The sequence below is a fragment of the Pseudomonas vancouverensis genome (assembly GCF_004348895.1).
Lineage (GTDB): Bacteria > Pseudomonadota > Gammaproteobacteria > Pseudomonadales > Pseudomonadaceae > Aquipseudomonas > Aquipseudomonas vancouverensis.
The window spans coordinates 1-115,343 of the sequence record NZ_RRZK01000029.1; the positions used below are offsets into that span (position 1 = coordinate 1).

Below are 115,343 nucleotides of genomic sequence, written 5' to 3' on the forward strand. Positions count from 1 at the left end.
AACGATGCATCGCCGATGGTAGTGTGGGGTTTCCCCATGTGAGAGTAGGTCATCGTCAAGATTAAATTCCGAAACCCCAATTGCGAAAGCAGTTGGGGTTTTGTTTTTGGCCGCGGAAAAGTCTCGACTGCCTCCTCCCGGGTTACCAGGTTCCCCTCATCGTCGACACCCCGTCCGAAGCAAGCGCGCTCCGACAATGAAGCCAATCGCCTTCGATGTTAAAGTCGCCCCTCGATTTTGCGCTTTCCAAGGACGCCTTATGCCAGCCGCAACGCTCCTCAATCCTGGTTTTATGGTGGTTCACGGCAATCGCCTTGACGAATTGCGCAGCCTGGTAGTCAGCTGGATGCGGCGTTATCCGTTGGCTCCTCTGGAAAATGAAATTGCCTTGGTGCAGAGCAACGGCATTGCCCAATGGCTGAAACTGGCACTGGCCGAAGACGCCGCAGATGACGACATGGGAGGCTGTGGCATTGCTGCCGCCATCGACGTGCAACTGCCAGGTAGCTTCATGTGGCAGCTCTATCGCATGGTGCTCGGTCGAGAAGAAATTCCAGCCAAGTCCCTGCTTGATAAAGCACCGCTGACCTGGCGTCTGATGCGCCTGCTGCCGCAGGTCATTGAACAGCCGCACTTTGAACCCCTGCGGCGCTTTCTGACCAACGACAGTGATCTGCGCAAACGCTATCAGTTGGCCGAGCGTTTGGCGGATCTGTTTGACCAGTACCAGGTTTACCGCGCCGACTGGCTTGAGGATTGGGCAGAAGGTCGTCATCAAATACGCAGCGGCAGAGGTGAAGCCAAACCGCTCGCTCCGGCCAGTTGCTGGCAAGCGGAACTGTGGCGGGCATTGTTGCTGGATGTTGGAGCAGAAGGCATGGCGCAAAGCCGTGCCGGTGTTCACCAGCGATTTATCGAACGCATCAACAGCCTCGATGTGGCTCCGAACGGATTGCCCTCACGAGTGATCGTTTTCGGCATTTCGTCCCTGCCGGCGCAGGTCCTGGAAGCGTTGGCCGGGCTCGCCAGATTCAGTCAGGTCCTGCTGTGTGTGCACAACCCCTGTCGTCACCATTGGGCTGACATCGTCGCCGATAAAGACCTGTTACGGCACCAATACAAACGCCAGGCCCGCAAGAGCGGTATGCCGGTGGTACTCGACCCGCAGACCCTCCATCAACATGCTCATCCGCTGTTGGCTGCGTGGGGCAAACAGGGCCGGGATTACATCAGTCTGCTCGACAGTTACGACGACCCCAACAGCTACCGCTCGGCATTTCGGGACGGGCGCATCGACCTGTTCAGTGACAGCCAGCCATTGAACATGCTCAACCAGTTGCAGGACGACATCCTCGAGTTGCGCCCGCTTCTGGAGACGCGTGAGCACTGGCCCGCGGTCGACCTGAACCAGGACCAGTCGATCCGTTTTCACGTCGCCCACAGTGCGCAACGCGAAGTGGAAATCCTTCACGACCAATTACTCGCCCGCTTCAGTGCCGACCCGCACCTGCGTCCTCGTGACGTGATTGTGATGGTCCCGGACATCGACAGTTATGCACCGCATATTCGCGCAGTGTTTGGGCAGTTGGATCGCAACGACCCGCGCTTCATTCCGTTCACCCTGGCAGACCAGGGGCAGCGAGGTCGCGACCCCTTGCTGATCGCTGTAGAACACCTGCTTAAACTACCCGACAGCCGGTTCCCGGTCAGCGAAATTCTCGATCTGCTCGACGTTCCGGCGCTGCGTGCCCGTTTTGGCGTCGAGGAACGTGATTTGCCGACGCTGCACCGCTGGATCGAAGGTGCCGGCATTCGTTGGGGCATGAATGCGCAACAGCGTGCCGGGCTTGGGCTGCCGGAGGCGCTGGAGCAGAACAGTTGGCGATTCGGTTTGCGCCGCATGCTGCTCGGCTATGCCGTGGGCAGTGCCGACGCTTGCGCAGGCATCGAGCCCTACGATGAAATCGGCGGCCTCGATGCCGCGCTGATCGGTCCCTTGGTGGCACTGCTCGACGCACTGGAAGTGGCGCATCAAGAACTGTCCAGACCTGCCTCCCCCAACCAATGGGGCTCGCGCTTGCAAGCGTTGGTGCAACTGTTCTTCGTGGCCAGCAATGAGCATGATGACTATCTGCTGACTCGGCTCGAAGAACTGCGCGAGACCTGGCTCGAGACCTGTGAGTCCGTGGGGCTGCACGACGAGTTACCGCTGACGGTGGTCCGCGAGGCATGGTTGGCTGGCCTCGACCAGGGACGTCTGTCGCAGCGTTTCCTCGCCGGTGCAGTCAATTTCTGCACCTTGATGCCCATGCGCGCTATCCCGTTCAAACTGGTTTGCTTGCTGGGGATGAACGATGGGGATTACCCGCGTGCGCAGCCGCCACTGGATTTCGACTTGATGGGCAGCGACTACCGTCCAGGTGACCGCTCACGGCGCGAAGACGACCGCTATCTGTTACTGGAAGCGTTGCTGTCCGCACGGGACCAGCTCTATATCAGCTGGGTTGGCCGCAGCATTCGCGATAACAGCGAGCGTCCGGCATCGGTGCTGATCGGTCAGTTGCGCGACCATCTCGACAGCGGCTGGCGGCTGGCTGACACCACACAAAATCTGCTGCATGCAATGACCCAGGAACATCCTTTGCAGCCGTTCAGTGCACGCTATTTCCACGAGGGCGATGAGCTGTTCAGTTACGCCAGCGAATGGCAGGCACTGCATCACGCGTTTAAACCCATGATGGATACCGAAGTGCTGGACGCGCATGTCCAGGATGAGCCTCTGGGCATCGCCCAACTGCAGGACTTCCTGCGCAACCCGGTGCGACACTTTTTCAGTCAGCGGCTGAAGATTTTCTTCGAAGCGGCACAGGTACCCTTGGTCGATGAAGAGCCCTTTGTCCTCGATGCGTTGCAGCGTTACAACCTCAGCGACAGCTTGCTCGAAGTCGCCTTGGGCAATCTCGATCACTCGGATCAGGCCCTCAGAGTGCAAGCGCAACGCCTGCAAAACAGTGGCCTGCTGCCCATGGCCGGATTCGGTGAAAGCCTGCAACGGGAATTGATCGAGCCATTGCCAGACCTGCTTCAGCGGTACGAACAACTGCTGACGTTATGGCCACAGCCCATCACCAGTGCGCTGCCGGTCGATCTCGAACTGCAAGGCTTGCGTATCGAGGGCTGGCTGACCGGCCTGCATCAGCGTGCGGACGGTGGTTTGCTGTCCGTCACCACGATCCCCAACAGCATCGGTGCGATCAAGGCGCGAAAGTGGCATCGCCTGATACGCCCATGGATCAACCATCTGGTGGCCTGCGCCAATGGTCAGCCATTGACCACCGCCTTGGTGGCCAGTGATGACAGTTTGCTGCTCGGCCCGCTGGAGGAGGCTTCAGCGCAACGAATCCTCAGTGACGTGCTGATGGCCTGGAAAACCGGCATGCGCCAACCCCTGCCGATTGCAGTCAAGACGGCTTTCGCCTGGCTTGGGCAAACCGACCCGGTCAAGGCCGAGGCCGCTGCGCGCAAGGCCTATGAAGGTGATGGTTTGACCACCGATGGCGAGCGAGCAGAAAGCCCCGCCCTCACACGCCAGTTCGCCGACTTCGATGCGTTGACGGCCGATGAAACCTTCATCGATTGGTGCAACGCGCTCTACCGTCCGTTGTTTGAAGCCGCGTGGCGATCGTTGACCAGCGGGGAGGCAAACTGATGAGCACGAAGACGCCTTTGGCCCTGGCATTCCCGTTGCGCGGCAGCCAGCTGATCGAAGCCAGTGCCGGGACCGGCAAAACCTTCACCATTTCCGCGTTGTACCTGCGCCTGGTGTTGGGCCACGGTGGCGACGCCAGCGGTTTCGGTCGTGAGCTGCTGCCGCCACAGATTCTGGTGGTGACCTTTACCGACGCTGCTACCAAAGAGCTGCGTGAACGCATCCGCACGCGACTGGCCGAGGCTGCGCGATTCTTCCGTGATGAGACGTCCGCACCTGATGGCCTGATTGCCGAACTGCGCGAACAGTACCTGCCTGAGCAATGGGCCGGTTGCGCCAACCGCTTGGACATCGCCGCGCAATGGATGGACGAGGCGGCCGTCTCGACCATCCACAGTTGGTGCCAGCGCATGTTGCGCGAGCACGCATTCGACAGCGGAAGCTTGTTTACCCAGACCCTGGAAACCGACCACAGCGATTTGCTCGGCGAAGTCCTGCGCGACTACTGGCGTCTGTTTTGTTACCCCATGCAAGGGGATGCACTGAATTGGGTGCGCGCCAATTGGGGTGGCCCCGCCGCATTGCTGCCGCGCATCCGCGCCTTGTTTGCCAGCGAGCGCGATACGCTGCACGGCAAGGAGCCTGTCGATCTGATTAGCGAGTGTTTGCAGGAGCGCAAGGCGGCGCTGATCGAGCTGAAAAGGCCTTGGTGCCAGTGGGCTGACGAGTTGCTTGCGATCTGTCACCAAGGCGTTGCGAGTAAAAGCGTCGATGGCAGAAAGATGCAGGCTCGCTACTTCGAGCCCTGGTTCGAAAAACTCAAGGCTTGGGCCGAAGATGAATCCCTCGAACATCTGGATATCGGTACCGGATTCACGCGCCTGACCCCCGACGGCATGGCCGAAGCCTGGAAAGGTGAAGCACCGCGCCATCCGGGGCTGGAGGCGATGGCCGGTCTCAAGGCTCGACTCGATGCGTTACCCACCCCCGATGCGGCTGTGTTGCAACATGCCGCCCGTTGGGTCGGGGCCCGGTTCGAGGAAGAGAAACGCCGTCGTGCAGAAATGGGCTTCGACGACATGCTGTTGCGCCTGGATGCGGCGCTGCAATCCGAAGGTGGCGAGCGCTTGGCGACGCTGATTCGCGAGCAGTTTCCGGTCGCGCTGATCGATGAATTCCAGGATACCGATCCGGTGCAGTACCGGATCTTCGAAAGCATCTATCGCATTGAGGAGAACAGCCCCGAGTGCGGCCTGTTCCTGATCGGTGACCCGAAACAGGCGATCTACGCCTTCCGTGGCGCCGACATCCATACTTACCTGCGTGCTCGGCAGGCCACCTCCGGACGCCTGCATACACTGGGCACCAACTTCCGTTCCAGCCATGGCATGGTCAACGCGGTGAACCATGTGTTCCAGCGTGCGGAAGCTCGCGCGCTTGGGCGAGGTGCGTTCCTGTTCCGCGAGAACAATGGCGAGAATCCGGTCCCGTTCACCCCGGTTGAATCCCAGGGGCGCAAGGAAGTCTTGCGCATCAATGACCAGCCTGTGCCTGCCCTCAATGTCTGGCACCTGGCCGCCGAACAGCCGCTGTCCGGTGCCGTGTATCGGCAACGACTGGCGGCCGCTTGCGCCAGTGAAATCACGGCATTGCTCAATGGCGGGCAGCAGGGCACAGCGGGCTTTGTCCAGGACGGCAAAGACTTCAAAGGTGTGCTGCCCTCGGATATCGCCATCCTGGTTCGCGATGGCAAAGAAGCCCAGGCCGTACGTTTCGAGCTGGCTGCCCGTGGCGTGCGCAGCGTCTACCTGTCCGACAAGGACTCGGTGTTCGCCGCCCAGGAAGCCCACGACGTGCTCAGTTGGCTCAAGGCCTGTGCCGAGCCGGACGTCGAACGGCCTCTGCGGGCTGCATTGGCCAGCATCACCTTGAACCTGTCGCTGGCAGAGCTGGAACGTCTGAATCAGGACGAGCTGGCCTGGGAGTCCCGGGTCATGCAGTTCCGAGGTTATCGCGAACTATGGCGCAAGCAGGGTGTGCTGCCCATGTTGCGACGCTTGCTGCACGATTTCCGTTTGCCCCAGGCACTGATCACCCGCAGTGACGGCGAACGCGTGTTGACGAATCTGCTGCACTTGTCCGAATTGCTGCAACAGGCCGCCGCCGAACTCGACGGTGAGCAAGCGCTGATCCGTCATCTGGCCGAGCACCTGGCATTGTCCGGTCAGGCCGGCGAAGAGCAGATCCTGCGCCTGGAGAGTGATGAGCAACTGGTCAAGGTGGTGACCATTCACAAGTCCAAAGGGCTGGAGTACCCCTTGGTGTTCCTGCCGTTCATTTGTTCGGCCAAGCCGGTGGATGGCAGTCGCCTGCCATTGCATTATCACGATGCGGCGGGCAACGCCCAGGTGACGTTGAAACCCACGGCGGAGCTGATAGCCCTGGCCGATGAGGAGCGGTTGGCCGAGGATCTTCGCCTGCTGTATGTCGCCTTGACCCGGGCGCAACACGCCTGCTGGTTGGGCGTCGCGGACCTCAAGCGTGGCAACAACAATAGCTCTGTGCTGCATCTGTCGGCATTGGGTTATCTGCTGGGCGGCGGTGCGCCATTGGGCGAGTCCGCGGGGTTGCTGCGTTGGCTGGAAGATCTTCAGCAAGACTGCCCGGCGCTGTCATCGTTGCCAATGCCCGAAACCAGTGAAGAACTTTACCGGCCGCCGCAAAACACCGCGGCATTGCTGGCAACCCTGGTTCCGAAACGCAGGGCCAGTGAAAACTGGTGGATCGCTTCCTACAGTGCCCTGCGCATAGGCGACAGCTTGAGCATCGGCAGTGACGTGGCGCCCGAAAGCCCGCAGGCGCAGAAGCTGTTTGATGATGAGCGACTCGATCCTCAAGCCCCCCGGGAGATGATTGCCGGCGGCGCAGACATCCATCGATTCCCGCGCGGCCCGAACCCCGGGACCTTCCTGCATGGGTTGCTGGAATGGGCCGGGAACGAAGGCTTTTCAGCCGAGCCACACGCCGTGGAAGATGCCATTGCCCGTCGCTGCAATCGCCGTGGCTGGGAAGGCTGGATCGCCACTTTGAGCGAATGGTTGCAACATCTGCTCAAGTCCCCGTTGCATCTGACCAACGATCAGGCGCCGGTGACGCTCAGTCAATTGTGCCAGTACCGCGTAGAGATGGAGTTCTGGTTCGCCAGTCATAAAGTCGACGTGCTCAAGCTCGACGCGCTGGTGTGCCAGTTCACCCACAACGGCGCCTCCCGCGTGGCTGCCGAACCGGTGCTGCTCAATGGCATGTTCAAGGGCTTCATCGACCTGACCTTCGAACACGAAGGCCGTTATTACGTCGCCGACTACAAATCCAACTGGCTTGGTGCCGACGACTGCGCCTATACCGAGCAAGCCATGGAGCAGTCGATTCTCGACAACCGCTATGACCTGCAATACGTGTTGTACCTGTTGGCCCTGCACCGCCAGCTCAAGGCGCGTCTGGCCGACTACGATTACGACCGGCATGTCGGCGGCGCGCTGTACCTGTTCTTGCGCGGTACACGTGCGACTAGCCAGGGCGTGTATTTTGCGCGGCCGCCAAAAGAATTGATCGAGCGTCTGGACAGGCTGTTCCAGGGCAAGCCGGAACCCAAGGCCGAACCCGCCTGGGAACAGGGAGTACTGTTATGAATCGCACCTTCGCCGATCTGCTGCCCCTGGCGTCGAGCGCAGACAACCTGGCTGACCTGGCACCGCTGAGTCGTGCTGATGACCTGCTGCTGTTGCTCACCCGTTGGGTCGAGCGCGGCTGGCTGCGAGCCCTGGACAAGGCGTTCGTCGCCTTCCTGCATGAGCTGGCACCGGACGACGATCCGTTGGTGCTGCTCGCGGCTGCGCTGACCAGTCATCAACTGGGGCACGGGCATGTTTGCCTCGATCTGTTTGAGACCCTGAAAGAGCCGGACTTTGCCTTGTCCTTGCCACCCGAAGGCGATCCGCAAATGGGCGCGATGCTGTTGCCATCACAGTTGTTGGCCACGCTGGACGGCGCGCACTGGTGCAAGGTGCTGACCTCCAGCAGCCTGGTGGCCCTGGCGGCTGACAGTCGCGAAGCGGTACAGGACCGGCCCCTGGTGTTGTCGGGTAAGCGCCTGTACTTACGCCGTTACTGGGCTTACGAGCGCCGGATCGACCTTTCGCTGCGTGAGCGTTTAACGACACACGAGTCCACGCCGAATGATTTGCCCGAACGCCTCACGGGGTTGTTCGGTCCTGCCAGGGCCGCTGAGGTCGTCGACTGGCAGAAACTGGCCTGCGCCCTCGCGACTCGCGGGGCTTTCAGCATCATTACCGGTGGCCCCGGAACGGGCAAGACCACCACTGTCGTGCGCCTGCTGGCATTGCTCCAGGCGCCAGCGGTCGAAGCCGGCAAACCCTTGCGAATTCGCCTCGCGGCGCCTACCGGCAAGGCGGCGGCACGCTTGACCGAGTCCATCAGCCAGCAAGTCCGGACCTTGAAAGTCGCAGAGGGCATACGCGAAAAGATCCCCTCCGACGTCACCACCGTTCACCGCCTGCTGGGCAGCCGCCCCGGCACTCGTCATTTCCGCCACCACGCGGGCAACCGTTTGCCGCTGGATGTGCTGGTGGTGGACGAAGCCTCGATGATCGACCTGGAAATGATGGCCAATCTGCTCGATGCGCTGCCGCCCCATGCGCGTTTGGTACTGCTGGGTGACAAGGATCAATTGGCGTCGGTGGAAGCCGGCGCTGTTCTGGGTGATTTGTGCCGGGACGCAGAGTCAGGCTGGTACAGCCCGCAGACGCGACAATGGCTGGAAGCGGTCAGCGGCGAAAGCCTGGCGTCCAGCGGCCTGCAAGAGGATGAACAGGGGGCTCATCCACTGGCGCAACAGGTGGTGATGCTGCGTCATTCGCGACGGTTCGGCGAGGGTAGCGGCATTGGTCAACTGGCTCGTTGGGTCAATCAGCAGCAGCCTGACGAAGCCCGCAAGTTGTTGTCTGCACGCAGCCACGACGACGTGTTCGCCCTGGCTCTCAAAGGTGAGCAGGACCGGGCCCTGGAGCGCCTGTTGCTCGACGGCCACGGCGAAGGCCCTCAGGGCTACAGGCACTACCTGGGTGTACTGCGCAATCAGCGGCCGCCGTTCGACACCGCCCCTGAAGACTCGCGCTGGGTCGAGTGGGCTCGGCAAGTGCTGCACGCGTTCGATGCATTTCAGTTGTTATGCGCCGTGCGCAAAGGGGCCTCGGGCGTGGAAGGCTTGAACCAGCGCGTCACCGGCGCATTACTGCGCGCGCGGCTGATCGACAGCGATCAGCAATGGTACGAAGGTCGCCCGGTGCTGATGACCCGCAACGATTACGGTCTGGGCTTGATGAACGGCGATATCGGTATTGCTCTCAAGCTTCCCGAGCCGGGCGAAACGGGCAAGCAGGTCCTGCGTGTGGCTTTCCCGCGAAATGATGGTCAGGGCGGTGTGCGCTTTGTCCTGCCAAGCCGTCTGAATGATGTCGAAACCGTGTACGCCATGACCGTGCATAAATCCCAGGGTTCGGAGTTCGCCCACACTGCATTGATCCTGCCTGATGCACTGAATCCGGTATTGACCAAGGAACTGATCTACACCGGCATTACCCGGGCCAAGGACTGGTTCACCTTGATTGAATCGCGCCCGGGTGTATTCGAGGAGGCGGTCAAGCGCAGGGTAAAACGCCTGAGCGGCCTGATGCTGGAGTTGAAGGAAGACGCCGAGTCGACTCTCTGAAATGCCAGTAGCCGAGTGTAGGAGGTTGCCTCGGGTGCCGTAGGACGCTTCCTCGCTGGCATAGCGTCGCTATGCTATCGTTGCGGCATCATTTCGCTATGGTCAACGAGTATCCCTGCATGAAGGTGGCTGTCTGGACGACACGGCGCGTCGTTGCCTGTAATAAAGCGCTGCTCGCCGTTCTGCTTCTCATGCTGCCCGGCAGCGTCTTTGCGCAACCACTACCGTCGGCAGGCATGGCAGACCAGCGCGCCAAGGCGGTCACCCAGGTGGTACTGGGCATTCTCAGTTACGCCCGTTGGCCGGTTGAGCCTGCACAGTTGCGTCTGTGCCTGGTGGGGCCTACCGAATACACCGATGATCTGGTCAAAGGCACGACGCAGGCCACCGGGCGCCCGGTGACGGTCAAGCGTCTGCTGGCCGATAACCCTTCGATCGTCGGCGATTGCGATGCTGTGTATATCGGCAAACTGACTGGCGAGGAGCGCGCCCGACTGTTCAGCGCGTTGATCGGCCACCCTGTCCTGAGCATCAGTGAGAGCGATGATCAATGCACCGTTGGCAGTCTGTTTTGCCTGCGGGTCGGCGATGAGCAGGTGTCCTTTGAGGTCAATCTGGATTCTGTCGCGCGCAGTGGTGTGCGCATCCATCCGAGTGTGCTGCAACTCTCGCGCCGCAAGCCGGCGGCACCATGAGCCTGCTCAAATCGGGCAATCGCCCGAGTCTGCGTTCGGTCATTGGCCGCGGTAATGTATTCGTGGCATTGGTCGGCGTGGGCATGGCCAGCGTTTCGCTGACATTGCTCGGTGTTCTGGCCCTGCGGGTGTATGCCGATCACAACCTGCACTTGATCGCGCGCTCGATCAACTACACCGTTGAAGCGGCGGTGGTGTTCAACGACAAGCCGGCTGCCACTGAAGCGCTGGCGCTGATCGCGGCCACCGAAGAAGTCGCCGATGCCCAGGTGTTCGATCAGCAGGGGCAATTGCTCGCTCGCTGGCAGCGTCCGGAAAATGGCTGGATGTCAGCACTGGAGCTGCACATCGCCAAAGCGTTTCTGGAAGAACCCATCAATATGCCGATCGTCCATGAAGGGCGAGACATTGGCAGTATCGTGCTCACAGGCCACGGCGGCAGCCTGGTGCGTTTTCTGCTCAGCGGCCTGGCCGGCATTCTGTTGTGTACAGCCCTCAGTGGCTGGGTCGCGCTCTTTCTCGCCCGGCGGCAGCTGCGCGGCATCACCCAGCCATTGCGCAACCTGGCCACGGTCGCCCATGCCGCGCGCAGCGAGCGAGCCTTTGACCGGCGTGTGCCGCCGGCCGATATCGCCGAACTGGATGATTTCGGCAATGACTTCAATGCCCTGCTCGATGAACTCGAAGCCTGGCAGTCGCACCTGCAAAGTGAAAACGAAACACTGGCCCATCAGGCCAGTCATGACAGCCTCACGGGCTTGCCGAATCGGGCCTTTTTCGAAGGTCGCCTGATGCGTGCGGTGCGTAACGCCAACAAACTTGGCGAACGAGTCGCGGTGCTGTTTCTCGACAGCGACCGGTTCAAGCAGATCAATGACAGCTACGGCCATGCTGCGGGAGATGCAGTGTTGGTGGCCGTCGCTGATCGAGTGCGCTCGCAATTACGCGAGGATGACCTGGTGGCGCGGCTCGGCGGGGATGAATTTGCCGTCCTGCTGACGCCGTTGCACAAAATCGAAGACGCTGAACATATTGCCGACGGCATTCTCGCCAGCATGGAAGTCCCGATTGCGTTACCGGGCAATACACAAGTGATGACCTCACTCAGCATCGGCGTCGCGGTTTACCCCGATCATGGGGGCACTCCCGGCGCCTTGCTCAATGCCGCCGACGGGGCGATGTACCAGGCCAAACGCTTGTCCCGTGGTGCGCAGTACACGGCAGGGTCGGAGCACTCTGCCGCCGATATCCCCGACAGGAGCTGATTTTCGTGTTCACCCAATCCCTGCGTTCTCTGCGTTTTTTCACCCTGTGCCTGCTGCTGGCCGTGTTGGGCCTCACCGGTTGCCAGACCGCCCCTGCGACCGGCCTGACCCCGGCGCAAATTGCCGTGCTCAAACAGCAAGGCTTTGAGCTGACCGATGAAGGCTGGGCCTTTGGCCTGTCCGGCAAAGTCTTGTTCGGCAGCGACGATGACAGCCTCAACAAACAGAGCACTGACATCGTCGAGCGCATCGGTAAAGCGCTGCAGGGCGTGGGCATCGAACGCGTGCGGGTCGATGGCCATACCGATGCCTCGGGCAAGGAGGCCTATAACGAACAGCTGTCCATGCGTCGAGCGAAGAGCGTGGCCAATGTGCTGTATGCCGTCGGCATGAAACCTGAGAATGTCCAGTTGCGCGGCCTGGGCAGCAGCGTGCCGGTGGCCAGCAACAGCACGTCCAGTGGCCGCACCGAGAATCGCCGGGTGGCGATCGTGGTCAGTGCCGACTAATCGGCGAACAGCATCTCCCGACTTTCCCCCATCAACAGTGGCTGGTTCCGCTCCGTCACCTCCCTGATGTAATCCCACAACAGGGTGATCCGCTTGAGCTTGCGCAGGTCCTCGCGGCAGTACATCCAGAATTGTCGGGTGATGTCGATTTCCCGCGGCAACACCGGCAGCAGGCGCGGGTCCTGGGCGGCGAGGAAGCACGGTAGGATCGCCAGTGAGCGTCCCTGCTGCGCTGCGACGAATTGGGCAATCACGCTGGTACTGCGCAGGTTGGCGCTGGCACCTGGCAGCACGTTGGCCAGGTAGAGCAGCTCCGAGCTGAACGCCAGGTCGTCGACGTAACTGATAAACGAATGCTTGGCCAAATCCGCCGGCCGGCGAATCGGCGGATGGTTGTCCAGATAGGCCTGGGTCGCGTACAGCTGCAAGCGGTAGTCGCAGAGTTTGCAGCAGACGTACGGGCCATGCTCGGGGCGTTCCAGGGCAATGACAATATCGGCTTCGCGCTTGGACAGGCTGATGAAGTGCGGCAACGGCAGGATATCCACCGAGATCGCCGGGTAGGTGTCGACGAAATGGCTCAGTTGCGGCGTGATGAAAAAGCTGCCGAAGCCTTCGGTACAGCCCATGCGCACATGGCCGGATAACGCCACGCCAGACCCTGAAACCTGCTCGCAGGCCATGTGCAGGGTGCTCTCGATCGATTCGGCATAGCCCATCAGCCGTTGACCCTCGGCGGTCAGGACGAATCCGCTGGTCCGGGATTTCTCGAACAGCAAGGTACCCAGCGCCGCTTCCAGCGAACTGATGCGTCGCGACACCGTGGTGTAGTCCACGGCCAGGCGTTTGGCGGCCGTGCTGGCCTTGCGGGTACGGGCCACTTCGAGGAAAAACTTGAGGTCGTCCCAGTTCAGCGAGCCCAGGGAGGTGATGTTTTTTTGCATGTTGGACCGGTTTTTATGTGCGTTCTTATTAGAAGTTTGCACATCTATACTCCAAAAACAGTCCGACAACCAATTCGCTGTACGCAGCTCATCTCAGGGCGACGCTATCGCCCTGGCTCCCAAGATAAAAACAAAGATCCGGAGACCCACATGAACGCATCGCTTACGCCTAACGACACCACGGTACAGAAGGTCAAGCTGTTGATCGACGGCCAGTGGGTCGAGTCGAAATCCACCGAATGGCACGACATCGTCAACCCGGCCACCCAGCAAGTGCTGGCCAAAGTACCCTTTGCCACCACTGAAGAAGTCGACGCCGCCATCAGTGCTGCCCATCGCGCTTTCCAGACCTGGAAGCTGACGCCGATTGGCGCGCGCATGCGCATCATGCTCAAGCTGCAGGCGTTGATTCGCGAACACTCCAAGCGTATCGCCGTAGTCCTGAGCGCCGAACAAGGCAAAACCATCGCTGACGCTGAAGGCGACATTTTCCGTGGCCTGGAAGTGGTCGAGCACGCCTGCTCCATCGGCACCCTGCAAATGGGCGAGTTCGCCGAAAACGTCGCCGGTGGCGTCGACACCTACACCCTGCGCCAGCCTATCGGCGTGTGCGCCGGCATTACCCCGTTCAATTTCCCGGCAATGATTCCGTTGTGGATGTTCCCGATGGCCATCGCCTGCGGCAACACCTTCGTGCTCAAGCCGTCCGAGCAAGACCCGATGTCGACCATGCTGCTGGTGGAACTGGCGATCGAAGCGGGCATTCCGGCCGGTGTGCTCAACGTCGTGCATGGCGGCAAGGATGTGGTGGACGGACTTTGCACCCACAAGGACATCAAGGCTGTTTCCTTCGTTGGTTCGACCGCCGTCGGCACCCATGTGTATGACCTGGCTGGCAAGCACGGCAAGCGCGTGCAATCGATGATGGGCGCGAAGAACCACGCGGTGGTCCTGCCGGACGCCAATCGTGAACAGGCGCTGAATGCACTGGTGGGTGCCGGTTTCGGTGCGGCCGGTCAGCGCTGCATGGCAACTTCTGTAGTGGTGCTGGTGGGCGCGGCCAAACAATGGCTGCCGGACCTGAAGGCGCTGGCGCAGAAACTCAAGGTCAATGCCGGCAGCGAGCCGGGCACTGACGTCGGTCCGGTGATTTCGAAAAAAGCCAAGGCGCGGATTCTCGACCTCATCGAAAGCGGCATCAAGGAAGGCGCCAAGCTTGAGCTCGACGGTCGCGAGATCAGTGTTCCGGGTTACGAGAAAGGCAACTTTGTCGGCCCGACCCTGTTCTCCGGTGTCACCACCGACATGCAGATCTACACCCAGGAAATCTTCGGCCCGGTGCTGGTGGTGCTGGAAGTCGACACCCTCGACCAGGCCATCGCCCTGGTCAACGCCAACCCGTTCGGCAACGGCACGGGACTGTTCACCCAGAGCGGTGCGGCGGCGCGCAAATTCCAGACGGAAATCGACGTTGGCCAGGTCGGTATCAACATCCCGATTCCGGTGCCGGTGCCGTTCTTCAGCTTCACCGGATCCCGTGGTTCCAAGCTCGGCGACCTCGGTCCGTACGGCAAGCAAGTGGTGCAGTTCTACACTCAGACCAAAACCGTCACCAGCCGCTGGTTCGATGACGACAGCGTCAACGACGGTGTGAACACCACCATCAACTTGCGTTGAGGAGCCAGACATGAAAATCGCATTTATCGGTCTGGGCAACATGGGCGCGCCAATGGCGCGCAACCTGATCAAGGCTGGTCACGCATTGCGCCTGGTCGATCTGAACAAAACCGTTCTCGCGGAATTGGAACAACTGGGCGGCAGCATCAGCGCTTCGGCGCGAGAGGCTGCCGATGGCGCCGAGCTGGTGATCACCATGCTCCCGGCTGCCGTGCATGTGCGCAGTGTCTGGCTGGGCGAGGACGGCGTGCTCGCCGGCATCGGCAAAGGTGTGCCGGCGGTGGATTGCAGCACCATCGATCCGCAGACGGCCCGCGATGTAGCCGCCGCCGCGGCCAAACAAGGCGTGGCCATGGCCGATGCGCCGGTCTCCGGCGGTACCGGTGGTGCGGCAGCCGGGACCCTGACCTTCATGGTCGGCGCTACCGCGGAACTGTTCGCCACCCTGCAACCGGTCCTCGCGCAAATGGGCCGCAACATCGTCCATTGCGGTGAGGTCGGCACCGGGCAGATCGCGAAAATCTGCAACAACCTGTTGCTGGGGATTTCCATGGTTGGCGTCAGCGAAGCCATGGCCTTGGGCGACGCCCTGGGCATCGACACCAAGGTGCTGGCGGGCATCATCAACAGCTCCACCGGGCGTTGCTGGAGTTCGGAAATGTACAACCCGTGGCCGGGCATCGTCGAAACGGCACCGGCTTCGCGCGGGTACACCGGCGGTTTCGGGGCCGAGTTGATGCTTAAGGATCTGGGGCTGGCCACCGAGGCGGCGCGTCAGGCACACCAACCGGTGGTGCTCGGTGCGGTGGCCCAGCAGTTGTATCAGGCGATGAGCCTGCGCGGCGAGGGTGGCAGCGACTTCTCGGCGATCATCAACGGTTATCGCAAGCCGCAGTAGAGACTGGATCAAACCATTGTGGCGAGGGAGCTTGCTCCCGCTGGTCTGCGAAGCGGACCCAAACGCGGCAAATACGTGGAAAAAGGTTAATCGTGTTTGCTGATTGACAGCCGCTGCGCAGTCGAACGGGAGCAAGCTCCCTCGCCACAGGAGTCATGTGGACATATCGACATTTACCGGGAAATCACGTCGGGTGATCTCCCGGTTTTTTTGTTTTTGCTGAACTGGTTTTTCCTTCACGTTTTCAATGACTTCCCTCGTTACCTCGCCCCCAGGCCAGATCAACTCGTCATATCTCTGTACCGCTTTCAATCTCCTTGATGGTCCTCCGTTGTTCCGCATCATCGCTGCAATGCGCTGTTTTGAGCACCTGTGCCCGTTAGAAAATTCACGTTTTCTGTCCATTGCAAAAATTTTTTTCCTGATGTCATACTACGTCGTACAACAACAAGGGGCGCTAAGCAGTCCTCGGCGAACCTCCACGGAAGGCGGGTATTTTTATGAGTTTCGAGAGTCGTCGCGTCAAAGAAATTTCTTCCTCCCCCAGCATGATCATCTCCATGCGAGCCAAGGAATTGGCCAGCCAGGGTCGCGACATTGTCGACATGAGCCTGGGCGAACCGGATTTCGATACCCCCGCGCATATCATCGAGGCGGCCGCGCAGGCCATGCGCGACGGCCACACCCGCTATACCGCGCCGCAAGGCACCCTGGCGCTGCGCCAGGCAATCGTCGGCAAATTCCAGCGCGAAAACGGCCTGACTTACAGCGTCGATGAAATCACCGTTGGCAATGGTGCCAAGCAAGTCATCTTCAACACCTTCATGGCCACACTCGAACCCGGCGACGAGGTGGTCATCCCGGCGCCGTACTGGGTTTCCTATTCCGACATAGTCACGCTCAACGGTGGCCTCCCGCAGGTCATCCCCTGCGGCATCGATGTCGGCTTCAAACTGACCGCCGAGGTGCTGCAGAACGCCCTGACCGAGAAGACCCGCTGGCTGATTCTCAACTCGCCGTCCAACCCTAGCGGTGCGATCTATTCCAAGGTCGAGCTGCAAGCCTTGGGCAAGGTACTGGAAGATTTTCCCAACGTGCTGGTGATGTCAGACGAGATCTACGAACACGTCTTGCTGGCCGACCAACCCTTCGTTTCCTTCGGCAATGCCTGCCCGCAGCTGCGCGAGCGCACGCTGTTGATCAACGGTGTCGCCAAGGCCTATGCCATGACCGGCTGGCGCATCGGTTATGCGGCCGGACCGAAAGCCCTGATCGCGGCGATCAGCAAGATCCAGTCGCAAAGCACCTCGGGCGCCAGCGCGATCTCCCAGGAAGCTTCGCGCGCAGCCCTTGAAGGCCCGCAGGATTTTGTCCGGCGCAGTGCCGGCGAATATGCCGAACGCGGACGTTTGCTGGTGGAGGGCCTCAGCGTGTGCGAGGGGTTGCGCGTCAGTGCGCCGGCCGGGGCCTTTTACGCCTTTCCCGAATGCAGCCGGTTGCTCGGCCGCGTCAGCCCGCAGGGGCGGGTGATCAGCGATGACGTCGAACTGTCCGCCTACCTGCTTGATCAGGCGGGTGTGGCGGTGGTGCCGGGGCTGGCGTTCGGTTTGCCGGGTTACTTCCGGCTGTCGTTTGCCACGTCCCGCGAACAAATAAAAAAAGCGGTCGTACGTATTCGTGAAGCGCTTGCAGCCCTGCGCTGAAGCCTTCGCCCTTCGCTGTGCCAAAGCTGCCATAACAATAGTCGGAGATCCCCATGTTCGATCAGAAGAAAAAGCTGCTTGCCCTCGTCGTCGCTGCTTGCCTGGGCGTCAGCGCCGCGCAGGCTGACGAGCTCACCGGAACACTGAAGAAGATCAAGGAACAGGGCACTGTCACGCTGGGCTATCGCGACGCATCGTTGCCGTTTTCCTATCTCAATGATGCCCAGCAGCCCATCGGCTACAGCATCGAGCTTTGCCAGAAAATCGTCGATCAGATCAAGGTCAAGGTCGGCGAGCCCAACCTCAAGACCGAGTACGTTTCGGTGGTCGCGGCCACCCGCACACCGTTGCTGATCAATGGCACCATCGACCTGGAATGCGGCGTCACCACCAACACCGTCGAGCGTCAGAAACAGATTGGCTTCCTGCTCACCAGCTACGTCGCCAGTGCCAAATACGCGGTGAAGAAAACCGCCGGCATCAGCAGCGTTGCTGACCTCAAGGGCAAAGCGGTTGTGGTGATTACCGGCGGCAGCGGCGAATGGATCACCAAGAACCTTGATCGGGAAAAATCCCTGGGCCTGAAAATCCTCAATGCCAAGGATGGCGGCGAAGCCTTCCTGATGCTGGAAACCGGTCGCGCGGTGGCCTACATCAACGACGACGTGCAATTGATGGCGACCATCGCCCAAAGCCGTTCGCCGGATGCCTACACCTTGCTGCCTGAACCGATGTCGGCCGAGCCCTATGCCATTGGTATCCGCAAGAACGATCCGCAGTTCAAGACCTTTGCCGACGACGTACTGCGCAACCTGTACAGCAGCGGTGCGATCGATAGCCAGTATCCGAAATGGTTCCAGCAGCCGATTCCGCCGAAGAACGCGGTCATCAACTTGCCAATGAGTGATGCCCTGAAAGAAGCCATCGCGCACCCGAACGATACTGGCGTCTGATTCCATCCCTCACCGTGGCGGGTGGCGCTCTTCGGGGCGCCGCCGACCGCGGCTTGCGCTCAAAGGTTGGTGATTCATGGATTACAACTGGAATTGGGGCATTTTCTGGGACTCCGCACCCGGGGAGAGTTCGTCCTATCTGTATTGGCTGATCACCGGTACCAGCTGGACCCTGGCGACCACCCTCGTCGCGTTCACCCTGGCGTTTCTGATCGGCGGTGTGATCGGCACCCTGCGCACCAGCACGCTGCGCCCGCTGGTGTGGCTGGGCAATTTGTACACCGAGGTGTTTCGCAACATCCCCTTGCTGGTGCAGATGTTCATCTGTTTCTTCGTGGTGCCGGAGTTGCTGCCGGTGTCGCTCGGCGATTACCTCAAGCAGGATTTGCCTTATCCCTCGTTTTTCAGCGCGGTGCTGGCCCTGACCCTGTTCACCTCGGCCAAGCTGTCGGAGCTGTTCAAGGCGGGCATCGAATCGGTTGCCGTGGGGCAGCGGGGCGCGGCATTGGCGTTGGGGTTGCGGCCTTCACAGATGTACCTGGAAGTATTGTTGCCGCAGGCGATCCGCGTGGTGTTTCCGCCCCTGACCTCCGAAGCGTTGAACACCCTGAAGAACTCCTCGGTGGCGCTGACCATCGGCTTGATGGAATTGACCGCGCAAGCGCGCAACGTCAGTGAGTACTCCTTCAACACCTTCGAGGCATTCACTGCCGCGACCTTGATCTACGTGGTCATCTCGCTGTTGTTGACCTTTGTCATGGGTCATATCGAGCGCTCCCTGGCCGTTCGCGGCGCGACGAGGTAAGTCATGTTTGATCTGGATCCGAGTGTCATTGTCAGGGCCATGCCGGCACTGTGGAATGGCCTGAAGTTCACATTGCTGCTGACGTTGGTAGCGATGTCGGTAGGGATCGTCGCCGGTACCTTGCTGGCGCTGATGCGTCTGTCGCACAACCGTGCAATGCGCGGCTTCGCCCTGGCTTACGTCACGGTGATGCGCAGCATTCCGCTGGTGCTGGTGATTTTCTGGTTCTACTTCCTGATGCCCTTGCTGCTGCAGATGGCGTTTGGCACGGAAAGGCCGGTGCAGATCGGCCCGGTCGTCACCGCATTCGTGACCTTCTGCATGTTCGAGGCGGCGTACTACAGCGAAATCATTCGCGGCGGAATCCAGAGCATCAGCGCCGGCCAGAAGCAGGCCGCCGCCGCGCTCGGCCTGCGCCCGGCACAAGCGATGCTGTACGTGATCCTGCCGCAGGCATTGAGGCGCATGGCACCGCTGTTGCTGACGCAGACGATCATCCTGTTCCAGGACACCTCATTGGTCTACGTGCTGTCGATTGCCGATTTCACCGGCGCTGCGAGCAAGTTCGCGCAACGTGACGGGCGTCTGGTCGAGCTGTATCTGTTCGTTGCCTTCGTCTACCTGGTGATCTGCTATCTGCTGTCCAACCTGACCAAACGCATGAAAAGAAATGTGGGGAGAACCGCATGATCCAGATGAACAACCTGAGCAAGTGGTATGGCAATTTCCAGGTCCTGAAAAACTGCACCACCGAACTGTCGCGCGGTGAAGTCATGGTGGTGTGCGGACCGTCCGGCTCGGGCAAAAGCACCCTGATCAAATGCGTCAACGGCCTGGAACCGGTGCAGGAAGGCGAGATTTTCATCGAGGACCAGCCTGTCACCGGCAAGGGTGTCGACTTGCCAAAACTGCGCGCGCGGGTAGGGATGGTGTTCCAGCATTTCGAGCTGTTTCCGCACCTGAGCATTCTCGACAATCTCAACCTGGCGCAGATCAAGGTGCTGGGCCGTGACGTCGATACCGCCAGCCAGAAAAGCCTGGGCCTGCTCGACCGCGTCGGGTTGAAAAGTCATGCGCATAAATTCCCGATCCAGCTGTCTGGCGGCCAACAGCAACGGGTCGCCATCGCCCGGGCCTTGGCCATGGACCCGATTGCCATGCTGTTCGATGAACCGACCTCGGCGCTGGACCCGGAGATGGTCAACGAAGTGCTGGACGTCATGGTGGAACTGGCGCGTGAGGGCATGACGATGATGTGTGTTACCCACGAAATGGGGTTCGCCCGCAAAGTGGCCGATCGCATCGTGTTCATGGACGGCGGCGAGATTATCGAGGACGTGAAGTCCGAGGAGTTCTTTGGTGCTCCGCGCTCGGAGCGGGCGCGCAGCTTTCTGTCGAAAATCCTGCAGCACTGAAAAAAACAGGCTTGCCGTCGCTGGCGACGGCAAGCCTGGGTTCTAGAGAGATGTCTTACGCAAAGACAAAATACTTGCGTACGGTTTCCACCACTTCCCAAGTGCCTTTCATGCCTGGCTCAATGACGAAGATGTCGCCCGCGCGCAGGTGAATCGGCGCCATGCCTTCCGGTGTGATGACGCAGTAGCCTTCCTGGAAATGGCAGTACTCCCACTTCACGTATTCCACGTACCACTTGCCGGGCGTGCAGATCCAGGTGCCCATGATCTTGCTGCCGTCTTCGCTGGTGTAGGCGTTGAGGTTGACGGTGTGCGGGTCGCCTTCGAGCTTCTCCCATTTGCAGGCGTCGAGCACGGGCAGCGGGTGGGTGTCGCGAAGTACGGTAATCGGTGCGGTCATGATGACTCCGGGCAGTGGGCTCAGGAACTGAAGTCGCACCCTATATGGCCCGCCCGGCGCTCAGTTGTCTGTGCTCGACATCGAGCTATCCAGAAACGCAGTGCCCAAGGATAAAGCCTGCCCTTCAGGAATGGCTCAAAGCCTGTAGCAAGGCTTTGGCGTAGGCGGGCAGTACGGCAAAGTCCCGGGCGCAGAGCAGCAGTTTTCGTTGCCCCCAGGGTTCGTGAAGAGCGAAGCTTTTGATGGCGGGTTCGTATGGCCTGCGCTCAAGGGCCGCCACCGGAACGATCGCCAGCCCCGCCCCCCGGGCGACCATGCGCATCACACCATCGAAGCCGTCGGCGCGGATGCGCACTTGCATGCGCAAACCTGCGTGCAGCGCCTGTTCTTCGAGGTACACCGCCAGCGCACTGTTGGCGTTCAGGCTGACGTAGTCGTGCGACAGGGTGTCGGCGAAGCTCAACACCTGGGCGCTGGCCAGCGGATGATCGCCGGGCATGATCAGCGCCAGTGGATCATCGCGAAACGCACGGGCCTGCAAGCCGGTGATGTCCACTGCGTCGGAGACGATGCCAAGGTCCGCCGCACCCTGGCGCAACGCATGGGTGATGCGGGTGCTGGGCAGTTCCTGCAGGTCGATGCTCAGGTTGGGGTGATCGTGCAGAAAGTCGGCGAGCAGTTCCGGCAGGTATTCGGTGATGGCCGTGGTGTTGCACAACAGACGGACCTGACCTTTGACCCCTTTGGCGTACTCGGCCAGCTCTTGCTGCATACGTTCGGTTTGTTGCAGCAAGACCCGCGCGTGTCGCGCCAGGGCATCGCCTGCGGGCGTCGGGCTGACCCCGCGACGATTGCGCGCCAGAAACTCGATGCCAGATGAGGCTTCCATCGCGCGGATTCGCGCACTAGCCGCCGCGAGTGACAAATGGCTGCGCGCGGCGCCGGCGGTGATGTTGCCGCTGTCGAGAATGTTCAGGTAGAGGCGCAGGTCGGTGAGGTCGAAGTGCATGGGTCAGCCTCTAAACGTGTGGTGTCCGTATGACCGCCACAAAAATCATTAGCCTCTGTTAAACCAAGAGGCAGCCTAAGTATATGGCAGATTTTCAACCCAGCGTTCCAGGCTCACCATAGTCCCATGAACACACTCTCCTCGTTTTACCAGAACCTCGGCCTGGCCCTTTCTGTGCTGGTCATTGCCACCTTCATGCTCGCCGGCATGGTCAAGGGCGTCATTGGCCTGGGCCTGCCAACCGTTGCCATGGGCCTGCTCGGTCTGGCTATGGCACCGGCACAGGCAGCTGCGCTGCTGATCATTCCCGCCACCTTGACCAACGTCTGGCAACTGGCGTTCGGCGGGCATTTGCGCGGGTTGATCAAACGGCTGTGGCCGATGCTGCTGGCGATCTTCCTGGGCACTGGCGCAGGCACGCTGTGGCTCGGCATGAGCAGCGGTCATTGGGTCGTACGCGGCCTGGGTGCGGCGTTGCTGCTGTATGCACTGAGCGGGCTGTTTCTGCCGACCTTGCGTGTGGCGGGGCGCAGCGAACGCTGGCTTGCTCCGCTGTGCGGCTTGCTGACCGGCATCATCACCTCGGCCACCGGGGTGTTCGTGATTCCGGCGGTGCCTTACCTGCAAGCGCTGGGCTTGAGCAAGGATGAACTGGTGCAGGCGCTGGGCCTGTCGTTCACCGTCTCGACCCTCGCCCTCGCTGCTGGCTTGTTGTGGCGTGGCGCCCTTGGCGGAGGAGAGCTGAGCGCGTCACTGCTGGCGCTGATCCCGGCCATGCTCGGCATGTGGCTGGGGCAATCACTGCGCCAGCGGATCAGCGCGTTGTTGTTCAAGCGTGTGTTCTTCGTTGGCCTCGGCGTGCTCGGCGGCCACTTGTTGATCAACGGCTAGCGGAGGACGGGCTGATCATTTCGATCGCACGAATCTCGAAATCCCGTTCCAGGTACTCATCACGTTGATCGAGAAACTGCTTCATGTGCGGCAGGTTCGAGTGCACGTCGAGGTGGGCCTGGGATTGCCAGATCTCGTAGAAGATAAACAGCGTCGGGTCCTGCTTGTCGCGCAGCATGTGGTATTCGATGCAGCCGGGTTCGGCGCGACTGGCTTGCACATGGCTGCTGAAAAACGCTTCGAAGGCGTCGGATTTTTCCGGACGGGTCTTGGCGTGGAGGATAAAGCCCTGGATTTCACTCATCGGTACTGCCTCTGATTCGAGTTTTTCCCAAGTCTATGGCAACAATCGCCTTGGTATTCGTGCGTATTGGTCAAATGAATTTTGCGCATTCGGTGCTTATTCCGCGCGGGGCAGGTCGTTAATCTGCCGCCATCCAATTCATGACCTTTCCCGAGACCCACCATGAAAAAAGTCCTGTTGCTCAATGGCGGCAAACAATTCGCCCACTCCGATGGCCGCTACAACGCCACCCTGCACGAGGCCGCGATGAGCGTGCTGGATCGCGGCGGCGTGGATATCAAGACCACCTTCATCGACGGCGGTTACGACATCGCCGAAGAAGTGGCCAAGTTCCTCTGGGCCGATGTGATCATTTACCAGATGCCGGGCTGGTGGATGGGCGCACCCTGGACCGTCAAGAAGTACATCGACGAAGTCTTCACCGAGGGGCATGGCAGCCTTTACGCCAACGACGGTCGTACCCGTTCCGATGCATCGCAGAAATACGGCAGCGGTGGTTTGCTGCAGGGCAAGCAGTACATGCTTTCGCTGACCTGGAACGCGCCGCAGCAAGCGTTCGACGACCCCACCGACTTCTTCGAAGCCCGCGGCGTGGATGCGGTGTACTTTCCGTTCCACAAGGCCAACGAGTTCCTCGGCATGACCGGGCTGCCGACCTTCCTCTGTGTGGACGTGATGAAGCGCCCGAACATCGAGGCCGACGTGGCGAGCTATGAGCAGCATTTGAAAAGGGTGTTCGGTCTCTCGGCTTGAGACCCCTTTTTGCCCCGCATCCAGCTACTATCAGGCGAGTTTTTCAATGAGGGGCCGCTGTGAAAGCCAGATCCGATGAGTTGCAGATTTTCGTCTGCGTGATTGAATGCGGGTCGATTTCTGCGGCGGCCGAGCAGGTCGGGCAAACGCCTTCGGCGGTCAGCCGCACGCTGTCGCGGCTGGAGGCGAAGCTCGACACCACGCTGATCAACCGCACCACGCGGCGCATGGACCTGACCGAAGAGGGCAAGTATTTCTTCGAGCATGCCAAGGGCATCCTCGATCAGATGGAGGCGCTCGAAGAGCGCTTGTCCTCACGCCATCAGACACCGTCCGGGCGTTTGCGCATCAACGCCGCGTCACCCTTCATGCTGCACGCCATCGTGCCTTACATCGACGAGTTCCGCCGGCTCTACCCGGACATCACGCTGGAACTCAACAGCAACGATCTGATCATTGACCTGCTGGAACAAAGCACCGACATCGCCATCCGCATCGGCACCCTGACCGACTCGACCCTGCACGCCCGTTCCCTGGGCTGCAGTCCGATACACATCGTCGCCAGCCCGGCGTACCTGGAGAAGCACGGCACACCGAAGGTCGTGGCCGACCTCAATGAACATTCGTTGCTGGGCTTCTCGCAGAACGACGGCCTCAATCAGTGGCCGTTGCGTTATGTGCATGGCGACCGCTGGCCGATCCAGGCGTCCATCAGTGCGTCGAGTGGCGAGACGATTCGGCACTTGGCGCTGGAAGGCCAGGGCATTGCCAGCCTGTCCCACTACATGACCATCGACGATATTCGCGCCGGGCGCTTGCAACCCGTGCTGGCCGAGTTCAACAGCGGTTATCGCCAGCCGATCAACGCGGTGTACTACCGTAACTCGCAACTGGCCCTGCGCATTCAATGCTTCCTCGATTTTATTCAGGGCAAGCTGGCGCAGTACGCCAGCGAGACCTTCAACGCGGATTCGTGATTCCTGCGCAAGAGTGAATTGGTGCGCAAGGGATTTTTCGCCCGTGATTGCTCCTTGATACTCGCTCCATCACTTATTCACGCAGGGAGTTTGACCATGAACGTATTCGTTACCGGCGCTGCCGGATTTATCGGCGGCTCCATCGCCACCGGTCTGGTTCAGGCCGGGCACACAGTCACGGGCCTGGTACGCAGTGCCGAGCAAGCCGATGAGTTGCGTGCACTGGGCATCACCCCGGTGGTCGGCACACTGGACGACCGCGAACTGCTGACCGCTCAGGCTCGCGCCGCCGATGCGGTGATCAATGCCGCGAGCAGCGATCATCTGGGGGCCGTGCAGGCCTTGCTCGACGCGTTGCGTGGCTCGAACAAAGTGTTCCTGCACACCAGCGGTTCGAGCATCGTCGGCGATGCATCGGGCGGCAAAGCCAGTGACGTGATTTATTACGAAGACAACCTGCCGGCGCCGACCGTCGACAAGGCCGCGCGGGTGGCCATCGACAACCTGATCCTGGCGGCGGCCAAGGACGGAGTGAATTCGGCGGTGATCTGCAACACCCTGATCTACGGCCACAGCCTGGGTGTGCAACGCGACAGCGTGCAGTTGCCGCGCTTGCTCAAGCAGGCACGCAAGAGCGGGGTGGTGCGCCATGTCGGCAGCGGTCGGAACATCTGGTCCAACGTGCACATCGAAGACGTGGTGTCGCTGTACCTGCTGGCGCTGAGCAACAACGTACCGGGCACGTTCTACTTCGTCGAAAGCGGTGAAGCCTCGTTCATCGACATGACCACGGCCATGGCCCAGGCGCTGAACCTGGGCGAGCCGCAAGACTGGCCGCTCAAGGACGCCGAAGCCGAATGGGGCTATGAAATGGCCAACTATGGCCTGGGTTCCAACAGCCGGGTACGCGGCACGCGTGCGCGGGAGTTGCTGGGATGGGCGCCCAAGCGCACCTCGGTGATCGAGTGGATTCGCAACGAGATGGTGTGAGTCTGCTCTAGACCGCATCGCTGCCATCGCGAGCAAGCTCGCTCCCACAGGTTTTTGGGTCAGTCACAAATTCTGTGCACGACTCATAACCTGTGGGAGCGGGCTTGCCCGCGAAGGCATTTCTGGAGGCCCAAAAGCTGGCCGGGCTGTACTCGATTCCGTAACATCCGCGCATCCCTTTTTGATCCCTCCCGTGTGCGCCCCTTCATGAAAGCAAAACGTCTACGCGCCGATGTCCTGGCCGGCCTTACCACCTCTTTTGCGCTGTTGCCCGAATGCATCGCCTTCGCGCTGGTGGCCCACCTCAATCCGCTGATGGGCCTGTACGGTGCGTTTTTCATCTGCACCCTGACCGCGCTTTTCGGTGGGCGTCCGGGAATGATTTCCGGGGCGGCCGGGTCGATGGCCGTGGTGATCGTGGCGCTGGTGGTGCAACAGGGTGTGCAGTACCTGCTGGCCACAGTGTTGCTGGGTGGCCTGATCATGATGGCCTTCGGTTTGCTGAGGCTCGGCAAGCTGGTGCGCATGGTGCCGCACCCGGTGATGCTCGGCTTCGTCAACGGCCTGGCGATCGTCATTGCCCTGGCGCAGCTGGAGCACTTCAAGAGCGGTGAAACCTGGCTAAGTGGCACGCCGCTGTACATGATGGTCGGTCTGGTCGTCGTGACCATGGCCATCGTCTACCTGCTGCCACGGCTGACGCGCACGGTGCCGCCGGCGCTGGTGGCGATTCTCGGCGTCGGCCTGGCGGTGTTCCTGCTGGGCCTGCCGACCCGCACCCTGGGGGATATGGCGCACATCGCCGGTGGCTTGCCGACGCTGGCCTTGCCGGACATACCATGGAACCTGGAAACCCTGCGCATCATCGCGCCCTACGCGATCCTGATGGCCATGGTCGGCCTGCTGGAAACCCTGCTGACCCTCAACCTCACCGACGAAATCACCGAGAGCCGCGGCTACCCGGATCGCGAGTGCGTGGCGCTGGGTGCGGCGAACATCGTCTCCGGCGCGTTCGGTGGCATGGGCGGCTGCGCCATGATCGGCCAGACCGTGATCAACCTCAGCTCCGGTGGTCGCGGGCGCTTGTCCGGCGTGGTGGCCGGGGTGTCGATCCTGTTGTTCATCTTGTTCCTGTCGCCGCTGATCGAGCGTATTCCGCTGGCGGCGCTGGTCGGGGTGATGTTCGTGGTGTCCCAGCAGACCTTTGCCTGGGCCTCGTTGCGGGTGCTGAACAAGGTGCCGAAAAACGACGTGCTGGTGATCATCGCCGTCACCGTGATCACGGTGTTCACCGACCTGGCGACCGCCGTGCTGTGCGGGATCATCATCGCGGCGCTGAACTTTGCCTGGCAGCACGCGCGGCAGTTGTACGCCGACAGCCAGCTGGAAAGCGACGGCAGCAAGTTGTACCGCGTCCACGGCACCTTGTTCTTCGCCTCGACCACACCTTTTCTCAACCAGTTCGACCCGGCCAACGACCCGGCCCAGGTGACCCTCGATTGTCGCCACCTGAGTTTCGTCGACTATTCGGCCATCGCCGCGCTGGACACCCTGCGCGAGCGTTATGCCAAGGCCGGCAAGCACCTGCGGGTGCTGCACCTGTCCGAACGCTGCAAGAAGCTGCTCAAACGCGCCAGGGTGCATCACGACTGAAGTCAGTGGAGGCAGGCAGGATGAAAATCCGCCTGCCCGATTTTCATTATTCGCGACACGACATATCCGTGAGCGACATTGTTTACCTCTGCACGAAAATTACTTTCACCTCGTTTGAAGTCATGGCCTCGAAATGTTTTAAGAGTTTCACAAAACTTTCGACGTGACCCTCTCGAGGAGTACCGCATGACCCCTTCCTTCGGCTATTGGCTGCTGGTGTATGCCGCCGTTGCCATCATCGCGCTGATCGTGCTGATCGCCCGCTACCGGCTCAATCCGTTCATTGTCATTACCCTGATTTCCCTAGGTCTGGCGCTGGTCGCCGGCATGCCGCCGTCGGGTGTGGTTGGGGCTTATGAGGCGGGTGTCGGCAAGACACTGGGGCACATCGCTTTGGTGGTGGCGCTGGGCACCATGCTCGGCAAGATGATGGCCGAGTCCGGTGGCGCCGAGCGAATGGCGCGCACGCTGATCGATCGCTTCGGCGAAAAGAATGCCCATTGGGCGATGGTGTGCATCGCCTTTCTGGTGGGCTTGCCGCTGTTCTTCGAGGTCGGTTTTGTCTTGCTGGTGCCAATTGCCTTTACCGTGGCCCGGCGGGTAGGCGTGTCGATCCTGATGGTCGGTTTGCCGATGGTGGCGGGGCTGTCGGTGGTCCACGCCCTGGTGCCACCGCATCCGGCGGCGATGCTCGCGGTGCAGGTGTATCAGGCGTCGGTGGGGCAGACCCTGCTGTACGCGATTCTGATCGGCATTCCGACCGCCATCATTGCCGGGCCTCTGTACGCCAAATTCATCGTGCCGCGCATTCAGTTGCCAAAGGAAAATCCGCTGGAACGTCAGTTCCTCGACCGCGAACCCCGCGACAGCCTGCCGGGATTCGGCATCACCATGGCGACCATCCTGCTGCCGGTGGTGCTGATGCTGATTGGCGGTTGGGCCAACCTGATCTCCACGCCGGGCAGCGGCTTCAATCAGTTCCTGCTGTTCATCGGCAACTCGGTCATCGCCTTGCTGCTGGCGACTTTGCTGAGCTTCTGGACCCTTGGCCTGGCCCAGGGCTTCAACCGGGAATCGATCCTCAAGTTCACCAACGAATGCCTGGCGCCCACCGCGAGCATCACCCTGCTGGTGGGCGCTGGCGGTGGCTTGAACCGGATTCTGGTGGACGCCGGCGTCACCGACCAGATCGTTGGCCTGGCCCACGAATTTCACCTGTCGCCGCTGTGGATGGGTTGGCTGTTCGCCGCGTTGATGCGCGTCGCCACAGGTTCGGCGACCGTCGCGATGACCACGGCCTCGGGCGTGGTTGCCCCGGTGGCCATCGGTCTGGGTTATCCCCATCCAGAGTTGCTGGTGCTGGCGACGGGCGCGGGGTCGGTTATCTTTTCCCACGTCAACGACGGTGGCTTCTGGTTGATCAAGGAATACTTCAACATGACCGTGGCCCAGACCTTCAAGACCTGGACCGTGCTCGAAACCCTGATCTCGGTCGTCGCCTTCGGCCTGACCCTGGGCCTTTCCTACCTGATTTAGCCGGAGCCTTTTGCATGGACATCCTCTACCAGATCCGCGCGCGTCAGGACACCTTCAGTGCCGGCGAACGGCGCATCGCCCGGCTGATGCTCGACGACGTCGGTTTCGCCGCCTCGGCCAGTCTCGATGAATTGGCCCTGCGCGCGGAAGTCAGCAGCGCCACGCTGTCGCGTTTTGCCCGCACGGTCGGCTGCAAGGACCTGCGCGACCTGCGCCTGCAACTGGCCCAGGCCAGCGGCGTCGGCAGCCGTTTTCTCGACCCGGCAGGTACACCCGAGCAGTCGGCGTTCTACGGGCAGATTGTCGGCGACATCGAATCGACCCTGCGCAAGCACCTGGCGGCGTTCGATGAATCACGCTTTGCCGATGCGGTGAAGCTGCTGGGCAAGGCGCGGATGATTCATGCCTTCGGCATGGGCGGTTGCTCGACCTTGTGCAGCGATGAATTGCAGGTGCGCCTGGTGCGTCTCGGTTATCCGATCGCGGTGTGCCACGACACGGTGATGATGCGCGTCACCGCGGCCAGCCTCAGTGACGAGCACGTGGTCATCGTCTGTTCGCTCACCGGCATCACCCCGGAACTGATCGAAACGGTGGAACTGGCGCGCAATTACGGCGCACGCATCCTGGCCATCACCCGCGGAGACTCGCCATTGGCGCAACTGGCTGACGTCGTGCTTCCGCTGCAGATCGCCGAAACCTCCTTCATCTACAAACCGACGGCGGCGCGCTACGGCATGCTGCTGGCCATCGACGTGCTTGCCACCGAGCTGGCGCTGGCCAATCCTGAAGACAACCAAGAACGTCTGCGGCGCATCAAACTCGCTCTGGACGACTATCGCGGCGGCGACGATCACTTGCCGCTGGGAGACTGACATGCAGTACGACACGCTGATTCGCAATGCCCTGGTCATCGACGGCAGCAACAGCCCGGGTTACCCCGCCGATGTTGCCATTCTCAACGGGCGTATCGAACGCATCGGCGACCTGCACGATGCCCGCGCCGTCGAAGAAATCGATGCCGGCGGGCACGTGCTGGCACCGGGTTTCATCGACGTGCACACCCACGATGACACCGTGGTGATTCGCCAGCCGCAGATGCTGCCCAAGCTCAGTCAGGGCGTGACCACGGTGATCGTCGGCAACTGCGGGATCAGTGCATCGCCGGTTAGTCTGCGCGGCGATCCGCCGGACCCGATGAACCTGCTCGGCAGTGCCGCAGCCTTTGTGTATCCGACCTTCAGCGCCTACCGCGCAGCGGTGGAAGCGGCGAACACCACGCTCAACGTCGCGGCGCTGGTGGGCCATACCGCGCTGCGCAGCAATCACCTCGATGACCTGTTCCGCACCGCGACGGCGGACGAGATCAGTGCCATGCGCGAGCAGCTGCGCGAGAGCCTGGAAGCTGGTGCCCTGGGTTTGTCCACAGGGCTTGCCTACGCCAGCGCCTTCTCGGCTTCAACCGATGAGGTGATGCAACTCACCGAAGAACTGACGGCATTTGGCGCGGTGTACACCACCCATTTGCGCAGTGAGTTCGAACCGGTATTGGAAGCCATGGACGAGGCGTTCCAGATCGGTCGCCACGCGCAAACCCCGGTGATCATCTCCCACCTCAAGTGTGCAGGTGCCGGTAACTGGGGGCGCAGTCCACAGCTGCTGGCGTCGCTTGAGCAAGCGGCGAAAACCCACCCGGTAGGCTGCGATTGCTATCCCTATGCCGCGAGCTCGTCGACCCTGGACCTCAAGCAGGTCACCGATGCCCATCGCATCACCATCACCTGGTCGACCCCGCACCCGCAGATGGGCGGCCGCGACCTGATGGACATCGCCGCCGAATGGAACTTGTCGCTGCTCGAAACCGCGCGGCAACTGCAACCGGCCGGCGCGGTGTACTACGGCATGGACGAAGCCGATGTGCGACGAATCCTCGCGCATCCGTTGTCGATGGTCGGCTCCGATGGCTTGCCGGAAGATCCGTTTCCTCACCCGCGCTTGTGGGGCGCATTTCCGCGAGTGCTGGGCCACTTCAGTCGCGACGTCGGCTTGTTTCCGCTGCACACTGCCGTGCACAAGATGACCGGGCTGTCGGCGATGCGTTTCGGATTGAAAGAAAGAGGCGAAATCCGTGAAGGGCATTGGGCCGATCTGGTGCTGTTCGACCCGCAGACGGTCCGCGATGTCGCCGATTTCAACGACCCGCAGCGCGCGGCGCAAGGCATCGAAGGGGTGTGGGTCAACGGTGTGTTGAGCTACCGCGACGGCCAGGCCAACGGACGCCGGGAAGGGCGGTTTCTGGCGCGGGAAGGGGATTTGCGTGACGGCTTTGCCTGAGGTTTCGAGCACTACGTCACAGTGATGGCACTTTGAGACTAAAGAATGGCGTATCCGCGCCGAATTGCTGACATCAGGCCCGGCTACACTCCGGGCATTCAATGTCTGGGAGCAACCCGATGAGCTTCGGCAAAACCACTCCGATCCTGCGAATCTTCGATGAAGCCAAGGCAGTGGAATTCTACGTCGACTTCCTCGGTTTCAAGGTCGACTGGCAGCACCGCTTCGAAGCCAATTTCCCGCTGTACCTGCAAGTCTCCCGGGGTGAGTGCGTGCTGCACCTGTCCGAACACCACGGCGACAGCACGCCGGGTTCGGCACTGCGCATCGAGACCGATGAACTGGAAGCCTTCCAGCAGCAATTGCTGGCCAAGGACTACCGGTTTGCGCATCCACAGATTCAGGCGATGCCCTGGGGCAGCCAGGACATGACCATCGCTGATCCGTTTGGTAATCGGTTGGTGTTTACCAATGCGATCAGTGTTTGAAATCGCATTAACAAAATTATCTTGTGCGAGAACCTTCCAATCGCCTTCGCGAGCAAGCCCGCTCCCACATTAGATCGATGTCGCTCATGCGTGCTCGATCAAGTGTGGGAGCGGGCTTGCTCGCGAAGGATTGTTAATTCGGCGTAGACCCTAAGTCAGACGCGGAAATGACTCACCATCATCTGCAACTGGTTGCCCAACCGCGCCAGTTCAACACTGGACTTGGCCGTTTCATCACTGGCCGCAGCGGTCTGCTCCGACACGTCGCGCACGTTGATGATGCTGCGGCTGATCTCTTCGGCCACGGCGCTTTGCTGCTCGGCGGCAGCGGCGATCTGCTGGTTCATCGACTGGATGTTCGACACCGTGCGGGTGATGCTTTCCAGTGAGCCACCGGCCTTGCGGGTCAGGGCCACGCTGCTGTCGGTAAGGGCGCGACTGTTGTTCATCACAGCCGCCACTTGTTGCGTGCCGTTTTGCAGACCGGCCACCAGGCCTTCGATTTCCTCGGTGGATTTCTGCGTGCGTTGTGCCAGACCACGCACCTCATCGGCGACCACGGCAAAACCGCGACCGGCTTCACCGGCCCGAGCGGCTTCAATGGCGGCGTTGAGTGCCAGCAGGTTGGTCTGTTCGGCCACGGCCTTGATCACGTCCATGACGCTGCCGATCTTGTCGCTTTCCTGTTGCAGCACGCTCATGGCTTCAGTGGAACGCACGACTTCGCTGGCTAGACGCTCGATCTGCGCGATGGCCTCGTTGACCACTTTGTCGCCTTCACGGGCTTCGCCATCGGCGGCGGCAGCGGCTTGCGAGGCTTGCTCGGCATTACGCGCGACTTCCTGCACGGTGGCGGTCATCTCGTGCATGGCGGTGGCGACCTGATCGGTCTCCACTTTCTGATTGTTGACCCCGGCGCTGGTCTGTTCGGTCACCGCCGACAGTTCTTCGGCTGCACTGGCGATCTGGGTCACGCCGTCGCGGATGCCGCTGATCAGGTCGCGCAGGGTCACGCCCATGCGCGCGATGCCTTGTTGCAACACGCCCAGTTCGTCACGGCGGGTGACCTGTACGTCATGAGACAGATCACCGCTGGCAATGCGATCGACAACAGCCAGGGTTTCACGCAGCGGGCGGGTGATCTGGCGGGTGATCAGCACGGCGGCAATGATGCCCACCAGCAATGCCAGCAACGTGCTGATCAATTGCAGGGTGCGGGCCTGGGCGCTTTCGGCGTCGCGGCGGTCGAGCTGGATCTGGTAGAGCTGATCGCTCAGGGAGACGATTGCCGCACCCTGATCGGTCATTTCCTTGCGCGCCTGAACGGCGTCGTTACTCGCGGTCTTGTACGCCAGGAGGGCACTGCGGTAATTGCTCAGTGCAGCTTCCAATGATTGCAGGGCGGTTTGCTGGGTGTCGGCGAAATGCGCATTGAGCGGTTTCAGGCTGGCGATGGCCGCGTCCAGTTGCGCGGCGGCCTTTTGCTCGGTCTCGGCATTGGTGCTGGCGGTGTAGCCGCGCACTTCATAGCGAGCCAGCAGGAAGGCTTCCCTGGCGGCGGTAATGGCCTGGAACTGTTCAAAGCGCTGATCGCTCAACGGCATCTGCTGCACGCGGATGCTGATGTCATTGATCAAGGCGTTGGCGGTGTCGGCGTTGGCGCTCATGCTGTCGCGCGCAGCATTGCCGGCGCGGTAGGCATTGCGCATTTTGCCCAGCGAGGTGCGGTAGGCGTCGATGACGGCGCCTTGCTCGCGCAGCAGCTTGAGGTTTTCCGGGCTCTTGAACTTGACCAGCAGGGCCTGCTGTTGGGCAGAGAAGGCGTCGAGGGTGGTCTGTACACTCTGCGCGGCGGTTTCGTCGCCGTTGGTCAGCATGTATTGCAGGCGAACCACTCGCAGCTTGGTCAGGCCGGCATTGAGCTGGGTAATGTCGCTCATCCAGTTGCTGCGGTTGATCAACCCGCCCAGGCTGGTCCAGCCGGTCAGGGCGAGGACGCAGGTCAGTGCCAGGACCAGGCCGAATCCCAGGCCCAGTTTCAGGTTCACGCTGATGTTGCCGAACCAGCTATTCATCAAATTCCTCCAGGAACGTGTTGCTTCTTGATCGTCGGTCGGCTGGAAGATTGTTGTTTTTGGGGGCCGCCAAGCTGTGTAAGCAGGGTGTATCGGCCGCAATCCCGCTAGCTGAAAGGTTTTTTCTGGACGGATTCTGTAACAAGATCTTTGTTGTGTTATTAAGCTTTTTTTCACATGCCTTTCACCCGTGACCAACGCCACCCTCTGTAGCGTCCCCGGATCAAATGAAGCGGCGTTTGCCGGCGAGGCGCATAACCATGAAAACAAGACTGAGTCTGTGAGGGATCACCTGATGAAATCACGCTTTTACGCGGTGAATTTCGGCGTGCCACTGGCGTGTGCGTTGCTGATATTTCTGGCGTTCGACATGACCACCATCGACGTCACTTTCAGCAACCTGCTGTTCGATCCGGTGACTCGCAGCTTCCCGCTGGACCACATTCACTTCTTCGAGCAGCTCACCCACAAGTGGGCGCGGATCATTCCCAACTGGACGGCTGAGGCGGCCGCCATCGGCGCGATCCTGTCGTTCGTCTGGCCCTTGGTTAACCCGCAGAAACGTCCCGGGCTTGGCGGTTTTCTTGAGCGCAACAAAGTCGCACCGGTGCTGCAATTTGCCGCCGCTCATCGTCGGGACTTCCTGTTCGTGGTGGTGGCCTTTGCCCTGTGCACCGGCATGATCCACTTCCTCAAGGCCCACACCAGCGTCTATTGCCCCATCGAGACCACGCTCTACGGCGGCAAAATGGCCCACGTCGACTGGTTCAGCAATTTCCAACTGTTCCACGAAGCCGGTGACGGCCGTTGCTGGCCGGGCGGCCATGCTTCGGGCGGCTTCACCATGATGGCGCTGTACTTCGTGGCTCGTCGTTACCGCTGGCGTTTCTCCAGTGCGGTGCTGTCCTTCGCGCTGGTGCTGGGCTTCATTTATGGCACGACGCGCGTCCTGCAGGGCTGGCACTACATGTCCCATACCTTCTGGGCCGGAGTTGTCGTATGGCTGACCTGCTTGCTCACGGCGCTGGCGTTTTACGGCCGGGCACGGTTGGAGCAGCCGGTGCTGAAGAAGCATGAGAGAGTGCGTGCGGTGAGTCAGGCAGAGCTTGTGAACTGAAGTCAGTGATGTAAGGAAAAACCCGCAACTCGAAAGGGCTGCGGGTTTTTTGTTGGCCGGGGAATAGCGATCGCGAGCAGGTTCGCTCCTACAACAGACTATTGCGTGCACACTCATCACCATTGTAGGAGCGAGCATGCTCGCGATGAAGACCTGTCAGCCACCGCAGATGTTGAGGGACAGCCGCGCAATCACTCCACAACAAAGTAGTAAGCCTGACGTCCCACCATCATCGTCTTGATGATCTTCAAGGGCGCAGCAGGTTCGGTGTCAGCACCGATGATCGCGACATGGCTCGGCGACTCGCTCAGGAACCCATGCAACTGCGCTTCGGTATCGATGCCCTTGAGCAAACTCCGGGTGTAGAACACGCTGGCGCCACCGAGTCGTTCGTTGGCCTGGAACAATGCAACTTGCTGTCCGTCGGCTTGCATCGATTCGATCTGCGCAGTCAGCGGCAGGAAAGACAGGGAGCGGTCGGCGTAGGGCATGAACCACTGCGCGGCGGCGAGATAGCTGCCGATGACGATCGCCAGTACGGCGGCGATCAAGCGATGACGCTGGGCAGCGATTCGGCCGATCCAGGTCGACGCGTTGCGGTGTGCCTTGAGGCGTTCGAACAATACGTTCGCGTATTCGGCGGCGATCACGGCCGCGGCCGGGGTGATGGACATCAGGTAGACCGTGCGCTTGCTCGAGGCCAGCGTGAGCATCATGAATTGCGCCACGATCCACAGGCTGAAGAACAGCAGGTAACGGTTGGCCAGCAGCCCTTTGCGGAAGTGCCACAATCCCAGGTACACCAGAATGTTCCAAGGCAAAAACGCCTCGGGCAGCTTGGCCAGGTAGTAATAGAACGGCTCGTAGTGACCCGCCTCGACGAATGAGCCACTGAAGCGCCCAACGCTGTTGGTCAGCAGTACTTCGGTCACCGCGCGCAGGCCACCGCGCTGATACAGCACCGCCAACCAGATCATCAGCGGCAGCAGCCCCAGCACCGTCAGCAGGCCCGGGCGCAGCCAGCCCGCCACATTCAGGCGTTTATCCATCAGGCTGGTCGTCAGCAGATAGGCAAAAATCACCACCCCCGGCATGGCCAGGCCGAGCACACCTTTGCTCAAGGTGGCGATGGCGATGCCGAAGGCGAACAACAGATGGTTGCCGATGCCCGCCTGCCGTTGCCCGGCGAAGAACGCCAACAGCGCGGTGCTGACACCCAGGGCGAGCAACGCATCCTCACCCACGCCGCGTACGTTGCTCCAGTAGCTGGCCATGGTCGCCAGCAGGATCGCAGCGGTCCAGGCGACGCTGGCGGAGCGGCCGATCCGGCGCAACATCCCGTACAGCATCATCACGCTGAACAGTCCGGCAAACGCCGAGGTCAGGCGTACCGCCCAGGGCGTCCCGCCAAACGCACGAATCGCCCCGGCACCCAGCCACAGGCTCAGGGGTGGTTTTTCCAGAAAGGGTTCACTGAACAGGCGCGGCGTCACCCAGTCGTTGTCCAGGTGCATTTCCATGGCGATCCCGGCGACGCGCGCTTCGGTTGAGCCTTGTAATTGATGATTGCCCAGGGCGAAGAAAAACAGTAGTGCGGCAATCAGGAACAGCGAGGGGGCGGAGCGCGACATGAGCTTTGGGTGACCCAGCAGGAACCAGAAGACCCCAGCATACGGAGCAGGAACTTAATGAATCGTGAATGCAATGTGAAAGTCACGAAAGTTGTCGCGACCACATGTGCTCCGGGTCTTCATACACGCGGCTGACCAGCGCCGTCAGGATGTGGTCCTCCCAGCGCCCGGCGATGTTCAGGTAGGCCTTGGCGTAGCCTTCGCGCTCGAAGCCCAGGCGTTCGAGCAAGCGGGCACTGCGTTCGTTGCCGGGGATGTAGTTGGCCATGATCCGGTGCAGATTCATGGTCTCGAACATGTAGCGGATGCCTGCCTCCACGGCTTCCTGCATCAAGCCCCGGCCTTCGTGGGCGTGGTCGATGTGGTAACCCAGATAACACGCCTGAAACGCGCCACGGACGATGCCACTGAAGTTGCAGGCGCCGATCATCTGTCCACTGCCAGGATCGAGCACCGCAAAGTGCACCGCATAACCTTCATCGAAGGCCATGGCCTGTTGCGCCAGGCGCGAGCGGATTTTTTCGACGCTGTAGTAATCGTCCGCACGCAGTGGTGACCACTGCGCCAGATGCTCGTGATTGCGCCGATAGAATTCACTTTCCAGCGCCGCTTGATGGGGGCCGAGGATGGCCAGCGTGACGCGTTTGCAAGGCAGGCTGAGGATCGTCATGAAGGGCTCCGGGCTGAGTGCCCCACCAATCTACAGGCAAAAAAAAGCCCGCGGGAGGGCGGGCAAACCGTAGTTTCTTGAATGAGCGAGGGAAATGTACAGGCTCGAACCCTTGCATGGGGTGAAGAAAAGTTCATGTCGCCACGAGGAGGCTCCTGCGCCTAAGGCAAATGATCCGCCGCAAAGTCCGCCTCGGAGCGCGCGCGCAAACGTCCCTTGCGGCAGGCCTGCTGGAAACGTTCGAAGTCGCGTTCGTTCTGATCGGTATAGCCCCGGGCATATTTGTAGAGCGCATCGGCCAAGGCGTCGCCCTTGCCGATGTAACCGCTGATCACCGCCGCGTGCCCGGAAGACTTGGCATGAGCGCGGGCCAAGGCCCGACCGCAGAGGCGCCCGTAGGCGGCGAATGTCTCACCGTCGAAGGTTTCCAGCTCTGCGGAGATTTTCATGTCGCGCAGTTGCCGCACGTAAAAGTGGCGACCGCTGGGGCCAGTGGTCCAGCCGAGGAACAGGTCGCTGGCAGACTGCATCAAACGTTGACCTTCGACCACGCGCTGGCCTTCATGGCGCACCCGCGACTTGGCCTTCACGTAAGGGGCGAGGACCGAGCGCCGGGCTTCCTTGAATTGCAGGAACAACGGGAATTCCTGATCGTCGGTCAACAGCGCCACCAGGCAACGGGTGCCGACGCTGCCGACACCCACCACTTTGAACGCCAGGTCGTGCACGCGAAAACGCGAGAGCAGATCGCGCCGGTCCGCCTGCAGCGTGCTGCGGTAATCACGCATGAAGGTGTCATACAGCGGTCGCCAGTCGGACAGGCGCAGCCAGTCATCTTCGGCATCGAGCAGCGTGGTGTTTTTGTGCAGGTGGAAGATTTCCGGCAAATCGTCGCGAATCACCAGCCGCCCTTGGGCATCACGCTCACTGATTTTCGGCAGCAGTTCGGCGTGGGTGCGGCGCTCGGCCTTGGCGATGGAGCGCTGCACATGTTCCAGCGTGGCCTTGTTGGCCTGTTGCAGCAGGTCGTCATAGCTGATCGATTCGTACCAGGTTTCCAGGGCGCTCTGTTCGGCGCATTCGAGCATGGTCTTCTGATAGTCACTGACCACCTCGTGACAGATGGTTTGCTCGACCGATTCGCCGTGGCGCAGGTCACGGGCCGCCACCAGGAAACTCGCCACCAGACGTTTCAGGTCCCACTCCCACGGCCCGGGATGCGCCTCGTCGAAGTCGTTGACGCTGAACAGCAGATTGCGTTCCGGCGTGGCAAAACCACCGAAATTCATCAGGTGACAGTCACCGCAGATCGGCGACACCAGCCCCATGTTCGGCGTGCCGGCCAGGTCATGGGCCTGCACCAGCGCATTGCCGCGATAGAAGGTGAACGGCGACACCAGCATGCGCCCGTAGCGCAACTCCACCAGCGACTTGACCCGCCCCTCACTCGAGGCCTTGATCAGCGGTATCGGATCGCGGTCGACATTGCCCAGGGACGCATGTGAACTGCGAGAACATTTCTTGCGCGCATCCTTGCCTTGCTTGAAGCGGTCTTCGAGTGTGGTCATAGGGGCTCTTTTGACTGTGGGGCGTATTCGGGATGAGTGTAGAAGGCATCCGAGATCTTGTGCGGTGGGGAATCTGAAGGGCCCGCGGGAAGTGCACGTGCCGAGAAACAGCTGTTAGGAAAATTCGCGAATATGTCATTTATACGTTACATTGATAAACTAATGTCATGGAAACGGAACATGGATTACGCTCTGCTGATCTCTCGACTTGGTAACCAGATACGCGAGGCGCGTATACGGCGCGGTCTGACTCAAGCTCATCTTGGCGAGCTCGCCGGCTTGACCCGGCAGAAAGTCATTGCTGTGGAAAAAGGGACTCAAAGTGTTGCGATGAGTGCTTACGCAAGAGTCCTGAGTGCTTTGGACAGCGAGCTTGTCGTCGTGCCCGCGACCATGCCAACGCTTGAGGAACTCGGGGATTTGTTCGAATGAAAATGGCATCGCTCAAAGTCACAACGCCAGAGGGTTTCAGCGGTCGGGTTCTGACAAGTGTCGATGACTTCATTTTCCGTTATCAGGAAGACGCATCAGCTAACGTGGCCATCAGCTTATCGATGCCCGTACGAGCCGATGAGTTTCGCCGACGGGATCTGCATCCCGTATTTCAGATGAATCTTCCAGAAGGGTACATGCTGGAGCAATTGCGTAATCGCCTGGCGAAAACCATCAAAATCGATCCCATGTTGTTGCTTGCGCTATCGGGTAGCAGCTCCCCGATTGGCAGGATCAAGGTGCACTCGGAGACTGTTGACGCCCTACTGGGAGAGCAGGCGTTTTCTGGAGAAAAACTCGAAGAGATCCTTGCCTGGGATGGCACGGAAGACATTTTCATCGATCTGCTTGATCGCTACATCTTGAGAGCCGGCATATCCGGAGTTCAGCCCAAGGTTCTGGTGCCGGAGCGATTAGGAGTCGAGTTGCCCCGAGCGACATCGAAGACCTCTGACTTGATCATCAAGAGTGGGCGCGACGAGTTTCCGGGTCTGGCCATCAATGAGTTCCTTTGCATGTCCATCGCCAAGGAGGCGGGCATGCCGGTCCCACCGTTCTACCTTTCTGATAACGCCAAGCTGTTTGTCATGCGCCGCTTCGATCGGGACGATCAGCTCAACCCAATCGGTTTCGAAGACATGGCGGCATTAATGGGACTCTCGGCGGATCAGAAGTACAGCAAAAGCTATGCAGCCATCGCCAAGGCGATTCGGCTTTTTTGCCACGTCAGTAATCAACGAAACTCGCTTGATCAATTGTTCGATAGCGTGGCGCTAAGTTGCATTGTCGGGAACGGAGATGCTCATTTGAAAAACTTCGGTTTGCTCTACTCGGAGCCTACCCAGCGAGATGCACGTCTCGCTCCCGCGTACGACATCGTCAATACCACGGCCTACATCCCTGATGATGTGTTGGCACTGGATCTGGCGGGTAACAAGTCGTTGTTTGCGTCCCGTCAGGGGCTGCTGGAGTTTGCTCGGACATGTGAGGTTGAGCGTCCGCAAGAGCGTATTCAGCGGTTGCTCGCTTCGGTTGAGGTGGTGCTTGAGCGGTACTTTCCATTGCATGAGCACGCACCCCATGTGGTCAAGGCCATAGAGCAAGCAGCAGAGCCTTTTGCTCGGACATTTGGCTGATTTCATTGCTCCTTATGAGGCGCATTTACGGGACGCAACCTCTACCAGGTCATCCACCGCCACACTGCTTGATGACCATTACCTGGAGCGGTCGCGCCTCTCGCATACTCATTAACCGGTTGCTCACACTAACGGCCATAACCAAGCGGGGCCTTCTAGCCCTTTGCTTTGTTGCAGTTATCCAGCAACACGTTATTGGCAGCTGATAAGGCTTTGCCTGCGCAAACACCATAAAATTTCACAACCGCGAACTGATTTTTCATCTGCTTATTCAGCAGAATCAGATCAGGCAAAAGTTCAGGCGAGCTGGCGTAGCGATCGTAACTGCGTTGTGCGGATGCCAATGCTTTTTCAGGCGACGATTTTTTCAGAACGTCCAATAGCAGCATATCGTCGGCGAAGAGCGCGTCACCGTTGGCGACCGTGCTTTCGAGAAGCGTGAACGCCTCAGCGGGTTTGTTGTTCAACGCCAAGGCATTGATCATTACATGGCGGGCAAATGAGGAGGAGGCGGCTTGGCTTTTCTCAACGGCCATGGCGTTCAAAAGCGCCTGTGGCAACTGTTGTTGTTGAAGCGCCGCGATCGAGGCATGGGCCATATCGAGTCCGCTGAATAAATTTTTGGCGTGGGCAGATTTCAATGCATCAGCATAAGGCTTGGTACTTAGGGGAGGCCGATCGGCATTTGCATAATGCTGTTTGAGGTAGCTGCGCAAAGTAGTAGAGCGATCTTCACCGCTCTCATGGTGCAGGGAAGTTTCCTTGATCAGTTTGCCTATTTTATTTTCCAGGATATCCAATTGCCCATCGACAGCCTGCGCAATGATATTGTTTTCACTTTTGGCAAATAAGTCTATGTAGTTGGTCTTTCGTTGCTCGATGATCGCTTGATTGCGGGCATCCCACTCTTGCATGCGTGACAGAAAATTGATTGATCCGACAAATGAGTAGTTAGCTCGAATCATCAAGTCGATGCCTAAACGGTCAGCCTCATTTTCCTGGTCACGGGTCAAGGCCGGTACAAGTCCGATCTGAGAAACTCCAAGTGCCGCATCATTGGCCAATACCATTCCGAGCAGGTCTTTGCTGGTCTTGGTGTTCACCTGACGGCTGATGAAAATATTGCCAGCCGAATAGGCGAGGCTTGAAGCTGTGTCGACCCAGTTTGTCTTGTAATGTTGCAACAGTACGTGGGAGTACTCATGCGCAATCACTGCTGCCAGTTCATCTTCGCTTTCCAGTGCATCGAGCATCTTGTAGGAGATATAGATACCTCCATCCTGGTAACTCATTGCAGTGAATTCGGTGTTCGGAGTGGCATAGACTCTGGCCGCAGCGGGCGCCCCGGGAAGGCTGGTTTGTAGCCGGGCCAGTACCGCGTTGAGATAGGAATCTATCTGTGGGTCCGTAGCGATGCCCAGCGCTTTTTTTTGTAGCTGTGTGCTGTCAGGGCTGCTTGTCGCGATGTTACTGCGATTGGCGGCAGGCCCTGTAAAGTGGGCGGCATATTGCGTTAGGTTGGGATCTGTTTTCGCTTGCCCCAGCGGCAAATTTGGAACTTTGATCTGGGCGCAGCCGCAAACTGCAGTGATTGCGAAGGCAAAAGTTGTGAGCCGGATCATTGACAAGGTTCTCCGGCGCCTCTTCCGGTTTTCGCGCTGCTGTCTGCGCTGGTCCTGATACACCCGGCGGCACCCGTACTTTTTGGAGGGCGCAGGGTCACGTCCATCATGTCGAGCCAAATTTCCTTGCCCGGCTGAGAAACCTTCACATAGCCTCTGGCGCTCTCGGCGAGTACGGGTGCCGGCAGTATTAGTGCGTTACTGGCGATCTTTTGCTCTCTCACGAAATAGTCGTCTTTCTGGACATAGGTGCTGATCGTGTCGTCCAGCAATGCCGTGACTTTCTGTCCGTCAGCATGAGCCATCGCAGTGATGAGCAAAGTGGTGGTAAACACGCTATAGGCGAGCCGCTTCATCCGATTCATTGCAATCTCCTCCTTGGGGGTGTTTGAGCGATGACTGTTCTTCGTTTTTCTCGATCAATCGATTCACCAGCTCGTAAACAAGCAGAATACCGAGCCAGTCGAGAGGTGGGTGATGCTCGATCTTGTAGAGGTAGGTACTTGCGCCGAGTACCGAACCTAGTGCGACCACGCGCATCAGAAAGCTCAGACGTGCAGGCTGGGTCCGAATCAGTGCGGCGCAGATCCAGGCAACGAGCGCAGCCATCAGAATAAACAGCCAGTCCAGACCAGAGCGCTGGAAGTAACTGGCGTTCCATTTCAATAGATTGTCCAGTGCCATTGCGTGCAGATAAACACCGGGGATTTGTCCATGGACAGGGCTTTGAACGATGTCATGAATGCCTTGGAGACTAAGTCCGACCATCACGACACGGCCTTGTAGTACGCCCTGAGCTTTTTCGGAGGTGAGATCTTCTTCACGCAAGGTGACGGTGTACGGACAGGGCTGTCGAACTCGCTTGACCGAACCTTCGTCGAGGCCGGATAACAGTGCGGCGAACAAGGTGTTCATTGCAGTCGAGACTCGTTCAAACAGGGAGTCATTGTTTGCCGAGCATTGAGTTTCGGAGATCAGTTGTCGCTCGGACACTACTTTTGAAACCTGCCGGCCCCATTGAACGACCATAGCATTGCAGAACCCGCCTAATTCCTTTCGCATCAACCCAGATGGACAGTTCGATTGCAGGCCTTTTTCGCACATGAATTGATAGAGCTGAAGTGCCGCGGTCGGTTTCACCGAGTCGTTACATGCGGCTCCCTCAGGCATCTTTGAGTCAAGATCAGCGAAAAAATGGCCAGGACCAATTAGCAGTGGGTAATCTTCCCCGTATCCACGCCACCCTGTCAGTGTTGTCTGAGTGCCAGGAACGTCGATGAAGACGCTTTTGCGATGGTTATCGAGGGTTGCGAGGTAGAGCGGAATACCTTTGTTCGCGAGCGTTTCAGTGAGGGATTGGCGCGCAGATTCCAGTGAGCCATCGTAACTTCTTCGATCTTCGACAAGTATGTCGAGAAAGATCGCCGCCGGTTTCTGTCGGGCAATGCGCCGGATCACTTCGTCGTAGTAGCTATAGCGCGGTGGCCATGATTCACCGCGGCTGGTGAGGGTTAGTTCGTCGATCAGTACCACGGCAACTTTGTCCTGAGCGTCCGCCTGGTAAAACGATGAAGTGACTTTCTGAAACAGTCCCTCCGAGTAAGCCTGCACTTGTCGTGACAAACCAAATGGATCGACTTTGTCCAGCAAAAACATGGTGAAGAACCAGGCGATAAAAATGACCAGCGCCCGATTGCCTGTTCTCCAATCCACCAGTCTCTGGAGGAACAGGCGAAACTCAAAATGGCGCAGATCAATCAGAAACGACTTTTGTTTTTGCCACCAATGGCAAAGGGCACTGTGTAAATCACCGAGGATCAGTCGAGGAGAATTGCGATAGCGAGCACGCGTCTCCGCGCGGGGCCAGAAATCCTCGATACCCTTGATCAGCTCTTTTTTGGATGAGGGGTCGCTTGGCGGCATAACTTCCATGTCCTGTCTTGTCATTCCCGTCCAACGGGTTAGTAGCTCATGGGCGGGCTGCAATAGCTGCATAGTTCACATCAAATGATGGCAAAAAGCTACTTTTGTGATCGGGACAGGCGTACCGACGAATACCTGAATACGAATTGTGCATTGCACAAAAAATTGTGCAGCTCGAACTGGGCACTGTTGCCCCCCAAACACCTCTTCAACACCAACTGTTCAATTAGCCATCAATCTCCTCACGAAATTCGCTAATTCATTGATATTTAAAGGCTAAACAATCAGGCACGGTTCCTGCTCTATCAGGTCAAGGCCCCGCGCCCGCAGTTGCCAGCAGCACTGCGTGGCATCGGTGGGGGCCACCGTTAGAGTGAGGAAGCCATGTCTGTTTCAGCCGCATACCCGATCAATCCACCTTCCGCTGTCGTGATCCGCGACGATGCCGAGGCCATCCGTGTTGCCCATGAAGTTGCCGCGCTGTTGCTGGCGGGAGCCTCGGAGCGTGACCGCACGCGTCAGGTGCCGGTCGAGGTGGTCGATGCATTTTCCAACAGTGGTTTGTGGGGCATCACCGTGCCGCGTGAGTACGGCGGGGCGCAGGTGTCCTACGCGACGCTGGCGCAGGTGATTGCGATTGTCTCGGCGGCCGATCCGTCGCTGGGGCAGATTCCGCAGAACCATTACTGCCTGCTGGAAGACATCCGCTTGCAGGGCAGTCATGACCAGAAACAGTTCTTCTTCGACCTGGCGCTGGCGGGGCATCGGTTTGCCAATGCGCTGTCGGAAACCGGCGGCAAGAACGTGCAGGACATTCGCACCCGATTGGTGGCCGATGGCGAGGGTTATCGCATTGATGGGCGCAAGGGTTACTGCACCGGTTCGCTCTATGCCCATTGGCTGGGGGTGTTGGCGCTGGACAGTGAGGACCGAGCGCAACTGGCTTTCGTACCCCGCGAAAGTGCCGGACTGACGGTGGTCGACGACTGGGACAGCATCGGCCAGCGCACCACGTCAAGCGGCACGGTGCTGGTCGAAGGCCTGTGGGTGCCGGCCTTCAACCTGTTCCCGACCTATCGCTCCTACGAGCGTCCGACCCTGGCTGGCCCCTTCGCGCAAATCACCACGGCGGCCATCGATGCCGGCATCGCCCGTGCCGCTTTGCGCGACACGATCGCGTTTGTGCGTGAGCAGGCGCGGCCGTGGATCGATGCCGGGGTGGAGAAGGCCAGTGAGGACCCGCTGACCATCATTCAGGTCGGCGGACTGGATATCCGTCTGGAAGCCGCCGATGCATTGCTTGAACGTGCCGGGCGCGTACTGGATCAGGCCCGCGCAGCACCCGATGAAGCCTCGGTTGCACAGGCATCGCTGGCGGTGGCCAGGGCCAAGGTGCTGACCACTGAAATCGCCATCGAAGCCAGCAACAAACTGTTCGAGCTGGGTGGCACCCGCTCCACATTGCGCAAGCACAACCTCGACCGCCATTGGCGCAACGCGCGGGTGCACACCCTGCACGACCCGGTGCGCTGGAAGTATCACGTAGTGGGCAACTGGTTGCTCAATGGCATCAACCCGCCGCGCCATGACTGGTCCTGAGGTCGCATCCATGCCTAAGCAGATACGCCTCAACGCCTTCAGCATGAACACCGTGGGCCACCTGGCGCCCGGTCAGTGGCGACACCCCCGTGATCAGTCCACGCGTTACACCGACATCCATTACTGGATCGAACTGGCCAAGACTCTTGAGCGCGGCAAGATCGACGGCCTGTTCATCGCCGATGTGCTGGGCGTGTATGACGTCTATCAGGGCAGCGCCGACGAGGCGTTGCGCAGTGCGGCGCAAGTGCCGGTCAACGATCCGCTGCAACTGGTGCCGGCAATGGCCGCCGTGACTCGCCACCTGGGATTCGGCGTGACCGCGTCGGTGTCGTTCGAACATCCGTTTCCGTTCGCCCGACGCATGTCGACCCTCGACCATCTCACCGGTGGGCGTGCGGGCTGGAACATTGTCACCTCATACCTGAGCAGCGGCGCACGCAACATGGGGCAGGCGCAGCCGTTGTCCCACGATCAGCGTTATGCGCTGGCCGAAGAGTATCTGCAGGTTTGCTACAAGCTCTGGGAAGCCAGTTGGCAAGAGGATGCGGTGCAGGCCGACCGTGCCAGCGGTGTCTACGCCGACCCGCGCAAGGTGCACGGCATCGAGCATCAGGGAGAGTTTTTCAACGTGCCCGGTTTCCATCTCAGCGAGCCGTCGCCACAGCGCACGCCGGTGATCTACCAGGCCGGTGCTTCGAGCCGTGGCCGGGTGTTCGCGGCGGCCAATGCCGAGTGCGTGTTTGTCGCGGCACCGAGCAAAACGGTGCTGAAAAAACAGGTCGCGGACTTGCGTGCTGCGGTGCAGGCCGCCGGGCGCAACGCTGAAGATGTGCTGGTGTTTGAGCAGCTCACGGTGATTGTCGCGGCGACCGATGCCGAGGCCCTGGAGCGTTTGCGCGAGTACCGCGAATACGCCAGCAAGAGCGGCGCGCTGGCCTTGATGTCTGGCTGGACCGGCATCGATTTCGGCGAGTACGCGCCAGAACAGGTGCTGCGCGAAGTGCCGAGCGAAGCCATTCAGTCGGCGGTGGAAGCCTTCACCCGCGCCGACCCGAGCCGAACCTGGACCACTGCGGAAATTGCCGACTATTGCGCCATCGGTGGTGACGGCCCGGTGCTGGTGGGTTCGGCGCAGACGGTCGCGGACCAATTGCAGGAGTGGGTCGAGCAGACCGACGTCGATGGCTTCAACCTCGCTAGCGTGGTCGCGCCCGAAACCTTCGAAGCGGTGGTCGATCTGCTGGTGCCGGAGTTGCAGGCACGCGGCTTGTTCAAGCGCGAATACGAGGACGGCACGCTAAGGCACAAACTCTTTGGCCAGGGCGATCGCTTGCACGCACCGCATCCGGTTGCGGCCTTGCGCGCGGGAGTTCGGCAATGAACGAGTGGCTCGCGCATATCCATTGGGGTGAAGTGGGTGAAGCCTGCCTGGACACCTTGAACATGCTCGGCGCAGCGCTCGGTTGCACGGTACTGCTCGGGCTGCCGCTCGGCGTGCTGCTGTACCTGACCGGCCAGCGCCAGTTGCTCGAATCGCCTCGGCTGTACCGGCTGTTGTCGGTGGTGGCCAACGTGCTGCGCTCGATGCCTTTCATCATCCTGCTGATCGTGCTGATACCGGTCACGACCCTGGTCACCGGCACCTCGCTGGGCGTACGCGGCGCCATTCCGCCGTTGGTGGTGGGCTGCACGCCGTTCTTTGCGCGGCTGGTGGAAAGCGCCCTGCGTGAAGTCGATCGCGGCCTGGTCGAGGCGGCGCAGTCGATGGGTGCGAGCACCGCGCAAATCATCGTGCACACCTTGCTGCCAGAGGCCCGCACCGGGCTGATCGCTGCCGTCACTGTGACCGCCATCGTGCTGGTGGATTACACCGCCATGGCCGGTGTGGTTGGTGGTGGTGGACTGGGTGATCTGGCGATTCGCTTCGGTTACCAGCGTTTCCAGACCGATGTGATGGTGGTCACCGTGTTGCTGCTGATCCTGCTTGTGCAGGCCTTGCAGATGAGCGGTGATCGCCTGGTCCGGCATTTTACGCGGCGTTAACGCCGCACAGACCCGAACGCAGTAGCCGGGGACCGCTGCTGCAGGCCCTACGTCCACCTCACGACGGCCACTTTATTTCCTTACTTTGGAGTCATGAGCATGAAAAAGACCCTGGCCGTTCTGGCTGCCGTTTTATCCCTGAGCGCCCACGCCAACGAAACCCTGGTGGTGGGTGCAACCCCGGTTCCGCACGCGGAGATTCTCGAGTTCGTCAAACCGGCGCTGGCCAAGGAAGGCGTTGATCTGGACATCAAGGTCTTCACTGACTTCATACAGCCCAACCTGCAGTTGTCCGAGAAAAACCTCGACGCCAACTACTACCAGTACCGGCCGTTCCTCGATGATTTCAACAAGACCCGCCACACCAATCTGGTGCCGGTGGTCGGGGTGCACATCGAACCGTTCGGGGCTTATTCGACCAAGATCAAAAAACTCTCCGAGCTGCCCGAAGGCGCCAGTGTCGCGATCCCCAACGATCCGGTGAACACCGGTCGTGCCCTGGTGCTGCTGCACGAGGCAGGCCTGATCAAGCTCAAAGACCCGAGCAATTCCCTGTCGACCCAGCACGACATCGTCGAAAACCCGCACAAGCTGAAGATCCGTGAACTGGAAGGTGCACTGCTGGCCCGTGCCGTCAGCCAGGTGGACCTGGCGTTCGTCTTCGCCAACTACGCACTGGAAGCCGGCATCGACACCAACAGCGCGTTGATCGTCGAGAAGGGCAAGGATTTGTACATCGAGTTCCTGGTCGCCCGCCCGGACAACATCAACGATCCGCGTATCCAGAAACTGGCCAAGGCGTTGAATTCGCCGGACGTCCGTCAGTTCATCCTGACGCGCTACAAGGGGCAGATCGCCCCGGGTTTCTGACGGGAGTGCAGCGTGCCGCCGGTGTCGTCAGGCGCCGGCGCATGCACCGTTGCGTCGGCCCCGAAAGTTCGGGGCAGGGTCATTTTTGTTTGCGCAGGACATTCGCTCATGGTCAGTTTCAACCCGCAGGCCTTGCAGGCCGCCGTGCATATCCGCCTGGTCGCCCTGGGCAAGCAATACACGGTGGGACAGCACAACGTGCATGCCTTGCACGACATCAACCTCGACATCCGTCGTGGCGAGGTATTCGGCATCATCGGACGCAGCGGTGCGGGTAAATCCTCGCTGCTACGTTCGCTCAATCGTCTGGAGCAACCCAGCAGCGGCCAGGTGTTGATCGAGGGTGAGGACATCATTGGCTTCGATCGCGGGCAACTGGCGGCTCTGCGCCGGCGCACCGGAATGATCTTCCAGCACTTCAACCTGATGGCCTCCAGAACCGTGGGCGACAACGTTGGCTTGCCTCTGTTGCTGGCTGGCATCGGACGCGCCGAGCGCGAACGAAGAGTACTTGAGCTGTTGCAACTGGTGGGGCTGGCGGACAAGCGTGATGCTTACCCGGCGCAGCTTTCCGGCGGTCAAAAACAGCGCGTCGGCATCGCCCGGGCGCTGGTGTTGCAACCGGATTTGCTGCTGTGCGACGAAGCTACATCGGCGCTCGACCCGGAAAGTACGCAGTCGATTCTTGCGCTGCTGCGCGATATCAATCGGCGTCTGGGGCTGACCATCGTGCTGATCACCCACGAGATGGAAGTGATCCGCGATCTGTGCGATTGCGTGGTGGTGCTGGAGCAGGGGCGGGTGGTCGAGCAGGGCGAGGTCTGGCAAGTGTTTGGCGAGCCGCAGCATCAGGTCACCCACGCGCTGTTGGGTCGGCTGCAATCGGTCGAACAGGGCACCACGGCACAGCCAGAGTCGGCCGGTTTGCTGCTGGACCTGTACTACACCGGCGCCAGCGGCCACGAGCCGGAACTGTCGGCAATTGCTGCGCAGCTAGGTCATCGAACACACCTGGTGCAAGGCAGCATCGAGCGCATTCAGGGACGCGCCTTGGGTCGCTTGCGGGTGCGCGTGGAGGCACCCCGCCAAGGGTTTGCGGCTTTGCTGCAACAGGCGCGGCAAGTGGCCGATCGTGTCGAGCGGGTTGACGCCTGAGCCCTCCAACGAGGGCGGCTAGATCGATAGCTGGATGACCCGATTGTTCTGTTCTTCCTGAGGGGCGCGGCGCTTGTTGACCACCAGTTCGCCGATGGCGATCAGACGCGCACGGGTCACGTTGCGCGAGAGGCCGAGCAGGCTGGCGGTGTGCACCTGGTTGTGATGGCTGAAGTGATAGGCCGCACGCAACAGGCTGTCCTCGACCTTCTCGTAGAGTGCGCCCTGGTGCTCTTCAAAGAGCCGCTTGAACGCACGCTGCAGCAGCGCCTCGGTGGATTCCTCCGCGTGATGGCTGCGGTCTTCCTGACGCTCGATGCGCATGTTCGACAGGCGCAAATCCTCCTGCCGCACCAGGCCATCCCGGCAGATCAGCAAGGTGTGGTGGATGACGTTTTCCAGCTCGCGGATGTTGCCCGGCCAGCCATAGTCGACCAGTTTGCGCTCGGCATCGGCGTTGAGTGCGATCTGCCCGTAACCCAGGCGTTCGCTGTAGGTGCGGATGAAGTGCCGGGTCAGCGGCAGGATGTCGCCGGGACGGTCGCGCAACGGGTGCAGGTGCAGGCTGACGACGTTGAGGCGGTAGTAGAGGTCCTCGCGGAAATGCCCGGCGTTGATGGCTTTCTCCAACTGCACGTTGGTCGCCGCCAACACCCGGACATTGATCGGAATGCTCTTGCGCGAGCCCAGCCGTACCACCTCACGCTCCTGCAACACACGCAGCAACTTGACTTGGATCGGCATCGGCAAATCACCGATCTCATCGAGGAACAAGGTGCCGCCATTGGCCTCTTCGAACCAGCCCGGTTTGGCGCTGATGGCGCCGGTGAAGGCGCCTTTTTCATGGCCGAACAGTTCGGCCTCGACCAGTGATTCGGAAAAAGCACCGCAGTTGACCGCCACAAACGGACCCTGGCCGCGCTTGCTGAGGTTGTGGATATGTCGCGCAACCAACTCCTTGCCGGTGCCGGTTTCGCCAATGATCAGCACACTGGCTTCGCTCGGCGCGACCTGCTGCAAATGAGCAAGCAGCGCCTGCGACTTGGGGTCTTCGAACACCTGGGCCGTGGCCCGGATCGACGTGGCCAGTGACGGGGATGGGGGCAGAGTCAGCAGTTGCATGGGCTCCCTCGCTCAGGAGTAGAAAGTGGGTGTCGGGCGGGTCTGGTTCAGTGCCCAGTCGCCCAACTCGTGAATCTTGTAGTCCACCGGATCGTGCAGCGTCTGGGTGCGCAAGTTGCGCCAGTAGCGGTCGAAGCGCAGCGACGCGTGGGTCGCCCGCGCACCGGTGACTTCAAACAATCGGCTGCACAGATCGAGGCCGGTGCGGCTCGCGGCGACCTTGGCCGTGGCGATGGACAGCGCCAGTTGCGCACGCTCTTCGCTGCCCAGGTTGTGCTCCTTGCGCCAGGCTTCGTCGAGTTGCGCCGCCGCCCGTTCAACCAGCGCGCGCACGCTCTCCAGACCGACCCAGAACTCGCCGTAGTGACGAATGATGTAAGGGTCTTCGCTGACATGCCGGGCCTTGGAGGTGAACCATGGCCGGCCTTCCTTGAGGGTGTATTGGCGTGCCTCTTCGAAGGCGCCTTCGGCGATGCCGAGGAAAATGTGCGCGAAGTGCAGTTGCGCAATCAGCGGACGCAGGCAGGCGAACGGCGTGCTCAAGGGACCAGGGTCGAGCAGCAGTTCAGACTCCTCCACGCGCACACGCTCGAAGGTGGCGCTGCCGCTGTCGGTCTGGCGCTGGCCCATGTTGTCCCAGTCACCGTGCAGGGTGATGCCGGTGCGCCCGCTGGGGATCGCGGCAATCAGCAACTTGCCGCCCGCGCTTTCATCTACCGCCGAAGCAATCAGCATTTCCGAATCGCTGGCGCCGGAGCAGAAGCTTTTCTTGCCGGAAAACTCGCGCCAACCGTCGTATTTTTTCACTACGGTGCGGGTGTCCAGCGGGTTGAGGGCGTTGCCCCAGAACCAGTTGTTGCGCGCAGTCTGTTCGAACCATGGCTGCCATTGTTCGGGGCGCGAAAACAGGCGCACGGTGGCCAGCATCAGGTGCTGGAAGCCGAAGACGTGGGCAATGGAACTGTCCACCTTGGCCAGTTCGCGGACCACATCGAGCGTCTCGCTCCAACTGGCACCGAGGCCACCGAAGCGGGTCGGGATGCTCAGGGCCAGCAAGCCACTTTGCCGCAAGGCGTCGCGCTCGGCCTTTGGCGTGCCGCCGCGTTCGTCGCGTTCGGCGGCGGTTTGCGCGAAGGTCTCGGCCAGTTTGCGCGCGATCTGCAAGGGGCTCGGTACAGCGGTTTGAAGGTTCGGACTCACGCGGGGCTCCTCGAGTGTTCGGTGGTGGCCGCTTGCTTTTGCGGCAGGACATCGTTGGCGATCATTTCGCCAAACGGCCCGGTGAGATTGGTCACGCCTCGCCCTGCCAGGCTGGCATAGGGTTCGGGCAGCAGCGGGAACACCAATTCGGCAAAGCGATAGGCTTCTTCGAGGTGCGGGTAGCCGGAGAAGATGAAGCTGTCGATGCCGAGGTCGGCGTACTCCATGATCCGAGCGGCCACCTGCTGCGGATCACCCACCAGCGCGGTGCCGGCGCCACCTCGCACCAGACCGACGCCGGCCCAGAGGTTGGGGGCGATTTCCAGATTGTCGCGACGGCCGTCGTGGAGTGCTGCCATGCGCCGCTGGCCTTCCGAATCGAAGCGAGCGAAAGACTTCTGCGCGGCGGCGATGGTCTCGTCGGAAATGTGTTCGATCAGGCGGTCGGCAGCCTGCCAGGCTTCGGCAGCGGTCTCGCGCACGATCACATGCAGGCGAATGCCGAATTTCACTGTGCGCCCGTGTCTGGCGGCACGAGCGCGCACGTCGGCAATTTTTTCCGCCACCGCTGCGGGTGGTTCACCCCAGGTCAGGTACACATCGAGCTGTTCTGCGGCGAGGTCATGGGCGGCATCGGACGAGCCACCGAAATACAGCGGCGGATAAGGTTTCTGCACCGGCGGATAAAGCGCTTTGGCGTTCTCCACCTGGAAGTGTTTGCCGTGGAAATCCACGGATTCGCCTTGCAGCACCCGACGCCAGATCTGCAGGAATTCATCGGTGACTTCATAGCGTTCGGCATGGCTCAAGTGAATGCCATCGCCACGGTTTTCATCCGGATCGCCCCCGGTGACCACGTTGATCAGCAAGCGACCTCCGGACAACCGATCAAGGGTGGCGGCCATGCGCGCCGACACAGTCGGCGAGATGATCCCCGGACGAATCGCTACCAGATAACGCAGACGCTCAGTCAGCGGCGCCAGGGCCGAGGCGATGACCCAGGAGTCTTCACAGGAGCGCCCGGTGGGAATCAGCACGCCGTAATAACCCAAGCCATCCGCCGCCTGGGCAATCTGCTTCAGATAGTTGAGCGTCACCGGGCGCGCGCCCTGGCTGGTGCCGAGGAAGTGACCGTCGCCATGGGTGGGCAGGAACCAGAAAACATTCATCGTCATGTTCCTCAGGCGCTCTGGCGCAAACGTTGGTGAGCACCGAAGAACGGCAGGGCGCGCTCCACCGCCAGGCGAATACGCGCCTGCAACAGCTCGCAGCTGACGCGGTAGTTATTGAAGTCGGCTTCGCTGGCGTACACGCCCAAGGGCAAAGTCAACGACTGGAAAAAACTGAACAGCGGACGCAGCTGATGATCGATCACCAACGCATGACGCGCACTGCCCCCCGTCGCAGCGAGCAGCACCGGCGTGTCGATCAACGCGTCCTGATCAATCAGGTCAAACAGATGCTTGAGCTGACCGGGGTACGAACCGCGATACACCGGCGACGCCACGATCAACAGATCCGCGCTCTCGATGGCCTGCAATTGCGCCTCGGTTTCAGCAGCCAATTCCTTGCGGCTCAACGCACCACCCACATCGCGAGCAAGATCGGCCAGTTCAATGACGCGGCCGCTGATATTCAGATGCCGACCGACCTCATCGAGGATGGCCTGAGTGAGCACCTGAGTGCGGGAAGGGCGGTAAGCGCCGCCGGAGACGGCGATAACGTTCAAAGGAGCAGTCATGGTTGAATTCCTGTGCTGTCGCTCTACAAACAGAGACGGTGACAGGGCTCAGCAAAAACCGATCCAACCTTTATCTAACTGAAAATAAAGGGATTTTTATGGGTGAAAGGTTTTTTGTGTTGCTGCTCAACCAATTGTGTTGATGCACTGTCTGTGGGGAAACACTTGTGAGGTGTTGCCTTTCGGACAGTTATAGAAGAGTGGTTATATTCTTAAAAGGAATTAATTATTATTTTGATATTCGATTTTGTTTGTAGTGTGGGCGTTTGGCGCAGGAAGGTGCAGACCCTTCAGGCATAAAAAAAGGCACCGGCGATGATCGCCTGGTGCCTTTTTCGTGTTGCTGATTTGGTGGGCCGGGGTAACTTGAATTCGATCATTAAATTATTGATTTATATAGCTAATGTAGATCTTTAATTTTTGATTGGAATACCAATTGGAATACGGCACTCCACTCGACCACCTGTTTGCACTCGATCTGACCCGCACGCTTAGTGGTGAGCGGCAGATATCTACTGGTCATCGGCCAGAGAAGGAGACGCTTGGCTGCGTTACGAAATCAGGGGCGATTCACTATTTAACTCACCGGCCAGTAGATCCGCACCAGCGGCACCAGTGCACGCCCCTCCAGATCGATGCTCTCGTAGTGGCTTACGATCAGGTCGGCCAAATCGTCCAGGTCGACCAAGGTGAGCTGAATGCTGGATCGTTCGGCTTCGTAGCGGGCCTCACGAGTGAAACCACCAGTACTAATAAACAAGCCTGAGTCACCTTCACGTAGCGCACCGATAAAGCTACGAATCGCGGGAGCCCCCATCGAACCATTGCGATGCTTTACCTCAGCCTTGATACGTGGCTGAGTGAGGCCTAATCCATCGGGTGAGGCGATAACGTCTACCCCTCGATCTGGCCCCTTGGGTGATACCTTGGCTTTGTAACCCATGGCGCGGAGTATGCTTGCCACCAATTCTTCCATCTCGTCAGGTAGCAGAGCGACGATTTTGTCTTTGATGAGCTCATGGCTTTGGGCCACAGTTTCATCTTTTAGCTGCTCCACTTCGGTTTCAACTTCATCTGTGTCATTGACCAGGGGGCTGGGAGCTTTACCCTCCAACACAGCTGTAAACACGTCGATGATTTCCTGACTTATGGAGAAAAGCGTCAGAGTTGAGCCGAGGGAGTTTTTCGCTTTCTGTGGTAGCTGATCACGGCTGACTTTACCCAACCACTCAACCTTACGAAGGTTGGCATAGTCGCCAACGGTATCAGGCTGATACTGATACTCGCCTTGGTCGATACCTAGGAGGTATTCCCGCGTTTCTGGATTATAGGTAACGATGTGATCCCCGGCGGTGATTTGATCACGAAATTTTAGGATCATAGCGACCGCATTGGCGGTGGCCGAAGGTTTATCGTTGCCGTAAATCTCTATGTACTCTTGGCGCAGGCTGGCGCTTGTAGAGTATTGGGTTAAATCTCCTAGTTGTGACCAACCAATAGCGGCGTAACCCTTCTCAAAATCTTCTATGTAAACGCCTCCACGTCCAGCTCGAATCATCCAGTTATTCGACATATGCCCCCCCCTTGGCTTTAATGACAATGTGCGGCCATTACTCACGCTGCCCCATCTAAACTCGTGGTCAACCAATCTATAACTAATCTCAAGCCTTGTGTTCATTGGACGGCCTAGGTTTCCCCGCGCTCATTGCGAACGCATCTGCAGTAGGCTCTCGTAACGTCTTAAGTGCGGCTCTAGCGGTCGATGAAAAAGCTGAAGTTTCATGTATGAGATAATGAATTTCATGAGCATAAGTGTCCGCTATGCCTTGTGAGGCCGGACATCCATCATTCGCCAGCTTTATATGATTAATATAATTTGCGTAGTTTTGCCTTACTGTTGACCATAGGAGGCGTCTTTCCGTGATTAAAGAATCTGTATTTAAGCCAAAATATTTAATTGTTGTGATGGCTCTCTCTTCGGCCCTTGGCGTTAGAATGCCCTCATTAAATATTGCCTCGCCCTTATCGTTAAAGCTTAAGCATTGATGATCAGACGGTGAAATTGGATCTAGGAACAAAGGTTTTTCTGCTATGTGCGGTACGTGGGATCCACCAGCCCTAGTGGCTTCTTCTATTAGTGGGAAAAAATTTCCTTTGATTCTATTAAGTTTTCCCTTTGAAATTCTATAGTTTGTAAGGTTAAATGCAAGCCAGTAATAGCCATCGTGTATTTTGTTTTTACTAAAGTCGTGAGTGGCTTTTTTGGGTCTCCAATGCTCTAGCTCGGCAGAGTCACCGGCAAACTTAGCTTCGCTGTACCAGCACTTATTGTAACTTATTCCGAGAAGCCATTTTGTAAGCCTTTTGGAGCGCCAAAATCCAGATTTTTCTTCAATATATTTGTATTTTTCAGTTAATGTAATTGCGTTATCTAATAGCACTTTTTCGTGAGCGCTTGCTTGGGTGATCCAGTTTTTAATGACTTGCGGTACTCGGTCAATTTCACTTAATCTTTTATAGTCAGCCGTCTGGAAAGGCGCGTCGATATGAATCATTTCATGCCCTCTTCAGTCATGATCTTATTAAGATTTGAAAGGGCCAGCTTTTGAATTGCTTCATATTCTTCGTGGGTGTAGTTTGGCTTTTTAAAAATCTCGGATTCGCTCATTGCTTTAGCAAACCTAGAAAAATAAGGGTTGGGATGCGACACCGACTGACCCATTTCATCTAGCTCAATATTTATCAGGTGAATCTGCCAAAGCAATTTTCTCTTTTTAGAGTCATTGTCGACCCCGTCAAGAGCCTTTGAAATTTCAAATCTTCTATCGATTAATTCCTGTATGGAATTATCTAAGCTTGTTCGAATTCCATACAAATCGGATTGAATTATTGCTTCAATTCCCATGTTGATTGGGTCTTGTGTAGGTGTTTCAGATTGCTTTCCAGAGTCATCGCTCTCAGTTAGTACTCGAATCTGTTCGGCATACAGTGACGTCAACATTATTGGGTCGTGCGTGGTCAATACGACCTGGCTAGTTTGCCAAGCGTTGAGGTTACTACCTTCAATCTCGTGATCTAGAATCTTCTCAATTTGATCAAAGTAGCTTAATTTCCACCGAGGGTTTAAGTGCGTGTCCGGCTCGTCTAGCAGGAATAAAGACTCGTCACCTCTAGTGAACTTCATTAAGCCTAATACAGTTAATAGTTGGCGCTCACCTTCAGAAAGAGCTGAGAAAGTTAATTTCTTGCCGTCGATCAGCGTTACAGTTACTTGAACATATTCAAGCAGGTCTGCGATATAGGTGCTTTCAATGTTCTTGAAGAGCGATGTGGCATCTGGGTATTCTGAGGCCAAACCTTTTAGCGCACTATCATCCGATAAAAACAGATAAAGGCGATCCTGGGTCTCTGAGCGACCTCGAAAATCAACCGTTTTTCGTTCTGTATTATCAATAGGGGCGACAGCATAGCGCCACAAATTATCAAGAAATTCTTTGACCACGCCACGGGAATACCAGAATCGTGGATCTCCTTCTTCGCGCATAACTTCTGAAGGTTTACCTTTATACCAGTACGGTTTTTTCAGACAGAAAAGCACCGAGTCCAGCGATGCTATATTAAGCTGCTCCAACAGCTCTTTGCAGGACGGATCATCATCAACCAAGAAGGCTAAAAGCACGAAGAAACTATGAACATCGCGACAATAAAAAAAACGTCGAATTAACTGGTTATCACCCTTGGTAAGGGCCTCATAAAAACGTGTTTGATGCTTTACGAATAGTTGCTCAACTCGCTCGTTGGTTCCGGAGTAGTAGGTGAAGATGTTAAGCGGAAGATACTCATTAGCATAACTCTTTAGAAACGCAAACGATTTTTTGCCGCCATCAATCATGACTAGATTATTGAGCTTATTTTCAACATCAAATATGATTTTTATATCATGGCCTCGACACTCATAGGCCAGGGTGTAGCTAAAATCTGTTGATTCGCCTAGATCAATCGCCCTATAAATACAGACAATTATCTCAATAAGATTCGACTTCCCGACGCCATTCCGGCCAATCACCGTAGTAATTGGCGATTTATTGTCGAACGTTATTGTAAAGTCAACAAATCCCTTGTGGTTGGGTATCGTTAGTTCCTTTAACTTCACTTTTTATGCCTCTTTAAATTCTGCGCTAGCCGGTTTTTTAATATACAGAGCGTCGATCTCTAACTTTAATTGGGCGTAAAACTCAGGAAGGCTTAGCCTTGTCTTGCCCCATACATCCTTCGCATCTGCCGAGCCGCCTAACTCAAGAATAATTGGCGCTATAATCGCATCATCCTCAAAATCTTCGTGATTTAGTGACAACGTTGTCGTGATTTTCATATCATTCGTATTGCTCTCGGGGGCTTCTGTGCCTTTTACGGGCTCACCAATCACACCATAGACTACGGCCTGCGCCAGGTTCAGCTGCGTGGTTTGAACTTCGCATAGACGAGCTTTTAGTTGGTCGCACATAGCCAGAAGCTGATTAACTTTGTCAACTATTCGGATCTGCTCTTCTAATGGAGGGAGTGCAATTGCAAGCATCTGAATTTGATGTCTTGATACATTCTTCATTGAACTGCTTGTTCCACCAGCTATGCGAGCATAATACGCCCTGGAACATTGTGAGTTATTTGCAAGGCTCAGATAACTCGGTGAGACATGTTCGCTAAAAGTAAATCTAATGATTTTGTCGCTCATCATTAGCTTCGTCTCAGTTCCAAATGGAACAACCACAGATCTCGCTACGAGCTCAGGTGTGTTTGCGCGAGATATTAGGAAGTCATTTTCCCGGACTTCAAGCTCTGGCCTTGGTTCTAAATTATCTGGTAGTCGTTTATTTTCTTGCGGTTTGAATTCACCCCAAGTAACTGCGCTAATTTTTAGAACACCCCAGGCATTTTTCTCTCTGGCGAAATCATGGCACTTTGGACTCCAGCCAGCTTCAGAATATTTTGTCAACGTATCAATTCTGCACCACTCCCATCCCTTAGGTAGCGAGTACGGTTTTTCCTCAACGGTAATTTCCGGCAGGGGGGTGGTGGTTCTGATTTTCCCCTCGTTGATAAGTTGTTTTTTATCAGCAACTATGCGTTTAAGTAATTCGCTGGCGGGCTCTTGAGCTGGATCCTGTGGGACTAGTTTCCCCATAACAGCCAGCTGTAAAATAGCCTTTTTAAGCTGTTCCACGGCAAAGTCGGTTGTTATCAGCGTGTCGAAATGTTCACTCAGGCGTCCCCAGTTTTCGCTGAGGTCAATGTCATCTTTGGCGTTGGTTAAGGATTCCAGCAGAGTTTCGACCAGAACTTGATGGGCTTCGATACCTGCTTCGGTGTGTTGCTCCAGCTGATCACAGAGGCCCATCAGCTCATCTACTTTCGCTACTATTCGTTCTTGTTCGGATAAAGGAGGGAAGCCAAATATTGCATTGTTTAATGTTCCTATTGTTACGTGTTTTAGCCCTACTGCGCCTTGAGCCATTTCAATGAAATGGTTCATGCAGCCATTCACCGCTAGTCTCATGAATACAAGATTGATTTCATCAGTATGAAATACGCACTTGTTAATGTGCTGGTTAAGTGCTGCTTTACCGCGAGTCCAGATAAATGCGCCAAAAGATGTGCCCGGCGTTCCTGACCAGCTAATTAGAAAAGAGCCATTGTCTATTCGATGATGGTCAGCTAGATCACCATCAAAGTAATTGAATTCGGCCTTTTCATTATTAAGGTTCTGAATCCTCACAATTGGTAGGCCCGTTGTGGCCCAGTCGGATGACTTAAAAGCCCTTCCGTTGTACATCTCTACAAGATCACCAAGCTTGACCCACTGCCACTTAGCCGGCAGGGGAAAAGAAACATCTTTATTTTTAATTTCAGATAGTATTTTGGCTTTTTTTATTTTTTTATCTTTGATTAACTGAGTTTTGGCATCAGCGATACGTTCTAGGAATTCACTTGCCGGTTCGTCATTTGGATCTTGCGGCACAAGCTTGCCGCGCACAGCCAGTTCCAGAATCAACTCTCGCAGTTTTTTGATGCCATAGAGCTCGCGTTTCTTGTTACTTCCACGACCCTGAGTTGCCTTGGCTCTGATGGCTGATGTCCAAAGACCAATATTGTCGGTTACCAGTTGTTCGGCCCCCATTACCGCTGACCTTCTGTGTTGCTAGACAGCGCTTCGACAAGGATGCCTTTGAGTTGATCGCGAAGCGCTTGAATACCCGCTTGCTGTTGGTAGTAATCGGCCAGCAGTGTGTCTGGATCGTGTCCGATCTTTTCTTCTTGATGGGGATTTTTCATATCGAGGTTGTAGTTGCGTGCAACAATTTCCTCAATGCTCACCTGCCACGCTTGCTCGTTGGCTTGGCGTTTGTTACGGGCGAGTTTTTCTTGCTGAGTATCGCCTTCTCCCCACCAGTTGGCGCAATCACTAAAATCTTCTAGCTTCATGGGCTTGGTTTTGTTAAAGGCTTTAGTACCTGCAGGCAATGGCACTTCGTAGTACCAAATATCTTTAGTCGGCTGACCCTTCTCAAAGAACAAGATGTTGGTCTTGATGCTTGTGTAGGGTGCGAAGACGGAGTTAGGTAGTCGAACGATGGTGTGCAGGTTACACTCGTCCATCAGCATTTTTTTGATTTTGGTTTTTACACCTTCACCAAATAGAGTGCCGTCTGGAAGAACAACAGCAGCACGCCCTTTATCTTTTAGAACCTCGACGATCAGCTGTAGGAAAAGATCTGCGGTTTCGCGGGTTTGCATTTCAGCGGGAAAATTTTTCTCGATGCCGTCTTCTTCTGTGCCACCGAACGGCGGGTTGGAGACTATGACATCAATATCAGATGCCCAACTAGAGAGCGGCTTGTTGAGGGTGTTGCCGTGTTTGATCTGTACCGGAACTTCAATACCGTGCAACAGCATGTTGGTGGTGCAAAGCAAGTGCGGTAGCTGCTTTTTCTCGACACCATGGATTTGCTTCTGCAGCGTTTGATGGTCTTCGGCAGTGGTGACGTAGTTTTGCTCGACGTGGTCAAACGCGCAGGCGAGGAAGCCGCCGGTGCCGCAAGCGGGGTCAAAAATAGTCTCGCCCAGCTTCGGATCGATCATCTGCACGATAAAGCGGGTAACGGCTCGCGGTGTGTAGAACTCACCAGAGTTACCGGCGCTCTGCAGATCTTTTAGAATTTGCTCGTATATATCGCCGAACAAATGCCGCTCTTTCGAGTCGGTAAAATCGATTTCATTGAGCTTGTTGATCATCTGACGCAACAGTGTGCCGTTCTTCATATAGTTGAAGGCATCACTAAAGGCTTCTTTGGCGACAAATCCTCGGGGATTTTTATCGATGGATACAGTGAGGCTCTTAAGTGTGGGGAACAGATCTTCGTTTATGAATTTCAGTAGTTCATCGCCAGTAATGCCTTGATTATTGGTCGCCCAATTACGCCAAAAGTATCGCCCAGGAATGGGTGAGTAATAATTTTCCTGCTCGAACTCAAGCTGCTGCTCTTGAGCGTCAAATATTTTGAGGAACAACAACCAAGACATCTGGCCTAGGCGCTGGGCGTCGCCATCGACGCCGGCGTCTTTACGCATGATGTCTTGGATGGACTTTATTACAGAGCTGACGGACATGATTTTCTCTTTAGCAATTAACGCTAGTAAATGGCGCGTGTTTGATGGCGACCGCGCTTATTACGACTAGTCTAAACAGTTTTACGCAGTTTTATCGTTTGTATAGAGCTGTTCTTCTAACTCGCTCAAAGCCTGTTTATATTGAGGCTTACCGCCGAATTCATTTTGGACAATTTGCATGGGGTTCCCCAAGGCTTTGAGTTTTGGCACTTTAAGCTCGGCAAGACCGGCTTGCTCTAGCTGGCTGATGCCAGCATCGGCGTACTGTTCAACCAATACGTTTAGCACGTTCTGGGCAACCTCCGAATACTTAGCGAAGTAGTTGCGCTTTTTGACATTTTCGGCGCGCTCTTTGCGGGTGAGCGGCGGCTGGTCGTAAGCTATGTGGCAAATGAGGTCGAAAGGATCCATATCCTTACCGACTTCTTCCTCCAATGCCTGCCAGATGACACCCTCGGCGGCCAACTCGTCAATCACCGCCTGTTTGCGCTCACTGTCTTTCCACTTGCGAACGAACTCATCCAGTGAAGCAAAGTGCCTTGTAACTGCTTTGCGGGTGTAATCCCTAAACGACTCGGTCACCAGCTTGCCGTCGGTGTCGTAATACTGGACGCGCTCCGCGATTTTATTAACGGCGACGCCTTTAACGCGGTATTTGACATAGGGCTCGCCTTCACCACCACCCGAACCGCAGCCACCTGTGGTGGTGTCTACATCGGTACTGCCTTCGCCTGACTCAGCGGTGTTATCTGGGCTGCCTTCATCGTCATCTTTGTTGAGCTCATCATCAAAGCTCGGGTCATCTTGGTCGATGATCTTGGTGGGATCAGTGATCATGACTTTCTCGGGGATGCCGTCGAAACGCTCATCCGCGAAGAGCTCGGTGGCCTTCTTGAAGTCGAGAATGGTAAACCAGAGCTTGTTGAACTTATCATTGATGCGGGTGCCACGACCGATGATCTGCTTGAACTTGGTCATTGATTGGATGGTTTGATCCAGTACCACCAGCTTGCAGGTTTGGGCATCGACGCCGGTGGTCATCAATTCTGAGGTGGTGGCGATAACTGGGTAGGCGCGTTTGGGGTTGATGAAATTATCCAGCTGAGCTTTGCCGATTTCATCGTCGCCGGTGATCTTCATCACGTACTTGTCGTTCTTGGAGACCTGATCCTTGTTGAGGTTGACCAGTGCACGGCGCATACGTTCGGCATGATCAATGTCGTTGCAGAAAACAATGGTCTTGGCCATGGGATCGGTGCGCTTGAGGTAGGCGGTAATGGTTTCCGCTACTAGCTGGGTGCGCTCGTCGATAACCATGACACGGTCGAAGTCTTTTTGGTTGTAGATGCGATCTTTGATCAACTCACCATTCTGATCGAGCTGACCCTTGGTTGGCCTCCAGCCCTGTAAATCGACATCCAGATCCACCCGCACCACTTTGTAGGGGGCGAGGAAACCATCCTCAATGCCTTCTTTGAGTGAGTAGGTGTAAACTGGCTCGTTGAAGTAATCGATGTTGGAGACTTCATCGGTCTCTTTGGGCGTGGCAGTGAGGCCGATTTGGGTGGCCGATCCGAAGTACTCCAGGATTTCGCGCCAGGCACTATCATCTGCGGCGCTGCCACGGTGGCATTCGTCGATAACGATCAGGTCGAAGAAGTCACGATCAACCTGTTTGTAAGCCTTCTGGTGTTCTTCTGGACCAGTAAGCGCCTGGTAGAGCGCCAGATGAATCTCGTAGGCAGGATCCACCTTACGACCAGTGATTTTGGTCATGACTGGCCCAAAGGGCTGAAAGTCATTGAGGCGGGTTTGATCAACAAGGATGTTACGGTCGGCCAGGAACAGGATGCGTTTCTTCTTCTTGGCTTTCCACAAACGCCAAATTATCTGGAAGGCAGTGTAGGTCTTGCCGGTACCGGTGGCCATCACCAGCAGAATGCGATCTTGTCCGGCCGATACGGCTTCAATGGTTTTGTTAATAGCCTGCAACTGGTAGTAACGCGGAGACTTGCCGCTGCCATCGTCGTAGTAGTCTTGGGTAATGAGCGGCAGCTGGTCTTCTGTGAAGCCCTTCCAGGCGCAGTACTTCTGCCACAGAGCCTTGGGGCTAGGGAAGTCGGCAAGAGTGATTTTACTCTCTAGCTCACCGCCTTGGGCGACAGCAGTTTTGTCGTGGAAAGCAAAACCGTCACCGTTACTGGCAAATACAAAGGGCACGTCCAACAGGCGGGCATAATCCAATCCCTGCTGCATGCCTTTGCCTATTTCGTGCTTATTGGCCTTAGCCTCTATCACGGCTAGCGGCATATTGGGTTTGTGGTAGAGCACTATGTCGGCCGATTTAACCGTTTTACGGGCACCCACCTGACCGCGAACGATGACTTTACCGTCGCGCAGCTTCACCTCTTGGCGGAGCTGAGTCATTGGGTTCCACCCTGATTGCTCGACAGCCGGAAGGATGAATTTGGTGATAATGTCCGTTTCTGACAGTCGCTTCTTATCCATTGTAATTTGCTATGCCGGCGGTATGGTTTGTGACGCAACTATACGGTAATTCGCCAAGAAATCAGCCGCTAACTGGCATCGCTTTTTGAGTCTCGGGGTCTGCCCAAAGCAGGAGTGGTAGGTCGGGGGGAGTGCAACGACCGCGGCCGACCGATTGCTATTTCGCCGTTTACGGCGGTATAGCAAACCCTACCTTGTCCCACTGTTCTAGAGCTCTGATGTTGAAAGCAGCGTCATTCGCTTGGGTAAACGCTGGTATAAGGGTTTGATGATGCCTGATTGGACTCGATAACCGCTTTGGGGGCCACTGCTCAGCCACGAGTCGAGCGTTGGATCAGCCTTGCTCGGTCATTCCCTAATCGTTTCCAGATCAATAGGGTGGTGAGGCGATAGTAATACCGGGTGGTGTCGGAATGGTCTTTCATGTGTTGAGTGAGAAACCAGCGCACATGCTTGAGCTGCCAGGTCCAGGGATTGTCACGTTGCCATCGCTGTTGAATGGCCGCTTGCATGATTCGGGCTTGGTGTAGGTGGCGCTGCTGCGTGACTTTCGAACCGGTCAGTACGCCGCTTAGGAACAGCGCCATGTCGAAGGGTTTGATCACGCCCGACCTCCAATGTAGGCCGAAACTACATCGATCCGGTTATGCCCGAGCTCAAGGCTGATATGTTGGCGCGCGTACTGATCAAGGTCGCGGTCAATGCGATAGCAGTAACCACCATTGACCGGTGCGGCGTGGCCGGTGAGCTGCTCGTAACGCTCGCAGGCGTAGGCTGCTCGCAGTTCATGAAAACACTTCAGCTCTAGTTTATGCAGCGTTTCTCGGGTGGGGAGCACGCTCTGTTGCAGGAACGCGGCGTAGCTTTCGTTTCGGGCCAGCAAGTTGCGGCTGCCGGTCGGTACTGCATGACGAGCAAACTGCAGCGCCGCCTTCACCGCTTCATTGGCTATGACCCATCGCGGTGCTGATGCCCCCGAGCGGCCACCTTTGGTGCCGTCCTGAATGTTGATACGGCCGAAGTGTTCGGCTTCGCGTTGCAGTCGCGGCAGGTTAGCCAGGATCGCTTCGCGCAGGCGCATACCGGTTGTTCGGGCCAACAGAACAATCGCGGCCACCCGCTCGTATTGCTGTTCGCCGAGCGCCTCGAGTACTCGCTGCACCTGTTGGTGGTCTTGGCCATCCGGCGCACGGGTGCGTACGCTCGAGCGCTGTTGTCCCAACGCCTGACTCGGACTGGCGATCCTCACGTCCTGATCACCGCGCATCGCCGCGAGGGTGCGGTTGACGCTGCTCAGGCGGTTCTGTGCAGTGGCAATGCAGAGTTCACCTTGCTGGATCTGCTGGCGCAGGTAAGCGGCGTAGTCTTGCAGCGTCTGTCGATCAATCTGGCGCGCATCGTTGTAACCGGGGCCGTTCTCTGACCGACACCAACGCACGAACGCTTGCCAGCGATCGCTATGCGCTCTGACCGTGGCGAAGTGGCCACCGGCAAACAGATCCTTCAGCGCTTGTGGGCCGGCGTAGCTCAGCTGGCGGCCATAGCCAAAGTTGCGACCATCACGCCGACCGACCAGTGCCATTGTCATCACCGTTTTCGTTCGTTTGCAGAAAGAGCAGCAGGGCTTTCCAGTGGGGGCTAAGCCTGTCCACCTGCTGCCAGTGTGTCGGGCGGATCAGGAGGGCGTTCTCTTGGTGTTCCAGCAGTGCCCCTTCCTCACGCAGTTGCTCGATCAGCAGGGCGATTTCGGCGGGGGCAAGAGCTGGTGTGGCGACAGCGGCGACAGTGGCGACAACCCGCGTTATTCCTGGACTGGCGTGTGGCGACAAGGTGACGACAGAAGCGGCGACATGCAGTGTTTCTGATTGCAATTGATGTTGCGCCTGGTAGCAGCGCACCGCGTCATTGAGGCGAAACATGGCGGACCTCGAAAGTTTTGGCATCGCGACTGTTCAGCCAGTTATGCGTGATCAGCTCGACGAGCAGTGTGGCGGTGTGATGGCTGCTCTTACGGGCAAAGCGAGGGCCGTTGCGATTGAGGTTGCGGATAGTGAATTGGGTCCAGCCTTTTTGCGTCAGCCAGCGCAGCAGTCGATCCGCTTCCTCACGTAAAGTGTTGATTGGCTCTTTTTCGGTCAGGCGTTGGATCTCCGCCAGGTAGTAATCCATCAGTGTTGAGGCGCGTTGAATATGGGCCTCACTCACTACATTCGCGTCTTCAATTACCGCAAGCACACCGGCGATGCGCAGCACATTGGCCGCCGCTTTTCCTGCGACGGATTGGACGCCCGCCAGTTCACCGAACTCGCCAGACTGGCATTCGATGGTGTCGTGAATATCAATCCAGGCAGTGCGAGCGCTGGGCGTCAGTTCCAGCCTGGCGGGGTTAAGTGAACCGTCTTTGTGTAGCGACAATGGCTTATCCAGCAGGGCGGTGATGCGCGTTTGGTAGCGCTGGACCTTGGCATCTCGCATCAGGTCGACTGCCTTGTACAAACGCCGACCGACCAGACGTTCGGGCCAGCTGATTAGGCAGCGGCCCAAGATGCCTTGGCCATTGATCGCCGGGTCTTTGAGTAGCTGGTTGGCCAAGTAAGGCTGTAGCATCAAATGCAGGCTGAGACGGCGATCATAGGCACGCAGGCTTTCCCCCGCCATGGAGCGCGCCCGGTCGATCGGGCTGCCATCCCACAGTGTCGACAAGGTGGTAATCGCCTTGAGCAGATTCTCTTTGCTCATGGTGCTGCCGCCCAAGAACTGGCCACCTTCATCATTGAACAAGCCCATGCTGGGTAATCCATGGCACAGACTTTTGACCAGAGCCTCAATGGTGGGTTCGGCAATGATCAGTCTCGGCGGGACCGGCTCGGACAGCTCACTGTCTTCCGCCTCCGCGTGATTCTTTGCGGTTTTGGGTTTGGCCAGGATGCTCGTAGCGGCGCGATAGGCTTTGAGTTTATCCGCATACAAGGTCCACTGCTGTCGTTCCCAGTCACGCGCCGCCTTCAGTGCGAGATGGTCCACCGCGCTTTTGCGATCACCTGAGGACGCCACCGTTAATAGGTAGAGGGACAGCGGATAGGTTCGACCGTCGAGTTGGACATTGGCATGACCCTGGCTCACCAGGGCAGCGCTGGCCAGGACCGATTGTGCAGCCATGGCGCAGGGCACGCCGATCACCTCGGCCAGTCGCTCGACCGTAGGGCCCAACAGTTTCCCGAGTGCTTCGACCGGGTAGGGCAATGGTGCCTGCTGGTATTCCAGCAAGGGTTGTGGTGGCTCGAACGCTTCGCATAGTTGCATCGGTATTCTCCTGGGATAATCGACTTCGCCCTCACTCATCCCGCCACGGTTGTTGAGTGTTATCAGGGATCAAGGCCCCTGCGGCCTGTGAGGGTTGTCCACTCACGCGGGACTGACGGCTCCTTACGACCGGGAGCTTGGGCATCTCATGATCTGGCCTCCTGAGCACCGATAACGGTGGGCGGGTGGAGGCTGCACTGGCTGACGAGTCCGGTGCCGCGAGATCCTGAGTCGGGTATGGGCTGCGAGGTGATGACCGGGGCATGCCTGACTGTCAGTCAGGGGCAGACCATTCTTTGGACTGCGGCACCATCATCGGCATCGCTGTTGCGAGTGAGCATTCGGTGTTTGTCACGCCGATTGTCACGAGGGGGAGAGCTGCAAAGGCCCGTGCGAGCAGGGCTGCAGCAGTGTGAGATGCGCCCGTCTCTTTTCTGGAGAAAGAGACGGGCGATGGGTTGACGCAAAACGTTGGCCGAGCAGGTTCGTTGCTGCAGGGCTTAAGGGTTAGCGGGTTGCCGCACTAGGCGGATCGTTAAGTAGGCGTCCATCACTCTTGCGAATGACTGTGCGAGCCTCCGGGCGCGAATCGCACTTCGGGATGAACCACCGTGATAGCGGCATGACCTTGAAGGCTCTGGTCATCTGGGTGCTGCCGAAGGCAGCGCTTTGAACCTTGGTTCTATCGGTTTCGCGGACATAGGTCAATTGGGGGAGGGCACATGGAAATGCGCCAGACTCATGCTCCGGCGTGGCTTGGAAGTCGGTGGAAATCAATAGCAAAGTGGCCGTTTGTCGTTTTTCTAATGTTAGCCCCTGAGCATGGGGATGCGAAGCCTCCCCGTGCTCAGGGGCTTAGCCGGAGAGGCAAAGAGCAAGGCGAGTTGGCGACTGTCGCCATTAGCTCAGACGGCTAGGATGTAGACGCCACGCGGCATGTCGCCAGTGTCGCCGTTGTCGCCGCCCTATCGGATCGGTACTACGTTCCGATCCCTGACCGCATTCATCGCGCTGGCTGAGAGATTGCCCGTCGACGCCTTTAAAATGTACTCGCTCCACCAAGCCATCATCGGCCGCCGGCGTTCGATGTAGTCGGCTCGGTTGTAGGCGCTGCGCACCTCATCCTTGTCGACGTGTGCCAGCGCCACTTCGATGAGCTCCGGGTCCCACCCATGTTCATTCAAGATGGTGCTGGCCATCGAGCGCATGCCGTGGCTGACCAAGCGATCCTGGAAGCCCATGCGTTTCAACGCCATATTCGCGGTCTGGCTATTGGCATGAGTACGTGGGTTTCGGTCTGCCGGGAAGACGTACTCCCGATGACCGCTATGGGACTTCAGTATTTCCAGCAACGCTATTGTTTGATCGCTCAACGGAATGCTGTGCGGACGGCGCTTCTTCATCCGCTCTGGAGGGATGGTCCAGACACGCCTTTCAAAGTCGATGTCTGCCCAGCGAGTGGTCGCCGCTTCAGCGGGGCGAGTCATGGTATGCAACTGCCATTCGATCAGGCAGCGGGTCGTGCGTTTGATACTGGCATTCGCGATTTCCAGCATGAGCTCGGGGAGCTCTTCGGGCGGAAGCGCGGCCATGTTTACTTTCTTGGGCTTTTTGAAAACCGCCCGTATGCCACTGAGCGGGTTGGCGAAGATCAGGCCGGAATTCACGCCGTAGGTCATGATCTCGTTAAGCCGTTGGCTAAGACGCTTTACCGTTTCCAGGCTGCCTTTTGCTTCGATCGGACGAAGCAATTCGATCACCATCGGCGCGGTGATTTTGGCGAGTGGCGTCGTCTTCAAGTCGGGGAACACATGTAGCGTGAGCGACCGCCAGATGTCCTCGGCGTAGGCCGGGGTGACTGAGTCTTTCTTGAGCTCGAACCAGGCGGCGGCCACGTTCTCGAAGGTGTGTTCCGTTTCTGCTCGCATGGCCTCATTCAGCGTATCGCGCTGGACCTTCGGATCGATGCCTTGGGCGAGCAGCTCGCGCGCTTCGACCGCCATCTTTCGGGCGTTCGCCAGCGAGAGCTCTGGGTAGGTACCCAAACCCATGTTGATACGGTTCTTGGTTACCGGTTCGCGGTAGTTGAAGTTCCACAGCAACGAGCCGTTGCTGCGTACACGGAGCTGCAAACCGTCGCCGTCGGTGAGGACGTAATCCTTGGACGCGGGTTTGACTCCCTTGAGCTGTCGATCGGAGAGGCGGAGGGTTTGAGCAGGCATGAGATTCTCCTCAGGCACTGATTTGGTATTCCAAAGATTAGCACTGGATGGCCTGGAATACCGTTTGGAATACCCGAATGGCTGGAACTCAAAAAATCTCAGAAGACCGCAAAAGCGCTGGAGGCCGCGGATTTACTGGGTCGCAGACACAAAAAAAGACGTCCGTGGACGTCTTTGATTGATCATTTGGTGGAGCCGGGGGGATTTGAACCCCCGTCCGCCAGTACTCCGCTGTCGGTACTACATGCGTAGCCGTGTCTATTAAGTTAACCCTCAGCGACCCGACGGGCAGGGTGCTTTGGGCGAGTTGTGTAAGTTTTAGCCGCTTCGTCCACAACGTACTGCACGGCGATTCTGTTCTATATGACAATCACTTTGGGTTTACAGACATCCCCTGGTGATTGCTGGACCCGAAGGTACCAGAAGCTCAGGGCTAAGGCTGCTTACGCAGCGAGAGCGAATTCCTGGCCGTAGTTTTCGTCATTGGCAACTATAAGAAGTTGCAACAGTGGATTTACGAGTTCTGTTACCAACTCGGCATGCACCTAAAGTTTCGCAACCGGCGTCGAATCCAAAACGGCCCCGAGTCTGATGCTCTTTGCAGCCTGTGAGCAGCAGACCTGCACAGTGTACGCCAACGCGGCCCGGAAGGCCAACCCGAAGGTTGGCCTCACGTGGCAATCAGCCTTTACCGCCTTTGTTTGCGTTCTGGATGTCCTGGATGGTCTGGGTGGTCTCGGTAATGCATTTCTCCGTGCCCTGCTTGGTGTTCTCGGCCTGATAGGCCTTGGCTGTTTGAACACTGGCCTCAACCCGGGCCTGCATGTCGGTGCCCTGGATTTGGGCCTTGGCATTGTTGAGGGTTTGCAGGTTGACCGCGCACAGATCTTCGGCGGCGAACGAGGCACTTGCCATCATCGAAGCAGTAACGAAAAGACCTAACAGTACAGAACGTTTCATGGGTATCTCCTTGAACTGATGGGCCAGGGTTCGCTGACCGTCAGCACGGCTGCCGTAGTGGGAAGGCCCCGTTTGCGAGGGGCCTTGATCGATGGACTACAGCCAGCCGTCAGGGTTCTATTTTTCTTCAGATCACCCTGGCGCGAGTCACCCGGTCCACCAGGTAGACCAGGCCGTGATAATCGATACCTCCATGCTGTGTCAGGCCGATTTCGCAGGTGCGGCTGGTGGATATCCCCTCATCACAGTGCTGCACCGCGTCCTTGAGTGAGCGCAGGGAATGCCTGTTCAGTTCAGGTGTGGTGAAGCCTTTGTCACCGGCAAAACCACAGCAATGAATGCCTTCGGGGATCACCACGTTCTTGCTGCACTTGCGCGCCAGGTCGATCAGCGCCTGGCTTTCGCCCAGATGCTGGGTACTGCAGGTCACGTGCACGGCAATCGGCGCGTCCTGGGGTGTGAACTCCAGGCGATCCATCAAGTGCGTGCGGATGAAACGCACCGGGTCGTACAGGTCCAGGCGTGTTTCGCCCAGGTCCTGAACCAGGCGCAGGGTGCAGGGGCTGGTGTCGCAATAGATCGGGTCGAGGCCGCCACGGCTGGCGTGCAACAGGGCGCCGATCAGTTCCTGGCGCTTGTGTTCGGCCTGCTCGGCGTAGCCTTTGGAAGCGAAGGGTTGACCGCAGCACAGGTTGTCGAGGTTGTCCGGATAGACCACTTGATAACCGGCCTTTTCCAGCAGGTTGCGGGTCTTGTCGTGCAGCGACATTTGCTCCTTGTCGCCCGCCGCTGGGCCCATGGCGCGTGACACGCAGGCGGCCAGGTAGACCACGCGCGGGCGGGCGTCCGTCACCGCCGGGCTGAAGCGAATGGCGCGTTCCGGCTGCGGCATGGCGTTGGTCCATAGCGGTACCTGGCCTTTGGACACTCGGGTCAGTGACGCCGAGAGCTTCGCCAGCCGCGGCGCGCCCAACAGCATGCGTGCACCGTTGGCCACGTGCAGCGTGAAGCGAGCCCCTTGCAGCGCCGTGGCGAAATGTCCTTCAAGCCAGGAAGCGGTTTTCCCATGCGTTGCCTTACGGCTGCGCAGTTTTTTCACCAGCTCGCCAGTATTGATGCCTACAGGGCAGCGTTGCGCGCACAGGCCGGTGGCGGCGCAGGTGTCGATGCCTTGATAGTCGTAGGCGGCTTCGAGTTCGGAGGTGTCGATGCCCGCACGTTTTTTCGCCTGGATGTCGCGCCAGATCACGATGCGCTGGCGCGGGCTCAAGGTCAGGCCTTTCGACGGGCAAACCGGTTCGCAGAAACCGCACTCGATGCACTTATCCACAATCTCGTCGGCGGCCGGCAGCGGTTTCAAGTGCTTGAGATGGATCTGCGGATCTTCGCTGAGCACCACGTCCGGATTGAGAATGCCATTGGGATCGAGCAGGCGTTTGAGCTGCCACATCAACTGGTAGGCGTCGCTGCCCCATTCCAGTTCGACGAAGGGCGCCATGTTGCGCCCGGTGCCGTGTTCGGCCTTCAGCGAGCCGCCGAACTCCACCGCGACGAGTTGCGCCACGTCGTCCATGAACGCCTGGTAACGGGCGACTTCTTCTGCGCTGTTGAAGCCTTGGGTGAAGACAAAGTGCAGGTTGCCTTCCAGGGCGTGGCCAAAAAGAATCGCTTCGTCGTAGTGATGTTTGTCGAACAGCTCGATCAGGCGATTCACGCCGATCGCCAGTTGTTCCACCGGGAAAGTGACGTCTTCGATGATCACCGTGGTGCCGGTTTTGCGTACGGCGCCAACGGCGGGGAAGGTGTCCTTGCGGATTGCCCAAAGCCGGGCGTTTTCCAGTGGGTCTTCGGTGAAATCGACCTGTTTTTCCACGGCAAACGAGTTCAGCGACGCCATGATCTGCGCCAGTTGTTCGTGAAGCAACGTGAACGAGGCGGCGCGGGATTCGATCAGCAACGCGCAGGCATTGTTCGACAGATGCTGTACGAAATCCGGCATGCCGGGTTTGTTCTGCACTGAGCGCAGGCTACGTCGATCCAGCAGTTCAACGGCCGAAACCGGTTGGTTTTTCAACACGGTGACCGCGTTGCAGCAGGTCTCGACATCCGGGAACACGATCAACGCCGAGGCTTTGTTCGGATGGTCGATCACCGTGTCGTAGGTGACCGCGCTGATGAAGCCGAGGGTGCCTTCGGAGCCGACCAGCAAGTGGCTCAAGATATCCACAGGCTCGTCGAAATCCACCAGGGCGTTGAGCGACAGGCCGGTGGTATTTTTCAGACGATACTTGTGGCGAATTTTTGCAGCCAGTTCGGCGTTTGCCCGGGTCTCGCGGCCCAAGGTTGCCAAGCGTTCGAGCAGTGGCGCGTGGCTCTGCCGGAACGCTGCGACGCTGGCGGCGTCTTCGGTGTCGAGACGGCTGCCATCGGCCAGTACCAGACGGATACCGGCCAGGGTGTGGTAGGTGTTTTGCGCGGTGCCGCAGCACATGCCGCTGGCATTGTTGGCGACGATGCCGCCGATCTTGCAGGCATTGATCGACGCCGGATCCGGGCCGATCTTGCGCCCGAACGGTGCCAGCCAAGCGTTGGCCTGGGCGCCGATCACCCCCGGTTGCAGGCGGATTTGCGTGCCTTGGTCGCGGATCTCCCGACCGTTCCAGTTATCCCCCAGCACGATCAGCACCGAGTCACTGATGGCCTGGCCGGACAGGCTGGTGCCGGCGGCGCGGAAGGTCACCGGCACGCGATCTCGTTGCGCCAGTTTCAGCAGTGTGACGACTTCGTCTTCTGACTCGACGCGGATCACCAGCTGCGGAATCAGCCGATAGAAACTGGCGTCGGTGCCAAAGGCCAGGGTCGACAGCGGGTCGTCAAAACGCCGTTCTTGAGGAATCAGTTGCTGCGCATCACGCAGGAAAGCCGCCGGTAGACTCATTGGTCCTCCAGGATCAACACCACCAGGTCTTTCGGACCATGGGCGCCGTACGCCAGGACCTGCTCGATGTCAGCAGTTTTCGAGGGACCGGACACCAGCAGCGCATTGGTCGGCATGCCTTGCGCCCATTCAAACTCTTGCTGCACTTGATAGAAGTTGTCGCGGATTTCGCTGGCCTTGAGCAACGCGAAATGCACCAGCGGGGCCAGGCTCATCAAGCGCGGTTCTTCACGGGTCGGCCAGAGAATCAGGCTGCCGGTGGCCGCAATGGCACCGAGGGTGCCAGTGAGGCTGGCCGGGGTGTCATTGAACAGTTCGGCTTTCCACTCTTCCACCGGGCGGTCGTAGGATTTGAGTGCCGGCAACCCGGGGTTTGTCGCCCAGTGCTGTGTGACACGTTGACCGTGAGCTGTGGTCGGCGCTATCAGCAAGCTTGGCAGTTGCCGCTCCTTGAGCAATTGCGCGAGCAGTGCTGGCCAGTCGTCAGCGGTGCTCAGATGGATTTCGGTGTGCACCGCTTCCATCAGCTTGCGCAGTTGCGGGATGCGTTGTTCCGCGCTGTAGGTGTAAGGCTGCGTCACCAGGTCGACATCGAAGTTGTCAGCTACAGGCGTGGTACCTGTCAGACTTTTGCGCAGTTTGGCGAGGATGTTTTGCTTGGCGCTCATCAACGGTCTCCCTGTTTGGCCAGATGCTCGCGAGCCATGTCATGCAATGAGCGGGCGGCGGGTTTCGGCGCGCTGTGGTTTTGCGTCCACGGGCCGACATTGTTCGGTGTGAGCGCGCGCAGGCGTGTGGCGAAGAAGCCGAACAGGCGATACAGGGTCGGCGAGCTGTTGAGCCTGGCCCAGGCGTTCCAGATGAAGCGCTCCTTGCGTGAGTATTTGCTGCCCTGACCACGCATCACCGGGTTAGGGCTGTCCGGCGCCTTGACGTTTTCCTCGCGCAGGCGGCGCAACAGTGACGGGATCGGAATTTTCACCGGACACACTTCACCGCAGGCACCACAGAGTGACGATGCGCTCGGGTGGTCCGGGACCTTGGCCAGGCCGACCATGTGCGGCGTGACGATTTTTCCGATAGGCCCGGGGTAAACCTCCCCATAGGCATGGCCGCCGATTCGTGTGTAGACCGGGCAGTGATTCATGCAGGCGCCGCAGCGAATGCAGTTCAGGGTCTGGCGCAACTCGCTGTCGGCGAAGGCCTGGCTGCGACCGTTGTCGAGCAGGACCAGGTGAACTTCCTGCGGGCCGTCGAGCTCATGTTCCTTGCGCGGGCCGGAAATCATGTTGACGTAGGTGGTGATGGGAATGCCCAGGGCCGAGCGGGTCAGCAGCGACAGCAGGGGCACCACATCGCGCAGGTTTTCCACGACTTTTTCAATACCGGTGACGGCGATGTGCACCGGTGGCACGGTGGTGGTCATGCGGCCGTTGCCTTCGTTCTCCACCAGCAGCAGGGTGCCGGTTTCGGCCACGGCGAAGTTGACGCCGGAAACGCCGATGTCCGCTTCGAAGAATTTCTGCCGCAAGACCTTGCGACCGATCTGAATAAGCTGGTCAACGTCCTTGGTGTATTCCACGCCAAGTTTGTCGTGGAACAAGGACGCGACCTGACCGGCATTCTTGTGGATCGCCGGCATGATTATGTGTGAAGGCTTCTCGTGGTCGAGCTGGACGATGTACTCGCCCATGTCCGATTCCAGGCATTCAATGCCCCGATCAGCGAGGAAATGGTTCATCTCCATTTCTTCGCTGACCATCGATTTGCCCTTGATCACTTGCCGCCCCTCGTGAGCGCGGATGATCGAAAGGACGATGCCATTGGCCTCGTCCACCGTTTCCGCCCAGTGCACTGTCACACCGTTGCGGGTCAGGTTCTGTTCAAGTTGCTCGAGCAGCTCGGGCAGCTTGGATAACGCACGGGCGCGGACGGCATTGCCCAGCGCACGCAAATGTTCTCGTTCGTGGGCGTCGCTGAAAGCCGCCGCCCGCTTGGTCATCAGTGAATCCATCGCCTTGCGAAAGTTGTTTCGCAATTGCGCATCACCCAATGCCTCGTGAGCACGGGTGCGGAAATCTTCTTCCACGGCAACCGTAGGAATAATCGCGGAAGTGCTCATTGGCCACCTCCGGTACGCTGCCAGAGGAAACTGGCCAGATGCTGACCGCGCAACGCCTCTTGCTGTTTTTCCAGCGAGCCGTTGATGTTCATCAGGCAGCCGCAGTCGGCACTCAGCACCTTGTGTGCGCCGGATTCCTTCAGCGCTCGGGTCTTGTCCGCCACCATCGCGCCTGAAATGTCCGGCATACGGACGCTGAATGTCCCACCAAAGCCACAGCACTCGCTTTCGTGGTCGTGGTTGACCCGTTCCACGTTGCTCAACTGCGCCAACAACTCGCGGCCATGCAAGTGGGTGTTCATTTCCCGGCGTGCCGAGCACGAGGTGTGCAGCGCCACCTTCACCGGCTCGCCATTGTCCTTGAGCTGCACCTTGCAGACAAACAACAGGAACTCGGCCAGTTCATAGGTTCGGGCGGCGAGCGCCTGGACCTGCTTCAACGTTTGCGGCTCATCCTTGAACAGGTCGGCGTAGTGTTCACGCAACATGCCTGCGCAAGAGCCCGAAGGCACCACCACCGGGAAGTCTCCGGCGAACAGCGCCAGTTGCGAGCGGGCGACGGTCCGCGCCTGCTCGGTGTAACCCGAGGTGTAGGCCGGTTGCCCGCAGCAGCTTTGACCTTGCGGGAATTCGACGCGAATGCCTTCGCGCTCCAGCAGGTGAATCGCGTCCATGCCCGCTTCCGGGTAGAACAGATCGACCACGCAGGTCCCGAACAGGTACACCCGTTGCGGTTTTTCGCTGGGGTATTGCCGAGGCTCGGGCAGTGGCGGGGCGACTCGGGTCGCATTCGGCACGGCGTTGTAAAAAAGCTCGCTCATCAGGCGTGTCTCCGGGTGGTCCCGGTTATTCGTCTGTAGAGGCCGCTGAATATAGACAGGCAAGCTTTCAGCAGCCTTACAGACCGGGGTGTGAATTGCAGACGCCGGAGGCGTGGCCCGGCGTCGGTTTTTTCTCTGTCGCCTGTGGTCCTTAGTGCACCAGCATGCCAGTGAACCAGTAGGCTTGGGCCAGGGTGATCAGACCAACGATCGTTGCAAAGAATAGGCTGTGCTTGAGGGTGAAGCGGAACAGATCCGATTCCTTGCCCACCAGGCCGGTCGCGGCGCAGGCCACGGCGATCGATTGTGGCGAGATCATCTTGCCGGTCACGCCACCGCTGGTGTTCGCCGCCACCAACAAGGTGTCGTTGACACCGATCTGGTGCGCGGTGGTCGCCTGCAGTGAACTGAACAGTGCGTTGGACGAAGTGTCGGAGCCGGTCAGGAACACACCCAGCCAGCCGAGGAACGGCGAGAAGAACGGAAATGCCGCACCCGTCGCCGCCAGCACCAGGGCCATGGTCGAAGACATGCCCGAGTAGTTGGTGACAAAGGCGAAGGCCAGCACCATGCCGATGGACAGGATCGGCCAGCGCAGCTCGTAGAAGGTCTCTTTTAAAGTGGTCAGACCAGTTCTAAAGTTGATCTTCAGGACCAGCATCGAAATCAGCGCGGAGAAGAAGATCGCCGTACCGGTCGCGGAAATCGGATCAAGCTTGAACACCGCCGGGATGGCTGTTGGCGTGGCCACGATGGGCGCAGTCTTGATCACCAGTTGGTCAAGGTGCGGAATGGCGAAGTTGAACACGAAGCTGTACATCGAACCGCCGGCGGCAAACATCGCCTTGAACGGCTTCAGGGTCCAGATCGTGACCAGCACGGTGAGGATCAGGAACGGCGACCAGGCTTTGAAAATTTCACCGAGGCTGTAAGGCGACGCGACCGTCGTGCGCTTCTGGCCGAAACCACCGGCACTGGCAGTGACCACGGAGGCGGATACCGCGCCGGCAATGTGCTGGCCGGCGGCGCGTTTCGGCTGCCAGACTTTGAGGAACAGGGTCAGTGCGATCAGGCTGGCCAGGGCCGAGGTGATGTCCGGCAGTTCCGGGCCAATGAAGTTCGAGGTGAAGTACTGAGTCACGGCGAAGCTTGCGCCAGCCACCAGTGCGGCCGGCCAGGTTTCGCGCACGCCGCGCATGCCGTCCATCATGAACACCAGCCAGAACGGCACGAACATCGACAGCAGCGGCAATTGACGACCCGTCATGGCGCCGATCTTGAAAGCGTCGATGCCGGTCACTTGCCCGGCGACAATGATCGGGATGCCCAGGGCGCCAAAGGCCACCGGCGCGGTGTTGGCGATCAGGCACAAGCCGGCCGCGTACAGCGGGTTGAAGCCCAGGCCCACCAGCAGCGCAGCAGTAATCGCGACCGGTGCACCGAAGCCGGCGGCGCCTTCAAGGAACGCACCGAAGCAGAAACCGATCAGCAGGACTTGCAGGCGCTGGTCGTCGGTAATCGACAGCACCGAGCTGCGAATCACCTCGAACTGACCGCTCTTGACCGTGAGTTTGTAGAGGAACACGGCCGCGACAATGATCCAGGCAATCGGCCACAAACCGTAGGCAAAGCCATAACCGGCGGCAGCGAACGCCATGTCGACGGGCATCTGGAAGGCGAAGATCGCCACGAGGATCGACAAGGCCAGGGTGATGCTGCCGGCCACATGCCCCTTGAGGCGGAACACGGCCAGTGCCAGGAAGAAAAACACGATGGGGATGACGGCCGCGAGTGCGGACAAGCCGAGGCTGCCGAGCGGAGTGTAGAGCTGTTGCCAGGTTTGCATATGGGGTGGCCCCTAATTGTTGTTGGTCAGGCACTGAGCGTTCTTGGATAATTGGTAAGACCAATTTACAATCGCTGTTCGCTAGGGTAAAAGCCTTGTAGGCGGTGTGTCAATTTGCCGCCCTAAAACTTTTGTCGAATGAGTCGTGCGCAGGCTGTCTGGCGGATAGGGGCGAATGCATCAAAGGCAGATGCTGGCGCGGCGCCAATAGGCCAGAATAGAGCCCCGGCGAGCCGTCGGATCGTGGAGTGATTGAGTTATGGGGTTTGATCAGATTCGTCAGCGCCGTTTGTCTGACGATATTGTCGAGCAGCTTGAGGGCATGATCCTTGAGGGCACGCTGAAGGCGGGTGAGCGCTTGCCCGCCGAGCGTGCGCTGGCCGAGCAATTTGGCGTGTCGCGCCCTTCGTTGCGCGAGGCCATTCAGAAGCTGGTCGCCAAAGGCTTGCTGGTCAGTCGTCAGGGCGGCGGCAATTATGTGGTGGAGTCGCTGGGGACGACCTTCAGTGATCCCCTGCTGCACTTGCTGGAAAGCAACCCGGAAGCGCAGCGCGATCTGTTGGAGTTTCGCCATACGCTTGAGGCGTCCTGCGCTTACTACGCAGCGCTGCGTGCTACGGACGTCGATCGTGAGCGCTTGTCGGCCGCTTTCAATGAGCTGCAGGACTGCTACTCACGTCACGACGAAGTGAGTCGGGCTGAAGAAGGCGCCGCGGATGCCAAATTCCATCTGGCGATTGCCGAGGCCAGCCATAACGCGGTGCTGTTGCACACCATTCGTGGGCTGTTCGATCTGCTCAAGCGTAACGTGGTGACCAACATCGGCGGCATGTACAAGCAGCGCACGGAAACTCGCGACATGCTGATCACGCAGCATCGGGAGTTGTATCAGGCGATTATCGAAGGTCGAGCGGAGCAGGCGCGGGAAGTCTCCAGTCGACACATTCTGTATGTGCAGGAAGTGCTGGAGGAGGTGCGTCAGGAAGTGCAGCGCGTGGCTCGGGCGGAGCGGCGCAAAGGGATGTAGTCAATTGCATTTGCAAGGTTTTGGCGATCGCCATCGCGAGCAAGCGCGCTCCCACATTTGTTTTGTGTCGTTCACAAATCCACTGCGGGAGCGAGCCTGCTCGCAATAGCAACCCCAGGCAAAAAAAGAATCAGTCTTCCTTGCCCTTGTTGCGCACCGCACGCTGCAGCTCGCGACCGGCGTCGCGCTCGCGTTCGGTATCACGTTTGTCGTATTCCTTCTTGCCCTTGCCCAGAGCGATCTCGCACTTGACCATGTGCTTGCTCCAGTACCAGGACAGGCACACGCAGGCGTAACCCTTTTGCTGTACCGCGGCGGAAAGTTTTTCCAGCTCGCGGCGATTGAGCAGCAGTTTGCGGGTGCGCACCGGGTCTGCGATGACGTGCGTACTGGCGGTCATCAACGGCGTGATATGGCTGCCGAGCAACCAGGCTTCGCCATCCTTGAGCAGTACGTAACTGTCCACCAACTGCAATTTGCTGGCGCGCAGGCTTTTTACTTCCCAGCCGGCCAGGACCAGACCAGCCTCGAACCGATGTTCGATGAAGTAATCGTGTCGCGCCTTTTTGTTTTGCGCGATGGTCCCTGTAGGGTGTTTCTTCTGTTTAGCCATAGGGGCGGCATTATAGGGAGTTACATCAGAGTCGGCTACGGGATTGCTACGTGCTTGAGCAGGTTGATTGAATCCCGGACAATGCGGCCTCTTTTTTGAACGCTTGGGCGTGATAACGATGTCGACAGACAAGGTTTCTGTCCACGGCAGTTGGGCTAGCCGCTGGGTCTTCATACTCGCCGCGACCGGTTCGGCCGTGGGGCTGGGTAGTATCTGGAAATTCCCGTACATGGTTGGCGTCTATGGCGGCGGCGCCTTCGTGCTGATGTTCCTGGCCTGTATCGCGCTGATCGGGGTGCCGGTCATGCTGGCTGAAACCCTGATCGGCCGGCGCGCGCGGCAAAGCCCGGCGAATGCCTTGAAGTTGCTCGCGGTCGAGGCCGGGCATTCGGCCAAGTGGTCCTGGGGCGCGTTTGCCGGAATGATCACGGCCTTGCTGATCCTGTCTTTCTATAGCGTGGTCGGTGGCTGGTCGCTGGACTACATCGTCGACATGGGGCGCGGTGACTTCCAGGGCGTGACGGCAGATCAGGTCGGTGCCTATTTCGGCAATGTCATCGCGGACCCGTGGCGCCTGACACTTTGGCACACGATTTTCATGCTGCTGTCGGCGGTGGTGATTGCCAAAGGCGTCGTTGCCGGGCTTGAGCGCAGTCTGCGCATCATGATGCCGCTGCTGTTTGTGATGGTCCTGGTGTTGTTGGGCTACAGCATGACCACCGGGCACTTCATGGAGGGCGTGCACTTCATGTTCGACTTCCACCCGGAAAAAGTCCTCGACGGCCTGCTGCCCGCGATGGGGCACGCGTTCTTCTCGCTGAGCGTAGGCGTGGGTTCGATCATGATCTACGGCGCCTACATGCCCAAGAGTGCGTCGTTGTCCGGGACGGTTGTTGGTGTGGCGTTGCTCGACACCTTTGTTTCTCTGGTCGCCGGTCTGGCCCTGTTTCCGATTGTGTTCGCCGCCGGCTTGAACCCGAGCGAGGGCCCGGGCCTGATGTTCGTCAGTCTGCCATTTGCCTTTGGTAACGTGGCGTTCGGGCAATTGATGGGCGTGGTGTTCTTTGTTCTGGTGGCCGTTGCTGCATGGAGTTCGGCGATTTCCCTGCTGGAACCGATGGTGGCTTACCTGGTTGAGCGCACTAAAGTAAGCCGTGCCTGGGTCACCTTCTGGTTGGCTTTCAGTTGCTGGTTTGTCGGGCTGGGCACGGTTTTCTCCTTCAATATATGGAAGCAAGCCAAATTCTTCGTGAACGAAGACGGCATGTTCCACCTCTACCAATGGGGTGCCAGCGGCGGTCTGGATTTCTTTGGTGTGATCGATTTCTTCACCTCGCGACTGATGTTGCCGCTGGGTGGTTTATGTTTCGTGGTCTTTGCCGGCTGGATCATGGGGCGTGATGCGGTGCGCGACGAGTTGTCGATCCGCAACCCTGTATTGTTCAGCCTGTCCTTGTTCTTGATGCGCTATGTGGCGCCCTTAGGCATTCTCGTAGTGTTTGCCGCCCAGCTGTGGAAATGACGCTGACATGACGACACATATTTCACGTTCGGCTTTGTTGCCGTATCCCGCGCAGGCCTTGTATGACCTGGTCAATGACGTGGCGCGCTACCCCGAGTTCCTGCCTTGGTGTTCATCCGCCGAAGTGCTGGAAAGCTCGCCCGAGCATATGCGCGCCAGTGTGGGTGTGGCCAAGGGTGGTCTTAGCCAGCATTTCGTCACGCGCAATACGCTGGTTCCCGGGCAATCGATCGAAATGAACCTTGAGGAAGGCCCTTTCAACCAGTTGCACGGTGTGTGGGTGTTCAAACCTTTGGGTGAAAAGGCCTGCAAGATCAGCCTGGATCTGTCCTTCGACTATGCCGGGCCGCTGGTTCGCGCCACCCTGGGGCCGTTGTTCAATCAGGCAGCCAATACCCTGGTGGATGCGTTCTGCCAACGCGCCAAGCAAATGCATGGTTGAGTCGGTGATCGAGATCGAAGTGGTGTATGCGGCCGTTGACCGACAAGTGCTTTTATCGGTGACGGTGCCCGTCGGGACCACGGTGAGGGCAGCGATAGCCAAATCGGGGATGGGCGCGGAGTTTCCTGAGTTGGACCTCGGCGAATGCCCTGTGGGTATCTTCGGCAAGGTTGTCGCTGATGCCGAGAACCAGGCTGTTCAGGCTGGCGATCGCATTGAGATCTACCGGCCGTTGCTGGCCGATCCGAAAGAGGTCCGCAGGTTGCGGGCGGCCAAGGCTGCTGAAGCCAAAGCCCGAAAACAGTGAATTGACCGATTCTCAGGCAATAAAAAACCCGGACGTTCCGGGTTTTTTATTGTGTCGCAAATTATTGCGGCGCGGTTTCCAGCGGTTGTGGCGTCGGAACGGGAACGGTTTGTACGCCGTCGACGTCCTTCTGAATCTGATCCAGCAACGAACCTGGCTTGACCGGTTTTTCCGGTTTCGGCTTCTCGGTGTTTTCTACCGGGGCAGCGACAGGGGTGCCGTTGTCCTTGCCGAGAATGGCTTCGTCACGGCTCACGCCTGGCCGGAAATCACCAGAGAGGCTGACAAGCTGATCATTTGGGTTGAAGATAACGCTAATGCGCTCCTGTTGGCGTTCACCGCCACCCGGTTGCAGGCTATACAGATAATCCCAGCGATCGGCATGGAACGTGTCAGTCAGCAGAGGGTTACCCATGATAAACCGTACTTGCTTGCGGGTCATTCCCGGGCGTAACTGGTCTATCATGTCCTGCGTGACGACATTGCCCTGCTGGATGTCGATTTTGTAAACCCCGGGGAATGAACAACCGGCGAGTGCGAGCAGTCCCACAAAGGTGAAACTGGTTAGCAAGAGCTTGGTGTTTTGCATCGGTGGGCGACTTCCACTATCTTGGCTGGGACAACGTAAACGCCGATCATACCCGCATTAAGAGAAGCTGCGAAGCAGCATCGCGAGAAAGCTGACCATGGTTGAAAATAGCGAACTACGCAAAGCCGGCCTCAAAGTGACCCTGCCACGGGTCAAAATTCTGCAAATGCTCGATTCCGCCGAGCAGCGCCACATGAGTGCCGAGGATGTCTACAAGGCCCTTATGGAGGCTGGTGAGGACGTCGGTCTGGCCACGGTTTACCGTGTTCTGACCCAGTTCGAGGCAGCTGGCCTTGTGGTGCGGCACAACTTCGACGGAGGCCATGCGGTCTTCGAGCTGGACGACGGCAAGCATCACGACCATATGGTCAACGTCGAGACCAGCGAAGTGATCGAATTCTTCGACGAAGAAATCGAGCGGCTCCAGAAAGCAATCGTCGACAAGTATGGCTTTGAGATGGTTGATCACAATCTGGTGCTGTACGTGCGCAAGAAAAAGTAAGCATGTCGCGCGAACGTTCTGTTCGCGAAACGAACGAAGGCGACCCAAGGGTCGCCTTCGTGCTTTCTGCAGGCGTCAAGCTTTCGCGGCGACCACCATCTTCCGGGCGTGGGCCAGGGATTCCTTGGTCAGGTCGATGCCGCCGAGCATGCGTGCGACTTCTTCCACGCGATGGTTCTTGCTCAGTTTGGAAACCGCCGTGCGGGTTGCATCCTCACCGCGCACCTTGTGCACAAACAGATGCTGATGACCTTGTGCGGCCACTTGCGGCAAGTGGGTCACCGTCAGGACTTGCCCGCGCTCGCCGAGGCGGCGCAGCAATTGGCCGACAATCTCCGCGGTGGGGCCACCGATACCGACGTCCACTTCGTCGAACACCAGGGTAGGAACGCGAGAGGTCTGTGCGGTGATGACCTGGATCGCCAGGCTGATGCGTGAGAGCTCGCCACCCGAGGCGACTTTGGCCAGGGCCTTCAGCGGTTGCCCCGGGTTGGCGCTGACCAGTAGTTCGACCTGTTCCAGGCCGTTGGGCAGCAGTTCATTGCTGCTGTTCGGGCGCAATTCGATGGTGAAGCGCCCGCCAGGCATGCCCAGTCGCTGGATTTCCTGCTCCACGGCGCTGGCCAGGCTGCCGGACGCCTGGTGGCGCAGATCGCTCAGTTCGCGAGCCTTTTCCTGATAATGACGGGCGTAGGAGGACAGCTCTTCGCTCAAGCGCTCGATCGACTCGTCATTGGCATTCAGGGTTTCGATTTCATCCAGCAGTTTCTGCTGCATCTGTGCGACTTCAGTCGGCTGGATGCGATGTTTGCGTGCCAGGGTATAAATGGCGTCCAGTCGCTCTTCGAGGTACTGAAGGCGCGACGGGTCGGCATCGAAGTTGTCGAGGAAACGGTTCAGTTCGCCAACCGCTTCTTCTACCTGGATCTGTGCACTGGTGAGCAAGCTGCTGGCCTCGCCTAAGGCGCCGATCGAGCTGTTGACGCTCGACAGGCGATTGAGACTGGCGGTCAGGGCGTTGAGGACATTGCCGGAATCGCTTTCGCTGCACTGCTCGACGACCTGGCGGCAGATGCCCAGCAGGGTTTCGGCGTTGGTCAGGTTCTTGTGTTCCTGTTCCAGATCTTCCAGCTCATTGTCGCCGAGTCCGAGGTTTTCCAGTTCTTCCAGTTGATAACTGAGCAACTGGTGGCGGGCGCGTTGCTCGTCGCCGGAGTTGGACAGGCGCTCAAGCTCCTGGCGGGTCTGGCGCCAGCGTTGGGCGGCCAGTTGCACCTGGCGGGCCAGATCCGTAGCGCCAGCATATTCGTCGAGCAAGCGGCGGTGGGTGTCGGTCTTGAGCAGGGACTGGTGTTCATGCTGGCTGTGAATGTCGATCAGCAACTCGCCCAGTGCCTTGAGATCGCCCAGCGGGCAGGGCGTGCCGTTGATATAGCCGCGCGACCGGCCTTCCGACGTGATCACCCGGCGCAGGATGCACGGCCCGTCATTTTCGAGGTCGCGCTCGGCCAGCCAGGCACTGGCTTCGGGGATATCGACAAGGTCGAACGTGGCCAGGATGTCGGCCTTGTCGGCACCGGGACGGACCACGCCATTGTCGGCGCGATCGCCCAGGGTCAGGCCCAGGGCGTCGAGCATGATCGACTTGCCCGCGCCGGTTTCACCGGTGATCACACTCATGCCGCGATCGAGTTCGAGGTCGAGATGTTCAACGATGGCGTAGTTGTGTACGGACAGGTGCACCAGCATAAAGGCCGCTCCCAGGCTTTAGGTCTGGTTATTTATACAGTGTTTTATTTGTTGCTGACAATGCCCCGCGTTAGCTCGATTTGTTTGAGGCGACGAGCGTCTTAGTCCGCCCGGAAATGACATTGCAGTTATTTTTGTGGGGTTAATGCCAGGTACCCCTTGAAGCCCGATTTTGCGGCCCCATATAGCTGGGCAGAAGCGCGAGTTGAGCTCGCGGACGAAATTGAAAGGAGAAATCTATGGCTGACGAACAGACAGTGGATACGCAAAACCCAGACGCCAACCAGGCGCCCGAGGCTTCGGGTGAAGACCTGGCGGCTCGTGTACAAGTGCTCGAAGAGCAACTGGCAGGCGCTCAGGATCAGGCTTTGCGCGTAGCTGCCGATCTGCAGAACGTCCGCCGTCGCGCCGAGCAGGATGTCGAGAAGGCTCACAAGTTCGCGCTGGAAAAATTCGCCGGCGACCTGCTGCCGATCGTCGACAGCCTGGAGCGTGGCCTGGAATTGTCCAGTCCGGACGACGAAAGCATCCGTCCGATGCGCGAAGGCATCGAGCTGACCCTGAAAATGTTCCACGACACCCTCAAGCGCTACCAGCTTGAAGCGATCGACCCGCATGGCGAACCGTTCAACGCCGTTCACCATCAGGCGATGGCCATGCAGGAAAGCGCCGACGTCGAGCCGAACAGCGTTCTGAAGGTGTTCCAGAAGGGCTATCAGCTCAATGGTCGCCTGCTGCGCCCGGCCATGGTCGTGGTCAGCAAGGCGCCTGCGCCGGTTTCGCCTTCTATTGATGAGCAGGCTTGAAATCCGCCGCAAGGCCCCCATTTATAAGTCAAGCGTTTAAGTGCTACCGCAGTTAGCCACCACTGCTGCGGCAACCAAATCCAAAGTTTCGGGAGAGTGAACATGGGCAAAATTATCGGTATCGACCTGGGGACTACCAACTCCTGCGTCTCCGTGCTGGAAAACGGCAAGGCAAAAGTTATTGAAAACGCTGAAGGCGCGCGTACCACGCCGTCGATCATCGCTTACGCCAACGATGGCGAAATTCTGGTTGGCCAGTCGGCCAAGCGTCAGGCAGTGACCAATCCGCACAACACCCTGTATGCGGTGAAGCGTTTGATCGGTCGTCGTTTTGACGAAGAAGTTGTACAGAAAGACATCCAGATGGTCCCTTACAAGATCGTCAAGGCTGACAACAGCGACGCCTGGGTTGAAGTGAACGGCCAGAAAATGGCGCCGCCACAAATCTCGGCTGAAATCCTCAAGAAGATGAAGAAGACCGCCGAAGACTACCTCGGCGAGACCGTGACCGAAGCGGTGATCACCGTTCCGGCCTACTTCAACGACAGCCAGCGCCAGGCGACCAAGGACGCCGGTCGCATCGCCGGTCTGGACGTTAAACGTATCATCAACGAACCAACCGCAGCCGCTCTGGCTTACGGTATGGACAAGGCTAAAGGCGATCACACCGTGATCGTTTACGACCTGGGTGGTGGTACTTTCGACGTTTCCGTGATCGAGATCGCCGAAGTTGATGGTGAGCACCAGTTCGAAGTACTGGCCACCAACGGTGACACGTTCCTGGGCGGTGAAGACTTTGACATTCGTCTGATCGACTATCTCGTCGACGAATTCAAGAAAGAAAGCGGCATGAACCTCAAGGGTGACCCGCTGGCGATGCAGCGTCTGAAAGAAGCTGCTGAAAAGGCCAAGATCGAACTGTCCTCGAGCCAGTCGACCGACGTTAACCTGCCGTACATCACTGCAGACGCGACCGGTCCTAAGCACCTGAACGTGAAGATCTCCCGCGCCAAGCTGGAAGCACTGGTGGAAGACCTGGTTCAGCGCACCATCGAGCCTTGCCGCATCGCCATGAAAGATGCCGGTATCGACGTTGGCGCGATCAACGACGTGATCCTGGTCGGCGGTCAGACCCGTATGCCACTGGTTCAGAAGCTGGTCACCGAGTTCTTCGGTAAAGAGGCTCGTAAAGACGTTAACCCGGACGAAGCGGTTGCCATGGGTGCTGCCATCCAGGGCGCGGTACTGGCCGGTGACGTGAAAGACGTTCTGCTGCTGGACGTCAGCCCGCTGACCCTGGGTATCGAAACCATGGGTGGCGTGATGACTGCGCTGATCGAGAAAAACACCACGATTCCTACCAAGAAATCGCAAGTGTTCTCGACTGCCGACGACAACCAGGGCGCCGTGACCATTCACGTCCTGCAAGGTGAGCGTAAACAGGCTGCGCAGAACAAGTCCCTGGGCAAGTTCGACCTGGCCGACATTCCACCAGCTCCACGTGGTGTGCCGCAGATCGAAGTGACCTTCGACATCGACGCCAACGGCATTCTGCACGTAGGTGCGAAGGACAAGGCAACCGGCAAGACCCAATCGATCGTGATCAAGGCCAACTCCGGTCTGTCCGACGAGGAAATCGAGCGCATGGTGCGTGATGCCGAGGCCAACGCCGAGGAAGACCGCAAGTTCGAAGAGCTGGCCGCTGCCCGTAACCAGGGTGATGCACTGGTTCACTCGACGCGCAAAATGGTTGCCGATGCTGGCGATAAAGTGACTGCTGAAGAGAAGACTGCAATCGAAGCTGCTGTAGTTGCCCTGGAAGCCGCCGTCAAAGGCGACGACAAGGCCGCTATCGAAGCCAAGGTTGAAGAGCTGTCGAAAGTCTCCGCTCCAGTGGCGCAGAAGATGTACGCCGAACAGGCTCAGCCTGCTGAAGGCGCGGCACCGCACGACGAGAAAGCTGAAAAGGCTGACGACGTTGTCGATGCCGAGTTTGAAGAAGTCAAAGACCACAAGTAAGTTGTTGGTCGGCCGGTTGACTGCCTTTGGGCGGTGACTGGTAGGATGTCGCCGCGCGGGAGCTTGCTCCCGCGTTGGCGTATCTGGAATACGCGAATTTTTACAGCATGCGACAACGCTCGCGTGCTGGTGGTATGGCCGGGAATGCTCCTGCTTTCTGCGCCGCAAATACCGCAAGAATCAAAGACCAGGATCGTTGAATTGACGTGAGTTGGGTCCGGGCCTGTATTGGGGCTCAACGAGTTCGGCAAGACTCAGGAGGGTTTTGTCGGACGTCCTCAAGAGTGCAGATGACTTATGGCAAAGCGTGACTATTACGAAGTGTTGGGTGTTGAGCGTGGCTCAAGCGAAGCGGACCTGAAAAAGGCCTACCGCCGCCTGGCGATGAAGCATCACCCGGACCGTAATCCCGATGACAAAGCATCGGAAGAAATGTTCAAGGAGGCCAACGAGGCCTACGAAGTACTGTCCGACTCCAGCAAGCGCGCAGCGTACGACCAGTACGGTCATGCCGGTGTCGACCCGAGCATGGGTGGTGGCGGTGCCGGTTTCGGTGGGCAGAACTTCTCCGACATCTTTGGTGATGTCTTCAGTGACTTCTTCGGTGGTGGTCGCGGCGGCTCCCGTGGTGGCGCTCAGCGTGGCAGTGATCTGCGCTACACCCTGGAGCTGGACCTGGAAGAGGCGGTGCGCGGTACCACTGTGAACATCCGTGTTCCGACACTGGTCAACTGCAGCCCTTGCGATGGCTCGGGCGCCAAGAAAGGCTCTTCGCCGGTTACCTGCCCGACTTGCGGCGGTATCGGCCAGGTGCGCATGCAGCAAGGTTTCTTCTCGGTGCAGCAAACCTGCCCGCGCTGCCATGGCCAGGGCAAGATCATTTCCGATCCATGCGACTCCTGCCATGGCGAAGGTCGTGTCGAAGAGTACAAGACCCTGTCGGTGAAAGTGCCGGCCGGTGTCGACACTGGTGACCGCATTCGTCTGTCCGGCGAAGGTGAAGCGGGTGCCCATGGTGGCCCGACCGGCGACCTGTATGTCGTGATCAACGTGCGCGAGCACGCGATCTTCCAGCGTGACGGCAAGCATCTGTTCTGCGAAGTGCCGATCAGCTTTGTCGATGCGGCGCTGGGTGGCGAGCTGGAAATCCCGACCCTGGATGGTCGCGTCAAGCTGAAGATCCCCGAGGGGACTCAGACCGGCAAGCAGTTCCGTGTTCGTGGCAAGGGCGTTGCGCCCGTGCGTGGCGGCGGTGCTGGCGATCTGATGTGCCGGGTGGCGGTCGAGACGCCGGTCAACCTGGGTCGCCGTCAGCGTGAGCTGCTGGAAGAATTCCGCAGTTCGCTGGCCGACGACAACAGTCACTCGCCGAAAACCACCGGTTGGTTCGAAGGTGTGAAGCGCTTCTTCGGCGACTTGTAAGGAGTGGGCATGCGACGTATTGCAGTGATGGGCGCCGCCGGGCGCATGGGCAAGATCCTGGTCGAGGCCGTGCAACAGCGCGCGCCGCTGACGGGCCTGACGGCCGCCATCGTGCGTCCTGGCAGTACGCTGATCGGTGTGGATGCCGGTGAGCTGGCTTCGTTGGGTCGTATCGGCGTGCCGCTGTCCGGTAACCTGGAGTCGGTCGAGCAGGAGTTTGACGTGCTGATCGACTTCACGCTGCCGGAAGTGATGCTGAAGAACCTGGCCTTCTGCCGCAAGGCAGGTAAAGCCATGGTGATCGGTACCACCGGGCTGGACGCAGCGCAGAAGCAGTTGCTGGCTGAGGCGGGCAAGGAGATTCCGATCGTCTTTGCCGCCAACTTCAGTGTCGGCGTCAATCTGTCGTTGAAATTGCTCGATATGGCTGCACGCGTACTGGGTGATGAGGCGGACATCGAGATCATCGAGGCGCACCATCGGCACAAGATCGACGCGCCGTCCGGAACAGCGCTGCGCATGGGTGAAGTGATTGCCAATGCGCTGGATCGTGATCTGCAAAAGGTTGCGGTGTACGGTCGTGAGGGGCATACCGGTGCCCGTGAGCGCGAGACGATCGGCTTCGCCACTGTTCGCGGTGGCGATGTGGTCGGCGATCACACGGTGCTGTTTGCCTGCGAGGGCGAGCGTCTGGAAATCACCCATAAGGCGTCCAGTCGCATGACCTTCGCCAAGGGTGCGGTGCGCGCAGCGTTGTGGCTGGACGGGCGCGAGCCTGGTCTTTACGACATGCAAGACGTGCTCGACCTGCGTTAAGATGCACCCGAAATCGGGCTCGCGCGCAGCGTTTGAGCCCGGTTTTGTTCCGCCAAGCGACGTCCTGTCGCATTCTCCAGCCTTTAAGGCTCATTGGCGGTAGACCAAAAAGGCCTTTTTCTGTAAGCTACAGCTTTAGTGTGTCCACTAAAAGCGCGCAGAATAATTCAGTGAAGAAGCGGGGTGACGTGTCCATACGTCACTCCGCTTTTTTACAACCTGCGATCGCCCTTTCAGGCTTTATTTACGGGAGGTCTTCTTGACTAAGCCAGCCATACTCGCCCTTGCTGATGGCAGCATTTTTCGCGGCGAAGCCATTGGAGCCGACGGTCAAACCGTTGGTGAGGTGGTGTTCAACACCGCAATGACCGGCTATCAGGAAATCCTTACCGATCCTTCCTACGCCCAACAGATCGTTACCCTGACTTACCCGCACATCGGCAACACCGGCACCACGCCGGAAGATGCCGAGTCCAACCGCGTCTGGTCGGCCGGCCTGGTCATCCGTGACCTGCCACTGGTGGCGAGCAACTGGCGTAACACCATGTCCCTGTCCGACTACCTGAAGGCCAACAATGTTGTGGCCATCGCCGGTATCGACACCCGCCGCCTGACGCGCATCCTGCGTGAAAAAGGCGCGCAGAACGGCTGTATCCTCGCCGGTGACAACATTACCGAAGAAGCGGCCATCGCTGCTGCCCAAGGCTTCCCGGGCCTGAAAGGCATGGACCTGGCGAAAGTCGTCAGCACCACCGAGCAGTACGAGTGGCGTTCGACAGTCTGGGACCTGAAAACCGACAGCCATGCGACCATCGAAGCGTCCGAGCTGCCATACCACGTCGTGGCCTACGACTACGGCGTCAAGGTCAACATCCTGCGCATGCTGGTCGAGCGCGGTTGCCGCGTGACCGTGGTGCCGGCGCAAACCCCGGCGGCCGATGTGCTGGCGCTGAATCCGGATGGTGTGTTCCTGTCCAACGGTCCTGGTGATCCGGAGCCTTGCGACTACGCGATCCAGGCCATCAAGGAAGTGCTGGAAACCGAAATTCCTGTGTTCGGCATCTGCCTCGGCCACCAACTGCTGGCCCTGGCTTCCGGCGCCAAGACCCTGAAAATGGGCCACGGCCACCACGGTGCCAACCACCCGGTGCAGGATCTGGACACGGGTGTGGTGATGATCACCAGCCAGAACCACGGCTTTGCGGTGGACGAGACCACCCTGCCGGCCAACGTGCGTGCGATCCACAAATCGCTGTTCGACGGCACCCTGCAAGGTATCGAACGTACCGACAAGAGCGCCTTCAGCTTCCAGGGTCACCCTGAAGCCAGCCCTGGCCCGAACGACGTAGCGCCACTGTTCGATCGCTTCATCAACGAAATGGCCAAGCGACGCTGATCGCTCGCCTTGATGTAGCAAGGCTTTGAGGGTGGTCCCGAGACCGGCGGCCCCCTCAAGGCTTCAAAGATTGAACAAGACGGCTTGCCGACTGACCTGCGGATTTGAGTGACAAACCCATGCCAAAACGTACAGACATTAAAAGCATCCTGATTCTCGGCGCTGGCCCGATCGTGATCGGCCAGGCCTGCGAATTCGACTACTCCGGCGCCCAGGCCTGTAAAGCCCTGCGCGAAGAGGGCTACCGCGTCATCCTGGTGAACTCCAACCCGGCCACCATCATGACCGACCCGGCCATGGCCGACGCCACCTACATCGAGCCGATCAAGTGGCAGACCGTTGCCAAGATCATCGAGAAAGAGCGTCCGGACGCGCTGCTGCCAACCATGGGTGGCCAGACCGCTCTGAACTGCGCCCTGGACCTGGAGCGCGAAGGCGTTCTGGAGAAGTTCGGTGTGGAAATGATCGGTGCCAACGCCGACACCATCGACAAGGCTGAAGACCGTTCGCGTTTCGACAAGGCGATGAAGTCCATCGGCCTGGCGTGCCCGCGTTCCGGTATCGCCCACAGCATGGAAGAGGCCAACGCGGTCCTCGAGAAGCTCGGCTTCCCGTGCATCATCCGTCCGTCCTTCACCATGGGCGGCACCGGTGGCGGTATCGCTTACAACCGTGAAGAGTTCGAAGAAATCTGCGCCCGTGGTCTGGACCTGTCGCCGACCAAAGAGCTGCTGATCGACGAATCGCTGATCGGCTGGAAAGAATATGAAATGGAAGTTGTCCGTGACAAAAAGGACAACTGCATCATCGTCTGCTCCATCGAAAACTTCGACCCGATGGGCGTGCACACCGGTGACTCGATCACCGTGGCACCGGCACAGACCCTGACCGACAAGGAATACCAGATCCTGCGTAACGCCTCCCTGGCGGTACTGCGCGAGATCGGCGTGGAAACCGGCGGTTCGAACGTGCAGTTCGGTATCTGCCCGAACACCGGCCGCATGGTCGTGATCGAGATGAACCCGCGTGTGTCGCGTTCTTCGGCACTGGCTTCGAAGGCTACCGGTTTCCCGATCGCCAAGGTCGCGGCCAAACTGGCTGTCGGCTACACCCTCGACGAGCTGTCGAACGACATCACCGGCGGCAAGACCCCGGCGTCCTTCGAGCCGTCCATCGACTACGTCGTCACCAAGCTGCCACGCTTCGCCTTCGAGAAGTTCTCCAAGGCTGACGCGCGCCTGACCACGCAAATGAAGTCGGTCGGTGAAGTCATGGCCATCGGCCGTACCTTCCAGGAATCCCTGCAGAAAGCCCTGCGCGGTCTGGAAGTTGGCGTTTGCGGCCTCGACGAGAAAGTGGACCTGAAAAATCCGGAAAGCATGAGCGTGCTCAAGCGCGAGCTGACCGTGCCGGGTGCCGAGCGTATCTGGTACGTGGCAGACGCCATGCGCGCTGGCATGAGTGTCGAAGACATCTTCGGCATGACCATGATCGATCCTTGGTTCCTGGTGCAGATGGAAGATCTGATCAAGGACGAAGCGAAGGTCAAGACCCTGGGTCTGACCAGCATCGACCGTGACATGATGTTCCGCCTCAAGCGCAAAGGCTTCTCCGATCAGCGTCTGGCCAAGCTGCTGGGCGTGACCGAGAAGGCCCTGCGTGCCCATCGTCACAAGCTGGAAATCTTCCCGGTCTACAAGCGCGTCGACACCTGCGCCGCCGAGTTCGCCACCGATACCGCCTACCTCTACTCGACTTACGAGGAAGAATGCGAAGCGGCACCATCGGGTCGCGACAAGATCATGATCCTGGGTGGCGGTCCTAACCGTATCGGTCAGGGCATCGAGTTCGACTACTGCTGCGTACACGCGGCACTGGCCCTGCGCGATGACGGCTACGAGACCATCATGGTCAACTGCAACCCGGAAACCGTGTCCACCGACTACGACACCTCCGATCGCCTGTACTTCGAGCCAGTGACCCTGGAAGACGTGCTGGAAATCGTCCGCGTCGAGAAGCCGAAAGGTGTGATCGTCCAGTACGGCGGCCAGACTCCGCTGAAACTGGCGCGTGCCCTGGAAGCCGCCGGCGTGCCGATCATCGGCACCAGCCCTGACGCCATCGACCGTGCCGAAGACCGTGAGCGTTTCCAGCAGATGGTTCAGCGCCTGAACCTGCGTCAGCCGCCAAACGCCACCGTGCGCAGCGAAGACGAAGCGATTCGCGCCGCTGCCAAGATCGGTTACCCGCTGGTGGTGCGTCCGTCCTACGTACTGGGCGGTCGGGCGATGGAAATCGTCTACGAAGAAGAAGAACTCAAGCGCTACCTGCGTGAAGCCGTGCAAGTGTCCAACGACAGCCCGGTGCTGCTGGACCACTTCCTCAACTGTGCCATCGAGATGGACGTTGACGCGGTCTGCGACGGCAAGGACGTGGTGATCGGCGCGATCATGCAGCACATCGAGCAGGCCGGTGTTCACTCCGGTGACTCCGCGTGCTCGCTGCCACCGTACTCGCTGCCGGCGCACATCCAGGACGAGATGCGCGAGCAGGTCAAGAAGATGGCCCTGGAACTCGGCGTTGTCGGCCTGATGAACGTTCAGTTGGCGCTGCAAGGCGAAGACATCTACGTCATCGAAGTCAACCCGCGCGCCTCGCGTACCGTGCCGTTCGTGTCCAAGTGCATCGGCGTCTCCCTGGCGATGATCGCAGCACGCGTGATGGCCGGCAAAACTCTGCAAGAGCTGGGTTTCACCAAGGAAATCATTCCTAACTTCTACAGCGTGAAAGAGGCGGTGTTCCCATTCGCCAAATTCCCTGGCGTTGACCCGATTCTCGGCCCAGAGATGAAGTCGACCGGTGAAGTGATGGGCGTTGGCGACACCTTCGGCGAAGCCTTCGCCAAGGCCCAGATGGGTGCCAGCGAAGTGCTGCCGACCGGCGGTACCGCGTTCATCAGTGTGCGCGATGACGACAAGCCGCTGGTTGCGGGCGTGGCTCGTGATCTGATCAACTTGGGCTTCGAAGTGGTTGCCACTGCCGGTACTGCCAAGCTGATCGAAGCTGCAGGCCTGAAAGTGCGCCGTGTGAACAAGGTGACCGAAGGTCGTCCGCACGTGGTCGACATGATCAAGAATGATGAAGTCACACTGATCATCAACACCACCGAAGGTCGTCAGTCGATTGCCGATTCGTACTCCATTCGTCGTAATGCCCTGCAGCACAAGATTTACTGCACCACTACCATTGCTGCTGGCGAAGCCATCTGCGAAGCGCTGAAGTTCGGTCCCGAGAAGACCGTGCGCCGCTTGCAGGATCTACACGCAGGATTGAAGGCATGAGCATAACGAAGTACCCAATGACCGTTCAGGGCGCTCGCGCCCTGGAAGAAGAACACACTCACCTGACCAAGGTCGTTCGTCCGAAGCTGAGCCAGGACATCGGTACGGCCCGTGAGTTGGGTGACTTGAAGGAAAACGCCGAATATCACGCTGCTCGCGAGCAGCAGGGTATGGTCGAGGCGCGGATCCGTGACATCGAAGGCCGCATGCAGAATGCGGTGATCATCGATGTCACGACCATTCCTCACACCGGCAAGGTGATTTTCGGCACCACCGTCGAAATCGCCAACGTCGAAACCGATGAAAGCGTGACTTACCAGATCGTTGGTGAAGACGAAGCTGACATCAAGCTCGGCAAGATCTCCGTCGGTTCGCCGATTGCCCGCGCCTTGATCGCCAAGGAAGAGGGTGATGTCGTTGCCGTTAAAACGCCTGGTGGCGTTATCGAGTACGAGATTGTCGAAGTTCGCCACATCTGAAGGTCGGCGCCCGCTTCGTGCGGGTGCCATGCTTTGGCAGCTGGCCCAGATGTTGTGGGTCGGTGGCCTTTGGCTGTTGCACATTGGTCTGCTGCCGGTGTTGGGTCGAATCGGCCTGGCGCCGCTGCTGATCGATGAAATTACAGGCGTGCTCAATGCGCTGGTGGTGGGATTCGCCACGGCGTGTGTGATTTTTCAGGCTTTGGTGCTGATTAGGGCCGAAGGCCTTGTCAGTCTATGGCGGGATATTCGCGGGCAACTGCTGGTGATGGCGCTGTGCGCGAGCGCGATGTTTTTCGCTGTGCGTTTCGGCTGGCCCGAGGCAGTGCGCTGGCAAGTGTTCAGCTATCTGGTGCTGGGTTTCTCCGGACTGGTCCTGGTGTTGCAACCGGTTCCTGGCTGGAGTGGCAGGGTGCGCGAAGCACACCCTTGACCCGTGTCATCACTTGAAGCGATGGACGTTCGACAGCTGCTTGTTGACGCTGAAGTTCTTGCGGTAGATCAGTGCCATCTTGCCGATGACCTGAACCAGATCCGCTTTGCCGACCTTGCAGAGTTCTGCAATGGACGCCAGGCGCGACTCGCGATCGAGAATGTTGAGTTTGATCTTGATCAGCTCGTGATCCGCCAGGGCGCGTTCGAGTTCGGCTAACACACCTTCAGTCAACCCGTTGTCTGCCACAATCAGAACTGGTTTCAGATGGTGGCCAATGGATTTGTACTGTTTCTTCTGCTCTTGAGTGAGCGGCATAATCTGACCCTTTCGTCTGGATTCTGTAAAATGGCGGCCATTTTACCCGAGGGCTCGTGGATCCGCCCAATTAATCACGACCCTAATCAACGAGGTGCCCAATGGCGCGTTCCAAGACAAGCCTTGGTTGGCTGAAAAGACATGTCAACGATCCCTATGTGAAGCAGGCGCAGAAGGATGGTTACCGCTCGCGTGCGAGTTACAAGCTTCTGGAAGTCCAGGAAAAGTACAAGCTGATCCGTCCGGGCATGAGCGTGGTCGACCTGGGCGCGGCGCCCGGCGGCTGGTCGCAGGTCGCCAGCCGGCTGATCGGCGGTCAGGGGCGTCTGATTGCCTCCGACATCCTGGAAATGGACAGCATTCCGGACGTGACCTTCATTCAGGGTGACTTCACCGAGGACGCAGTGCTCGCGCGGATCCTTGAAGCCGTGGGTAATTCGCAGGTAGACCTTGTGATTTCCGATATGGCCCCCAATATGAGTGGTACACCCGAAGTGGACATGCCAAAAGCCATGTTTCTTTGTGAGCTCGCGCTTGATCTGGCGGAGCGGATACTCAAGCCGGGTGGTAATTTCGTGATCAAGATCTTTCAGGGGGAAGGGTTTGATGTCTACCTGAAGGATGCTCGTCGGAAATTCGACAAGATCCAGATGATCAAGCCGGATTCCTCCCGTGGCAGTTCCCGCGAGCAATACATGCTGGCTTGGGGCTATCGCGGGCGCAGTGAGTAAAAAAACGGATTTTTCGACCGGGGCGATAGGATTTTCGTATTTCGCCTTGTGAGAATTAGCGAATATTGTGTAGGAAGTGTTTCACAAAGGGTTACAGACGGCGCCTGCCAGAGTCGTAGGTAATGTAGTAAGTTAGGCCGGTGAATATCATGCGAAGCGCGCGCCAGTAGCGGAGCTTGCTTCAGAGGGTAGTTAATTGAACGATATGGCAAAGAATTTGATCCTTTGGTTGATCATCGCGGCTGTCCTCGTGACGGTGATGAACAACTTCTCCAGCCCTAACGAGCCGCAGACCCTCAACTATTCCGACTTCATCCAGCAGGTCAAGGATGGCAAGGTCGAGCGCGTGGCGGTTGATGGCTACGTGATTACCGGCAAGCGCAACGATGGCGACAGCTTCAAGACCATTCGTCCGGCAATCCAGGACAATGGCCTGATCGGCGACCTGGTGGACAACCATGTGGTCGTCGAGGGCAAGCAGCCTGAGCAGCAAAGCATCTGGACCCAACTCCTGGTCGCGAGCTTCCCGATCCTGGTGATCATCGCAGTGTTCATGTTCTTCATGCGGCAGATGCAGGGCGGGGCAGGCGGCAAGGGCGGGCCGATGAGTTTCGGCAAGAGCAAGGCGCGCCTGCTGTCCGAAGATCAGGTGAAAACCACCCTGGCTGACGTTGCAGGTTGCGACGAGGCCAAGGAAGAAGTCGGCGAGCTGGTCGAGTTCCTGCGTGATCCGGGCAAGTTCCAGCGCCTGGGTGGCCGCATTCCTCGTGGTGTACTGATGGTCGGTCCACCGGGTACCGGTAAAACCCTGCTGGCCAAAGCCATCGCTGGCGAAGCCAAGGTTCCTTTCTTCACCATTTCCGGCTCCGACTTCGTTGAAATGTTTGTTGGTGTCGGTGCCAGCCGTGTTCGCGACATGTTCGAGCAGGCGAAGAAACACGCGCCGTGCATCATCTTTATCGACGAAATCGACGCCGTCGGTCGCCATCGTGGCGCCGGCATGGGTGGCGGGCACGACGAGCGTGAGCAGACCCTCAACCAGTTGCTGGTGGAGATGGACGGTTTCGAAATGAACGACGGCATCATCGTGATCGCCGCCACCAACCGTCCAGACGTACTCGACCCGGCGCTGCTGCGCCCAGGCCGTTTCGACCGTCAGGTTGTGGTTGGTCTGCCGGACATTCGCGGTCGCGAACAGATTCTCAAGGTGCACATGCGTAAAGTGCCAATGGGCGACGACGTTGCTCCGGCGGTTATCGCTCGTGGTACCCCTGGCTTCTCCGGTGCCGACCTGGCCAACCTGGTGAACGAGGCGTCGTTGTTTGCGGCCCGTGCCGGCAAGCGCATCGTCGAGATGAAAGAGTTCGAATTGGCCAAAGACAAGATCATGATGGGCGCCGAGCGCAAATCCATGGTCATGTCCGAGAAAGAGAAGCAGAACACGGCTTATCACGAAGCTGGCCACGCCATTGTCGGTCGCGTCGTGCCTGAGCACGACCCGGTGTACAAGGTATCGATCATTCCGCGCGGTCGTGCGTTGGGTGTCACCATGTTCCTGCCGGAAGAAGATCGCTACAGCCTGTCCAAGCGCGCGCTGATCAGCCAGATCTGCTCGCTGTACGGCGGCCGTATTGCGGAAGAGATGACCCTGGGCTTCGATGGTGTGACCACCGGTGCTTCCAACGACATCATGCGCGCCAGCCAGATTGCGCGGAACATGGTGACCAAGTGGGGCTTGTCGGAGAAGCTCGGTCCGCTGATGTACGCCGAAGAAGAGGGTGAAGTATTCCTCGGTCGCGGTGGTGGTGGTCAGAATGCAAGCTTCTCCGGTGAGACGGCCAAGCTGATCGACTCCGAAGTGCGCAGCATCATTGATCAGTGCTACGGCACGGCCAAGCAGATCCTCACCGATAACCGCGACAAGCTCGACGCTATGGCTGATGCCTTGATGAAGTACGAAACGATCGATGCTGAGCAGATCGACGACATCATGGCCGGTCGTCCACCACGCGAACCTCGCGACTGGTCGGGTGGCACCGGTACTTCCGGCACTCCGCCGGTGGTGCAGGATGAGCGTCCGGAAACCCCGATCGGCGGTCCTGCTGCTGACGTTTAAGGTTTGAAATGACTTTTGTTCAGTCCTCAACCCGGTTGCCTTGCGGCAACCGGGTTCTTGATTTGGCCCAGACGCATGTCATGGGCATTCTTAATGTCACCCCTGATTCCTTCTCCGATGGTGGCCAATTCAGCCAGCTTGATGCGGCCATGCGTCACGCCGAAGCCATGGTGGCGGCAGGTGCGACGCTGATCGATGTCGGTGGTGAATCCACGCGTCCTGGCGCCAGGGCGGTTTCGCCATTGGAAGAGCTGGAGCGGGTTGCGCCGATCGTCGAACGCATCAATCGCGAGCTGGATGTGATCATCTCGGTGGATACCTCGACGCCGGCAGTCATGCGCGAAACGGCGCGATTGGGCGCAGGCTTGATCAATGACGTGCGTTCGCTGCGTCGTGATGGCGCCCTGGATGCGGCGGCGGCCACCGGGTTGCCGGTGTGCCTGATGCACATGCTCGGTGAACCGGGTGATATGCAGGACAATCCGCAATACCAGGACGTTACGCGGGAAGTGGGCGATTTTCTCGCCGAGCGCGTGATCCAGTGTGCCCAGGCCGGTATTCCGGCTGATCGAATCATTCTCGATCCGGGTTTTGGCTTCGCCAAAACCTTGCAGCACAATCTAAGCTTGTTCAAACACATGGAAGCCTTGAGTGCGCTCGGGCGACCTCTATTGGTTGGGGTTTCGCGCAAGAGCATGATTGGCCAGGCATTGAATCGCCCGGTCGGAGAGCGCCTGTATGGCGGGCTCGCTCTTGCGGCGCTGGCTTCGCACAAGGGGGCGCGGATATTACGTGTCCACGATGTAGCCGAGACGGTCGATGTGGTGAGGATGATCGCCGCAGTGGAATCAGCCGAATAAGAATCAAGGAGCATTTATGACTAGAAAATATTTTGGTACCGACGGCATTCGCGGCCGGGTGGGTCAATACCCGATTACTCCTGATTTCATGCTCAAGCTCGGCTGGGCTGCGGGCATGGCGTTCCGCAAGATGGGCGCTTGCAAGGTCCTGGTGGGCAAGGACACCCGGATTTCCGGGTACATGTTTGAGTCGGCACTTGAGGCCGGGCTGACGTCGGCGGGCGCCGATGTCATGCTGCTCGGCCCGATGCCGACGCCGGCCATCGCCTATTTGACCCGCACCTTCCATGCCGAGGCCGGCATCGTGATCAGTGCCTCGCACAATCCACACGATGACAACGGCATCAAGTTCTTTTCCGGCAAGGGCACCAAGCTGCCTGACGAAGTGGAGCTGATGATCGAGGAGCTGCTTGATACGCCCATGACGGTGGTCGAGTCGAGCAAGATCGGCAAGGTTTCGCGAATCAACGACGCGTCGGGGCGTTACATCGAGTTCTGCAAGAGCAGCGTGCCGACCGGTACCAGCTTCGCCGGAATGAAGATCGTGATCGACTGTGCCCACGGTGCTACCTACAAGGTCGCGCCGAGTGTGTTTCGCGAGCTGGGTGCCGATGTCGTGGTGCTTTCTGCGCAACCGAATGGTCTGAACATCAACGAAAATTGCGGTTCGACCCACATGGGGCCATTGCAGGCCGCGGTAGTGGCCGAAAATGCCGATCTGGGCATTGCATTCGATGGTGACGGTGACCGTGTTCAGATGGTCGACCATACGGGTGCGGTGGTGGATGGCGATGAGTTGTTGTTCATCATTGCTCGCGACTTGCACGAACGAGACAAGCTGCAAGGGGGCGTTGTCGGGACCCTGATGAGTAATCTCGGCCTGGAGCTGGCGTTGGCCGACCTGGGAATTCCTTTCGTGCGTGCCAATGTCGGGGACCGCTATGTGATCGCCGAGTTGCTTGAACGCAACTGGGTTGTTGGCGGTGAAAACTCAGGGCATGTCGTGTGCTTCAGTCACACAACCACTGGCGATGCGATCATTGCTGCGCTTCAGGTGCTGATGGCGCTGAAAACCCGTGACGAAGGCCTGGCGCAGTCCCGGCAGGCGCTGCGCAAGTGCCCGCAAGTGTTGATCAACGTGCGTTTCGGCGGCGGTGCCAACCCGCTCGAGCATGCCTCGGTCAAGGAAGCCAGCGAGCGCGTTACCCAGGCGATGGCGGGGCGTGGACGGGTGCTGTTACGCAAGTCCGGTACCGAGCCGCTGGTGCGTGTGATGGTCGAAGGTGAGGATGAAACCCTCGTGCGTGGTTACGCCGAAGAGCTGGCAAAACTGGTTACTGAAGTTTCTGCCTGAATTCGGCTTGCCAGCCATGATTGTGTTGGGTAACATCTGCGCCCACTTTGACCGACGAGGTACAGCATGCGTCGCCCTATGGTAGCTGGTAACTGGAAGATGCACGGTACCCGCGCCAGCGTCGCTGAGCTGATCGATGGCCTACGTCATTTGGCCCTGCCAAGCGATGTTGATGTAGCGGTATTCCCGCCTAGCCTGTTCATCAATCAAGTGATTGATGGTCTGCAAGGCAAGTCGATTTCGGTCGGCGCGCAGAACGCTGCGATGGAATCCATGCAAGGCGCATTGACCGGTGAAATTGCTCCGAGTCAGTTGGTGGATGCAGGTTGTTCCCTGGTACTTGTCGGGCACTCCGAACGCCGCCAGATTATGGGTGAGCAGGACGCGGTGCTGATTCGCAAGTTCGCGGCGGCACAGGCAAGTGGTTTGACTCCGGTGTTGTGCGTAGGGGAAACCCTGGAAGAGCGCGAAGCCGGAAAAACCCTTGAGGTTGTCTCGCGTCAGGTGGGCAGCATCATCGATGAACTGGGTGTTGAAGTGTTTGCAAGGGCGGTAATCGCCTACGAGCCGGTCTGGGCCATTGGCACCGGGCTGACGGCTTCGCCGCAACAGGCGCAGGATGTGCACGCAGCCATTCGCGCGCAGTTGGCGGCAAAGAATTCTGAAGTCGCGCAAGGTGTGCGGCTTCTATACGGCGGCAGCGTGAAGGCGGCCAATGCGGTCGAACTGTTCGGCATGCCGGATATCGATGGGGGCCTCATTGGTGGGGCTTCCCTGAATGCAGATGAGTTCGGTGCGATCATTCGCGCCGCGGGAAACTGAAAAAATGCTGGAAACAGTCGTAGTCGTTTTTCATCTGCTGGGTGCATTGGGCGTAGTAGCTCTGGTTTTGCTGCAGCAGGGTAAGGGTGCGGACGCTGGCGCGTCTTTCGGAGCAGGTGCTTCAAATACTGTGTTCGGAAGCCAAGGTTCCTCTACCTTTCTTAGTAAGTTTACTGCTATACTTGCCGCAGGTTTCTTCATAACCAGCTTGGGGTTAGGTTACTTTGCTAAAGAGAAGGCTCACCAGCTGACTCAAGTAGGTCTCCCAAATCCAGCAGTGTTGGAAGTGCCAAAGCAACAACCGGCTTCTGATGATGTCCCGGTGCTTCAAGAGCAAAAGTCGGCTACTCCAGCGACTGACGTACCTCCAGCTCAAGAGCAGAAGTAAGAAGGGTTTCAAACGTAGTATTGCCGAGGTGGTGGAATTGGTAGACACGCAACCTTGAGGTGGTTGTGCCCATAGGGTGTAGGGGTTCGAGTCCCCTTCTCGGTACCAATTAGTCAGGAGAGCCCGCTGTTGCGGGCTTTCTTGCAGGTGGAAGGTTACATTGACCCTGTAGGGGATCGGTCGTATACTTCCGCCCCAGCTTTGTCGCGGGGTGGAGCAGTCTGGTAGCTCGTCGGGCTCATAACCCGAAGGTCGTCGGTTCAAATCCGGCCCCCGCAACCAGTTTAAGGAGCCCCTTTTAAGGGGCTTTTTGTTAGCTGGACACTTTCAACGCCGCTGTTCGACGGCGTTTCAAGGATGGGCGATTCGCCCATTTTTTTATTTTGCATAGCATGCACATACATGCACTAGGGGGTTCAGGTGTCGAGCAAGCTAGAAGAGTTGCAGGCCTTGCTGGCCCCGGTGGTCGTGGCCCTAGGCTATGAATGCTGGGGTATTGAGTTTTCGGCCCAGGGTCGTCACTCGATGTTGCGCGTTTATATCGATAAAGAGGGCGGTGTGCTGGTGGACGATTGCGCCATTGTCAGCCGTCAGATCAGCGGTGTCCTGGATGTTGAAGATCCGATCTCCGTTGAATATACCCTTGAAGTTTCCTCGCCTGGCATGGAACGCCCACTGTTCACTCTTGAGCAGTTTGCAAAATTTGCCGGTGAACAAGTGAAGATCAAGCTGCGCTCGCCTTTTGAAGGTCGACGCAACTTTCAGGGCCTTCTGCGCGGTGTAGAAGAGCAGGACGTCGTGGTGCAGGTGGAAGACCATGAGTTCCTGTTGCCGATCGATATGATCGACAAGGCCAACATTATTCCCAGTTTTGACTGAGACGCGGATCCCGCGGATCCAATGGCTTGCGAAAGGCGAGGCGTACGATGAGCAAAGAAGTACTGCTGGTTGTTGAGTCGGTATCCAACGAAAAGGGTGTACCGGCAAACGTTATTTTTGAAGCGCTGGAGCTGGCTCTGGCCACTGCTACCAAAAAGCGTTTCGAGGACGAAGTTGATCTGCGTGTGGAAATCAATCGCCACACCGGTGCTTACGAGACTTTCCGTCGCTGGACGGTCGTCGAAGAAGACGATCTGGACGATCCGGCTATCGAAACCTGGCCGAGCAAGGTTGCTGAAACGCATCCGGGCGCCAAGGTCGGTGACGTTGTCGAAGAGAAAATCGAGTCGATCGAATTCGGCCGTATCGCTGCGCAGACTGCCAAGCAGGTCATCGTGCAGAAGGTCCGCGAAGCCGAGCGCGCCCAGGTTGTTGACGCTTATCGCGAACGCCTGGGTGAAATCATCTCCGGCACCGTGAAAAAAGTGACCCGCGATAACGTGATCGTCGACCTGGGCAACAACGCCGAAGCGTTGCTCGCTCGCGAAGACATCATTTCTCGCGAAACCTTCCGTGTTGGCGTGCGTCTGCGTGCGCTGCTCAAGGAAATCCGCACCGAGAACCGCGGCCCGCAGTTGATCCTGTCGCGTACCGCGCCGGAAATGCTGATCGAGCTGTTCCGCATTGAAGTGCCGGAAATTGCCGAAGGCCTGATCGAAGTGATGGCTGCGTCCCGTGATCCGGGTTCGCGCGCCAAGATCGCCGTCCGTTCCAAGGACAAACGCATTGACCCGCAGGGCGCTTGCATCGGTATGCGCGGTTCGCGCGTCCAGGCAGTGTCCGGTGAGTTGGGCGGTGAGCGTGTGGACATCGTCCTGTGGGACGACAACCCGGCTCAATTCGTGATCAACGCCATGTCCCCGGCCGAGGTTGCGGCAATTATCGTTGACGAAGATGCCCATGCAATGGACATCGCCGTTGGCGCAGACAATCTGGCTCAGGCCATCGGTCGCGGTGGTCAGAACGTGCGTCTGGCCAGCCAGTTGACTGGCTGGACCCTGAACGTGATGACCGAATCGGACATCCAGGCTAAGCAGCAAGCAGAAACCGGTGACATCCTGCGCAACTTCATCGACGAGCTGGAAGTCGACGAAGAACTGGCTCAGGTGCTGGTTGATGAAGGCTTCACCAGCCTGGAAGAGATTGCCTACGTACCGTTGGAAGAAATGCTCAACATCGACGGCTTTGACGAAGACATCGTCAACGAGCTTCGCGCTCGTGCCAAGGATCGCTTGTTGACCAAAGCCATCGCTACTGAGGAAAAGCTGGCAGACGCCCATCCGGCCGAAGACCTGCTCTCGCTTGAGGGTATGGACAAGGATTTGGCGATGGAACTGGCGGTGCGCGGCGTAATTACCCGCGAAGACCTGGCCGAGCAGTCTATTGACGACCTGCTCGACATCGACGGCATTGACGATGATCGTGCCGGCAAGTTGATCATGGCCGCCCGAGCCCACTGGTTCGAGTAATTAGGCGCGGCCTGAGGAGAGAAGTGCATGACGCAAGTCACGGTGAAACAACTGGCCGATGAGGTCAAAACACCGGTAGAGCGCCTGTTGCAGCAGATGCGTGAGGCAGGTCTGCCGCACACCGCCGCCGAAGAACATGTGACTGACAGTGAGAAGCAATCGTTGCTGACTCACTTGAAAAGCAGCCACAAGGCGAAAGTGGAAGAACCACGCAAGATTACGCTGCAGCGTAAAACCACCAGCACCCTGCGTGTTGCTGGCAGCAAAAGCATCAGCGTTGAAGTACGCAAGAAGAAAGTCTTCGTACAACGCAGCCCGGAAGAAATCGAAGCCGAGCGCAAGCGTGAACTGGATGAACGTCGCGCAGTAGAAAATGCTGCTCGTCAGAAGGCTGAAGAAGAAGCCAAGCGTCGCGCCGAAGAAGAAGCGCGTCGCCAGCCTGCTGCTGCGCCGACCGCTCCAGCCGAACCTGTTGCAGCGCCTGCTGTGGTCGCCGAGCCAGTGCGTGAAAGCGCCCCGGTTGTCGCGGCTGCTCCGGCTCCTGCCGCAGACACTCGCAAGCGTGACGAACAGCGTCGCCCGGACAAGCCACGTGCCGACGACAACAATCGTCGCGGTGGCGGCGATGGCGAGCGCAAAAACGCTCCGCATCGTGCTTCGGTCAAGGAAAAGGCGCCAGCGCCTCGCGTTGCCCCACGTACTACCGACGAAGAAAGCGATGGCTTCCGTCGTGGTGGTCGCGGCAAGGCGAAGCTGAAGAAGCGCAACGCCCACGGTTTCCAGAGCCCAACCGGCCCTGTCGTGCGCGAAGTGAAGATCGGCGAGACCATCACTGTGGGTGATCTCGCCCAGCAGATGTCGGTCAAGGCTGCTGAGATCATCAAGTTCATGTTCAAGCTGGGCACTCCAGCCACCATCAACCAGGTTCTGGATCAGGAAACTGCCCAGTTGGTTGCTGAAGAGCTGGGCCACAAAGTGACCCTGGTCAGCGACACCGCCCTGGAAGATTCCCTGGCCGAGTCCCTGAAGTTTGAAGGCGAGGCTGTTGCCCGTGCGCCAGTCGTGACCGTAATGGGCCACGTTGACCACGGTAAGACTTCCCTGCTCGACTACATCCGTCGTGCCAAGGTGGCTGCTGGCGAAGCCGGTGGTATCACCCAGCACATCGGCGCCTACCACGTTGAAACCGACCGTGGCATGGTGACGTTCCTCGACACCCCTGGTCACGCCGCGTTTACCGCCATGCGTGCCCGTGGTGCCAAGGCAACCGACATCGTGATCCTCGTGGTTGCAGCAGACGACGGCGTGATGCCGCAAACCATCGAAGCTGTTCAGCACGCCCAGGCTGCTGGCGTTCCGCTGGTTGTCGCGGTGAACAAGATCGACAAGCCAGGTGCTGACCTCGATCGCATCCGTAGCGAACTGTCGGTACACGGCGTGACCTCGGAAGAGTGGGGTGGTGACACGCCATTCGTACCAGTCTCCGCGAAGATGGGTACCGGTGTTGACGAACTGCTCGAAGCCGTACTGCTGCAAGCCGAAGTCCTGGAACTGACCGCTACCCCATCGGCTCCTGGCCGTGGTGTTGTCGTCGAGTCCCGTCTGGACAAGGGCCGTGGCCCGGTGGCGACCGTTCTGGTTCAGGACGGTACTCTGCGTCAAGGCGACATGGTCCTGGTCGGTTCGAACTATGGCCGCGTTCGCGCCATGCTCGACGAGAACGGCAAGCCAATCAAGGAAGCCGGTCCGGCCATCCCTGTCGAGATCCTCGGCCTGGACGGTACGCCAGACGCTGGCGACGAGATGAGCGTGGTTGCCGACGAGAAGAAAGCCCGTGAAGTGGCTCTGTTCCGTCAAGGCAAGTTCCGCGAAGTCAAGTTGGCCCGTGCTCACGCCGGCAAGCTGGAAAACATCTTCGAAAGCATGGGTCAGGAAGAGAAGAAGACGCTCAACATCGTCCTCAAATCCGACGTCCGTGGTTCGTTGGAAGCGTTGAACGGTGCCTTGAATGGCCTGGGCAACGACGAAGTGCAAGTGCGTGTGGTCGGTGGCGGCGTCGGTGGTATCACCGAATCCGATGCCAACCTGGCGCTGGCTTCCAACGCTGTACTGTTCGGCTTCAACGTGCGTGCCGATGCCGGCGCGCGCAAGATCGTCGAGCAGGAAGGTCTGGATATGCGTTACTACAACGTGATCTACGACATCATCGAAGACGTCAAGAAAGCCCTGACCGGTATGCTTGGCAGCGACGTTCGCGAGAACATCCTCGGTGTGGCCGAAGTGCGTGACGTGTTCCGTTCGCCGAAGTTTGGCGCGATCGCCGGTTGCATGGTTATCGAAGGTGTCGTTCACCGTAACCGTCCAATCCGTGTACTGCGTGAAGACATCGTTATCTTCGAAGGCGAGCTGGAATCCCTGCGCCGCTTCAAGGATGACGCCTCCGAAGTACGTGCCGGCATGGAATGCGGTATCGGCGTGAAGAGCTACAACGACGTTAAAGTCGGTGACAAGATCGAAGTCTTCGAGAAGGTTCAGGTTGCTCGCAGCCTCTAACTCGCACACTTCAAGAGCCATGATGGCCAGCCGCATGCAAATGCACGGCGCATCAGTCGGACTCTAAACGCAACGCCCGGTCTGGCTTCTGTCAGGCCGGGCGTTTGCCGCTTTCAGACCACACGGGTTTCGCCGTGGGGCAGTAACAGGTAACAAGACATGGCAAAAGAATACAGCCGTACCCAACGTATCGGCGATCAGATGCAGCGCGAGCTGGCACAGCTGATCCGTCGTGAAGTCAAAGACCCGCGCGTCGGCCTGGTCACCATTACCGCTGTGCAAGTCAGTCGTGACGTCGGTCACGCGAAGATCTTCATCACCGTGATGGGCCAGGACAGCAGCGAGGAAATTGCACAAAGCATCAAGGTGCTCAACTCCGCCGCCGGTTTCCTGCGTATGCAGCTGGCTCGCGAGATGAAGTTGCGCAGCGTTCCCCAGTTGCATTTCCACTACGACGAAAGCGTCGTGCGTGGTGCGCACCTGTCGGCTCTCATCGAGCGCGCGGTAGCTGAGGACAATCAGCACGTGGTTGCTGCTGAACCCGAAGACACCAAGGAGTAATCGGTGGCTCAGGTCAAACGTATCCGTCGTAACGTCAGCGGCATCATCCTGCTCGACAAGCCGCTGGGGTTTACCTCCAACGCGGCCTTGCAGAAGGTGCGCTGGTTGCTCAACGCCGAGAAAGCCGGGCACACCGGCAGTCTCGACCCGCTGGCCTCCGGCGTCTTGCCGCTGTGCTTCGGCGAAGCCACCAAGTTCTCGCAATACCTGCTCGATTCCGACAAGGGGTACGAAACCCTGGCGCAATTGGGCAAGACCACGACCACGGCGGATGCCGAGGGCGAAGTTTTGCAGGAGCGTCCGGTGACCGTTGGTCGCGCCGACATTGAAGCAGTCCTGCCGAAATTTCGTGGGCAAATCAGTCAGATACCGCCGATGTACTCGGCACTCAAGCGTGATGGCCAGCCGCTGTACAAGCTGGCGCGTGCTGGCGAAGTAGTGGAGCGCGAACCGCGTTCTGTTACTATTACGCGCTTGGATTTGCTGGCCTTCGAAGGTGATACTGCGCGGCTGGCGGTGGATTGCAGCAAAGGCACCTATATCCGTACCCTGGTGGAGGATATTGGTGAGCAACTCGGTTGTGGTGCGTACGTTGCGGAACTGCGACGGACCCAGGCCGGGCCATTCACCCTGGCGCAGACAGTGACCCTCGAAGAGCTTGAAGCGGTACACGCCGAAGGCGGCAACGAAGCGGTCGATCGCTTCCTGATGCCATCGGACAGCGGGCTGCTGGACTGGCCACTGCTTCAGTTCTCGGAAGCGAGCGCGTTCTACTGGCTCAACGGCCAGCCGGTTCGTGCCCCGGATGCACCGAAGTTCGGCATGGTACGGGTACAGGATCACAATGGTCGCTTCATCGGTATCGGTGAAGTGAGCGAAGACGGGCGTATCGCGCCTCGTCGACTGATTCGGTCAGAATGACCGGACGAGGGTGGCTGTTAACAGGCACGGTCACTACTCATTTTTAGATACAGGGATTTGTCCCTGGCCTGTTGAAGCTGTTTTTCTGAAACAGTTTCCTGATAAAAGGATTGCCTCATGGCTCTCGACGTTCAAGAAAAAGCTCAAATCGTAGCTGACTACCAGCAAGCTGTTGGTGACACTGGTTCGCCAGAAGTGCAAGTTGCACTGCTGACCGCCAACATCAACAAACTGCAAGGTCACTTCAAGGCCAACGGTAAAGATCACCACTCCCGTCGTGGTCTGATCCGCATGGTTAACCAGCGTCGCAAGCTGCTGGACTACCTGAAAGGCAAGGACGTGAGCCGTTACAGCGCTCTGATCGCTCGCCTGGGTCTGCGTCGCTAATAAGCGATTGCGCTAGAGGTTGGTTGTCTGTCGTGCGTCAGTGGATTTTCCGCCGGCGCACGGCGGGCTCCCAGCCTCAAGTTTTATCTGGATACCTGCTTTGCCCAAGTAACACCCAGGACAACCCGTCGGGCCGATTCCCGGCGTTGCCCAAGAATTTCGCAAGAAACCAGTTCCCCCAAGAGCCACAAAGAAGGTAGGACACCGTGAACCCGGTAATCAAAAAATTCCAGTTCGGTCAGTCGACCGTTACCCTCGAGACTGGCCGTATCGCCCGTCAGGCCTCCGGCGCAGTATTGGTCACCGTTGACGACGACGTCACCGTTCTGGTGACCGTAGTGGGTGCCAAGCAAGCTGATCCAGGCAAGGGCTTCTTCCCTCTGTCTGTTCACTACCAGGAAAAGACTTACGCTGCCGGTAAGATCCCTGGCGGTTTCTTCAAGCGCGAAGGCCGTCCTTCCGAGAAAGAAACCCTGACTTCCCGACTGATCGATCGTCCGATCCGTCCGCTGTTCCCTGAAGGCTTCATGAACGAAGTGCAGGTTGTCTGCACCGTCGTTTCCACCAGCAAGAAGACCGATCCGGACATCGCTGCGATGATCGGTACCTCGGCTGCCCTGGCCATCTCCGGCATTCCTTTCGATGGCCCGATCGGCGCTGCCCGCGTTGCCTTCCACGAAAGCACCGGTTACCTGCTGAACCCGACTTACGAGCAGCAAGCTGCTTCGAGCCTGGACATGGTTGTTGCCGGTACTTCGGACGCTGTGTTGATGGTTGAATCGGAAGCCAAAGAGCTGACCGAAGACCAGATGCTGGGCGCGGTACTGTTTGCTCACGACGAGTTCCAGGTTGTGATCAACGCCGTTAAAGAACTGGCTGCCGAAGCTGCCAAGCCAACCTGGACCTGGGCTCCTGCTCCAGAAGCCACCGAGCTGCTGGGCGCTATCCGTGCCGAGTTCGGCGAAGCGATCTCCCAGGCTTACACCATCACCGTCAAGGCCGACCGTTACGCTCGCCTGGGCGAGCTGAAGGATCAGGTCGTTGCCAAGCTGTCCGGTGAAGAAGGCCAACCTTCGGCTTCCGACGTCAAAGCGGCTTTCGGCGAAATCGAATACCGCACCGTTCGCGAAAACATCGTTAACGGCAAGCCACGTATCGACGGTCGCGACACCAAGACCGTACGTCCGCTGAACATCGAAGTCGGCGTTCTGCCGAAGACTCACGGTTCGGCGCTGTTCACCCGTGGTGAAACCCAGGCACTGGTAGTCGCGACTCTGGGTACTGCCCGTGACGCACAGCTGCTGGACACCCTGGAAGGCGAGAAAAAAGACCCGTTCATGCTGCACTACAACTTCCCTCCGTTCTCGGTGGGCGAGTGTGGTCGCATGGGTGGTGCTGGTCGTCGCGAAATCGGTCACGGCCGTCTGGCCCGTCGTTCGGTTTCGGCCATGCTGCCAGCCGCTGACGTGTTCCCGTACACCATCCGCGTAGTATCGGAAATTACCGAGTCCAACGGTTCGAGCTCCATGGCTTCGGTTTGCGGCGCTTCCCTGGCCCTGATGGACGCTGGCGTTCCAATGAAGGCACCGGTTGCCGGTATCGCCATGGGCCTGGTTAAAGAAGGCGAGAAATTCGCTGTTCTGACCGACATCCTGGGTGACGAAGACCACCTGGGCGACATGGACTTCAAGGTAGCCGGTACCGCCAAAGGCGTGACCGCGCTGCAGATGGACATCAAGATCAAAGGCATCACCGAAGAAATCATGGAGATCGCTCTGGGCCAAGCCCTGGAAGCGCGCCTGAACATCCTCGGTCAGATGAACCAGATCATTGGCCAGTCGCGTACCGAACTGTCGGCCAACGCTCCGACCATGATCGCGATGAAGATCGACACCGACAAGATCCGTGATGTCATCGGTAAAGGCGGCGCGACCATCCGTGCGATCTGCGAAGAAACCAAGGCTTCGATCGACATCGAAGACGACGGTTCGATCAAGATCTTCGGCGAAACCAAGGAAGCGGCTGAAGCAGCACGTCAGCGCGTTCTGGGTATCACCGCAGAAGCCGAGATCGGCAAGATCTACGTTGGTAAGGTTGAGCGCATCGTCGACTTCGGCGCATTCGTCAACATCCTGCCAGGCAAGGACGGTCTGGTTCACATCTCCATGCTGAGCGACGCTCGCGTAGAGAAAGTGACCGACATCCTCAAAGAAGGCCAGGAAGTGGAAGTACTGGTACTGGACGTGGACAACCGCGGCCGTATCAAGCTGTCCATCAAGGACGTAGCAGCAGCCAAGGCTTCGGGCGTGTAGTAACCCCGGTCTTTACTGCTTCAACGTTGTAAAAAAATGCCCTGCAGTGAAAGCTGCGGGGCATTTTTTTGCCTGCGATACATTGAGATGCCTTGTGAAGTTGCCTGACCCTGAAGTCAGTGCTAGGTTTAGCCCACCGCCCGTGTAGCTCAGCCGGTAGAGCAGCGCACTCGTAACGCGAAGGTCGCAGGTTCGATTCCTGTCTCGGGCACCAGTGACACCCTGTTTTCAGATGATCCCGAATGGTTCTGAAGGCCAGATAAACCGGGTTGAACGCGGTTTTTCTGCGTCAGAGAGATCCTTGATGATCCAGATCCATCTTCCATTCCCCCGATCAACGAGAACGCCATGACTGAATTGACCCAGGAACAGCGCCACGAACAAGCGCTGGAGAAGTACAAACTCGACGCGCCCGAGCTGATGGACGAGATCAAGGATCTGAGTCCCGATGAACAGAATGATCAGATCCAGTGGGCGTTCGAAGACGAAGCCGAAGCCCAGGGATTGCAGCCGTGGGAACTGACGCTCAAGTACACCAGCACCCCTGAAGAGTTCGAGGCCAAGCGCCTGGAGCTGCACAAGGAGGCGGCTGAAGTACTGGGTGTCGATTGGGAAGAGTACTGCGAGATGAATAATCTGGTGGTCTGAAACAAAAACGCCAGCCTCGAAAGGGCTGGCGTTTTTGATTGAACGCTTGATTCAGAGACTCAAGCGCATCGACAGGTCCACCGCCTTCACATCCTTGGTCATCGCACCAATCGAGATGTAATCCACCCCGGTCTGCGCAATCGGCAGCAAGGTGCTTTCGTTGATCCCGCCGCTGGCCTCCAGCTTCGCCTTGCCGGCGTTCAGGCGCACGGCTTCGCGCATGTCATCCAGGCTCAGTTCGTCGAGCATGATGATGTCGGCGCCGGCCGCCAGTGCCTCTTTCAGTTCATCCAGGCTTTCCACTTCAATCTCCACCGGCTTGCCCGGGGCGATCTTGTGCGCGGCGATAATGGCCTGCGCAATACCGCCGCTGGCGGCAATGTGGTTTTCCTTGATCAGGAACGCGTCGTACAAGCCGATTCGATGGTTGTGGCAGCCGCCGCAGGTCACCGCGTATTTCTGCGCCAGGCGCAGCCCCGGCAAGGTTTTGCGGGTATCAAGCAGCTTTACCTGGGTTTCGGCCACAAAGTCCGCCAGAGACTGTGCGCGGGTCGCCACGCCGGACAACAATTGCAGGAAGTTGAGTGCACTGCGCTCGCCCGTCAGCAATGAGCGCGCCGGACCTTCGAGGTGAAACAGGATCTGGTTCGGTGTCACCCGTTCGCCATCGGCGACCTGCCAATGCACCGCGACACGTGGGTCCAGCTGCCGAAACACGGCATCAACCCAAGCGGTGCCGCAAATGACGGCGGCATCGCGGGTGATGATGGTGGCTTTGGCCAGGCGTTCGGCCGGGATCAGCTGTGCGGTGATGTCGCCGCTGCCAACGTCTTCAAGCAACGCACGGCGCACGTTGGCTTCAATTTCGGCGGTCAGGTCGGCGAGACGTAGATTCGGCATAACGGACTCCACAAACAAAGTGGCCCGATTATAGGGGTATGGTGCCGGGCAACCCAAGGCATCACACGCATTCCCACGGCACTGTTGCATGCATTTGGTCGATTCTTTCCGGTCATCGGGCGCGGCAAGTGATCGCGCGCCAAGGGTCTAACACGGCATACTGGTGCCAACACAGTCGACGTTGAAGGAACCGGTATGCAGTTGGACCCCGCGAGCGGTTGGTGTCAGGACGTGGAGTTGTGTCCCTCTCCCAACTTCAATGCGCGCCCCACGGACGAAGTATCCCTGCTGGTGATCCACAACATCAGCCTGCCTCCGGCGCAGTTTGCCACCCGCAAGGTGCAGGCGTTTTTCCAGAATCGCCTGGACGTCACTGAGCATCCCTATTTTGCCGGAATTGCCGACTTGCGCGTTTCGGCGCACTTTCTGATTGAGCGCGACGGCCGCGTCACGCAGTTTGTTTCCTGTCTGGAGCGGGCCTGGCACGCCGGGGTTTCGAATTTTGAGGGGCGGGAAACCTGTAACGATTTTTCCGTGGGCATCGAGCTTGAAGGCACCGATGATCTGCCCTTCACGGATGCGCAGTACCATGCGCTGACCGCCCTGACCCGACAGCTGCAAAGCGCTTTTCCAGCCATCACCCCCCAGCGGATCTGCGGGCACAGCGACATAGCGCCGGGGCGTAAAACCGATCCGGGGCCGGCGTTCGATTGGGCACGCTTTCGTGCCGACCTGGCACAAGAGGAAGGACAATGAGTTTTCTGGTGTTGCTGTTGGCCGTATGGATCGAGAAGTTCTCGGCCCTGCGCCATCGGGTTCAGCGTGACGCAGGCTGGATACGCGAGCTGAACAAACTTGAGGGCAGCGCGCGATTGTCGAGCCGCCCGTGGCTCGTGTTGGCAATCGTGGTCCTGCTGCCGATAGCGTTGTTGGGGCTGATATTGCTGGTACTCGAACCGGTGGCTTATGGCTTGCTTGCGCTGCCTGTGCATTTGCTGGTGGTGATCTACAGCCTGGGTCGTGGCGACTTGCTGGCGGGCCTCGGCCCGTTCCGCGATGCCTGGCGTCGGGAGGATTTGCAGGCGGCGGCCCATGTTGCCAAGCGCGACCTGGATATTTGCGCCGACAGTGGCGAACAGTTGCTGGAACGGGTCGAAGGGCATTTGCTGTGGGAGGCCTATCAAAGCTTCTTCGCGGTGATTTTCTGGTACTTCCTGCTGGGTCCGGTGGCGGCGTTGGCCTATCGCCTGCTGGCGCTGGCCGAAGAGCACGGGAAAAACCCGGCGGTGATCGAGCGCGCCGGGCAACTGCGCCATGCCTTCGATTGGGTGCCTGTGCGCCTGCTCGCTGCAAGCCTGGCCCTGGTGGGCAATTTTGTCGCGGTCAGTCGGGTGATGTTGCACGAGTTGCTGAACTGGAACATCAGCGCCGCGCAATTGATCGAAAAAGTAGGTCTGGTCGCGGGCGAGATCCCGGCACCGGTGGCGGGGCCTGAAGGGATCAACAACCTCGACCGAATCTGGGAGTTGTTATTGCGGGCGGCCGTGCTCTGGTACGCCGGTTTTGCCCTGTGGACGGTTTTACCCTGAAAGATCGTTGAAAATCGCAGCCTGCACCGGCGCCCGCCGGGTTCGCCTTCCTTCGCAGGCTGCGATTGTTCGCCGTTAACCTTAAGTTACAAAACCTTCTGCCGATTTCAGTTATACAGGGATAGCGCCGCATAGTGGCTATCTGCTGTCGGTCTGCGCCTGCCAATAAAAAAAATAAAAAATTGAAGGGAGTCCTCCAGTGAAGAGCTTGCTCTATCCCGCTGTCGCGCTGATGAACCGCCTGAGCTTCGGCATGAAGTTCAGCCTGATCAGCGTACTGTTCCTGGTACCCATGCTGGTAACCAACTTCTATCTGGTACGCGACTCCTACCGCGAGTTCCAGGCCACCCGGGTCGAACTGCAAAGCCTCGATCTGCTGAGCCAAAGCCTGACCTTGCGTCGCGACCTGGAAACCCTGAACAACCTGGTGCAGATCAACGTCACCCTCGGTCAGTCCGGCAAGGCCGGTGACGTCGAGTCGAAAATCAGCCATCTCGAACAAAGTATTCTTGCGCGCCTGCAAGGGCTCGAGGCGATGACCGTCGATCCCGCGCAAATCGCGGTGTTCGATGGCAAGCGCGATGAAATGATCGCCGCCTTCAAGGCCCAGCAAACGGAAAAATCCCTGCAAAGCAAAAGTGCACTGATCGGCAAGCTGGTGGGGAATGCCCAGCTGTTCAGCCAGCTCATCAGCGGCCAGGCAGGCCTCAGCCGTGACAATCAGGGCGATATTCGTCAATTGAGTGAACTGGTGACCCTGGTCACCCCGCGCGTCACCCAGCTTCTAGGTGAAGGACGGGCCATGGGTTCCTATTCGCTGGGACAGGGCTTTATCAATTCGGCATCGAGTAACCGTTTCGATGATCTGCTGGCGCAAATCGAGAAGCTCCAGGCCGAATATGGCATGAAGTTGCAGGATGCCCTGGGCTCCAGCAAAGCGGCGCACGATGCATTGTCTACCCAG

96 protein-coding genes, 3 tRNA genes, 1 other RNA gene and 1 pseudogene are annotated in these 115,343 nt (G+C 58.6%); 62 read left to right on the forward strand and 39 right to left on the reverse strand.

All coding sequences use genetic code 11. The features are described 5' to 3' along the window. The first annotated feature begins 259 nt into the window (after positions 1–259). The 6 genes from recC (at position 260) to yfiB (ending at position 11,966) form a co-directional block, all read left to right on the forward strand. Entirely contained in the window at positions 260–3,709 is a 3,450-nt protein-coding gene (gene recC / locus EIY72_RS20540) for an exodeoxyribonuclease V subunit gamma (protein WP_093226869.1), read from the forward strand. Further along, positions 3,709–7,398, forward strand: coding sequence for an exodeoxyribonuclease V subunit beta (recB, locus tag EIY72_RS20545; RefSeq protein WP_093226868.1), 3,690 nt, complete (start codon positions 3,709–3,711; stop codon positions 7,396–7,398). Before recC ends, recB begins: the two co-directional genes overlap by 1 nt. Further along, on the forward strand, positions 7,395–9,497 hold the full coding sequence (recD, locus tag EIY72_RS20550) for an exodeoxyribonuclease V subunit alpha (RefSeq protein WP_093226867.1): 2,103 nt from the start codon (positions 7,395–7,397) through the stop codon (positions 9,495–9,497). The genes recB and recD overlap by 4 nt, the downstream gene beginning before the upstream one ends. A 119-nt stretch (positions 9,498–9,616) precedes the next feature. Then, the gene (gene yfiR / locus EIY72_RS20555; RefSeq protein ID WP_093226866.1) at positions 9,617–10,192 is read left to right on the forward strand and encodes a regulatory sequestration protein YfiR; all 576 of its coding nucleotides are present in this window, start codon (positions 9,617–9,619) and stop codon (positions 10,190–10,192) included. Beyond that, positions 10,189–11,457, forward strand: a complete 1,269-nt coding sequence (gene dgcN, locus EIY72_RS20560; RefSeq protein ID WP_093226865.1) for a diguanylate cyclase DgcN/YfiN — start codon at positions 10,189–10,191, stop codon at positions 11,455–11,457. The genes yfiR and dgcN overlap by 4 nt, the downstream gene beginning before the upstream one ends. A 5-nt stretch (positions 11,458–11,462) precedes the next feature. Further along, positions 11,463–11,966: an outer membrane lipoprotein YfiB gene (yfiB, locus tag EIY72_RS20565; RefSeq protein ID WP_093226864.1), complete on the forward strand. Its 504-nt coding sequence runs from the start codon at positions 11,463–11,465 to the stop codon at positions 11,964–11,966. On the opposite strand, the gene EIY72_RS20570 is transcribed toward yfiB, so the two are convergent. After that, a complete protein-coding gene (locus EIY72_RS20570; RefSeq protein ID WP_093226863.1) occupies positions 11,963–12,910 on the reverse strand; it encodes a LysR family transcriptional regulator in 948 nt (315 codons plus the stop codon). The genes yfiB and EIY72_RS20570 overlap by 4 nt on opposite strands. A gap of 150 nt (positions 12,911–13,060) precedes the next feature. Here EIY72_RS20570 and EIY72_RS20575 point away from each other — a divergent pair, with 150 nt between their 5' ends. From EIY72_RS20575 to EIY72_RS20605, 7 genes are all read left to right on the forward strand, one after another. Further along, a complete protein-coding gene (locus EIY72_RS20575; protein ID WP_093226862.1) occupies positions 13,061–14,587 on the forward strand; it encodes a CoA-acylating methylmalonate-semialdehyde dehydrogenase in 1,527 nt (508 codons plus the stop codon). 10 nt (positions 14,588–14,597) lie between these two features. Continuing rightward, positions 14,598–15,485, forward strand: coding sequence for a 3-hydroxyisobutyrate dehydrogenase (gene mmsB, locus EIY72_RS20580; RefSeq protein WP_093226861.1), 888 nt, complete (start codon positions 14,598–14,600; stop codon positions 15,483–15,485). Between the two features lie 500 nt (positions 15,486–15,985). Next, on the forward strand, positions 15,986–17,188 hold the full coding sequence (locus tag EIY72_RS20585; RefSeq protein ID WP_093226860.1) for a pyridoxal phosphate-dependent aminotransferase: 1,203 nt from the start codon (positions 15,986–15,988) through the stop codon (positions 17,186–17,188). Between the two features lie 53 nt (positions 17,189–17,241). Then, positions 17,242–18,141, forward strand: coding sequence for a transporter substrate-binding domain-containing protein (locus tag EIY72_RS20590; protein WP_093226859.1), 900 nt, complete (start codon positions 17,242–17,244; stop codon positions 18,139–18,141). A gap of 76 nt (positions 18,142–18,217) precedes the next feature. Further along, the gene (locus EIY72_RS20595) at positions 18,218–18,946 is read left to right on the forward strand and encodes an amino acid ABC transporter permease (RefSeq protein ID WP_093226858.1); all 729 of its coding nucleotides are present in this window, start codon (positions 18,218–18,220) and stop codon (positions 18,944–18,946) included. Between the two features lie 3 nt (positions 18,947–18,949). Then, positions 18,950–19,636 carry an amino acid ABC transporter permease gene (locus EIY72_RS20600; RefSeq protein WP_093226857.1) on the forward strand — a complete coding sequence of 229 codons (687 nt, stop codon included), beginning with the start codon at positions 18,950–18,952 and terminating at the stop codon, positions 19,634–19,636. Then, positions 19,633–20,361: an amino acid ABC transporter ATP-binding protein gene (locus tag EIY72_RS20605; RefSeq protein WP_093226856.1), complete on the forward strand. Its 729-nt coding sequence runs from the start codon at positions 19,633–19,635 to the stop codon at positions 20,359–20,361. The genes EIY72_RS20600 and EIY72_RS20605 overlap by 4 nt, the downstream gene beginning before the upstream one ends. Positions 20,362–20,416: 55 nt before the next feature. On the opposite strand, the gene EIY72_RS20610 is transcribed toward EIY72_RS20605, so the two are convergent. Beyond that, the gene (locus EIY72_RS20610) at positions 20,417–20,761 is read right to left on the reverse strand and encodes a cupin domain-containing protein (protein WP_007988984.1); all 345 of its coding nucleotides are present in this window, start codon (positions 20,759–20,761) and stop codon (positions 20,417–20,419) included. A 124-nt stretch (positions 20,762–20,885) separates the two neighbouring features. Next, positions 20,886–21,770, reverse strand: a complete 885-nt coding sequence (locus EIY72_RS20615; RefSeq protein ID WP_093226855.1) for a LysR substrate-binding domain-containing protein — start codon at positions 21,768–21,770, stop codon at positions 20,886–20,888. A 126-nt stretch (positions 21,771–21,896) separates the two neighbouring features. Between EIY72_RS20615 and EIY72_RS20620 the strand changes: the two genes are divergently transcribed. Further along, positions 21,897–22,661 carry a sulfite exporter TauE/SafE family protein gene (locus tag EIY72_RS20620; RefSeq protein WP_093226854.1) on the forward strand — a complete coding sequence of 255 codons (765 nt, stop codon included), beginning with the start codon at positions 21,897–21,899 and terminating at the stop codon, positions 22,659–22,661. Here the strand turns inward: EIY72_RS20620 and EIY72_RS20625 are convergent. Next, positions 22,651–22,965, reverse strand: a complete 315-nt coding sequence (locus EIY72_RS20625; protein WP_093226853.1) for a putative quinol monooxygenase — start codon at positions 22,963–22,965, stop codon at positions 22,651–22,653. The genes EIY72_RS20620 and EIY72_RS20625 overlap by 11 nt on opposite strands. Positions 22,966–23,127: 162 nt before the next feature. Here EIY72_RS20625 and mdaB point away from each other — a divergent pair, with 162 nt between their 5' ends. The 8 genes from mdaB to EIY72_RS20665 all read left to right on the forward strand — a co-directional run bounded on the left by mdaB (position 23,128) and on the right by EIY72_RS20665 (position 31,696). After that, entirely contained in the window at positions 23,128–23,718 is a 591-nt protein-coding gene (mdaB, locus tag EIY72_RS20630; protein WP_093226852.1) for an NADPH:quinone oxidoreductase MdaB, read from the forward strand. A 59-nt stretch (positions 23,719–23,777) separates the two neighbouring features. Continuing rightward, on the forward strand, positions 23,778–24,695 hold the full coding sequence (locus EIY72_RS20635; protein WP_093226851.1) for a LysR family transcriptional regulator: 918 nt from the start codon (positions 23,778–23,780) through the stop codon (positions 24,693–24,695). A 96-nt stretch (positions 24,696–24,791) separates the two neighbouring features. Then, the gene (locus EIY72_RS20640; protein WP_093226850.1) at positions 24,792–25,685 is read left to right on the forward strand and encodes an NAD-dependent epimerase/dehydratase family protein; all 894 of its coding nucleotides are present in this window, start codon (positions 24,792–24,794) and stop codon (positions 25,683–25,685) included. A 207-nt stretch (positions 25,686–25,892) separates the two neighbouring features. After that, entirely contained in the window at positions 25,893–27,338 is a 1,446-nt protein-coding gene (locus EIY72_RS20645; protein WP_093226849.1) for a SulP family inorganic anion transporter, read from the forward strand. Positions 27,339–27,524: 186 nt separating this feature from the next. Then, a complete protein-coding gene (locus EIY72_RS20650; RefSeq protein WP_093226848.1) occupies positions 27,525–28,874 on the forward strand; it encodes a GntP family permease in 1,350 nt (449 codons plus the stop codon). Positions 28,875–28,888: 14 nt separating this feature from the next. After that, complete coding sequence (locus EIY72_RS20655; RefSeq protein WP_093226847.1) at positions 28,889–29,749, forward strand: MurR/RpiR family transcriptional regulator; 861 nt, start codon at positions 28,889–28,891, stop codon at positions 29,747–29,749. Between the two features lies 1 nt (position 29,750). Then, the gene (locus EIY72_RS20660) at positions 29,751–31,208 is read left to right on the forward strand and encodes an N-acyl-D-amino-acid deacylase family protein (RefSeq protein WP_093226846.1); all 1,458 of its coding nucleotides are present in this window, start codon (positions 29,751–29,753) and stop codon (positions 31,206–31,208) included. 119 nt (positions 31,209–31,327) lie between these two features. After that, a complete protein-coding gene (locus EIY72_RS20665; protein WP_093226845.1) occupies positions 31,328–31,696 on the forward strand; it encodes a glyoxalase superfamily protein in 369 nt (122 codons plus the stop codon). A 155-nt stretch (positions 31,697–31,851) separates the two neighbouring features. Here EIY72_RS20665 and EIY72_RS30385 read toward each other — a convergent pair whose 3' ends face one another. Both EIY72_RS30385 and EIY72_RS30390 read right to left on the reverse strand, forming a co-directional pair. After that, the gene (locus tag EIY72_RS30385) at positions 31,852–32,715 is read right to left on the reverse strand and encodes a methyl-accepting chemotaxis protein (RefSeq protein ID WP_425048630.1); all 864 of its coding nucleotides are present in this window, start codon (positions 32,713–32,715) and stop codon (positions 31,852–31,854) included. After that, a pseudogene (locus tag EIY72_RS30390) lies at positions 32,710–33,771 on the reverse strand (methyl-accepting chemotaxis protein); the annotation flags it as partial. The gene EIY72_RS30385 and the pseudogene EIY72_RS30390, both read right to left, overlap by 6 nt. 295 nt (positions 33,772–34,066) lie before the next feature. Between EIY72_RS30390 and EIY72_RS20675 the strand changes: the two are divergent. Then, positions 34,067–34,888, forward strand: coding sequence for a phosphatase PAP2 family protein (locus tag EIY72_RS20675; RefSeq protein ID WP_093226843.1), 822 nt, complete (start codon positions 34,067–34,069; stop codon positions 34,886–34,888). A gap of 191 nt (positions 34,889–35,079) precedes the next feature. Here EIY72_RS20675 and EIY72_RS20680 read toward each other — a convergent pair whose 3' ends face one another. The 3 genes from EIY72_RS20680 to EIY72_RS20690 all read right to left on the reverse strand — a co-directional run bounded on the left by EIY72_RS20680 (position 35,080) and on the right by EIY72_RS20690 (position 38,757). After that, entirely contained in the window at positions 35,080–36,519 is a 1,440-nt protein-coding gene (locus EIY72_RS20680) for an ArnT family glycosyltransferase (RefSeq protein WP_093226842.1), read from the reverse strand. A gap of 82 nt (positions 36,520–36,601) precedes the next feature. Continuing rightward, a complete protein-coding gene (locus EIY72_RS20685; RefSeq protein WP_093226841.1) occupies positions 36,602–37,189 on the reverse strand; it encodes a GNAT family N-acetyltransferase in 588 nt (195 codons plus the stop codon). Between the two features lie 161 nt (positions 37,190–37,350). After that, positions 37,351–38,757 (reverse strand): DUF2252 domain-containing protein, encoded by a 1,407-nt coding sequence (locus EIY72_RS20690; RefSeq protein WP_093226840.1) that lies wholly within the window; start codon positions 38,755–38,757, stop codon positions 37,351–37,353. Between the two features lie 180 nt (positions 38,758–38,937). Between EIY72_RS20690 and EIY72_RS20695 the strand changes: the two genes are divergently transcribed. After that, a complete protein-coding gene (locus EIY72_RS20695; RefSeq protein WP_093226839.1) occupies positions 38,938–39,189 on the forward strand; it encodes a helix-turn-helix domain-containing protein in 252 nt (83 codons plus the stop codon). Then, positions 39,186–40,385: a type II toxin-antitoxin system HipA family toxin gene (locus EIY72_RS20700; protein WP_093226838.1), complete on the forward strand. Its 1,200-nt coding sequence runs from the start codon at positions 39,186–39,188 to the stop codon at positions 40,383–40,385. Before EIY72_RS20695 ends, EIY72_RS20700 begins: the two co-directional genes overlap by 4 nt. A gap of 155 nt (positions 40,386–40,540) precedes the next feature. Here EIY72_RS20700 and EIY72_RS20705 read toward each other — a convergent pair whose 3' ends face one another. The 3 genes from EIY72_RS20705 to EIY72_RS20715 are packed head-to-tail and all read right to left on the reverse strand — an operon-like array spanning position 40,541 to position 43,939. Next, positions 40,541–42,007 (reverse strand): M48 family metallopeptidase, encoded by a 1,467-nt coding sequence (locus EIY72_RS20705; RefSeq protein ID WP_093226837.1) that lies wholly within the window; start codon positions 42,005–42,007, stop codon positions 40,541–40,543. Further along, positions 42,004–42,372, reverse strand: coding sequence for a hypothetical protein (locus EIY72_RS20710; RefSeq protein ID WP_093226836.1), 369 nt, complete (start codon positions 42,370–42,372; stop codon positions 42,004–42,006). Before EIY72_RS20710 ends, EIY72_RS20705 begins: the two co-directional genes overlap by 4 nt. Then, on the reverse strand, positions 42,344–43,939 hold the full coding sequence (locus tag EIY72_RS20715) for a CHASE2 domain-containing protein (protein ID WP_157720947.1): 1,596 nt from the start codon (positions 43,937–43,939) through the stop codon (positions 42,344–42,346). The genes EIY72_RS20710 and EIY72_RS20715 overlap by 29 nt, the downstream gene beginning before the upstream one ends. Before the next feature lie 375 nt (positions 43,940–44,314). Between EIY72_RS20715 and EIY72_RS20720 the strand changes: the two genes are divergently transcribed. The 5 genes from EIY72_RS20720 to EIY72_RS20740 all read left to right on the forward strand — a co-directional run bounded on the left by EIY72_RS20720 (position 44,315) and on the right by EIY72_RS20740 (position 49,600). After that, a complete protein-coding gene (locus EIY72_RS20720) occupies positions 44,315–45,529 on the forward strand; it encodes an SfnB family sulfur acquisition oxidoreductase (RefSeq protein WP_093226834.1) in 1,215 nt (404 codons plus the stop codon). A 10-nt stretch (positions 45,530–45,539) separates the two neighbouring features. Then, complete coding sequence (locus tag EIY72_RS20725) at positions 45,540–46,913, forward strand: LLM class flavin-dependent oxidoreductase (protein WP_093226833.1); 1,374 nt, start codon at positions 45,540–45,542, stop codon at positions 46,911–46,913. Next, positions 46,910–47,575, forward strand: coding sequence for a methionine ABC transporter permease (locus EIY72_RS20730; protein ID WP_093226832.1), 666 nt, complete (start codon positions 46,910–46,912; stop codon positions 47,573–47,575). The genes EIY72_RS20725 and EIY72_RS20730 overlap by 4 nt, the downstream gene beginning before the upstream one ends. A gap of 99 nt (positions 47,576–47,674) precedes the next feature. Beyond that, positions 47,675–48,445, forward strand: coding sequence for a MetQ/NlpA family ABC transporter substrate-binding protein (locus EIY72_RS20735; protein WP_093226831.1), 771 nt, complete (start codon positions 47,675–47,677; stop codon positions 48,443–48,445). A gap of 108 nt (positions 48,446–48,553) precedes the next feature. Further along, positions 48,554–49,600 carry a methionine ABC transporter ATP-binding protein gene (locus EIY72_RS20740; RefSeq protein WP_093226830.1) on the forward strand — a complete coding sequence of 349 codons (1,047 nt, stop codon included), beginning with the start codon at positions 48,554–48,556 and terminating at the stop codon, positions 49,598–49,600. Between the two features lie 18 nt (positions 49,601–49,618). Here the strand turns inward: EIY72_RS20740 and EIY72_RS20745 are convergent, their stop codons facing one another. The 22 genes from EIY72_RS20745 to EIY72_RS20855 all read right to left on the reverse strand — a co-directional run bounded on the left by EIY72_RS20745 (position 49,619) and on the right by EIY72_RS20855 (position 78,048). Next, the gene (locus EIY72_RS20745) at positions 49,619–50,722 is read right to left on the reverse strand and encodes a sigma-54 interaction domain-containing protein (RefSeq protein WP_093226829.1); all 1,104 of its coding nucleotides are present in this window, start codon (positions 50,720–50,722) and stop codon (positions 49,619–49,621) included. 12 nt (positions 50,723–50,734) lie between these two features. Further along, complete coding sequence (locus EIY72_RS20750; RefSeq protein WP_093226828.1) at positions 50,735–51,922, reverse strand: acyl-CoA dehydrogenase family protein; 1,188 nt, start codon at positions 51,920–51,922, stop codon at positions 50,735–50,737. Then, positions 51,919–53,091, reverse strand: coding sequence for an FMNH2-dependent alkanesulfonate monooxygenase (gene ssuD / locus EIY72_RS20755; RefSeq protein ID WP_093226827.1), 1,173 nt, complete (start codon positions 53,089–53,091; stop codon positions 51,919–51,921). The genes EIY72_RS20750 and ssuD overlap by 4 nt, the downstream gene beginning before the upstream one ends. Before the next feature lie 11 nt (positions 53,092–53,102). Further along, positions 53,103–53,663: an FMN reductase gene (msuE, locus tag EIY72_RS20760; protein ID WP_093226826.1), complete on the reverse strand. Its 561-nt coding sequence runs from the start codon at positions 53,661–53,663 to the stop codon at positions 53,103–53,105. A 577-nt stretch (positions 53,664–54,240) separates the two neighbouring features. After that, complete coding sequence (locus EIY72_RS20765; protein WP_093226825.1) at positions 54,241–55,236, reverse strand: restriction endonuclease; 996 nt, start codon at positions 55,234–55,236, stop codon at positions 54,241–54,243. Between the two features lie 88 nt (positions 55,237–55,324). Then, complete coding sequence (locus EIY72_RS20770) at positions 55,325–56,218, reverse strand: hypothetical protein (protein WP_132680166.1); 894 nt, start codon at positions 56,216–56,218, stop codon at positions 55,325–55,327. Then, complete coding sequence (locus EIY72_RS20775) at positions 56,215–57,816, reverse strand: AAA family ATPase (RefSeq protein ID WP_093226824.1); 1,602 nt, start codon at positions 57,814–57,816, stop codon at positions 56,215–56,217. The genes EIY72_RS20770 and EIY72_RS20775 overlap by 4 nt, the downstream gene beginning before the upstream one ends. A gap of 3 nt (positions 57,817–57,819) precedes the next feature. After that, positions 57,820–59,838, reverse strand: a complete 2,019-nt coding sequence (locus tag EIY72_RS20780) for a restriction endonuclease subunit S (RefSeq protein ID WP_093226823.1) — start codon at positions 59,836–59,838, stop codon at positions 57,820–57,822. Continuing rightward, positions 59,838–61,328: an N-6 DNA methylase gene (locus EIY72_RS20785; protein WP_093226822.1), complete on the reverse strand. Its 1,491-nt coding sequence runs from the start codon at positions 61,326–61,328 to the stop codon at positions 59,838–59,840. The genes EIY72_RS20780 and EIY72_RS20785 overlap by 1 nt, the downstream gene beginning before the upstream one ends. A gap of 81 nt (positions 61,329–61,409) precedes the next feature. Further along, positions 61,410–63,836, reverse strand: coding sequence for an EcoAI/FtnUII family type I restriction enzme subunit R (gene hsdR / locus EIY72_RS20790; RefSeq protein WP_093226821.1), 2,427 nt, complete (start codon positions 63,834–63,836; stop codon positions 61,410–61,412). Between the two features lie 311 nt (positions 63,837–64,147). After that, positions 64,148–64,441, reverse strand: coding sequence for a hypothetical protein (locus tag EIY72_RS20795; RefSeq protein WP_093226820.1), 294 nt, complete (start codon positions 64,439–64,441; stop codon positions 64,148–64,150). After that, positions 64,438–65,418 carry an integrase domain-containing protein gene (locus tag EIY72_RS20800; protein ID WP_093226819.1) on the reverse strand — a complete coding sequence of 327 codons (981 nt, stop codon included), beginning with the start codon at positions 65,416–65,418 and terminating at the stop codon, positions 64,438–64,440. The genes EIY72_RS20795 and EIY72_RS20800 overlap by 4 nt, the downstream gene beginning before the upstream one ends. Then, on the reverse strand, positions 65,396–65,755 hold the full coding sequence (locus tag EIY72_RS20805) for a hypothetical protein (protein ID WP_093226818.1): 360 nt from the start codon (positions 65,753–65,755) through the stop codon (positions 65,396–65,398). The genes EIY72_RS20800 and EIY72_RS20805 overlap by 23 nt, the downstream gene beginning before the upstream one ends. Further along, positions 65,739–67,139: a YfjI family protein gene (locus EIY72_RS20810; protein WP_093226817.1), complete on the reverse strand. Its 1,401-nt coding sequence runs from the start codon at positions 67,137–67,139 to the stop codon at positions 65,739–65,741. The genes EIY72_RS20805 and EIY72_RS20810 overlap by 17 nt, the downstream gene beginning before the upstream one ends. Positions 67,140–68,104: 965 nt before the next feature. Further along, entirely contained in the window at positions 68,105–69,361 is a 1,257-nt protein-coding gene (locus EIY72_RS20820; RefSeq protein ID WP_093226816.1) for an integrase domain-containing protein, read from the reverse strand. 187 nt (positions 69,362–69,548) lie between these two features. Continuing rightward, positions 69,549–69,945, reverse strand: a transfer-messenger RNA (tmRNA) gene (gene ssrA, locus EIY72_RS20825). A 97-nt stretch (positions 69,946–70,042) separates the two neighbouring features. Further along, entirely contained in the window at positions 70,043–70,321 is a 279-nt protein-coding gene (locus EIY72_RS20830) for a hypothetical protein (RefSeq protein WP_093226815.1), read from the reverse strand. 127 nt (positions 70,322–70,448) lie between these two features. Continuing rightward, entirely contained in the window at positions 70,449–73,259 is a 2,811-nt protein-coding gene (locus EIY72_RS20835) for an FAD-binding and (Fe-S)-binding domain-containing protein (protein ID WP_093226814.1), read from the reverse strand. Continuing rightward, entirely contained in the window at positions 73,256–73,927 is a 672-nt protein-coding gene (locus EIY72_RS20840; RefSeq protein WP_093226813.1) for a LutC/YkgG family protein, read from the reverse strand. Before EIY72_RS20840 ends, EIY72_RS20835 begins: the two co-directional genes overlap by 4 nt. Next, positions 73,927–75,381, reverse strand: a complete 1,455-nt coding sequence (locus EIY72_RS20845; protein WP_093226812.1) for a LutB/LldF family L-lactate oxidation iron-sulfur protein — start codon at positions 75,379–75,381, stop codon at positions 73,927–73,929. The genes EIY72_RS20840 and EIY72_RS20845 overlap by 1 nt, the downstream gene beginning before the upstream one ends. Further along, positions 75,378–76,202 carry a (Fe-S)-binding protein gene (locus EIY72_RS20850; RefSeq protein WP_093226811.1) on the reverse strand — a complete coding sequence of 275 codons (825 nt, stop codon included), beginning with the start codon at positions 76,200–76,202 and terminating at the stop codon, positions 75,378–75,380. Before EIY72_RS20850 ends, EIY72_RS20845 begins: the two co-directional genes overlap by 4 nt. A 151-nt stretch (positions 76,203–76,353) precedes the next feature. Beyond that, positions 76,354–78,048 carry a lactate permease LctP family transporter gene (locus tag EIY72_RS20855; RefSeq protein ID WP_093226810.1) on the reverse strand — a complete coding sequence of 565 codons (1,695 nt, stop codon included), beginning with the start codon at positions 78,046–78,048 and terminating at the stop codon, positions 76,354–76,356. 259 nt (positions 78,049–78,307) lie between these two features. Here EIY72_RS20855 and EIY72_RS20860 point away from each other — a divergent pair, with 259 nt between their 5' ends. Continuing rightward, positions 78,308–79,075, forward strand: coding sequence for an FCD domain-containing protein (locus EIY72_RS20860; protein ID WP_093226809.1), 768 nt, complete (start codon positions 78,308–78,310; stop codon positions 79,073–79,075). Between the two features lie 130 nt (positions 79,076–79,205). Here the strand turns inward: EIY72_RS20860 and smpB are convergent, their stop codons facing one another. Next, on the reverse strand, positions 79,206–79,688 hold the full coding sequence (gene smpB / locus EIY72_RS20865; RefSeq protein ID WP_093226808.1) for an SsrA-binding protein SmpB: 483 nt from the start codon (positions 79,686–79,688) through the stop codon (positions 79,206–79,208). 118 nt (positions 79,689–79,806) lie between these two features. Between smpB and EIY72_RS20870 the strand changes: the two genes are divergently transcribed. The 3 genes from EIY72_RS20870 to EIY72_RS20880 are packed head-to-tail and all read left to right on the forward strand — an operon-like array spanning position 79,807 to position 81,959. Beyond that, positions 79,807–81,210, forward strand: a complete 1,404-nt coding sequence (locus EIY72_RS20870; RefSeq protein WP_093226807.1) for a sodium-dependent transporter — start codon at positions 79,807–79,809, stop codon at positions 81,208–81,210. A 7-nt stretch (positions 81,211–81,217) separates the two neighbouring features. After that, the gene (locus EIY72_RS20875; RefSeq protein WP_093226806.1) at positions 81,218–81,652 is read left to right on the forward strand and encodes a type II toxin-antitoxin system RatA family toxin; all 435 of its coding nucleotides are present in this window, start codon (positions 81,218–81,220) and stop codon (positions 81,650–81,652) included. Then, positions 81,645–81,959, forward strand: coding sequence for an RnfH family protein (locus EIY72_RS20880; RefSeq protein ID WP_093226805.1), 315 nt, complete (start codon positions 81,645–81,647; stop codon positions 81,957–81,959). The genes EIY72_RS20875 and EIY72_RS20880 overlap by 8 nt, the downstream gene beginning before the upstream one ends. Positions 81,960–82,020: 61 nt before the next feature. On the opposite strand, the gene EIY72_RS20885 is transcribed toward EIY72_RS20880, so the two are convergent. Next, positions 82,021–82,548, reverse strand: a complete 528-nt coding sequence (locus EIY72_RS20885) for an outer membrane protein assembly factor BamE (RefSeq protein WP_093226804.1) — start codon at positions 82,546–82,548, stop codon at positions 82,021–82,023. A gap of 97 nt (positions 82,549–82,645) precedes the next feature. Here EIY72_RS20885 and fur point away from each other — a divergent pair, with 97 nt between their 5' ends. Beyond that, positions 82,646–83,050: a ferric iron uptake transcriptional regulator gene (gene fur, locus EIY72_RS20890; protein WP_003197684.1), complete on the forward strand. Its 405-nt coding sequence runs from the start codon at positions 82,646–82,648 to the stop codon at positions 83,048–83,050. A gap of 75 nt (positions 83,051–83,125) precedes the next feature. Here fur and recN read toward each other — a convergent pair whose 3' ends face one another. Beyond that, a complete protein-coding gene (gene recN, locus EIY72_RS20895) occupies positions 83,126–84,799 on the reverse strand; it encodes a DNA repair protein RecN (protein ID WP_093226803.1) in 1,674 nt (557 codons plus the stop codon). 239 nt (positions 84,800–85,038) lie between these two features. Between recN and grpE the strand changes: the two genes are divergently transcribed. The 8 genes from grpE (at position 85,039) to EIY72_RS20935 (ending at position 95,511) form a co-directional block, all read left to right on the forward strand. Further along, complete coding sequence (gene grpE, locus EIY72_RS20900) at positions 85,039–85,605, forward strand: nucleotide exchange factor GrpE (protein ID WP_007973134.1); 567 nt, start codon at positions 85,039–85,041, stop codon at positions 85,603–85,605. A 102-nt stretch (positions 85,606–85,707) separates the two neighbouring features. After that, complete coding sequence (gene dnaK, locus EIY72_RS20905; protein ID WP_015093432.1) at positions 85,708–87,624, forward strand: molecular chaperone DnaK; 1,917 nt, start codon at positions 85,708–85,710, stop codon at positions 87,622–87,624. A 297-nt stretch (positions 87,625–87,921) separates the two neighbouring features. Then, positions 87,922–89,046: a molecular chaperone DnaJ gene (gene dnaJ, locus EIY72_RS20910; RefSeq protein ID WP_093226802.1), complete on the forward strand. Its 1,125-nt coding sequence runs from the start codon at positions 87,922–87,924 to the stop codon at positions 89,044–89,046. A 9-nt stretch (positions 89,047–89,055) separates the two neighbouring features. Further along, positions 89,056–89,862 carry a 4-hydroxy-tetrahydrodipicolinate reductase gene (gene dapB, locus EIY72_RS20915; protein ID WP_093226801.1) on the forward strand — a complete coding sequence of 269 codons (807 nt, stop codon included), beginning with the start codon at positions 89,056–89,058 and terminating at the stop codon, positions 89,860–89,862. A gap of 259 nt (positions 89,863–90,121) precedes the next feature. Further along, positions 90,122–91,258, forward strand: a complete 1,137-nt coding sequence (gene carA / locus EIY72_RS20920; RefSeq protein WP_093226800.1) for a glutamine-hydrolyzing carbamoyl-phosphate synthase small subunit — start codon at positions 90,122–90,124, stop codon at positions 91,256–91,258. 119 nt (positions 91,259–91,377) lie between these two features. Next, entirely contained in the window at positions 91,378–94,599 is a 3,222-nt protein-coding gene (gene carB / locus EIY72_RS20925) for a carbamoyl-phosphate synthase large subunit (protein WP_093226799.1), read from the forward strand. 2 nt (positions 94,600–94,601) lie between these two features. Then, complete coding sequence (greA, locus tag EIY72_RS20930) at positions 94,602–95,078, forward strand: transcription elongation factor GreA (protein WP_093230733.1); 477 nt, start codon at positions 94,602–94,604, stop codon at positions 95,076–95,078. Positions 95,079–95,106: 28 nt separating this feature from the next. Then, positions 95,107–95,511, forward strand: a complete 405-nt coding sequence (locus EIY72_RS20935) for an MFS transporter (RefSeq protein WP_093226798.1) — start codon at positions 95,107–95,109, stop codon at positions 95,509–95,511. Between the two features lie 9 nt (positions 95,512–95,520). Here the strand turns inward: EIY72_RS20935 and EIY72_RS20940 are convergent, their stop codons facing one another. Continuing rightward, positions 95,521–95,829, reverse strand: coding sequence for a YhbY family RNA-binding protein (locus EIY72_RS20940; protein ID WP_007942889.1), 309 nt, complete (start codon positions 95,827–95,829; stop codon positions 95,521–95,523). A 101-nt stretch (positions 95,830–95,930) separates the two neighbouring features. On the opposite strand from EIY72_RS20940, the gene rlmE reads away from it, so the two are divergent. The 17 genes from rlmE to EIY72_RS21025 all read left to right on the forward strand — a co-directional run bounded on the left by rlmE (position 95,931) and on the right by EIY72_RS21025 (position 111,890). Continuing rightward, positions 95,931–96,560, forward strand: a complete 630-nt coding sequence (rlmE, locus tag EIY72_RS20945) for a 23S rRNA (uridine(2552)-2'-O)-methyltransferase RlmE (RefSeq protein WP_093226797.1) — start codon at positions 95,931–95,933, stop codon at positions 96,558–96,560. 205 nt (positions 96,561–96,765) lie between these two features. Beyond that, a complete protein-coding gene (gene ftsH, locus EIY72_RS20950; protein ID WP_093226796.1) occupies positions 96,766–98,676 on the forward strand; it encodes an ATP-dependent zinc metalloprotease FtsH in 1,911 nt (636 codons plus the stop codon). An 8-nt stretch (positions 98,677–98,684) separates the two neighbouring features. Beyond that, positions 98,685–99,536, forward strand: coding sequence for a dihydropteroate synthase (gene folP / locus EIY72_RS20955; protein ID WP_093226795.1), 852 nt, complete (start codon positions 98,685–98,687; stop codon positions 99,534–99,536). 16 nt (positions 99,537–99,552) lie between these two features. After that, the gene (gene glmM, locus EIY72_RS20960) at positions 99,553–100,890 is read left to right on the forward strand and encodes a phosphoglucosamine mutase (RefSeq protein ID WP_093226794.1); all 1,338 of its coding nucleotides are present in this window, start codon (positions 99,553–99,555) and stop codon (positions 100,888–100,890) included. Between the two features lie 66 nt (positions 100,891–100,956). Continuing rightward, complete coding sequence (tpiA, locus tag EIY72_RS20965; RefSeq protein WP_093226793.1) at positions 100,957–101,712, forward strand: triose-phosphate isomerase; 756 nt, start codon at positions 100,957–100,959, stop codon at positions 101,710–101,712. 4 nt (positions 101,713–101,716) lie between these two features. Next, positions 101,717–102,100, forward strand: a complete 384-nt coding sequence (gene secG / locus EIY72_RS20970) for a preprotein translocase subunit SecG (protein WP_017336473.1) — start codon at positions 101,717–101,719, stop codon at positions 102,098–102,100. A gap of 22 nt (positions 102,101–102,122) precedes the next feature. Next, positions 102,123–102,208: transfer RNA gene (locus EIY72_RS20975), tRNA-Leu, on the forward strand. Positions 102,209–102,305: 97 nt separating this feature from the next. Continuing rightward, positions 102,306–102,382, forward strand: a tRNA-Met gene (locus tag EIY72_RS20980). A gap of 138 nt (positions 102,383–102,520) precedes the next feature. Continuing rightward, the gene (gene rimP / locus EIY72_RS20985; protein WP_007973115.1) at positions 102,521–102,979 is read left to right on the forward strand and encodes a ribosome maturation factor RimP; all 459 of its coding nucleotides are present in this window, start codon (positions 102,521–102,523) and stop codon (positions 102,977–102,979) included. Between the two features lie 47 nt (positions 102,980–103,026). Further along, positions 103,027–104,508: a transcription termination factor NusA gene (gene nusA / locus EIY72_RS20990; protein WP_093226792.1), complete on the forward strand. Its 1,482-nt coding sequence runs from the start codon at positions 103,027–103,029 to the stop codon at positions 104,506–104,508. A 27-nt stretch (positions 104,509–104,535) separates the two neighbouring features. Further along, entirely contained in the window at positions 104,536–107,061 is a 2,526-nt protein-coding gene (gene infB / locus EIY72_RS20995; RefSeq protein ID WP_093226791.1) for a translation initiation factor IF-2, read from the forward strand. A 159-nt stretch (positions 107,062–107,220) separates the two neighbouring features. Then, on the forward strand, positions 107,221–107,622 hold the full coding sequence (rbfA, locus tag EIY72_RS21000) for a 30S ribosome-binding factor RbfA (protein WP_093226790.1): 402 nt from the start codon (positions 107,221–107,223) through the stop codon (positions 107,620–107,622). A gap of 3 nt (positions 107,623–107,625) precedes the next feature. Then, complete coding sequence (gene truB / locus EIY72_RS21005) at positions 107,626–108,543, forward strand: tRNA pseudouridine(55) synthase TruB (protein ID WP_093226789.1); 918 nt, start codon at positions 107,626–107,628, stop codon at positions 108,541–108,543. A gap of 117 nt (positions 108,544–108,660) precedes the next feature. Then, positions 108,661–108,930: a 30S ribosomal protein S15 gene (rpsO, locus tag EIY72_RS21010; RefSeq protein ID WP_011332409.1), complete on the forward strand. Its 270-nt coding sequence runs from the start codon at positions 108,661–108,663 to the stop codon at positions 108,928–108,930. Between the two features lie 206 nt (positions 108,931–109,136). Beyond that, positions 109,137–111,242 (forward strand): polyribonucleotide nucleotidyltransferase, encoded by a 2,106-nt coding sequence (pnp, locus tag EIY72_RS21015; protein WP_093226788.1) that lies wholly within the window; start codon positions 109,137–109,139, stop codon positions 111,240–111,242. A 138-nt stretch (positions 111,243–111,380) separates the two neighbouring features. Further along, positions 111,381–111,456, forward strand: a tRNA-Thr gene (locus tag EIY72_RS21020). Between the two features lie 134 nt (positions 111,457–111,590). Beyond that, positions 111,591–111,890, forward strand: coding sequence for a DUF6388 family protein (locus tag EIY72_RS21025; protein WP_093226787.1), 300 nt, complete (start codon positions 111,591–111,593; stop codon positions 111,888–111,890). 51 nt (positions 111,891–111,941) lie between these two features. Here the strand turns inward: EIY72_RS21025 and nadC are convergent, their stop codons facing one another. Next, on the reverse strand, positions 111,942–112,790 hold the full coding sequence (gene nadC, locus EIY72_RS21030; RefSeq protein WP_093226786.1) for a carboxylating nicotinate-nucleotide diphosphorylase: 849 nt from the start codon (positions 112,788–112,790) through the stop codon (positions 111,942–111,944). A gap of 195 nt (positions 112,791–112,985) precedes the next feature. On the opposite strand from nadC, the gene ampD reads away from it, so the two are divergent. Continuing rightward, entirely contained in the window at positions 112,986–113,546 is a 561-nt protein-coding gene (gene ampD / locus EIY72_RS21035) for a 1,6-anhydro-N-acetylmuramyl-L-alanine amidase AmpD (protein ID WP_093226785.1), read from the forward strand. Then, complete coding sequence (gene ampE, locus EIY72_RS21040) at positions 113,543–114,379, forward strand: regulatory signaling modulator protein AmpE (protein WP_093226784.1); 837 nt, start codon at positions 113,543–113,545, stop codon at positions 114,377–114,379. Before ampD ends, ampE begins: the two co-directional genes overlap by 4 nt. The last annotated feature ends 964 nt before the right edge of the window (positions 114,380–115,343 follow it).

Coding starts and splice junctions, on each gene's coding strand:
- recC (WP_093226869.1), top strand. CDS start 260: ATGCCAGCCGCAACGCTCCTCAATCCTGGTTTTATGGTGGTTCACGGC.
- recB (WP_093226868.1), top strand. CDS start 3,709: ATGAGCACGAAGACGCCTTTGGCCCTGGCATTCCCGTTGCGCGGCAGC.
- recD (WP_093226867.1), top strand. CDS start 7,395: ATGAATCGCACCTTCGCCGATCTGCTGCCCCTGGCGTCGAGCGCAGAC.
- yfiR (WP_093226866.1), top strand. CDS start 9,617: ATGAAGGTGGCTGTCTGGACGACACGGCGCGTCGTTGCCTGTAATAAA.
- dgcN (WP_093226865.1), top strand. CDS start 10,189: ATGAGCCTGCTCAAATCGGGCAATCGCCCGAGTCTGCGTTCGGTCATT.
- EIY72_RS20570 (WP_093226863.1), bottom strand. CDS start 12,910: ATGCAAAAAAACATCACCTCCCTGGGCTCGCTGAACTGGGACGACCTC.
- EIY72_RS20575 (WP_093226862.1), top strand. CDS start 13,061: ATGAACGCATCGCTTACGCCTAACGACACCACGGTACAGAAGGTCAAG.
- mmsB (WP_093226861.1), top strand. CDS start 14,598: ATGAAAATCGCATTTATCGGTCTGGGCAACATGGGCGCGCCAATGGCG.
- EIY72_RS20585 (WP_093226860.1), top strand. CDS start 15,986: ATGAGTTTCGAGAGTCGTCGCGTCAAAGAAATTTCTTCCTCCCCCAGC.
- EIY72_RS20590 (WP_093226859.1), top strand. CDS start 17,242: ATGTTCGATCAGAAGAAAAAGCTGCTTGCCCTCGTCGTCGCTGCTTGC.
- EIY72_RS20595 (WP_093226858.1), top strand. CDS start 18,218: ATGGATTACAACTGGAATTGGGGCATTTTCTGGGACTCCGCACCCGGG.
- EIY72_RS20600 (WP_093226857.1), top strand. CDS start 18,950: ATGTTTGATCTGGATCCGAGTGTCATTGTCAGGGCCATGCCGGCACTG.
- EIY72_RS20605 (WP_093226856.1), top strand. CDS start 19,633: ATGATCCAGATGAACAACCTGAGCAAGTGGTATGGCAATTTCCAGGTC.
- EIY72_RS20610 (WP_007988984.1), bottom strand. CDS start 20,761: ATGACCGCACCGATTACCGTACTTCGCGACACCCACCCGCTGCCCGTG.
- EIY72_RS20615 (WP_093226855.1), bottom strand. CDS start 21,770: ATGCACTTCGACCTCACCGACCTGCGCCTCTACCTGAACATTCTCGAC.
- EIY72_RS20620 (WP_093226854.1), top strand. CDS start 21,897: ATGAACACACTCTCCTCGTTTTACCAGAACCTCGGCCTGGCCCTTTCT.
- EIY72_RS20625 (WP_093226853.1), bottom strand. CDS start 22,965: ATGAGTGAAATCCAGGGCTTTATCCTCCACGCCAAGACCCGTCCGGAA.
- mdaB (WP_093226852.1), top strand. CDS start 23,128: ATGAAAAAAGTCCTGTTGCTCAATGGCGGCAAACAATTCGCCCACTCC.
- EIY72_RS20640 (WP_093226850.1), top strand. CDS start 24,792: ATGAACGTATTCGTTACCGGCGCTGCCGGATTTATCGGCGGCTCCATC.
- EIY72_RS20645 (WP_093226849.1), top strand. CDS start 25,893: ATGAAAGCAAAACGTCTACGCGCCGATGTCCTGGCCGGCCTTACCACC.
- EIY72_RS20650 (WP_093226848.1), top strand. CDS start 27,525: ATGACCCCTTCCTTCGGCTATTGGCTGCTGGTGTATGCCGCCGTTGCC.
- EIY72_RS20655 (WP_093226847.1), top strand. CDS start 28,889: ATGGACATCCTCTACCAGATCCGCGCGCGTCAGGACACCTTCAGTGCC.
- EIY72_RS20660 (WP_093226846.1), top strand. CDS start 29,751: ATGCAGTACGACACGCTGATTCGCAATGCCCTGGTCATCGACGGCAGC.
- EIY72_RS20665 (WP_093226845.1), top strand. CDS start 31,328: ATGAGCTTCGGCAAAACCACTCCGATCCTGCGAATCTTCGATGAAGCC.
- EIY72_RS30385 (WP_425048630.1), bottom strand. CDS start 32,715: ATGGGCGTGACCCTGCGCGACCTGATCAGCGGCATCCGCGACGGCGTG.
- EIY72_RS20675 (WP_093226843.1), top strand. CDS start 34,067: ATGAAATCACGCTTTTACGCGGTGAATTTCGGCGTGCCACTGGCGTGT.
- EIY72_RS20680 (WP_093226842.1), bottom strand. CDS start 36,519: ATGTCGCGCTCCGCCCCCTCGCTGTTCCTGATTGCCGCACTACTGTTT.
- EIY72_RS20685 (WP_093226841.1), bottom strand. CDS start 37,189: ATGACGATCCTCAGCCTGCCTTGCAAACGCGTCACGCTGGCCATCCTC.
- EIY72_RS20690 (WP_093226840.1), bottom strand. CDS start 38,757: ATGACCACACTCGAAGACCGCTTCAAGCAAGGCAAGGATGCGCGCAAG.
- EIY72_RS20695 (WP_093226839.1), top strand. CDS start 38,938: ATGGATTACGCTCTGCTGATCTCTCGACTTGGTAACCAGATACGCGAG.
- EIY72_RS20700 (WP_093226838.1), top strand. CDS start 39,186: ATGAAAATGGCATCGCTCAAAGTCACAACGCCAGAGGGTTTCAGCGGT.
- EIY72_RS20705 (WP_093226837.1), bottom strand. CDS start 42,007: ATGATCCGGCTCACAACTTTTGCCTTCGCAATCACTGCAGTTTGCGGC.
- EIY72_RS20710 (WP_093226836.1), bottom strand. CDS start 42,372: ATGAATCGGATGAAGCGGCTCGCCTATAGCGTGTTTACCACCACTTTG.
- EIY72_RS20715 (WP_157720947.1), bottom strand. CDS start 43,939: ATGGAAGTTATGCCGCCAAGCGACCCCTCATCCAAAAAAGAGCTGATC.
- EIY72_RS20720 (WP_093226834.1), top strand. CDS start 44,315: ATGTCTGTTTCAGCCGCATACCCGATCAATCCACCTTCCGCTGTCGTG.
- EIY72_RS20725 (WP_093226833.1), top strand. CDS start 45,540: ATGCCTAAGCAGATACGCCTCAACGCCTTCAGCATGAACACCGTGGGC.
- EIY72_RS20730 (WP_093226832.1), top strand. CDS start 46,910: ATGAACGAGTGGCTCGCGCATATCCATTGGGGTGAAGTGGGTGAAGCC.
- EIY72_RS20735 (WP_093226831.1), top strand. CDS start 47,675: ATGAAAAAGACCCTGGCCGTTCTGGCTGCCGTTTTATCCCTGAGCGCC.
- EIY72_RS20740 (WP_093226830.1), top strand. CDS start 48,554: ATGGTCAGTTTCAACCCGCAGGCCTTGCAGGCCGCCGTGCATATCCGC.
- EIY72_RS20745 (WP_093226829.1), bottom strand. CDS start 50,722: ATGCAACTGCTGACTCTGCCCCCATCCCCGTCACTGGCCACGTCGATC.
- ssuD (WP_093226827.1), bottom strand. CDS start 53,091: ATGAATGTTTTCTGGTTCCTGCCCACCCATGGCGACGGTCACTTCCTC.
- msuE (WP_093226826.1), bottom strand. CDS start 53,663: ATGACTGCTCCTTTGAACGTTATCGCCGTCTCCGGCGGCGCTTACCGC.
- EIY72_RS20765 (WP_093226825.1), bottom strand. CDS start 55,236: ATGTCGAATAACTGGATGATTCGAGCTGGACGTGGAGGCGTTTACATA.
- EIY72_RS20770 (WP_132680166.1), bottom strand. CDS start 56,218: ATGATTCATATCGACGCGCCTTTCCAGACGGCTGACTATAAAAGATTA.
- EIY72_RS20780 (WP_093226823.1), bottom strand. CDS start 59,838: ATGGGGGCCGAACAACTGGTAACCGACAATATTGGTCTTTGGACATCA.
- EIY72_RS20785 (WP_093226822.1), bottom strand. CDS start 61,328: ATGTCCGTCAGCTCTGTAATAAAGTCCATCCAAGACATCATGCGTAAA.
- hsdR (WP_093226821.1), bottom strand. CDS start 63,836: ATGGATAAGAAGCGACTGTCAGAAACGGACATTATCACCAAATTCATC.
- EIY72_RS20800 (WP_093226819.1), bottom strand. CDS start 65,418: ATGGCACTGGTCGGTCGGCGTGATGGTCGCAACTTTGGCTATGGCCGC.
- EIY72_RS20805 (WP_093226818.1), bottom strand. CDS start 65,755: ATGTTTCGCCTCAATGACGCGGTGCGCTGCTACCAGGCGCAACATCAA.
- EIY72_RS20810 (WP_093226817.1), bottom strand. CDS start 67,139: ATGCAACTATGCGAAGCGTTCGAGCCACCACAACCCTTGCTGGAATAC.
- EIY72_RS20820 (WP_093226816.1), bottom strand. CDS start 69,361: ATGCCTGCTCAAACCCTCCGCCTCTCCGATCGACAGCTCAAGGGAGTC.
- EIY72_RS20830 (WP_093226815.1), bottom strand. CDS start 70,321: ATGAAACGTTCTGTACTGTTAGGTCTTTTCGTTACTGCTTCGATGATG.
- EIY72_RS20835 (WP_093226814.1), bottom strand. CDS start 73,259: ATGAGTCTACCGGCGGCTTTCCTGCGTGATGCGCAGCAACTGATTCCT.
- EIY72_RS20840 (WP_093226813.1), bottom strand. CDS start 73,927: ATGAGCGCCAAGCAAAACATCCTCGCCAAACTGCGCAAAAGTCTGACA.
- EIY72_RS20845 (WP_093226812.1), bottom strand. CDS start 75,381: ATGAGCACTTCCGCGATTATTCCTACGGTTGCCGTGGAAGAAGATTTC.
- EIY72_RS20850 (WP_093226811.1), bottom strand. CDS start 76,202: ATGAGCGAGCTTTTTTACAACGCCGTGCCGAATGCGACCCGAGTCGCC.
- EIY72_RS20855 (WP_093226810.1), bottom strand. CDS start 78,048: ATGCAAACCTGGCAACAGCTCTACACTCCGCTCGGCAGCCTCGGCTTG.
- EIY72_RS20860 (WP_093226809.1), top strand. CDS start 78,308: ATGGGGTTTGATCAGATTCGTCAGCGCCGTTTGTCTGACGATATTGTC.
- smpB (WP_093226808.1), bottom strand. CDS start 79,688: ATGGCTAAACAGAAGAAACACCCTACAGGGACCATCGCGCAAAACAAA.
- EIY72_RS20870 (WP_093226807.1), top strand. CDS start 79,807: ATGTCGACAGACAAGGTTTCTGTCCACGGCAGTTGGGCTAGCCGCTGG.
- EIY72_RS20875 (WP_093226806.1), top strand. CDS start 81,218: ATGACGACACATATTTCACGTTCGGCTTTGTTGCCGTATCCCGCGCAG.
- EIY72_RS20880 (WP_093226805.1), top strand. CDS start 81,645: ATGGTTGAGTCGGTGATCGAGATCGAAGTGGTGTATGCGGCCGTTGAC.
- EIY72_RS20885 (WP_093226804.1), bottom strand. CDS start 82,548: ATGCAAAACACCAAGCTCTTGCTAACCAGTTTCACCTTTGTGGGACTG.
- fur (WP_003197684.1), top strand. CDS start 82,646: ATGGTTGAAAATAGCGAACTACGCAAAGCCGGCCTCAAAGTGACCCTG.
- recN (WP_093226803.1), bottom strand. CDS start 84,799: ATGCTGGTGCACCTGTCCGTACACAACTACGCCATCGTTGAACATCTC.
- grpE (WP_007973134.1), top strand. CDS start 85,039: ATGGCTGACGAACAGACAGTGGATACGCAAAACCCAGACGCCAACCAG.
- dnaK (WP_015093432.1), top strand. CDS start 85,708: ATGGGCAAAATTATCGGTATCGACCTGGGGACTACCAACTCCTGCGTC.
- dnaJ (WP_093226802.1), top strand. CDS start 87,922: ATGGCAAAGCGTGACTATTACGAAGTGTTGGGTGTTGAGCGTGGCTCA.
- dapB (WP_093226801.1), top strand. CDS start 89,056: ATGCGACGTATTGCAGTGATGGGCGCCGCCGGGCGCATGGGCAAGATC.
- carB (WP_093226799.1), top strand. CDS start 91,378: ATGCCAAAACGTACAGACATTAAAAGCATCCTGATTCTCGGCGCTGGC.
- EIY72_RS20935 (WP_093226798.1), top strand. CDS start 95,107: ATGCTTTGGCAGCTGGCCCAGATGTTGTGGGTCGGTGGCCTTTGGCTG.
- EIY72_RS20940 (WP_007942889.1), bottom strand. CDS start 95,829: ATGCCGCTCACTCAAGAGCAGAAGAAACAGTACAAATCCATTGGCCAC.
- rlmE (WP_093226797.1), top strand. CDS start 95,931: ATGGCGCGTTCCAAGACAAGCCTTGGTTGGCTGAAAAGACATGTCAAC.
- ftsH (WP_093226796.1), top strand. CDS start 96,766: ATGGCAAAGAATTTGATCCTTTGGTTGATCATCGCGGCTGTCCTCGTG.
- folP (WP_093226795.1), top strand. CDS start 98,685: ATGACTTTTGTTCAGTCCTCAACCCGGTTGCCTTGCGGCAACCGGGTT.
- glmM (WP_093226794.1), top strand. CDS start 99,553: ATGACTAGAAAATATTTTGGTACCGACGGCATTCGCGGCCGGGTGGGT.
- tpiA (WP_093226793.1), top strand. CDS start 100,957: ATGCGTCGCCCTATGGTAGCTGGTAACTGGAAGATGCACGGTACCCGC.
- secG (WP_017336473.1), top strand. CDS start 101,717: ATGCTGGAAACAGTCGTAGTCGTTTTTCATCTGCTGGGTGCATTGGGC.
- nusA (WP_093226792.1), top strand. CDS start 103,027: ATGAGCAAAGAAGTACTGCTGGTTGTTGAGTCGGTATCCAACGAAAAG.
- infB (WP_093226791.1), top strand. CDS start 104,536: ATGACGCAAGTCACGGTGAAACAACTGGCCGATGAGGTCAAAACACCG.
- rbfA (WP_093226790.1), top strand. CDS start 107,221: ATGGCAAAAGAATACAGCCGTACCCAACGTATCGGCGATCAGATGCAG.
- rpsO (WP_011332409.1), top strand. CDS start 108,661: ATGGCTCTCGACGTTCAAGAAAAAGCTCAAATCGTAGCTGACTACCAG.
- EIY72_RS21025 (WP_093226787.1), top strand. CDS start 111,591: ATGACTGAATTGACCCAGGAACAGCGCCACGAACAAGCGCTGGAGAAG.
- nadC (WP_093226786.1), bottom strand. CDS start 112,790: ATGCCGAATCTACGTCTCGCCGACCTGACCGCCGAAATTGAAGCCAAC.
- ampD (WP_093226785.1), top strand. CDS start 112,986: ATGCAGTTGGACCCCGCGAGCGGTTGGTGTCAGGACGTGGAGTTGTGT.
- ampE (WP_093226784.1), top strand. CDS start 113,543: ATGAGTTTTCTGGTGTTGCTGTTGGCCGTATGGATCGAGAAGTTCTCG.